The organism is Floricoccus tropicus (assembly GCF_001832905.1).
In the GTDB taxonomy this organism is placed as follows: Bacteria; Bacillota; Bacilli; order Lactobacillales; family Streptococcaceae; genus Floricoccus; species Floricoccus tropicus.
In genome coordinates this window covers 1-115343 of sequence record NZ_MKIR01000004.1, presented here as the reverse complement: position 1 = coordinate 115343, position 115343 = coordinate 1, and the positions used below count along the sequence as shown (strand labels likewise).

Sequence of the window (115343 nt, the reverse complement as noted above, 5' to 3'; positions counted from 1 at the left end):
ACTGTATATTATATACTCGTCCAGATCGTCATGAATTATCTATGGCATTTAACTTCCATCATCTTAAAGTTGACTATGAAAATGGACAAAAGTGGACTACAAAATCTTTTGACTTTGAAGAACTGAAAAATCTTTTCCATACTTGGGGAGAAGAGATGTCAGAAGGAGATGGTTGGAATGCACTATTTTGGAATAATCACGACCAACCTCGTGCACTTAATCGCTTTGTAGATGTGAAAAATTTCCGGGTTAAAGGTGCAACAATGCTTGCGGCAGCTATCCATTTAAGCCGAGGTACTCCATATATTTATATGGGAGAAGAGATTGGAATGGTTGACCCTGATTTTGATTCAATGGAAGATTATGTTGATGTTGAATCAATCAATGCATATCGTATTATGACTGAAGAAGATGGTAAATCAGCTACAGATGCCTTCAAGACAATTCAAGCAAAATCACGTGATAATTCTCGTACACCTATGCAATGGGATGAAACAGCAAATGCAGGTTTCTCAACTGGGACACCGTGGTTAGCAACTGGAAATCATTTTGATATCAATGTTGAGGCTGATAAAGAAGGCGAAATTCTTAACTTCTATAAGGATTTAATCAAGTTGAGAAAAGATAAACCAATTATCTCAGAAGGAACTTATAAGGCCGCCTTAAAAGATAGTCCTAATGTATATGCCTTCATTAGAGAATATGGAGATAAAAAATTATTTGTTGCAAATTCATTTGCAAATGAAGAAGTGGAGATTGAGTTACCAGAAGAATTTGTAGGTGGAGAAATCTTAACTAACAATTATGATGAATATGAAGCAGGAAAACTTGCTCCCTATCAATCAATTGCTATTTTCAGTAAATAAAAAATTAATCACACTAAGTCAGACAACTTAGTGTGATTTTCTATGAAAAATATGTTATTATAAAGTGATAAATTTTGTACAGGAGAGTGTAATGGTAGAGCCAAAATATAAACGTGTTGTATTGAAACTTAGTGGAGAAGCATTAGCTGGTGAACAAGGATTTGGAATCAATCCAATAGTTGTAAAAGGAATTGCTCAAGAATTAAAAGAAGTTCATGATTTAGGTGTAGAAATTGCTATCGTTGTTGGTGGTGGTAATATCTGGCGTGGTCAAACAGGGGCAAGTTTAGGTATGGAACGTGCTCAAGCTGACTACATGGGTATGCTTGCAACAATTATGAATGCTTTAGCACTTCAAGATACTCTTGAAAATGAAGGAGTACCAACTCGTGTTCAGTCTTCAATTGATATGCGTCAAATTGCTGAACCATATATCCGTCGTCGTGCAGAACGTCATTTGGAAAAAAATCGAGTTGTAATCTTTGCTGGTGGAACTGGTAATCCATACTTCTCAACAGATACAACAAGTGCATTACGTGCTGCCGAAATTAATGCAGATGTGATCTTAATGGCTAAAAATGGTGTTGACGGAGTTTATAACGCTGATCCAAATAAAGATGAAAATGCAGTTAAATTTGAGCATCTAACTCATATGGATGTAATTTCTAAAGGATTACAAGTTATGGATTCAACAGCAAGTACTTTGTCAATGGATAATGATATTCCTTTAGTAGTCTTTAATTTAAATGAAGAAGGAAATATTCGTCGTGCAGTTCTTGGTGAAAACATCGGAACAACTGTAGATTAAAATATTAGTCAATAGTAATTAGTATAAAATGCTAATTACCTTAATGAATCTAATGAACAAAACAAATAATAAAATTTAACAGGAGAAATTTAATAAAATGTCAAATGAAATTTTAACAACTGCTAAAGAAAGAATGGAGCAATCAGAAGCTAGTTTACTTCGCGAATTTGGAAGTATCCGTGCTGGTCGTGCAAATGCGAGTCTTTTAGACCGTATTCAAGTTGAATATTATGGCGCACCAACTCCATTAAATCAATTAGCTTCGATTTCAATTCCAGAAGCGCGTGTGCTTATTGTCACACCTTTTGATAAATCTTCAATCAAAGATGTTGAACATGCAATCAATGCATCTGATCTAGGTATTACTCCTCAATCAGACGGTACTATGATTCGTTTGGTTATTCCACAACTTACTGAAGAACGTCGTAAAGACTTAGCTAAAGAAGTTAAAAAAGTTGCTGAGGGAGCTAAGGTTGCAGTTCGTAACATTCGTCGTGATGCAATGGATACTGCTAAGAGACAAGAAAAAAATAAAGAAATCACTGAAGATGAACTTCGCGGATTAGAAAAAGATATTCAAAATCTTACTGATAAATCTGTTGAAAAAATCGACAAATTAACAAAAGATAAAGAAACAGAATTACTAGACGTATAGTCTAAATTAATTGAGAAGGCTGGGGCTTGCCCAGTCTTTTTTCCACAAAGGAGGAATGCTAATGAATGAATTACTAGCAACTCAGGTGACAGCAATTGTTACTGGAGAAAATGAACAAAGTTACTTTTTACAAAAGAATGGACAAACCTTATTACTTGATAAGTCTGAAGGTGAACATGGTATAGGTGATGCTGTTAAGGTATTTATCTATACTGATAAGAAACAAAAACCAAAAGCTACAACAGTATTACCAACTGCTAGTCGTGAGAACTACGGCTGGGGTACAGTTACTGATGTCAGAAAAGACCTTGGTGTTTTCGTAAATATTGGTTTACCTGATAAGGATGTTGTAATTTCGCTGGATAATTTACCAGAATTGAAAAATTTATGGCCAAAAGTTGATGATAAATTATATGTTAAACTTGACGTGGATGCTAAAGATAGAATTTGGGCAACACTTGCTGATAATGAAGTATTTAGAGGAATCGCAGGTAGAGCATATAACAATATGCAAGACCAGGACTTAAAAGCGATTGTTTACCGATTGAAACTATCTGGTACATTTGTTTATCTTCCAGAGAATAATATGCTTGGCTTTATTCACCCATCAGAACGTTTCTCAGAGCCTCGTCTAGGTGAAGAACTAAATGTACGAGTTATTGGTTATCGTGATGTAGATAAGGCTTTAAACCTCAGTATCAAGCCTCGCTCACATGAGATGCTAGATAACGATGGACAAATGATTTTAGCCTATCTTGAAGGTGCTGGAGGATTCATGTCTCTAAACGATAAAAGTTCACCAGATGATATCAAAGCAACTTTTGGAATCAGTAAAGGTCAATTCAAGAAGGCATTAGGTGGTCTTATGAAGGCTAAAAAAGTAAAACAAGATGAGTTTGGAACTGAATTAATTTCTAATCCAAGTCAACCTACTGAATAAATAATTAGAAATTTTTCTAATATAAGATAGTGATTGTAAAGTAAAGGAGAAGATTATGAAAGAACGTGCAATATTTGCTGGTGGCTGTTTCTGGTGTATGGTTCAACCTTTTGAAGAACAAGATGGTATCATTAGTGTGCTTTCGGGCTACACTGGCGGAACTACTGCTAATCCAACTTACGAAGATGTATTGACTCATAAAACAGGTCATACTGAGGCGATAGAAATAATTTTTGATAATGATGTTATTGATTATAAAGATTTAGTGGAACTATATTGGCAACAAACAGATCCTACTGATGCTTTTGGACAATTTCAAGATCGTGGTGACAACTATCGACCAGTTATTTTCTATGAAGATGACAGACAAAAAGAAATTGCTGAAGAAAGTAAGAAGCAACTGCAAGAATCAGGTCTTTTTGATAAACCTATTGTGACGACAATTGAACCAGCTCAAACTTTCTATCCTGCTGAAGAATACCATCAAGCCTTTTACAAAAAAGATCCTCTACGTTATGCCCTATCTAGTGGCTTACGCCATAAATTTTTAGAAGAAAAATGGAAGTAGAAATGTAATATGGGATTTTTTGATAGATTTAAGAAAAAAATTGAAGATATAAATAATAATGATGCTGATATTGAAGAGCTAGACCAAGAATTTTATATTGATGATAAAGAAATGGCTCATGATGAATGGATAAGTATGGCTCAAAATATCCTTATCAATTCAGTCAAGGCAGTTTCAAAAGAATGTGAAAGAGCATTTGTTCTAATCAACTTTAAAACTCCAGAGTTCAAAGTAATTTACCAAATAGACAAAAAAATTGTTTCTATTGACCAATTAAAAGACGACTATCAAGAAAAATTACGTAGTCAACTTTTACCACAGGCTGAAAGCGTCGTTGATTATATCAATGAAACTCTATCTGATGCAGGACTAGTGGTTTTTGATTATGCTGAACTCCAATTTGAAACAGCAAGTAATGCTTGGTTTTCACATATTATTTGGGATGAGGAAAATGAAATTAGTTCTTTTGATGAGCTATATGATGGTTGGTTTGAACTTTTAAGTCAAGTAGCTCCTAATCAGGCACTTGATAGTGATGTATCCCTTCCTTGGTATCCTGAAGTATAAAACAAAGGAATAATTAAAAAATGAGACGAAGTTTTTACCAATATTTAATGACCAAAAAAGCTCATAAGGAAGTAGATGATGTCACAAAACTTGCAAATTTAGTTTTTGAAGACACTGCATTTCCTAAACATACTTCTGATTTTGAAGAAGTGAGCAATTATCTAGAAACTCATGCTGATTTCACCTTTAATTTATCAAAATTTGATGAAATATGGCAAGAGTATTTAGAAAGTTAAAAAACAGCGCATGCTGTTTTTTATTTTTATATTTATGAAGTTAATAAATTTATAGCAATATTTTCTGACTAATGTATTCATCGAAATCGTTACCATGGCTTATAATGAGAGAAGTCATTTGGTATTTTTGTAAGTATATATTTAAGTGATAAATAAATTTTTGAGCAAGTTCTCGGTTAAGAGCACTTGTTGGCTCGTCAAGAATAATAAACTGTGGCTTGCGAATTAATATACGTGCAAGTTCAATTCTTTGCTTTTGACCACCACTAATATTATTTCCATTTTCAGATAAAATAAAATCTACTCCTTTTTCATCAATAAGTTCATCAAGCTGACATACTTTTATAATTTCCTTAAGCTCATTGTCAGTGAAATTATCATCTAGTAAAATATTTTCCCTTATCGTTCCTTGAAAGATAAACGCATCTTGCTGAGATTTTAATATTTTTGAATAATAGTCTTGTTTATTGAATGAGAAAATTGAAGAATTATTCCATTCAATTTGTCCCGAGAAGCTCTTTTCATAAACATCAGTCATTAATAAATTTGCGAGTGTTGATTTGCCAACTCCGCTTTTTCCTTTGATTAAGATACTTTCTCCTTTTTTAATAATAAAATTTAGATTTTTAAGTATTGATTGATCATTTCTAAAGGAAAAATAATCGCTTGAAAAGTTAAATTGTTTAAAATCATCGGGAGCTGTAGCTAAATCTATATTTTGTTCTTGATAATCATAAAATTCTTTGACTCTATTTTGCATTTTTATAGCAGCTTTTCTTTTATTTATGGAATCAGATATAACTCGAATTGGTGTATCAAGTTGACCAGTAAGACTATAGACTGCCATAATTGAACCAACAGTCATTGTTCCATTAGCAACGTATATACTAGCCATAATAACTGCAATGATTGGTAATATAAAAGCGATGATGATAGAAGTACCAACATACATTGCAAAATAAAAAGATATTTTCTTGTTGACTGGAATTTTTTCATTATCTATTCTTTCGCTAATTTTATTAGAGAAAAAGTTTTCTTTTTTCAACTGCTTTATATCATTTATACCCTGTAAACTCTCAAGTATATCTTGATTAAGTTGACCAGTAATTTCTTGGTCTTCTACACTATATTGAGTCATTTTCTTACCCATTTTATTAACAATATAAAAACAAAAAAGTGACAGGAAAAGAATCACAAGAGCAATTGATAATCTATAGTGAATCATCATAATAAAAGTACATGTAAAGGTAGATAATTGTACAAGAAAAAGTACAATACCTTGACCATTCCATTCACTTATTTTAGAACTATCATTCATTATTCTAGAAGATATATCACCATTTTGAATGCTGTCAAAGTATATTTTTTCTTTATGAAGTATACTTGTGTAAAGAAATTTTATAAGTGAAAAATTTTCCATTTGAAATAATAGTCTCAGAAAATATTGAGACAGGAAAGTAATTGCTACATAGATAATTAGAGAAAATAAAATTAATTTTAGATTTCCAAATAGTTTATCTTTATCTTGATTAACAAGGGCATCAATAATTATTTGTATTTGATAGATAAGATAGAGATTGAGGAGGGAGCGGGATACAATTGTGAGAAAACTAATAAACTGAATCTTTTTAAGGTCTTTGTACGTCGCACGAATTTTACTGTCAAAATATTCCATATGATACCTCTCTTTATTAAAAAATGATGAGTGAATAAAAAACAGCCTATTCCTTCATTATACCCTTAAGTCTGAAAAAGTAACGTCTGTTTTTTCAATTTTTATTGTGCTATAATATATGTAAAGAAAGATATATAGCGATACTTGCAAATATGCAAGTTTTTTAATTTTAGAGGGTATTATGAAATTAAAATTATATGAAGATAGTAATTTTTCAAAAGTCAGTAATTATTTTTTAAAAGATGCATATTATACTGCCCACCCAATAGATACACTAAAAATATCTGTAAATAATAAAAAATATCATCCAGTTCTATCTTTAGATAATGATGATAACTTGATATGCTTCTTTGTTTTAGATGAAGGTAGTGATAAATTTAAGTATACTGAAGAGAACGATTCACTTTTACTTAGAGCTTTTTCAACAGATAGTAAATATTTGAGAAAAGGGTATGCGACTAAAACAATTGAATCACTCGCTGAATTTGTTAAGAAAGAGTTTCCTGAAATTAAACAAATAGTACTGGGAGTCAATGAAAAAAATCTCTCAGCAATAAGTCTTTATCTAAAAACAGGATTCAAAGACTCAGGGGATAGATTCCTTGGTAAAAAAGGATATCAGAAGGTCTTGTTAAAAGATATAAAATGAGGTATTGAAATGAAATTAGTATTAACATCGACACAGTTTCTAAATAATCAACTTTCCGTAAATATTAAAAACTTGCAAGAAATATCTTCAAAGTACCATAATAAAGATATCGATTTTATATGTTTTGGCGAAGCATATCTCCAAGGCTTTGATGGGCTTACTTGGAATATTAATGAGGATATAAATCGAGCCCTGTCAATAGAAGACAAGGTTATTACTGATTTACAAGAATATTCTAAGATAAATAATATTGGTCATGCTTTTGGATATATTGAAAAAGATAGTGGTAAACTTTATAGTTCATATATTGTAATTGATAAAAATGGGGAAATTTTGGCTAATTATCGTAGAATTTCGCAAGGCTGGAAAGTGGAAGAAGCAGATCCAACTGTTTATTTACATAATTCATCAAAAACTGTCTTCTTTAATTACGAAGGTAAAAAAATTGGTTTGGGACTATGTGGAGATTTTTGGGAACATCCGGGAATATACGCAGATCTCGAAGCAGATCTGTATATTTGGCCAGTATTCATTGATTACACGAAAAAAGAGTGGGAAGAGGGTGCTCAAAAAGAGTATGCTGATCAAGCGTTATTAGTAGGAAAAAATGTCGCAATGATTAATTCAGCTTATCCAAATCAAGCTTACGGTGGTTCAACATATTTTGTAGATGGAAATGTTGAAGCTTATTCGCCAATGGGATCTTATGAAGACTTAATAATTGAATTTAGATAAATGAAACCTCCCACGGGTTTCATTTTGTTGTTTAAGGGAAGTATTTCTAATATAATTATGTATATAAATATATTAGAAATTATAAAAATAAATTAAAGAGAAAGAAGTTAATTAAATGAAAGATTTAAGATGGGCAACTTTAGGTACTGGAATTATTGCAAATCAATTGGCACAAGCATTGGAAGCGCGTGGTCAAAAAATATATTCAGTTGCTAATAGGACACATTCAAAAGGTATTGAATTTGCTGAAAAGTATGGAATTGAAAAAGTTTACAATAATATTGATGATGTATTTGATGATGAAAATGTAGATATTATTTATATTTCAACACCTCATAACACCCACATTGAATACTTGAGAAAGGCTTTAAAGGCAGGGAAACATGTTCTTTGTGAAAAATCGATTACCCTTAATTCAGAGGAATTGGACGAAGCAATAGAGTTAGCACGTGAAAATAATGTTATTCTGGCAGAGGCCATGACTATTTTCCATATGCCTATCTACAAAGAGTTGAACAAGATAATTGAATCAGGGAAATTAGGTAAACTTAGACTTATTCAAATGAACTTTGGAAGCTTTAAAGAATACGATATGACGAATAGGTTCTTTAACCGCAATCTTGCAGGTGGTGCCCTCCTTGATATCGGAGTTTACGCCTTATCATTCGTTCGTTGGTTCATGTCTTCTAAACCAAATGAAATTTTATCCCAAGTGAAATATGCTGAAACTGGGGTGGATGAGCAGGCTAGCATTTTATTGAAAAATGATGAAGAGGAGATGGCGACTGTTATTTTGTCCCTTCATGCAAAACAACCAAAACGTGCAACTATCTCTTTTGAAAAAGGATATGTCGAAATTTATGAATACCCTCGTGGTCAAGAAGCTATTATCACTTATGTGGCTGACGATAGTAAGGAAATAATCAAAGCAGGTGATACAGAAAAAGCTTTGCAGTATGAAGTGGCTGATATGGAGGAAGCTGTAGCAGGTGCTGAAAATAATATGCATCTTGACTATACAAAGGACGTGATGGATATAATGACACAATTAAGAAATGATTGGGGAATGGTGTATCCAGAAGAGGAAAAATAAAAAAATATGGTACAATAATGAAAATACTGAAAGGTGGTAACCATATGGATAAGTTGAGAATTAACCTTTAATTTTTTAGACTAAAATTAAAGGAGAAGAAAATGATCGAATATAAGACGAGTGAAAAGATTGATACAAAACAGGTGCTGGATCTCTATGAAAATGTAGGATGGATTTTATATACCAGATATCCAGAAAAACTAGTGCAGGCATTGGAGCAATCGCTTTTCATTCTTGAAGCTTGGGAAAATGAAAGACTAATTGGCTTAGTGCGAGTGGTAGGGGATGGTATTACAATAATATATATTCAAGACTTATTGGTTTTAGAAGACTATCAGGGTCAAGGAATTGGTAGTCAGCTATTAACTAATGTTTTTGACAAGTATTCTAATGTTAGACAAAAAGTATTATTGACTGATGATACTATCAAAACGAGAAAATTCTACGAAAAACTTGGTATGCATTCAACAGATGATGGCTATACATTAGGTTTTTACAAGAGTAATTAGTAAAAAAATACAATTTATCATTAAAGATAAATTGTATTTTTTTATTGACCTTGGTTGATTAAATTCATAAATGATTGTGCATCATTTCCATAAGCGACACGGACTCTATTTAGAGTAAAGAGACCATTGCTGGCACTTGCTAATCCTGGATTAGTAGTAATGCCTAATTTATAACCTGCATTTTTGGCAAGCTCTGGAGTAGAATCATTATATCGTCCAGATGGGTAGCAAATAACACTTGTATCTTGTTGTAGTAATTCATCTAATCCCTTTTTTGAAGCTTCGAGTTGATACTTGGCAACGTCAGGTGCCGCATACTGCATATCAATATGATCCATTGTATGACTTTCAAGTGAAATAAGCTTATCTTTATTAATTTGTTGAAGCATATCATCTGTCATTTTATCAACACCATCTTTCATATTGAAAATGATATTAATTGTTGCTTTCATATTTAGTTTATCAAGAATTGGTTTGGCGTTTTTCATATTGTCAACATAACCATCATCCAAAGTTACCCATACAATTTTTTCTGCAGGTTTTTCATTTTTTGTTAATACTCTATACGCTTCCTCCGGGCTTAAAGTATAATAACCAGCATCATGTAAGGATTGCATTTGTTCTTCAAATTCCTTTTGTGGTACAAAAAGAGTATTTCCATCAACAACTTCAGAAATATGGTGATACATTAAGATTGGAAATTTAATCTCATCATCATATTTTTTCCAAGTGTTTTTGTCATTCTCTTTTTTCTTTGCTTTTTTATCCGTGCTTTGCTCTTTTTTTGCTTCAAAAAAATTATGTTCTGATGTTTGTCTATTTGAACTATAAAAAAACCTATATGCCAGAACAGCTATGAGAGCAATAGATAAAACTGCTACCATAATTTTTAATATTTTTTCTTTATTCATACTGATATTATATCACTAAATAAATTCAAATGACTAATCATTTATTGTAATTAATGTTAGAATATAAAAATATAAAGGTGGAGTAAATGAAAAATATTCTATTAAAATTTGTGAAATTTTATCAGAGGAGAATCTCTCCATTAACACCAGCATCATGTCGTTATCACCCAACATGTTCAAACTACATGATTGATGCAATTAAAATTCATGGTGCATTTTTTGGAACAATAATGGGGATAGCTAGAATACTAAGGTGTAACCCTTTTGTCAAAGGTGGGGTCGATTATGTGCCAGCTAAATTTTCTCTTAGAAGGAATCCTGATAGAATTTATATTGAAAAAAAATAGGCTCGTATATAAATACGGGCTTATTTTTTTATTGAAATAAATACTTGTAATTAAATTTCATCAGATGGGAGCATGAAACCACTTAGGATAGTTGCAATACCTTCAGATACTAGGAAAATTCCTACAAACCAAATAAATGAAGCAGCTGACACACCCCAGTTAAGAAGCATTGAAACACCAGCAAAGATACCAAATACACCTACTAATACTAAGAGAACGCGACTTAAACCGCTTATTCCGAATCCTGAAAATGCAAGGCTTAAATTAGAGACAGAGAGGAAAATGATCCAAAAAGCAAACATGAGTGCTATTGTTCCTGCGGCAGTGTCAGGCGAAAACAAGAAAATCAAACCAACAATTGCATTTAGAAACATATCAAGTATTTCTCTACTACGTAGTTCTTTGAACCTAGTTGTAAATGCAATATATCCAGCAATTACAGCATTTATAATACTAAAAACTCCAACGATAATAATAATTGCTTCAAGTGAATGAGCTGGATGAACTAATGCAATTATTCCGAGAATAGCCATCACAATACCTGCAATGATTAATCCCCTTTTTTCCTTTTTAAACATGATAATCTCCTTTAAATATTACTTTAGAAATATTTTTGTAACATTCCTTACAAAGTTAGAATAATATAAAATATTTTATGTGTCAAAAAAATGGCTCTCCTTTTTATTTTGATGAACAAATAAAAAAAAACCGCCAAATTAATGACGGAACAAACATAAAAAGTGTACAAAATCGATTATATCATAAAAAAATTTTTGTTAAAGAAAAAACTTATTATTTATAAAAAAAACACAAATAAAAACACAAAAATTTATAACCTTTATTCTCATTATTACATATTGTGAAAAATATGGAAATTTTGTAACAAATATGTTATAATATTCGCAAACTAAATGGGATATTTAACTAAAGGTGTGTGAACGATGAGTAGAATGATGCCTGCTTACATTAGAGCAGAAGGAATAGAGTTATACGAGCAAAATCAGATTGCAGATGTCTCAGTTGGAAAAATGATTCTATCTGCGAATGTTGCGGGTCAAAATGTGGCATATGATTTAGATGGTGAAAATGATTTTTGTAGTTGTGATTTTTTTGCAACTAAGAAATATTGTCAACACATTGCTGCAATTGAAGAATACTTAAAACAAGATAAAAAAGCAGATGATTCAAATCAAATTTTAGAGACAGCTGAAAAAACACAAAAACTTAATAAAGAACTTCTTTTTGGCACGCAATTTTTGAAAAATATAAATGAAAGTGATGATGATTATGAAGATAGCTTAAGTCTTGAGGTAGAAGCATTCGAGACTTCAGCATCAAGTCAATTTTTCTATCATGGCGATTCAATTGCCCTTACAATAAAGATAAAAGCAGCTAAAGCAAGTCGTTCGTATGTAGTGAAAGATATACCTTTGTTTCTCAATGTAATTCAAAGAGGAGATATTTATCAACTTGGTCGAGATTACTTAGTGAGGCTTAACTTAGAAAACTTTGACGACAGTTCACAGGATTTTATTAGATTATTAATTGAACTTTCTCCAAGTGACCTTTTATTGGAAAGTGACATGTATCAAAAAAATGGTCGTTTTCTTGTTCTTTCTTATAGCATGCTTGAATCAGTTCTTGATTCTGCATATCTTTTGTCTGATTTCAAAATATCAGTTGCATCATCAGAGCTTAACTTCTTTTCCTTTATACCACTTGATAAAGATGCAAGATTATTTAAGTTTAAAGTAACACCTGGTGACAATAGTATAAGTTTAAGAATTGATAAAAAAGACTATAAAGAATTTTATTCAAGTAAGGTACTTTATTATGAAAATTTCTTTTATAAACTAACAATTGAACAAGCAAAGCTCATAAATCAATTAAAAAAACTTTATGAAGATTTTGAATTTCAAGAAAATCCAGTTATAAATTTTGATTATAGTGATAAAGATGAGTTGTCTTTAAGTCTTGAAAAATTTGAATCTATTGGAAGTGTAGAGGCCAATAAATCATTCAGAATTAGAAAATTTGAGCCAAAGTTTTATTTTGATTTAACAAATAGACTGGAATTATCATTAGTCTTTGATTATGGGAACTTTGAAGTTTCTTCAATTCAAGAGTTAGAAACTTTAGATTTTTCAAGGGATCTTTTGAAAGAGAAAAAAATCTTCACTTGTATGGCAAACACTGGTTTTCCAAAAGGATTTGAGTCATCACAGCCAATTCCTTTTAATGAAGATTTATACAATTTCTTCACTAAGACTGTTCCAAAATTTGAAAGATTAGGTACGGTTGAATTTTCACCTGCCTTAAAAAATATCAGAGTTGAAGCAAGTGATGAACTTGAAATTACAACAAGTGGTAACCTACTTGACATTAGATTTGATTTGCCAGATATTGCTGACTCGGAACTCGAAAAAGTCATCAAGAAACTACAAGCAAATGAGGATCATTACATAACTCAATCAGGGAAAGTTTTACTTTTTGATAAAAAGAACTTCCAACCGATTAGAAATGTTTTAAATGAGTTAGGTGATAGTATTCAGACAGAAGATGGACGACTTACTTTACCATCATATAGAACTTTCCAAATAGCTAAAATATTTGAAAATGTCGAATCAGTCAAATATTCGGATGAATTTAAAAACCTTTATACAGATTTAACACATCCAGAGGAGTTCCCACTTGAAATTCCTGACAACATAAATGCTAGTTTACGTAATTATCAGATTGATGGAGTTAAGTGGATGAAGATGCTTACCAGTCATCATATGGGTGGTATTTTGGCTGATGATATGGGGCTAGGTAAAACATTACAAGCTATTACTTATTTAACATCAAGCATGCAAGATGACGATAAGACCATAATAGTCGCACCATCTAGTTTGATTTATAACTGGGAAAGTGAGTTTCACAAATTTTCACCAGATATGGAAGTAGTGGTCGTTGAAGGAACTAAAAAATATCGTCAAGAAGTCATCAAAGAAGATCATCAAGTATATATTACGAGTTACGGCTCATTCCTTAAGGATTTAGAAGATTATCAAGAAAAAAATCTTAAATTTTTACTTATGGATGAAGCTCAGACGGTAAAAAATGCCCAAAGTAAGACAAATAAGGCACTCTCTCGTTTGAAAGTTGAAACGGTCTTCGCCTTGAGTGGCACTCCAATTGAAAATCGTTTAGAGGAAATGTGGGCACTTTTCAATATTGTGATGCCAGGTTTATTTGGAAATAAGAAAAAGTTTACTAAATCAACACCTGAAAGTATTTCAAGAGCAATTAAACCATTTGTAATGAGACGTAAAAAAGACGATGTGCTAAAAGAGTTGCCAGACAAACTTGAAATGATTCATTATAGTGAGTTAGCTGATGATCAAAAAGTTATTTACATGGCTCAACTCCAATCAATGCAAGATAGAATTCGATTGATGAACAAAGAAGAATTCAATAGGAGTAAGATTGAAATCCTATCAGGAATTACTAGATTACGTCAGATTTGTGATACCCCTGCACTATTTATGCCAGATTATACAGGTAAAAGTGGTAAGATTGAAGTTCTTACAAGTCTTCTTGAACAAATTAAGGAAAGTGGACATCGACCACTGATCTTTTCTCAGTTTACTAAGATGTTTGGCTTCATAGAAGAAGAGATGGAGAAAGTAGGACTTTCAAGCTATAAGTTAACAGGTTCAACACCAGCTAAAGAGCGTTTAGATATGGTCAAAGCCTTCAATGCAGGAAGTCGTGATGCTTTCTTGATTTCATTAAAGGCAGGCGGAATGGGACTAAATCTGACAAGTGCAGATGTTGTAATTCTTGTCGATTTATGGTGGAATCCTTCAGTAGAAGAGCAAGCTATCTCAAGAGCTCATAGGATGGGGCAAAAGAGTACTGTTGAGGTTATTAGGCTAATTACCCGTGGAACTATTGAAGAAAAAATTAAAGAAATCCAAAGCAAAAAACAAGACTTAGTAACTACTGTGTTAGATGGCGGTTTATCTAATCGTAATATTACTGAAGATGAAATTATGGAAATTCTCGGTTTATAACTTTAAAAGCGGTTATATTTAGGTTATAATTAAAAAATAAATAAAGGACGTATTAGTTATGACAGAAAAAATTAGAAAAGTTCAATTTCCATATATCGGTGATGATGAGTCTTTGGAAATTGATGATAAAGTACTCTACACAAACGATGATATATTAACCAAAATTCCTTCTGGAAAAGTAGAAAATAAATATTCAAATTCAAGAACAACAAATATTAGAAAAGTTTCTACATCTGCGTCAAAGACGGGTCAAAATTTTTATGGAACAAAGGATGTTTTTAATCAAAATGATGTTCCAAGAAAAAAAGATTCTACAAAAAAAGAAAGCTTTTTACCTAAAGAGTCGAAGACTATGCATAAAAAAGCGAAGTATGTAGCTCCAGAACGACCAAAAGGATATGTCTATCCAACTGAAAGACAAGAAACGATTTCACCTAAAAAGGAACTTAAGCAGCACCCACTTGGTGAAAGAAAGCTCCCACAGGATGACACACTTATTACTGTTGGCAAAAAGTTTGAAGCAACAAAAGACTCAGCAGATGGTACAAAATTGACAAGAACAAGAAAAGATTTTGATACACTTGCTCAAGAGTCAATTTCTGCTCAAGAGAGAAAGAATAAATTGGCAAATGGTGACAAAGAACAAGACGACTATTTTGAAAAAAAGAGACAGTTGCTATCAATGCCAGAAAATAATTAGTAGAAGTAATTAAAAAGAAGGAAGAGAAATGTCAAAAAAATATCATTTTATTGGAATCAAAGGTGCAGGAATGAGTGCACTTGCATTGTTATTAAGTCAAATGGGAGAAGAAGTTCAAGGGAGTGATAGTACTGATTACTATTTTACTCAACGTGGATTAGAACTTGTTGATATTCCAATATTACCTTTTGATGAAAAAAATATCACTGCTGATGTGGAATTAATAGCAGGGAATGCCTTTCATGCTTCTAATAATGTTGAAATTGCTTTTGCTGAGAAGAATGGATTTAAATATAAAAGATACCATGAGTTTTTGGGAGAGTTTATGAAACGCTTTACAAGTATCGGAGTTGCTGGTGCTCATGGTAAAACGAGTACAACTGGGCTTCTTTCACATGTTCTCAATTATGCAACTAATGCAAGTTACTTAATTGGTGATGGTACTGGTAAAGGTGATGCAGAAAGCGAGTATTTTGTATTTGAGAGTGATGAATATGAACGTCATTTCATGCCCTATCATCCAGAATACTCAATTATTACTAATGTCGACTTTGACCATCCAGACTACTTTACTGATGTTGAAGATGTATATTCTGCCTTCTATGACTATGCAAATCAAGTTACAAAAGGAGTATTCGCATATGGAGAAGATGAGCATTTAAGAAGACTTGAGACTAAAGCTCCACTTTATTTCTATGGTTTCGAAGACAATGATGATTATATTGCTAAAAATGTTGAGAGAACAACTGATGGATCAACTTTTGACGCATACTATCATGATGAGAAGCTTGGTACGTTCAAAGTTCCAACTTTTGGTAAACACAATGTATTGAACGCTCTTGCTGTTGTAGGAGTTGCACATCAAATCGGTTTTGACCTTGAGGATATTAAGGAGCACATGCTCACATTCCCCGGAGTAAAACGCCGCTTTACAGAAAAGAAAATAAATGATGTTGTGATTATTGATGACTTTGCTCATCATCCAACAGAAATAGCAGCTACTATTGATGCAGCTAGACAAAAGTATCCTGAAAGAGAAATTGTAGCAGTTTTCCAACCACATACATTTACAAGAACGATTGCTCTAATTGATGAATTTGCAGAGAGTCTAAATCTTGCTGATGCTGTTTATCTTGCTGAAATTTATGGATCTGCTCGTGAAGTAGATCATGGTGATGTGAAAATATCTGATTTGGCTGAAAAGATAGAGAAACCTGCTCAAGTTGTAACTGTAGATAATGTATCTCCACTTTTAAATCATGAGAATGCAGTATACGTATTCATGGGTGCTGGAGATATTCAAAAATATGAATATGCCTTTGAAAAATTATTAGCACAATTAACTAATAATGTTCAATAATATTAAAAGGTTCGCAAGATAGCGAACTTTTTTTATAAATTATAATAAAGGAATTGAATATTAAAAATACATCATAAGACTTATGAAAATGAAAAGTATTTTTGATAAAATTAAAGTATGAAAATCAGATTATTTATTATTACAGAGTTGATTTTGTTAGTATCAGCTTTGGTAAATCTATTAAGAGAACCAGGATTTGTTATATGCTTGGCTCTTGCAATAGTAGTTGGCATGCTCTTATCTAAATGTCGCTGGTTTATATTAAAAATGATGATGGCGATATTGTCACTAATAATGGCAGTATTTATTCTTGGAAACTTTTATATTTGGGCTGCAATAGTAATAGCAGTAATTGCAATTGTTATCTTTGTAAAAGTACCTCAAAAAGACCAAAATTTCGACATTATAGATACATTTTATGATGAGAGAGAAGGAGTTGTTTTTGATAAGCAAAAGTTAAATTTTTCAGCGGCGTCTGCAGAAGAATACTATCGTTTCGATGATATAAATATAATAAAATCAATCAGTGATGACGTTATCGATTTAGAACACACGAACTTTAGAAAATTGGATAATGTTGTAATGATTAGAAAATTTGCAGGTAATACAAAAATTATTGTGCCAAATAATATGGCTGTATCTATCGATTTTTCAAGTATGAAAGGTCAAGCAAATTTCTTTGGTGAAAAAACTGTTTCAAATCGTGAACGTATTAAATACTATTCTCATGATTTTTCTGAGGAGATTCCTCATCTACGAATTTATGTAGATGTTGTTTATGGTGATCTAACGGTGATTAAACTATGAAAGAATCAGTGTTCAAGACATTTTTCTACAGCTTTTTTACTAGTTTAATTTCAATTTTATTGGTGGTCTACACTTTATCCACATCTTCACATCAATTTTATGAAAATTTGACTTCACATTGGCGCTCACTGTGGATTATTTTTGCAGTAAGTGCATTATTGGCTTTATCTTTTACAGTATTCAATTATTTAGAGAACTGGCGAATTGAAAGACATTTTTCAAGAGATATTTCTAAAGCAATGAAAGGGATAAAAGTTGAAAACCCTGATATTAACTCAGTAAGTCAAAGGATTCAAGAATTGACTAAACAATTACAAGATGCAACTAGGGAAGATACAGTTAAACAGGTTGAAATTGTAACTGAAGAAAGAAAAAGGATTTCAAGAGAGTTACATGATTCAGTTAGCCAGCAACTTTTTGCTGCGACTATGATATTGTCAGGTGTAGTTGGAAATAAAAAGCTTTCAAGTGAACAAATGACTACACAAGTTAATTTGGTTCTAAAGATTCTTCATGAAGCACAAAATGAAATGCGTGCTTTATTGCTTCATCTACGACCTGTAGAGCTAAATGGTAAATCACTAATTGAAGGAATTGGTGGTCTTGTTGATGAGTTACAAGCTAAAATTTCTGGTAAAATATCTTGGGTATATGATAACGATATAAAATTGTCACGTACTGTTGAAGATAATATTTTTAGAATTATGCAAGAGCTTCTAAGTAATGCTCTTAGGCATTCTAAAGCAAGTAACATCAATATTTCCTTATTAAATTCTGGAAATAATGTTATATTAAAGGTAGAGGATGACGGAGTAGGATTTGATACAAGTCAGACAAAATCAGCCAGTTATGGTTTGAAAAATATAAGAGAGAGGTCAGTGCTTCTTGGAGGAGATGCAAAGATTATAAGTGCACCTAATCAAGGTACAAGCATAGAAATAAGGATTCCAAAAAATGAGTATTAAGGTAGTTATTGTTGACGATCATGAGATGGTTCGTTTGGGACTTTCAAGTTTCCTGAACATTCAAGATGATATCGAAGTTGTAGCAGAAGCTTCAGACGGTAATATTGGAGTTGAATATGCGAAGGAATATAATCCTGATGTAATTTTAATGGATTTAGTGATGAATGAAATGGGCGGAATTGAAGCTAGTCAAGAAATTTTAGCTGAAAATCCAGATGCAAAGATACTTATTTTAACTAGTTTTTTAGATGATGAAAAAGTCTTTCCAGCACTTGCGGCGGGAGCGAAAGGATATATCTTAAAAACTTCTCAAGCGGATGAAATCGCAGATTCTATTAGAAAAATTTATAATGGCGAGGATGTCTTAAGTGATAGTGTTCGTCAAAAAATACAAGAGAGAAATAATCGTGCTCCTGAGTTGCATGATGATTTGACAGCTCGTGAAATGGAAGTTTTAAGAGAGCTCAGTAAAGGATTGAGTAATCAAGAGATCGCAGATGACTTATTTATAAGTTTAAAAACAGTAAAAACACATGTTTCAAATATTCTTTCAAAACTTGAAGTAGATGATAGAACACAAGCAGTTATCTATGCTTTACAACATAATATTGCTGAGCACTAGTTCTTTATTTTATGTAAATTTTTTTCTATAATAAAATAAGACATAAAATTTTTAGAGAAGGTGCAGTTGTGAATTTAGAAGAATTAATTGAAAAAGCAAAAGATATCAAAATTGTCTTTTTCGATATTGATGATACCTTACGTGTGAAAACTACAGGATATATGCCTGAATCAATAAAAGAGGTTTTTTCAAAATTAAAAGAAAAAGGAATACTTACTGGAATTGCATCAGGTAGATGTTATTTTGGAGTAGTTCCTGAAATTAAAGAATTAGAACCTGATTATTTTGTAACCATAAATGGTGCACACGTTCAGGATCGAGATCATAATATTATTTATAAAAATCCTTTACCAACTGAAATGGTTGAAGAGATAATTTCATGGGCGAATGATGAAAAAATTAACTATTCATTTGTTGCAAATGAGAATGTAATCGTTAATGTTTGGGATAATTTAGCTGAAGATGCTATTGGTCCGATTTACGGAAGATTAGCTGAAGATAAGGATTATTATAAAAAAGATGATATTTATCAGATGTTAACAATTACAGAGCGTGATGTTGATGCTACTTTACCTGAAAACTTGAAGGATAAAATTCGTCTAGTTAGATGGCATGAATACAGTAGTGATATTGTTCGCTTTTCTGGAAGTAAAGCTTATGGTGTTTCAAAAGTTTTAGAAAAATTAGGTTTAACTAAAGATAATCTATTAGTCTTTGGTGATGAACTTAATGATCGAGAAATATTTGATTACGCGGGCCTCTCTGTTGCTATGGGAGTATCACATCCTGAAATTAAAGAGAAAGCTAGTTTTGTAACTGATTCTGTTGAGAATGATGGAATTTACAATGCTTTAGAAAAACTAGAGATTATTTAGAAAGAAGATTTATTAAAATGACAAATTCAAATTACCCACAGGCTGATTTAAAAAATGCAAGTGGACAAATCGCAATAATTAAAACAAACCATGGAGATTTAAAAGTTAAACTTTTTAATGAATTAGCGCCTAGAACAGTAAAAAACTTTGTTGAGCTAGCTAATGATGGATACTATGACGGTGTGATTTTCCACCGTATTATTCCAGATTTCATGATTCAAGGTGGAGATCCAACAGGTACTGGTATGGGTGGAGAAAGTATTTATGGAAGTAAATTTGAAGATGAATTTTCAAACCAAGTATTTAATATTCGTGGAGCTTTAAGCATGGCAAATGCTGGTCCAAATACGAATGGTAGTCAGTTCTTTATTGTTCAAAATGAAAATATTCCTTATACAAAAGATGTTCTTGTAAATGGTGGATGGCCTGAAGAAATTGCTGAACTCTATGCTGGTGGTGGTACTCCGCATTTAGATGGACGTCACACAGTATTTGGTCATTTGTATGATGAAGCTTCATATAAAGTGTTAGATGAAATTGCAAATGTCCCTACTGGCTTCCAGGACAAACCTGTTGATGATGTTGTAATTGAATCAATAGAATTAGTTGATGATAAAGATGGAGACTTCATAGATAAGTCAGATTTAAAAAAAAACTAAAAATTGGTGATATCGTTGATATAACTATTACAGGTGTTCAAAATTATGGTGCATTTGTTAAGTTTAATGGTGATTGTCATGGTTTGATTCATATTTCAGAAATTAAGTCTGGTTATACTAAAAATATAATGGAAACCGTAGAAATTGGCCAAAAAGCTAAAGCACAAATTATTGACATTGATGAATACACTGGGAAAATAAGTCTTTCATTGAGAACGTTGGAAGATAGGCCGCAAACTCATGTAACAAAGAAAAAAAGAAGATATAAATCAAAGAAAAATCAAATAGGTTTTGAAAGTCTTGCCAATCAACTAGATAAGTGGGTTGAAGAGAATACTGAATATCTTAAAAGCCAATCAAAAAAAGGATAGTATTAGTTTACTATTTAAATTTACGCTCGGAGGATGTATATTGAAAAGTGAACAAACAAGACAAAGGATTGTAAACATTGTTACAGTTGTGGCTTTTCTTTCTTCCTTTGCGTTAGCATTTTATTTATATAAACTTGGTATTTTTAAGGATGATAATGTAATTAAATCTATGGTAGATGCCCATCCCATTTTTGGACCTCTTTTGATGATAGGTTTACAGATTATCCAAGTAGTTGTGCCTGTTGTTCCAGCAGGAATATTATGTGCATCTTCAGTTCTGATTTTTGGACCAGTTCTGGGATTCATATATAATTATATCGGAATTGTATTAGGCAGTCTTATTCTCTTTCATATGGGAAGACAATATGGAAAACCATTTGTAATGACTTTTGTTCCTGAAAAAACCTACAATAAATATCTTGGGAAGGTTGACAAAGGAAAAAAATTTGACTGGTTTTTCTTTTGGATGATTTTTGCACCAGTTGCACCTGATGATGCGCTTGTATTAATAGCAAGCCAAACTAGGATGACTTATAAGTTTTTTACTTTTTCAATTGTCGTTGGTAAAATTTTCGGAGTTGGACTATATAGCCTTGCTTGGACATATGGACTTGAATGGTTGAAAAATTTTCTTTAAAGGCTAGATTAGCCTTTTTATTTATATCGTAAATAGTGTATAATATGATAATTGAAAGGATTTTGTTCTATGAAAAAAAATAAAAGATCTTTAGATAGTAGACTAGATTATCCACTTATTTTACCAGTATTACTTCTGCTATTAATAGGTCTTGGTTCAATTTATATTGCAGTCAGTCATGATTACCCAATACAGGTAAGTCGAGTTATGATATTACAAAGCATTTGGGCTATACTTGGAATAATAATTGCATTCATTGTGATGCATTTTAATTCAAAATATTTATGGAAATTAACACCTATATTTTATGTATTAGGTATTATATTAATGATTCTTCCTCTTGTTTTTTATGATAATCAGTTAGTCGCAGCAACAGGTGCAAAAAACTGGGTATCCTATAATGGGAAAACATATTTTCAGCCATCAGAATTAATGAAAATTTCTTATATATTGATGATGGCAAAAATAGTTACTTCTTATCAATCAGTTCAGAAGGCGACAGATTTAGTAGATGATTTCAAATTAATATTTAGGTTATTTTTAGTAACATTACCAATAATAGTTCTTCTAAAACTACAAAATGATTTTGGTACACTTTTAGTATTTATGGCAATTTTTGCAGGAGTAGTATTTGTTTCAGGTGTTTCCTGGAAAATAATTGTTCCAACAGCATTAACAATTTTAATTGTTGGTGGTGGTATATTGTTTCTTACAACTGTTGATTGGGGGAGAAATTTTCTCATGTCAATTGGAATTGAAAAATATCAAATTCAAAGAATAGATGCTTGGTTTCATCCCTTTGAAAATGCGCAGAATGTTACTTTTCAGCAAGCACAAGGGCAGATTTCAGTCGGTATTGGTGGACTAACAGGTTATGGATTTGATGTTGCAACATTACCTGTCCCAGTTCGAGAAAGTGATATGATTTTTACAGTAATTGCTGAAAATTTTGGTTTTATTGGTAGCACATGTTTGATTTTAATTTATTTCTTTTTAATTTATCGAATGATAATGGCAACTTATAATTCAAATAATCAATTTTATATTTATATTTCAACTGGAATAATTATGATGATTCTTTTCCATGTATTTGAAAATATAGGTGCTACAATTGGGGTTTTACCTCTTACTGGTATTCCACTACCTTTTATTTCTCAAGGTGGTTCAAGTCTAATTGGTAATTTGATTGGTGTTGGTTTAGTGTTATCAATGAAATACAATCAACTTGAAGTAGATGATGATGGCATTCCAAACGAGAATGGAAAAGTAATTTACAGAAGAAGTTCTAAATAAAATTTTCTAAGTTATATAACACCAACTGTGTTATATAACTTTTTTGTTTGATAACATATTCTCAAACTTTTAAAAAAGTAGTATTATATATCTATAAACAAAGGAAACGTTTTCAATAAAGAAAACGAAGAGGAGAAAAAGATGTCAACAGTAGTTAATTTATTTTGTTCAGCAGGTATGAGTACTTCAATGTTTGCAAAAAAAATGCAAGAAGAAGCTAATTCTCGTGGTCTTGATTATGTTGTAACTGCATATGGACTTGCTGAAGTTGATGAAAAGGGTTCAGAAGCTGATGTAATTATGATTGGCCCTCAAGCTCGTTATATTGTAACAGAAGTAAAAAATAAATTCCCTGATACTCCAGTAAAAGATATTCCTATGCAAATGTACGGGCTAATGCAAGGAGATAAAGGGCTAGATCTAGCAATCGAACTTTTAGAAAGCAAGTAATATTTAATTAAAATTCAATAAAATCTTTGGGGGTGGGGATAGATGATTTATTAAATCATTTTTCTCAATCCCCATTTAATATCGTAAATTAGTTTTTATATAGAGAGTGAGAATAGTATGGCAAAAGTAGCATTAGTAACAGGAGCAGCACAGGGTATTGGATTTGCAATTGCAGAACGTCTATTGAAAGATGGTTTCAAAGTAGCATTAGTTGATTACAATGAAGAAGTAGCAAAAGAAGCAGCTGAGAAATTGGCTGATAAAGGTGAAACAATTTCAATTAAAGCAGATGTTTCTAAACGTGATGAAGTTTTTGCGGCAGTGAATGAAACTGTTGAAAAGCTTGGTGGCTTTGATGTAATTATTAACAATGCAGGTGTAGGCCCTACAACACCAATTGATACTATTACTCCTGAACAATTTGAACAAGTTTATGGAATTAACGTTGGTGGAGTACTTTGGGGAACACAAGCAGCAGTCGAAGCTTTCAAAAAATTAGGTCACGGTGGAAAAATTATTAACGCTACTTCACAAGCAGGTGTGGTTGGTAATCCAAATCTTTCACTATACAGTGGTACAAAATTTGCAGTTCGTGGAATTACACAAGTTACTGCACGTGATTTAGCAGATGATGGTATCACAGTAAATGCATTTGCACCAGGTATTGTTCGTACTCCAATGATGATGAATATTGCCCATGAAGTAGGTAAAAACGCTGGTAAAGACGATGAATGGGGTCTAGAACAATTTGCAAAAGATATTACATTAAAACGCTTATCAGAAGCTGAAGATGTTGCAAATGTTGTTTCTTTCTTAGCAGGAAGCGATTCCGATTACATTACTGGTCAAACAATCATCGTTGATGGTGGAATGCAGTTCCATTAAGATATTATTTGACAAACTAAAAGTTATTTGTTAAATTGTGTTTAACAAATATCGGAGGTGGGCAATGAAAAATTAATTCAAATTTAAAAAACTTAATTAATAATGTTTATAAATTTTGGATTGGTTTTTCGTTGCTTTTTTGTCGTCTTTTTTAAGAATACAAACATTTGGAAGTTTATGCTTTTGAATGAGCACCTAATAATATTGATTAAAAAATATAGGAATATATAGGATATATTTTTTGTATACTTTTAGTCATAAGAGTAGAAGGTAAGGTTTTACTATCTTCATACCGCCAATCCCTGAATTAATGAGGAGGTACGTATGATAGAGATAAAAAACCTTACTTTTTCTTATGCAGAAAATAATATATTTGAAGATATAAATTGTCGAATTGATAATTCTTGGCACCTTGCTTTAGTTGGACGTAATGGTCGAGGAAAAACAACCTTACTAAAATTATTACAAAATACATTTGAATATTCTGGTCAAATTTCAACTGAAAATAATTTTGTATACTTTCCACAAAATGTAACAGATAAAGAAAATCTACTTTATTATATTTTGCACGAGTTAGCAGACTTCGAAGACTGGAAATTAAACCGTGAGTTGAATCTCCTTAATTTCCCCCAAGATGGCCTATGGCGACCTTTTAATAGCCTTTCAGGTGGTGAGCAGACTAAAGCATTACTTGCCATACTATTTTTGGATGATAATAATTTCCCTTTAATCGATGAACCCACTAACCATTTAGATAAGGAAAGTCGAGAATTAGTTGCTAGATATCTTATGAAAAAGAGGCAGGGCTATATTGTTGTAAGTCATGATAGATCTTTCTTGGATGAGGTTTCAGACCATGTCATTGCTATCGAAAAGAATCAATTAGTAACCTATCAAGGAAATTTTACAACTTATGAAACTGAGAAGAAACTTCGAGATGAGTTCGAATTTGCTAAAAATGAAAAGTTGAAAAAAGAAATACATAGGTTAAAAGAAACAGCTCGTGAAAAAGCAGCATGGTCAAATAAAATGGAGAATACCAAGAACAGAAAAGTTAGAGGCTTTGATAGCGAGAAAAAACGAGTTGACAAAGGTGCTATCGGAACACAGGCAGCTAGATTAATGCAAAAATCAAAAAATGCTGAAAGACGTGCAAATAAAGATTTGGAAGAAAAAGAAAAACTTCTTAAAAATCTTGAGTATATAAATGTACTTGGAATTAATTACAAACAAAGTCGTAAAGATAAAGTCATTTCTTTTAATGAAGTTACAGTAGCTTTTGAAGAAGGTAAACCATTATTTGCTCCTGTTTCTTTTGAAATCACCTCTGGACAAATTACAGCTATTATTGGTCCAAACGGAATTGGAAAATCACAACTGCTGAATAAAATATATAGAGAGGCAAAAAATAAAAATGTAAAAATATCCCAAGTTAGACAAATATATGAAGATAATTCAGGATATATAAAGGATTGGGCTTACAAACAAAATATTGACTATCAAATGTTACTTAATAATCTTAAAAAGCTTGGAATGGAAAGAAATGTTTTCAACCAAAAGATTGAGAATATGTCGATGGGGCAACAAAAAAAGATTGAGCTAGCTAGAAGTCTTTCAACTCCTGCAGAACTTTATATTTGGGATGAACCATTAAATTATCTTGATGTATTTAATCATGAACAGATTGAAGAATTAATATTACAAATTAATCCAACAATGATTGTAGTAGAGCATGATAAATTTTTTATTGATAAAATTGCTAATCGGATAATCGAGCTTAAAAGAGAAGATATGGGAGAAGAGAATGAGAAGAAAACAAGAAGAATTAACTAAAAAAGTTGAAGAAATTCGTGCTAAGAAGAAAAATATAGCCATTCCAAATGGAAAACAAAAGGAATCAAAGGGTCTTAAAAAGTCTACAAAAGCTCATAATCATACTACTCATTTTGGAATAGGCTTCAGTTAATCTTATCTATTTGATAAGTTAGGAGGTTCTATGATAGAAATAAAAAATTTAACATTTTCATATACAGATAAAAATATATTTGAAGAGGTCAATAGTCATTTTGATGAAAATTGGCATCTAGCTTTAGTTGGTCGTAATGGTCGAGGCAAAACTACCTTACTTAATTTATTAAGAGGAAAATATGAATATTCAGGTAGAATAACATCACCTCGACAATTCGTTTATTTCCCACAAAATGTTTTGGATAAAAGCCAGTTGACTTACTATGTTTTACAAGAATTGATGGACTTTGAAGATTGGGAGTTGAAAAGAGAACTCAATCAATTAAGTTTTCCAGAAGATGGTCTTTGGAGGCCATTTGATAGTCTCTCAGGAGGGGAACAAACTAAAGCGCTACTGTCCCTCTTGTTCTTAGATGACAGCAGTTTTCCATTGATTGATGAGCCTACAAACCATTTAGACAAGCAGAGCCGCTCAAAGGTTGCGGAATATCTTAAGAAAAAGAGACAGGGATACATAGTCGTTAGTCATGATCGTGCATTTTTAGATGAAGTTTCGGATCACGTTTTGGCTATTGAAAAAAATCAATTGATAGCTTATCAGGGGAACTTTTCTATATATGAGCAGGAAAAAAAGATGAGAGATGAGTTTGAACTTGCACAAAATGAGAAATTGGCAGGTGAAATAAGTCGCCTCAAAAAAACGTCACGAGATAAAGAGGATTGGTCTAAAAGGCGTGAGGGAGATATTCATGGTAATCCCAATATCAAAGGAAGTGGTGGAACAGGTCATGATGGGAAGATAACTGCACGAGCTGCACGTGTTATGAAAAAAGCTAAAGTTCTTGAAAGACGAATGAATAGTGAAATTGAAGAGAAGGAAAAGCTTCTTAAAAATTTGGAGTTTATTGATAGTCTTTCAATGAATTATACTCAGTCAAGAAAAGAAAGGCTGTTAACTATTCAAGATATGACTGTGTCCTTTGATGAAGGAAAACCACTTTTTAAACCAGTATCATTTGAAGTTGATAGAGGTCAAGTTACTGCAATTGCAGGGCCAAATGGTATTGGTAAATCCCAATTACTTGATAGGTTACACACTTATGCTGAAAGTAAAAACTTGAAAATATCTTGTGTAAGACAGATTTATGATGATAATACTGGATATATAAAGGATTGGGCTGATGAGAAAAAACTTGACTATCAAGACTTGCTTAATAATTTAAAGAAGCTTGGTATGGAAAGAGATGTTTTTAAGCAGAAGATTGAAGATATGTCTATGGGCCAACAAAAGAAAGTCGAACTTGCTAGAAGTTTGTCAACACCGGCTGAACTTTATATTTGGGATGAACCGTTGAATTATCTTGATGTTTTTAACCATGAGCAAATTGAAGATTTAATTTCAAATATTAAGCCAACATTGTTGATTGTGGAGCATGATAAGTATTTTATAGATAAGCTTGCTGATCAAAAAATCGAATTACAAAAAACCGATAATTAGACACTTAACTACTTAACAAATATATTTATTATGTTATAATTATCACATGAAATATGACGATTATATATGGGATTTAGGTGGTACGCTTCTCGATAACTATGAAAGTTCAGCACAAGCCTTTGAAGGATCCTTGAAAAGATTTAATATTGAAGTTAGCCATCTTGATATTTATAATGCTCTTAAGCACTCTACTGACTATGCTATTCAAAAATTTGCTTCAGATATACCAAATTTCTTGAAAATATATAAGGAAGTAGAGAGAGAATATCTTGCACAACCTGTATTATTTGCTGATGCTAAAAAAGTATTAAGTGAAATAGTTGATAATGGTGGTAGGAACTTTATGATTAGCCACCGAGATAATCATGTATTAGAAATTCTCGATGCAACTAATATTCACAAATATTTTACAGAAGTAGTTACTAGTGATAATGGCTTTGCAAGAAAACCTGATCCACAATCTGTTGATTACTTAATTAAAAAATATCAAATGTCAAATGCAGTTATGATTGGTGACAGACTACTTGATATTAAAGCAGGTATCAATGCAGGAATTTCAACCATTTATTTTTCAAATGATGAATATCTTTTGCAAGCAGACCAAAATATCAAATCATTATCAGAAATCCTTGATTTATAAGGGTTTCTTTTTTATACCACTATGTGAAAAGTGAAGATTTTTCGACAAAAATATGGTATAATAAAGGTAATGTAAATATGACAGGAGTAAGATAGATTGGCTGAAGATATAAAAACATTTAATGAAGAAGCTAACGAATATGACGCAAGTCAAATTCAAGTTTTAGAGGGTCTTGAAGCTGTAAGAATGCGTCCTGGGATGTATATTGGCTCAACGAGTAAGGAAGGATTACACCATTTAGTATGGGAAATTGTTGATAATTCAATTGATGAAGCCTTAGCTGGTTTTGCAACACATATTGAAGTTACAATTGAAGAAGATAATTCAATTACTGTTGTTGATGATGGTCGTGGTATTCCAGTTGATATTCAAGAAAAAACTGGACGACCTGCTGTTGAGACTGTATTTACTATTCTTCATGCTGGAGGAAAATTTGGCGGAGGCGGATACAAAGTATCAGGAGGACTGCACGGTGTTGGATCATCTGTAGTTAATGCCTTATCAACTCAATTAGACGTTACAGTTTATAAAAATGAAAAAATGTATTTCCAAGAGTACAAACGTGGTCTTGTTATTGATGATTTGAAAATCATTGGTGATACAGAACTTCATGGTACAAAGGTGCATTTCACACCAGATCCAGAAATTTTTACTGAGACTACTAATTTTGAATTCGAAAAACTTGCTACACGTGTTAGAGAGCTAGCTTTCTTGAATCGTGGCTTGAGAATTTCAATCACAGATAAACGTGGTGAAGAAGATAAGGTGCTGACATATCACTATGAAGGCGGCATCCAGTCTTATGTATCTTTCATCAATGAAAATAAAACAACCCTTTTTGATACACCTATTTTTACCGAAGGTGAGATGGAAGATATTAATGTAGAAGTTGCCATGCAGTATACTGCGGATTACCATTCAACGGTTTTAAGTTTTGCTAACAATATCAACACTCATGAAGGTGGTACACATGAACAAGGGTTCAGAACAGCTCTGACTCGTGTTGTTAATGATTATGCACGTAAGAATAAAATCATCAAAGAGAACGAAGAAAATTTAACTGGTGATGACATCCGTGAAGGATTGACTGCCGTTATTTCTATTAAGCACCCTAATCCACAGTTTGAGGGACAAACTAAAACTAAGCTTGGAAATAGTGAAGTTTCACGTATTGTAAACCGATTGTTTAGTGATGCTTTTGAAAGATTCCTAATGGAGAATCCACCTGTAGCTCGTAAAATTGTTGATAAAGGAATATTAGCCAGCAAGGCTCGTATTGCAGCAAAAAGAGCTCGTGAAGTTACCAGAAAAAAATCAGGTCTTGAAATATCTAACCTCCCTGGAAAATTAGCTGATTGTTCATCTAATAATCCTAAGGAAACTGAGTTGTTCATAGTCGAAGGGGATTCAGCCGGAGGTTCAGCTAAGTCAGGTAGAAATCGTGAGTTCCAAGCGATTTTACCAATCCGTGGTAAAATTTTAAACGTTGAAAAAGCAAGTATGGATAAAATTCTTGCTAATGAAGAAATTAGATCTTTATTTACTGCTATGGGTACAGGATTCGGTGCAGATTTTGATGTTTCAAAAGCACGTTATCATAAGCTAGTAATTATGACCGATGCCGATGTTGATGGAGCTCATATTAGAACCTTGTTATTAACTCTTTTCTACAGATATATGAGACCAGTTGTTGAAGCAGGTTATGTATATATTGCACAGCCTCCAATTTATGGTGTAAAACTTGGTAAAGAAATCACATACATTCTACCAGGAGCGAATCAAGAAGAAGAGTTGCAGCGCGTGGTAGAAGATATGTCAAATGGTCGTTCTAAACCTATTGTTCAACGATACAAAGGTCTTGGAGAAATGGATGACCATCAACTTTGGGATACAACAATGGACCCAGAACATCGTATAATGGCACGTGTAACTGTTGATGATGCTGCGGAAGCAGATATGATATTCGATATGTTAATGGGTGACCGCGTTGAACCACGTCGTGATTTCATCGAAGCAAATGCTCAATATAGTACAATTGATATCTAATCATAGAAATATTTTAAAAAATAAAATTATAAATTTTATAATTCTTCTTGTATGATTAAAAGTAAAGTTATATTAATATTAACAGCTCAAAAGAGCTGTTTTTTTCATTGCGTAAATTTCTTTTTGTAACTTAAAGCAAAATAAAAAGCCCTAATGGACTTTTTATTTTGCTTGTTCACTTGAACTTGATGAAGAGCTTCCTGAGCTATTTTCTTCATCTTTCTTTAACTCAGGATGGAGATCCTTGTAGCTGAAGTTTTTAAATTTATCAACGGTTGAGGTATTGTTATTTTTGCTGTAGATACTTGTTGATTTATCTCCAAGTTCCTTTTCAATTTGAGTAGCTTTTTTATAACCATGGTTATAGGCATAATTATCAGGATTAACAGGCTTCAGTCCATCTTTATCATAGAACCTTAATAAATCACCACGAGTTAACTTATCGCTGATATTTAATTGTTCTTCAGTTTTTTCCTTATATGAATCAACTAGAGCTTTTGTTTCAGGTGTCGGGTTGGTAATTTCTTCACCAGTATCAGTCCTATAAATTCGATCATTATACACGGTATAGTCTTTTGCTACATAGTTACCATTATTTCTAAAGGCAACTAGATTATTATGTTTAGGACTAAGCATATCTTGTCCAAGTTGAAGGAATTTACTTGAATCAATCCCAAGTAAGTGAAGCATTGTTGGTAAGTTATCTACTTCACCTCCAAATGTATGATTTACATATCCCTTGTCTTGACCAGGTAATACAATCATATAAGGTACTCTTTGAAGCATGGCGTTATCGTAAGAGCTCCAAGTTTCCTTTTGTTTTCCAAGTAATGGTGCTAGATCAGGATTTCTTGAATTTGAAATACCATAATGGTCACCATATAAAACAATCATAGAATTCTGATAAACACCGGTTGCTTTTAAGTAATCAAAGAATTCTTTAACTGCCTGGTCTAGATAGTTTGCAGTAGCAAAGTATCCATTTATTGTGTCATCATCTGTTTTAGCAATTGGGAAGCCTTCATCATCATCTTTAAATTGAGTATAAGGATAGTGATTACTTACTGTTATGAACTTAGCATAGAATGGTTGTTGAATATGTTCTAAGTATTCAATCGATTGGTTAAAGAAATATTTGTCGTGTAATCCATATTGGAATGAGTTGTCCTTGTTAACATTAAAATATGATTGATCAAAGAAGTAATCATAACCTAAATGCTTATAAGTTTCATTACGATTCCAAAATGTTCCTGCATTTCCATGGAATACGGCGCTAGTGTAACCGCCTTTTTGATCCAATATTGAAGGGGCGGCCTGGAAGGTATTTTTACCTCCATTTTGTACAAACAATGAACCTTGAGTTAAACCAAAAAATGAATTTTCCATTAATGTTTCAGCATCAGATGTTTTCCCTGCTTTAACTTGGTGGAAAAAGTTATCAAAAGCAAATGTTTCTTTGCTATGGAAAAGGGAATTTAAAAATGGTGTAACTTCATGATCAACACCGTTTTCATCCTTTAATTTATAATCAATCAAGAATTGTTGAAAGCTTTCCAAATGAATATAAATTACATTTCTACCTTTAGCTATTCCATAATATTTAGGATCAGGTTCAGCATAATGTTTTTGAACATAATTTTCAACAGTATTTAAATCTTCAGGAGTTGCGATATTTCTAACCTGATTTATTTTATACGTGTTAATTGAATCATTAATAATAAATGGCTGTAAACCCAAATATCTAACGATATAAGTATTTGAAAAACCACGAGTCAGTAGTTCGGGTCTATCAACCTCAGCCAAGAATAAGTTAATAGAGAATAATAATAACGATAAACTTGTAATTGCAAAACTTGCTTTTTTTCTGAAGGGACGTGGGTCCATGGTAATTATTTTTTTCTTAAATAAAAAAGCAAGAATAGGAATATCAATTATATAAATTAAATCCCATGGTTTAAATAAGTTTAAAGCTGCTTCACCAAGACCTGCAGAGACCTTACTAGACCCTTTTATTGTATTAAGAGTCATGAAATCGGAAAACTCACGAAAGTAAACTGAGTTAGCAAATATCCAAAGTGATAGGGCAATAAAAATTATCCATTCCAAAGTATAGAACACTTTTTTATTTTTGAAATAAAGTGGAAATCCTAAAAGAAGGAGTGCTGTAGGGATTGGATTGAAAATTGCCAGTAAAGTTTGGTATATATTTTCTATGTCAAGATCAAAGTCGACAAAATAAGCAAACATTGTTTTTGCCCATACTAGTACTAATAATAGTATGACAAATCCAAGTCGTGTGCTTACTATATTTTTAATTTTTTTTATCAAAATAAACACCTAAATTCTATATAAATATTACTATCAACATAATAAATAGCGCCATAACAGACCATTATCTTATTTTACTATTTTAGGTTATAAAAAGCAAAAAACTGATTGATAGGATTTCTTAATAATAGTATAAAAAAATTCATAAATAAATCTTAAACGTAACTTAAGTAAATATACATTTATCATGGTTATTAATCACTAAATATTCAAAAAATACATAGTAGCTATTTGTTTTATGTTATAATTAGTAATGACTAACTTGATGAATATAAATATATGATATTGAGATAGGAGTTAAGGAGTAAAACCTCATATGATAAATTTACAAATAAAACAAAAATTTCATCAAAAAATTAAATCAGGAGTGGATTTAATTGATGAAAAAGATATCAATCCTGCACCTGAAGATGGTTATGCTAGGCTTACTTATAACGGAGATTTTGTAGCTATAGCATATTTTTCTCCACAGAATAAAGGTATAGGTTGGATTATAAGTCGAGAGGATAAAGATATTAATCAAGATTTCTGGGTTAATCTATTGTCACTTGCAAAGGAAAAAAGAAGTACATATTTCAAAAGTCCTCTTACTACTGCGTTTCGTGTCTTTAACCAAGATGGAGATGGTTTTGGTGGACTGACTGTTGACTTGTATAATGAATATGCTCTATTTTCCTGGTACAATCCTTTTATTCTAAGCCAAAAAAAAATTATAGTTGAAGCATTTCAATCTGCTTATCCTGAAATTTTAGGGGCTTATGAAAAGATACGTTTCAAACCATCTGATTATGAGTCAGCTCATTTGTTTGGCGAGAAAAAAGAGGAAAAATTTACAATTCTTGAAAATGGTATTAATTACTCAGTCTTCTTAAATGATGGACTTATGACAGGAATCTTTTTAGATCAACATGAAGTTCGTGATTCTTTAATTGAGGGATTAGCACTTGGAAAAGATGTCCTAAATACTTTTTCATATACAGCAGCTTTTTCCGTTGCAGCCGCAGCAGGAGGTTCAAAGTCAACAGTTAGTGTTGACCTTGCAAAAAGAAGTCGTGAGTTATCAACAGATAATTTTGAGGCCAATGGATTTGACCTTGAAGCTAATAAATTTGTTGTCATGGATATCTTTGAATATTTTAAATATGCAGATAGACATGATCTGAAATTTGACCTTATAATTTTGGACCCACCGAGCTTTGCTCGGAACAAAAAGCAAACCTTTTCTGTAGCAAAAGATTATCATAAATTGATATCAGATTCCTTAAGTATTTTAAGTGAAAATGGAACCATAATTGCTAGTACAAATGCACAAAATTTAAGTCCTGCTAAATTTGAAGAACAAATTAAAAAAGGATTTGGACCTAAGAAGTATAAGATAAAAGAAAAGTTTTCTCTACCTGCTGATTTTGCGGTAAATATTCATGATAGGCAAAGTAATTATTTGAAAGTATATATAATTGAGGTATTAAAATGACGGAGATTGTAGTATCCATAAACCCCAAGTCCGCAGACGATGTTAGAAGCATCCAATTGCAGGCACTTGAAGGAGCTGATGTTATTGAATGGCGTGCAGACTACTTAAGTAATGCTGCAGAAATTTTTGAAGTAGCACCAGTTGTTTTTGAAAAATTTACTGGATTGAATTTGCTTTTTACCTTGAGGACAAAACGTGAAGGTGGAGAAATGGAAGTTAGTGATGAAGAATATACAGATATTCTTAAAGGAATCACAGTCTATTCGCCTACTTTCTTAGATATCGAATATTTTTCATATCCACAGGCTTTAGAAGCTTTAAAAGATTTTAAGGATAAAATTGTTTTAAGTCATCATAATTTTTCAGAAATTCCATTGGACTTGTCAACAAAGTTAAAGGAAATGATTGAACAGAACGTTTATCTAGTTAAGTTTTCTGGTATGCCTCGTTCAGAACGTAATGTTTTAGAGCTTATGTATCTTACAAATGATATAACTGACCGTTTCCCTCATGCTAGGATTGCTACAATGGCTATGGGAAGTTTAGGGAAACTCTCAAGAATCGCTGGTCGTTGGACTAAAAGTGCTTGGACATTTGCTTCACTCGGTCGTGAAACAGCTCCTGGTCAATTACCACTTCCTGAATTAAGAAGAATTTTAGACCAACTAGATAGTTAGAAGGCAAATATGAATATTAATGGTTATACAAGATTGGCAGCAGTAGTTGCTAATCCTATAAAGCATAGTAATTCACCCTTTATTCATAATATGGCTTTTGAAATGACAGAGGTGAATGGTGTTTATTTGGCCTTTGAAATCGAAAATAATAATCTTGCTCAAATAATTGAAAATATAAAAACAATGGACATGTATGGGGTTAACCTATCCATGCCTTTTAAAAAAGAAGCAGTAAAATATGTTGATGAATTGACTCCCGTTGCGGAGCTAATTGGAGCCATAAATACTATTGCTCTTAAAGAAGATGGCAGTTTGCTTGGACATTCAACAGATGGAAGTGGATTTTTCAACAGTTTAGAAAATTATCAGGTCGAATGTCAAACTATTTCCATTCTTGGAGGTGGTGGAGCTGCACTTGCCATAATTGCTGAGGCATGTGTACAAAAAGCTAATAAAGTTTTTGTCTTTAATCGTAAGTCGGCGAATTACCCTATTCTACAAGAAAAATTAAATAAGATATCAAAAGCTAGTGGAGTAGAAATTATTTTACAAGACTTAGCTGATGAAGAAAAAATACAAGATTCAGTAAATGAATCAAATCTTCTTATAAATGCTACAAGCATAGGTATGAAGGATAAATCAATGCCCGTTGATGCTAATTTGAGACTCTCAGAAGGTATTGTTGTTGCTGATATAATTTATCAACCAGCAGAAACTGAATTTTTAAAATGGGCAAAGTCTCAAAATGTAAGAACAATAAATGGTTTAGGTATGCTAGTCTATCAAGCTGCTGAAAGCTTTGAACTTTGGACTGGGAAAAAAATGCCTGCACAAACAATAAAAGAGGCTTTAGAAAGGAAGATTTATGAAACTAGAAGTTGATTTAAAAACACATCCATATGAAATTGTGATCGAACGTGGTTCTTTTAATCATTTGGGTGAATGGGTCAAGAGTTTATGGAAACCCCAACAAATCGTTATTATTACTGATAATAGAGTTGCTGAATTATATGCTGAAAGTGCAAAAAATCAGTTGATTGAGGCAGGTTTTGAAGTTGATGTCTTCCGCTTTCTTGAAGGTGAACAAAGTAAAAATCTTACAACAGTAAGTAAAGTATATGATTTCCTTGCTAACCGTGGAATGACCCGTTCAGATGGAATTATTGCCCTTGGTGGTGGAGTTGTCGGAGATTTAGCAGGTTTTGTAGCTAGTACATATATGCGTGGAATTCATTTCTTACAAGTTCCTACAACATTGTTAGCGCAAGTTGATTCTTCAGTTGGAGGAAAGACAGGGGTTAACACAAGTAAGGCTAAAAATCTTGTTGGTGCATTCGCTCAGCCTGACGGTGTTCTTATTGATCCAGATGTTCTTAATACACTAGATGATCGTCGCATTCGTGAAGGGATTGCTGAAATTGTTAAATCGGCATTGATTGCAGACGCTGATTTGTGGCAAGAACTTGGTAAGATGACTGATGAGCACGATCTTTTAGAAAATCATGCTGAAGAAGTAATATTAGCTGCCTGTAATGTAAAGCGCAAGGTTGTAGTTGAAGATGAGTTTGATAATGGTCAACGCTTAATTCTCAATTTTGGACATACAATCGGACACGCTATCGAAGCTACTGCAGGTTATGGAATCGTGACCCACGGTGAAGGCGTAGCCCTTGGTATGTCTCAAATGAGTAAGATCGCCGAAGAAAAAGGTCTCATGCCTGACGGTATCACACAAGAAATTACAGATATGCTTGAAAAGTTCCACCTTCCTATTGATCGTGAAAAGTGGGATGAAGAAGTATTATATCAAGCCCTCACCCTTGACAAAAAGGCACGCGGTAGTAAAATTAAAACAATCATCGTTCCAGAAATTGGGCAAGCATCAATTAATGTAATTGAATTAACTGAGATGAAAGATTATTTGAAAAAATAGTCAATAAATTAGATAAGAGTGAAAAGGTTTTTTTAGATCTTTTCACACTTTTATTAATCAGAAAATTACAAAATTTTTCTGAGAAATCAAAGAAGTGGAGAATTATATGAGATACTTTACAGCTGGGGAATCACATGGGCCAGAGTTAACAGCAATTATAGAAGGACTTCCAGCAGGACTTAATCTGACTGATGAAGATATAAATAAAGAACTAAAAAAACGCCAAGGTGGATATGGTCGTGGCGGACGTATGAAAATTGAAAGTGACCGTGTTCGTTTCACTAGTGGTATTCGTCATGGTAAAACTCTTGGAAGTCCACTTACAATGGTCGTAGAAAATAAAGATTTCAAAAATTGGAATGAAATTATGGCTCCTTACGATGTTGATGAAAAAATCAAGGAGAGAAGAAGAGTAACTAAACCTCGTCCAGGTCATGCAGACCTTGTAGGAGGAATGAAATATAAATTTGATGACCTTCGTAATGTCTTAGAACGTTCATCAGCTCGTGAAACTACAATGCGAGTTGCAATTGGAGCGGTTGCTAAGAAAATTTTATCTGAACTTGGAGTGAATCTAGCAGGACATATCGTAAACTTTGGTGGGATTGAAGTTGAAATTCCTGAAAAACTTACCGTAAGTCAAATCATTTCTGAAACTGAAAAGTCTGAAGTTAAGATTGTAAATCCTAATTTTGAAGATGAAATCAAATCTTACATTGACCAAATCAAGGAGAATGGCGACACAATTGGCGGTATAATTGAAGTCCGTGTTGAAAATCTTCCAGCAGGTCTTGGTTCATACGTTCATTGGGACCGCAAACTTGATGGGAAAATCGCTCAAGCAGTCGTATCAATCAATGCTTTTAAAGGTGTTGAATTTGGTTTAGGTTTTGAAACAGGTCGTCGTCCTGGGAGTCATGTGATGGATGAAATTACTTGGTCAGAGGAAGATGGATACTCACGTTCAACTGATAAACTAGGTGGTTTTGAAGGTGGTATGACTAATGGTGAAGATATCATTGTTCGTGGTGTTATGAAACCAATTCCTACTCTTTACAAGCCTTTGATGAGTGTTGATATTGAAACTCATGAAGCGTACAAGGCGCAAGTTGAAAGAAGTGACCCTACGGCAGTTCCAGCAGCAGCACTTGTTATGGAAAATGTAGTAGCAACAGTTCTTGCAAACGAAATTTTAGATAAATTCCCAAGTGATACATTCGTTGAATTAAAAGAAGCCTTTGATAAGTACAAGGCTGATTTGAAAGAATTCTAATATGACTAAAAAAGTTTTACTAGTGGGTCTTGGCTTGATTGGTGGTAGTTTAGCTCTAGCAATTAAAGAAGAACACCCAGAGTATGAAATTTCTGCTATCGATAGAAATGAAAAGTCACTTGAGACTGCATTAGAATTAGGGATAATTGATAAGACTTTATTAAATGATAATCTTATTAATCATGCTTCTGATTTTGACTACATTATTCTTGCCCTACCTGTTCAGTATTCAATCGATTTTCTGGAAGAACTTAGTAGGTATGATTTAAAAGAAGGTCTTTTGCTAACAGATGCCTCATCGACAAAAGTTGAGATAGTGGAAAGAGCCGAGGAACTATTTAAGGATAAGAATGTAAGGTTCGTTGGTGGCCACCCTATGGCTGGTAGTCACAAGTCTGGCGTTCTGGCTGCAAATATCAATCTTTTTGAGAATGCTTATTATGTGCTAGCACCTTCAAGTATTTCAAGCCCTGAGGATTTGCTAGAAGCTAAGGAACTTTTAAAGGGTACGAGAGCTCAGTTTATCGAACTGGATGCGAATGAACACGATAAGGTTACCAGTCAACTTAGCCATTTCCCGCATATTCTTGCTGCTCTTTTAGTGGAACAGGCAAGTGATTATGCTAAAATTCATCCAGCAACTGGCTTTTTAGCAGCTGGTGGTTTCCGTGATATGACCCGTATTGCTTCAAGTGATGCTAACATGTGGACAGATATCATCATGACCAACCAAAAACAGCTTGTGGATAGACTGGATGATTTTACTGACTACATTCAAGGAATCAAGCAAGAGATTATTGACGGAGATAGCCAGAAGATTTTTAGTTTTTTTGATGATGCGCGTGAAAAAAGAGATTCGATGCAAATTCATAATGGAGCAATTCCAAGTTTCTATGATTTGTATGTCAATGTACCCGATAAGGTTGGGGTAATCCATGAGATATTGGGCTACCTTACTGAAGCTGGTATTTCAATCATTAACATTAGGATTATTGAAAACAGGGAAGAAATTATGGGTGGTCTTAAACTATCTTTTAGAAGTGGTAAGGACCAACATGATGCTCAGGAAATAATAGAGAAAAAGACAGGATACAAAGTTTATGAAGCTTAATATAAATAGCAAGGGACTTAATGGAACAATAAAAGTTCCTGGAGATAAATCAATATCACATAGGTCAATTATCTTTGGCTCTATTGCCCATGGACAAACCATTGTTCACGATATTTTACGTTCTGATGATGTACTTTCAACTATTGGAGTATTCAAAGATTTAGGCGTAAGTATTGAAGATGATGGACAAACCATTAAGGTTGAAGGTAAGGGTTTTGAAGGTTTGAAAAAGCCTTCGAATGACTTAGATATGGGAAATTCAGGTACAAGTATTCGACTTATATCAGGTGTTTTAGCTGGAAGTGATTTTGAAGTTAAGATGTTTGGTGATTCTTCACTATCAAAACGTCCTATGGACAGAGTTACTCTACCTTTAGGTCAAATGGGAGTAGATATCCATGGACAAAGCGAGAAAGCTTACCCACCACTTACTGAGATTGGTTCTAAAAATCTTCAACCAATTGAATATAAATTACCAGTCGCAAGTGCACAGGTCAAATCAGCTTTGATTTTTGCTGCGCTTCAGGCGCAAGGTACATCAACTATCATTGAGAAGAAAATTACCCGTAACCACACTGAAGATATGATTGTTCAGTTTGGCGGAAAGATTGATGTTGATGGTAAAACTATAAAAGTTGAAGGTGGACAAAAGTTACAAGGACAGGAAATAACTGTTCCAGGTGATATTTCGAGTGCCGCATTTTTCCTAGTGGCAGGACTAACTGTGCCTAATAGTAAGATTGTGCTAGAAAATGTGGGGATTAATCCGACAAGAACAGGAATAATTGACGTCATTGAAGCTATGAATGGTAAAATCGAAGTTATTAACAATGGAGGTGACGCTAATCTTTCTGCCACAATTAAGGTTGAGACTAGTGATTTGGTAGCTACTGAAATTTCTGGTGACATTATTCCTCGTTTGATTGATGAACTTCCAATTATTGCCCTTCTTGCTACTCAAGCAAAAGGAAAAACTGTCATCAAGGATGCTGCTGAACTTAAGGTTAAGGAAACAAACCGTATTGACGCAGTGGCTAAAGAGCTTACTAAGCTTGGTGCTGATATTGAGCCAACCGAAGATGGCATGATTATAACTGGACCAACAAAACTTAAGGGAAATGCAAATCTTGAAAGCTATCATGACCACCGAATCGGTATGATGGGCGCAGTAGCAGCACTTCTTGTGGAAAACGGTACAGTCGAGCTTGAAGGAGCAGATGCAATTCCTGTCTCTTATCCACAATTCTTTGACCACCTTGAAAAACTTGAGGATAAATAAATGGCAGTGATTCTTTTAGGCTTCATGGCTAGTGGAAAATCAACTGTGGGGAAAAGACTTGCAGCTCATCTTGACTTACCATTTATTGATTTAGATAAGGAAGTTGAGTCAAGTATTGGTATACCCATATCAGACTTTTTTGCTAAATATGGTCAAGAAGCATTTAGACATGTTGAGACAGAAACTCTGGCTAAACTCATTGATAGCCAAGCGGTAATTTCCACTGGTGGTGGTGTTGTCGAATCACCTGACAATAAATTATTACTCAAAAATAATCCCTTAAATATTTTTCTATCAGCTGATTTTAATCAGCTCTATCAGAGAATTGAAAGGGATAAGGTAAATATCAGACCATTATTTATTAACAATTCTAAGGAAGGTTTACAGGAAATATTTGAAAGAAGACTTCCTCTTTACCTTGAATTAGCCCATTCAGAAGTAAATGTGGACAAAACTGTTGATAAGATAATTGAAGAGATTATTGGATATTATCAGGCTTTAGGAATTGAGGAGGAAGAATGAAAGTTGGATTTTTAGGACCAATAGGGTCATTTACTTATACAGCCAGTCTGACTGCCTTTCCTCAAGCTGATTTAGTTCCTGTGGAAAGCATTACTGACCTGATAAAGGCTTACGAAAATATGCTTGTCGACTATGCCGTGGTACCAGTTGAAAATTCGATAGAGGGTAGTGTGCACCAGACTGTTGACTATCTTTTTCATCAAGGGAATATCACTGCTGTGGCAGAGCTTGTACTTCCAATTAAGCAACAACTGATGGCTAGTGGTTTAGACAAGGATATTGAACGTGTTTACTCTCATCCACAGGCTTTAGCGCAAAGTAAAAAGTTTTTAGATGAAAACTATCCACATGCTGCGCTTGAAATAACTGAAAGTACTGCCTATGCCGCAAGATATGTGGCTGAAAACCCAGATGATAATATCGCTGCCATTGCGCCAAGTTTATCGGCTGAAACTTATGGTCTTGATATTATCGCAAATGATATTCAAGAAATTGAGGACAACAACACGCGCTTTTGGGTTTTGGGAACAAAAGTACCAAACCTAACTTTGACAAGCAAAGAAAAAAAGGTTTCAATAGCTTTGACCCTTGCTGACAATCAGCCAGGAGCACTTTATCAAGCACTTAAAATTTTTGCTGAACGTAAACTTGATTTGACTAAGATTGAATCAAGACCACTTAAAACAGTACTTGGTGAGTATTTCTTCCTACTTGACTTTCTTGATAATGGAAGTGACCTTTCATCAATATTCTCAGATATAGAGGCAAATGGTACAACCGTTAAACTATTTGGAACGTATGAAGTTTATTATCTTTGAGACTTTTTAACATAACCTTACATTTCTGTAAGATTTCTTGACTAACCTGTAAGTTTTCAGGTTAGTTTTTTTTATATAATGGTATATGTAAGGTTGAGTTGTGGATAAGCAATTTCAATCAAAGTAGATAGAAAGAGAAATACATACAAATGAAAAAATTTATTATTACACTAGTTTCCATTTTTGTTTTAGTTATTGGAGGAGGAATCTTCTGGTATAAGTCATCTTATGGCGGTCATACTTACTACGTTCAGATTACAGAAGAGGGTGATAGAAAGACTGATAAGGACTCTCGCGGAAATGTTTATGGACATTATGAATACAATCTAGATGGTAAAGATAAAGATGGTAAAAAGCAAAATATGACTTTTGGAAATCTTGAAGATAGACCAATGAAACGCGATGCATGGATTAAAGTTACTTATAATAAAGTAAAAGGTGTGACATCTTGGGAGGAAGTAGAGCCAAGTAAAGTACCTGATAAAGCCAAATAAAAGTATAATAAAGAGAGATTAAGAAAGAGGAAAATTATGTTATTAGAAGTTAGTCATTTACAAAAAATATTTAAAACTCGTTTTTCAAAAGAAGAAACTATTGCCCTTAGAGATGTAAACTTTACGGTTGAAGAAGGTGAATATATTGCAATAATGGGTGAGTCGGGTTCTGGGAAAACTACTTTGTTAAATATCCTAGCAACCCTTGAAAAACCAAGTAATGGTTATGTTGCTCTTAATGGAGAAGATATTACTAAGATTAAGGAACAAAACTTAGCAGAGTTTAGACGTCAACATTTAGGATTTGTATTCCAAGATTTTAACTTACTTGATACTTTATCAGTACGTGATAATATCTTCTTACCTCTTGTTTTATCAAGAGCTAAGGTAAGCGATATGGAAGAAAGACTAAATATTCTAGCTCCAAAACTTAACATATCTGATTTATTGAACAAACAACCTTTCGAATTATCAGGTGGGCAAAAACAACGTGTTGCAATTGCGCGTGCTTTGATTACAAGTCCAGAACTTGTACTTGCTGATGAACCAACAGCAGCCCTTGACTTTAAAAATTCAGAAGACTTATTAGACTTATTCGAAGAGATTAATGATGAAGGTCAAACTATCGTTATGGTTACTCACTCAAGTCTTGCTGCTAGTCATGCTAAAAGAGTTCTATTTATTAAAGACGGACAAATTTTCCACCAACTTTACCGTTCAGGAAAAACATCAACTGAATTTAATAAGGAGATTAATCTAACAATGAGCGCACTTCTAGGAGGTGAGTAAATGTTTTATTTAAAACTTGCCATAAATAATATTAGAAAATCATTTTCTAATTTTGCGCCATTTATTCTAGCTTCAACAGTAATGTTTGTAATGGACTTAATTATTGCATCAATTTTATTTAGTCCTTCACTTGCAAAAATGAAACATGGAGCAACTACCACTGGAACTTTAATGGGAATGGGACTATTCATTATTTCAGCTTTTGCAGTCATAATCTTGGTTTATAGTTATCGTTTTCTGATTAAGCAAAGGACAAAAGAATTTGGGCTCTATGAAATTTTAGGGCTTTCCAAATCACAAATTGCCCGAGTTTCTATTGATGAATTATTAATTCTCTTTCTTGCTACTGTTCTTATTGGTACAATAGTTGGTACTATTCTTGCTAAGTTCCTTTATTTGATTTTAGCAACATTAATCGGAAGTGATTACTTTGGTCTTGATTTTTCATTAATAGCCGTTGGAGTAGTAACCTTTGTGTTTGTTGCTATCTATTTCTTACTTATTCTTATTTCAAGTATTACCATCCAAAGAAATTCTTCACTTTCTCTTCTAAAAGAGGAAAGTCGTGGGGAAAAAGAACCAAAAGCAAACTTTGTTTTTGCATTACTAAGTCTTGTTCTTATTGGTGCTGGATACTATATGGCAGTAACTGTTCAAAATCCTATTGAAGCATTAACAAAATTCTTCATTGCAGTAATTTTAGTAATTATTGGTACTTACCTTTTCTACTTAAGCTTTACTATTTGGCTCTTGAAACGTCAAAAAGCTAACAAAAAATATTATTATCAACCAAAACATTTCATCACAGTAAGCTCAATGCTTTATCGTATGAAGCAAAATGCAGTGGGTCTTGCTAATATCACAGTACTTGTTGCCATGACTTTTGTAACCCTAGCTATTACGGTTGCTCTACATACTGGTGTCAAGGATGTTACAAACCAAGCTTTCCCGGATAATACAACGGTTTCGACAACACTTTATGGAATTACTAGGGATAAAGCTGAATCAGTAATCGCTACTACAAGCATGAATCCTAAAATTGATATTGATTACAGCAATGCTAACACAATTGCGACGATTGCTCCTGAAGATTCTGAAATCAAGATGGATAGTCAATCAAGCAATCAAATGGGTAAAAATTATGCCAATGTTAAAATTCTTAATCGAGAAGATCTAGTTAAGATTGGAAATGATTCTCTTGCAAATATTTCTGGTAATGAAGTGATTGTTGGTTCATTTAACGGAAAAACAACTGCCAAGACTGTTAATTGGATGGGTCAAAAACTTGTGGTTAAGGATATAATTACAAACCTTAAAAATGTAAATAATGAGATTTCGGGAATGAAGTCTTTTTATATCATTTTTCCTAATCAAGCTACAATGGAAAAATATATCAACGATTACAATTCTGCGGATAAGGCAGAGGATAATGGGTCTGCCTTCAATATGTCAATTTCAACAAATGTATATTTAAAACTCGATGAAAAACAAATTGATGAGTTCAAGGATCAACTTGATGCCCAAGTTTCAAAAATGGTTTCTAATAAAGAATTATCTGAGAGTACATATGTAAATACAATGTCCCGTAAGGAAATGCAATCTGTAATGAATGAGTTCACAGGAAGCTTCTTATTTATCGGATTTACTATGGGTCTGACATTTATCTTAGGTGCTGGCTTAATCATCTACTATAAACAAGTATCAGAAGGTGCACAAGACAAGCGTAATTATAAGATTCTACAAGAAGTTGGGCTTTCTAAGAAAGAAGTTGCTCAAACTATTAAGAGTCAAGTTATGATGGTATTCTTTATGCCAATAGCATTAGCAGTAATACATTTTTCCTTTGCATACCTAATGATTAAGAAGTTATTGGAAATATTCGGAGTGACAAATGGTGGTTTAATCTTAGGCGTCAGTGCAGCTACTATCTTAGGCGTTGTAGCAATCTACTTCCTAATTTATAAGTTAACTTCAAGAGTATACTACAATATTGTTGAGAGACCTTAATATGGTTTGAAAATTAGTCCATTAGTTGATGGGCTTTTTTCTTTCTTACTAAATTGTAAGAATAGGAGTTAATAGTGTCAGAAATATAAGCTTTGAGAGTTGTATACTTTTATTAATGAATTAATAAGGAGACAAAGAATGTTTTACCTAAAACTCGCAATAAATAATGTTAGAAAATCATTTTCTAATTTTGCACCATTTATTTTGGCATCAACAGTAATGTTTGTAATGGATTTAATACTTGCTTCAATTGTATTTAGTCCATCAATTGATAAATTAAAACAAGGAGCTGGAACTACAAAAGTTTTTATGGCAATTGGATTTTTCATCATATCCCTATTTGCTGTAGTAATTTTAGTTTATAGTTATCGATTCTTACTCAAGCAAAGAACTAAAGAATTTGGTCTTTATGAGATTCTTGGACTATCTAAGTCGCAGATTGCTCGTATATCATTTTATGAGTTAATAATCTTATTGATCGCTACAATAGCAATCGGCACAGTAGCTGGATTTGCCCTATCTAAATTTCTCTTTTTAATACTTGTGAAGTTAATTGGTGGTAATTATTTTGGTCTTGAGTTTTCATTTCAGCCAATTCTCGTAGTTTCAATTTTTTTCTTAATAATTTTTATTCTACTCATAATCATAAGTAATAACACCATAAGAAGAAACTCATCTTTAAGTCTTCTTAAAGAAGAAAGTCAAGGTGAACGAGAACCGAAAGCTAATATTATTTTTGCTATTTTAAGTGTTATCTTGCTTGGTCTTGGTTATTACATTGCAGTGACTGTCCAAAACCCTATTGATGCTTTGACAAAATTCTTCCTAGCAGTAGCTTTAGTAATAGTTGGTACTTATCTTTTTTACATCAGCTTTACTATTTGGCTCTTAAAGCACCAAAAAGCTAACAAAAAATATTATTACCAATCAAAGCACTTTATCACTATAAGCTCAATGCTCTATCGGATGAAGCAAAATGCAGTGGGTCTTGCTAATATCACCGTCTTGGTCTCAATGACTTTTGTAACCCTTGCAGTCACTGTAGCCCTCCACACGGGTGTCAAGGATGTTATCAAGCAAACCTTCCCAGATAATACTACAGTATCAGCTACGCTCTCAGGTGTCTCTAAAGAAAAAGCTGAGTCGCTTATTTCTGATACAGCAGCAAATCCTAAGATTGACATAACTTACAGTTCAGCAAATAAAATTGCAAGAATCAATCCTTCTGATGAGAAAATTAAGATTGAACGTTCGGATGCTAAAGACTTGAAAATAGATTATTCTGGGGTCAAAATTCTTAACCGAGAAGATCTAGTTAAGATTGGGAATGATTCTCTTGCTGATATTTCTGGTAACGAAGTGATAATTGGTTCACCAAATGGGAAAACCTCTGCCAAGTCTGTAAATTGGATGGGGCAAAAACTTGTGGTTAAGGATGTAATAAAAGACCTGAAAAACGTAACTAATGAACTTTCGGGAATTAAAATTTTCTATATTATTTTTCCTAATAAAACTGAAATGGAAAAATATGTTAGCATATATAATCAAGCAGGGAAAAAGGATGGGAATCAATCTAATTCTGATATGACAATCAATACGAACGCCTACTTTAATCTTGAAGATAAGGAACTTGAAAAATTTAGTAAGCAGCTTGATGAAAATCTTTCTCTTTCAATAAAAAATAATGAAGTTTCAAATAGTGCATATGAAAATACAGTTTCAAAAGCAGAAATGACCTCAGTGATGAAGGAATTTACTGGAAGCTTCCTCTTTATTGGTTTCACTATGGGGTTAACATTTATTTTGGGTGCTGGTTTAATTATCTATTACAAGCAAGTCTCAGAAGGTGCACAAGATAAACGTAGTTATAAAATTCTACAAGAAGTTGGACTGTCTAAAAATGAAGTAGCACAAACAATCAAGAGCCAGGTTATGATGGTATTCTTTATGCCGATAATGATGGCAGTAGTCCACTTCGCCTTTGCCTTCATCCTGATAAAAAAATTACTTCTAATATTTAGTATTTCTAACGGTGGACAAATTTTTATAGTTAGTGTTTTAACAATTTTTGTCATAACTGGAATTTACTTCTTGATTTATAAGCTTACTTCAAAGGTTTATTATAATATTGTTGAGAGATAGGGAATTAATATCTTAGTAAATTAAGTTTACTTAGCTCCGATGTCGATTTCACTAAACCTATAAATAGGCAAGTTCAAATATCAAAAAAATCATCTTTACAAATATGTAAGGGTGATTTTTATATTCTGACAAAATTGTAAGAAAACTCTTACAAAGTGTCAGAAATAATTTATTGCCTAGATTGTATAATAATAGTAAAGAAGAAAAGAAAAACTATTTTAGGACAAAAAAGGAGTAAATTATGAAAAAAATAATTGCAGCTGCGGTCATTGGATTGTTTATAATTGTTGGAGCAGGTGTATATTCCTATAAAATATATCGTGCTAATGCAAATACGAGAGACTATAAAATTTATTATGGACTTATAAAAGGAGACATCACTGAAGAAAAAGAAGAATTTGTAGATGAAGATGAAAAAGGTAATAAAACTATTAAAAGTTATATAAAAAAGACTTATAAGAATCAAAAAATGGTTAGTGAAAAAGATGGTAGCTCTACTTATGACGTACAACTATTTGCAGGACCAAAAGATAGTGAAAATGAGGAAGTGAAAGATGGTGATTGGTTTACTGTAAAAGTAATAAGAAAAAATGGTGAATCACTTGGTTATAAAATTATTAAAGAAAAGGAAGTTCCAAAAAAAATTAGAGAAGAACTAAAAAAATAGTAGTTAATAATAAGGAGAATTTATGTTACTAGAAGTTAATCATTTGCAAAAAATATTTAAAACCCGTTTTTCAAAAGAAGAAACAATGGCTCTTCGTGACATAAACTTTGTCGTTAAAGAAGGTGAATACATTGCAATTATGGGGGAATCGGGTTCTGGGAAAACTACTTTGCTGAATATTCTTGCTACACTTGAAAAACCAAGCAATGGACAAGTATACTTAAATGATGAGGATATTACTAAAATTAAGGAACAAAATCTTGCGGAATATAGACGTCAACATCTAGGATTTGTCTTTCAAGATTTTAACTTACTTGATACCTTATCGGTTCGTGATAACATCTTCTTACCATTAGTATTAAATCGTTCAAAAGTCGAAGAAATGGAAAAAAGACTTTCGCTTCTAGCACCTAAGTTAAATATTGAGGATTTACTTAATAAGCAACCTTTTGAATTATCGGGAGGACAAAAGCAAAGAGTGGCAATTGCACGTGCTTTGATAACAAGTCCTAAACTTGTACTTGCTGATGAACCAACAGCAGCTCTTGATTTCAAAAATTCAGAAGATCTTCTAGACTTATTTGAAGACATAAGTGAGGATGGCCAGACAATCCTTATGGTTACCCATTCAAGTCTTGTTGCAAGTCATGCTAAAAGAATCCTATTTATTAAAGATGGGCAAATATTTCACCAACTATACCGAGCAAATAAAACATCTACTGAGTTTAATAAGGAAATAAACTTAACTCTGTCAGGACTTTTAGGAGGTGTATAGATGTTTTATGCAAAACTTGCTTGGAGAAATCTGAGAAAATCGTTTTCTTCATTTGCACCATTCATCTTATCAAGTGTCGTCATGTTTGTTATAAATATAATTCTTGCAACAATAATGCTTAGCCCAAGCATTGATAAAATGGAAAAAGGTGTGAGAACTACCAAAGCATTAACAGGATTTGGTTTAATCGTTATAGCGATATTTACAGTAATAATTTTAGTATATAGTTATCGCTTTCTTTTAAAACAAAGATCAACAGAATTCGGTCTTTACCAAGTTTTGGGTTTGGGGAAAACGCAAATAACTCAAGTTGCCTTTAATGAACTATTGATACTATTATTTATTACAATTTCAGTAGGTACAATTGTCGGAGTTATTTTTTCTAAATTTGCATTTTTACTTTATTCAAATTTATTAGGTGATAGTCATTTTAGTTTAACGATATCAATTCCAGCTATTCTGATAATTTCTTTTCTATTTGTTGCTATCTATCTTTTACTTTTAGTAATATTAAGTGTCACAGTTTTAAAAAATTCTTCAATTAGTCTGATGCATGATCAGAGTAAAGGGGAACATGAGCCTAAAGGTAGTTTTATTTTAGCCCTTTTAGGTACAATAAGTTTACTTGCAGGTTATTATATTGCTGTAACAATGAATGAGGTGAGGGCAGATTTACTTTATAAATTTTTTATTGCTGTTTTATTAGTAATATTTGGAACCTATATGTTTTTCTTAAGCTTTACAATTTTTGTATTAAAGAGAGAAAAAGCTAATAAAAACTATTATTATAAGCCAAAAAACTTTATAAAAATTTCTTCAATGCTTTATAGGATGAAACAAAATGCAGTAGGACTTGCTAATATTACAATCTTACTTTCCATGAGTTTTGTAACACTTGCAACAACAACAGGTTTATATTTTGGTACTGAAGGTGTTGTTAATAAAGAATTCCCTCAAAATACAATATTATATTTTGATTATATGGGTGAAAACCCTTCTCAAGAAGTAAAAAATATTGTTGAAAACACATCTGTTTCAAAGCATGATATGAATATTTTCTCTGAATTATACATATTAGAAAATGGAAAATTAAAAGATAAACATATAACATTGAAAGAAAATCAAGAACTTTCTTATTCAGACCCAATGATTTATGTTACTATGTTATCCCGAGAAGATCTTATTAATAATGGCTTCACTAATATTCCAGAAATAAGTGATAATGAAATATTGGTAGATGAAGAATGCTCTCTTGAAGATATAAACTTATACGGAGAGAATTACACTGTAAAAGATAGAATTGAAAAAATGGATACTTTACCTGTTGGTAAGGGAGATTCAGTGTTATTAATATTCTCAAATCAAAAACAACTTGAAAAAGTTTCAAAAAAAATTAATGGAGAATCTACTGTTAATGGAGGGCAAAAGAGAATTTTAGTAAGTCTCGATTTAGAAAATCAAGATCAATATGATGAGTTTTCTCAAGAAGTTACTTCTAACATGAATGAGCGAAGTGAAAAAATTGCAAAAGAATTGAAGCTTGATGATCCTGATTTTGAAAAATTAGATTTATTAGAAAAAGATAAAATTCGTGAAAAATATCAAATGAAATCTTTTGGTGTTTCTTTTAGGAATAAAAAAGAATATAGTGATCAAATGAAAGAAGAAATGTCAGGTGCACTATTTATCGGTTTTATTTTGGGAATGACATTTATTCTAGGAGCAGCATTGATAATTTATTATAAACAAGTTTCTGAAGGAATAGAGGATAAGAGAACTTATAAAATATTACAAGAAGTTGGCTTATCTAAGAAGGAAGTAGCACAAACTATTAAAAGTCAGATTATCACAGTATTCTTTTTACCATTACTATTAGCAGTAGTTCACTTCGCTTTTGCATTTAAAATGATAAATATGTTAATTGTATTATTTGGTGTAGAAGAAATTAAAGTTGTGATAATTGTAAGCATGATTACGATTTTATCTGTTGTAATAATCTATTTCTTAGTCTACAAAGTTACCTCAAGAGTTTATTATAATATTGTTGAGCGATAGGGAATCAATATCTTAGTAACTTAAATTTACCCAGCTCCGATGTCCATGAAACTAGAACAAGCATAGCTTGTAAGTTTCATCGCACTTCACATTTGTATTCAAAATGATAAATATGTTAATTGTATTATTTGGTGTAGAAGAAATTAAAGTTGTGATAATTGTAAGCATGATTACGATTTTATCTGTTGTAATAATCTATTTCTTAGTCTACAAAGTTACTTCTAGAGTTTATTATAATATTGTTGAGCGTTGATGACTTCAAAAACAAGTTAATATAAAAAGAGTTCTTATTCTGAAGACGAATAAGAACTCTTTTTATATAAATCGTAGTAGTGCAAGAGAAAGCATACCAACTAAAACAATTACTAGAAGATTTTTAGTAATGGCAGCGCTTAGTACTGTGGGTGCTGACGCAATAAGATACTCATAATTTATATCTGGAAGGTGTCCAGTATTTGAAATGAAAAGATGACTGAACCAAAGTGCTGACATAATGACAATCGGTACAAATGATAAAAATTCATTGACTGTTTTTGGTAAATTAAACTTTTTCAAAAGAATAAAGGGGAGAACTCGAGAAAGCCATGTAACTGCTGCACAGCCGATTATTGTAAGTATTACGTAATTAAAAGAAAGCATTTTTGACAAGTACCCCGATTCCACATGTTATTAGTGTTACTACAATTATTAATAAATTTATTGGTAGGAATATAAGTCCGAGATAGGTCAAAGCTAAAGTGATTGCAATAACAATCAACTGTAAAGTTTTATTTAATCCTTTGTCATATAAGACTTGTAAGTATAAAAGTCCTATGAACATAGCAACTAATGCAAAATCTAAGCCAAATTTTTTAGGATCACTAATAAAGTTTCCAAGAATCGCTCCTAAAATGCTCGAAATAACCCAGGTTAAGTAGGCTACAGTATTAGAAGCATTTAGCCAAGAAAATGATAATTTATCATTTGTAAAATTAAGCTTGTTTACAGCCAATCCAAAGCTCTCATCAGTTAAGAGACTTCCAAGTAGAATGTTTTTTCCAAGAGACTCGTCTTTGAAATATGGTGCCAGAGTCATACTCATTAAAATCATTCTTGAATTTACAAGAAATGTTGACAAGATGATGGGAAGGATTGGACTTGTAGCAGCAAGCATACTAACTGTAATAAATTGAGCTGAACCAGCATAGACTAAGAGTGACATTAGGCCAACTAGTGCTGTTGAAAGACCTGCAGACTTGCCGATTACACCAAATGCCATGGCAATACCAATGAAGCCAAATACTGTTGGAAGTGTATCTTTAATACCTGTTTTATAATCTAAATTATTATTCATTTCTATGAAATAACTCCATTTCCAATACATCGTTTACCTTGTATAAATTTATTTGATAATTGAACATTAAAAAATTATAATTAAGTATATATGTATTTTTGTTCAATATATTAAACTTATCGTTTATTATATTTGAAATTAAAAAAATGTCAATGGTTTAGGGGAAAAGTTTTGGATATTAATAAAGTAATTGGAGAAAATCTGAAAAGAATTAGAAAAGAAAAGAAGATGTCTATGGCTAGACTTTCTGAACTTTCGGGAATAAGTAAAGGAATGCTTTCTCAAATTGAGAATGGTGAAACAAACCCTACGATAAATACTATTTGGAAGATTTGTAGTGGCCTTGATATTCCTTACACTGCATTATTTGAGGAAGAAGAAGCTGAAACAGTAACAATAATAAAGAAGGATCAAGTATCTCTTCAAAATTTGGATGATAATGCTTCACTTTATTTATATTATGGTGATACAAACCAAAGAACTTTTGAGCTCTTCCAAATGGAAATCAAAGCTGGTCAGGAACATAAATCGGTAGGGCATTCTTTAAAATCAGAAGAATATATAATGGTCTTGGAAGGTAATTTGAAAATGGTTATCGATGATAAGGAATATGATTTAGCAGCCGATGATGCAATTTCTTTTGATGCCAACCAAGAACATACTTACATAAATACTGGTAGTGATTTGCTCAAATTTGTTTTAATTATTTATTATAAGTAGGAGAAAAAATGAGAATATATTTACAACCAATCCAGATGGGTGTTCTAATATTTTTTGCAGCCGCCTTTCTTATGATTCTGCCATACTTTATCATTCAGTATCGCAAGCGTGGAGGTGTGAGTACATGGCGACTTTTGGTTACATTTTCCTTCGTTTTATATATAATTTGTGCTTATGCCATGACTATCTTCCCTCTACCCAGTCGAGAAGAAGTAGAGCATATGACAGGACCTGTTCAAAACCTCAAACCTTTTGAATTTGTAAGATATTTCAAAGAATATAGTCCCTTTGTGCTATCAGACAAATCAACATGGGTTCCAGCACTTAAACATTGGACCTTTATCCAACCATTTTTCAATTTCCTTTTGACGTTGCCTTTCGGTGTTTACATGTCATATCTTTTTAAGAAAAAATTTAGCACAACACTGATATATAGCTTCCTTCTGACCCTATCATTTGAGCTCATCCAACGTTCAGCTCTCTTTGGTCTATATCCAAGACCATATCGACTTTTCGATGTCGATGATCTTATGATAAATACAGCAGGCGCCTTATTCGGTTATGGTTTGGGACAAATACTTAAGAATTTTTTACCAGACTTAGATAAAGTTCAGGTAAGGTCATCTCAAGTATCATTTACAAGAAGATTAACTGGAATTGTAGTTGATCTTATATTACTTTCGATAATTACACCATTTGTAAGTCAATTTTATATAGGACCACTGATTGTATTTCTAATTCCGTCTATTATCTTCAAAAGGACGCTTGGACAATTTTTGGTTAAAATATATATAGAACCAGAAAATAGACTTTTGATTACTCTAAGGATGGTTTTAATATCTATTAATTTTATTCCTTTTATAATTGCAGGAAGATTACTTGATTTAACAGGTACTGCACCAGAAAGTGAACTATCAGGAATTTACATTGGACTAATGATTTGTGCAGCATTAATCTTGATAAAAGGACTCGATTTTCTTTTAGCAATCTTTAATAAAACAAAAAGACTGTGGTATGAGCGACTTAGCCATACTAGATTAGTAGGTAAATAATATGAAAAAAATTTTTATTGTTGAAGACGATGAATCAATCGTTAATAGCTTAAAAACAGCACTTAGCCAAGAATTTTCAGTTGCTAGTGTGCAAAATTTTAGAAGTGTAAGTCAAGAAATTTCAGAGTTTGAGCCAGATTTAGTTTTAATGGATATAACCTTGCCCTATTTCAATGGTTTTTATTGGACTACAGAAGTACGTAAAACAAGTAAAGTACCAATCATTTTTATATCAAGTGCAACTGATGAGATGAATGCCATTATGGCGATGAATATGGGAGCAGATGATTTCATTTCAAAACCATTCTCTCTTGAAATACTTAAGGCAAAAATCAATGCTCTATTAAGAAGAACATCTGATTTTTCAAATTCTTCCTTGCAGTTTGGTGATTTTTCCCTTTCATTTGATGGTCAAGTGACAGGATCAAACGGAAATGTCCATTTAACTGCTACTGAAAACCGTATAATTCGAGCCTTATTTGAACAGGCCGGAACAGTACTGACCAAAGAAGCACTTCTTGCTAAGCTTTGGGAGGGCGACGATTTCTTTGATGCAAATGCTTTGCAAGTTAATATTGCAAGGCTTAGAAAAAAATTAGCAGAAATCGGCTTTGAACATATCCACACAGTGCGTGGAGTTGGGTATGTATTAAAATGAAACAATATTTAAAAGAAAAATTTTTCCTAGTTTGGACCTTAGCTCTTGTATTCGTTATTTACCTCTTAACTTTTTCACTTTGGCATTTGAAACTTGAACCACTGATAAATGCTACAATGCTCGGGGGACTGTTTGTCCTATTCTTCCTCTTTTTTGATTATCGAAAATGGTCTAAGGAAAAAAGAAAATTAAAACTTCTAGAAGATGAGTTGAAAAATGTTACCAATAGATTAGAAGATGTAGTTCTTTTTGATAAAAATTTAACTGATATTGTAAGAATTTGGAGTCATCAGATGAAAGTTCCGCTTGCTTCAATCGATCTCATGGTTCAAACTAATGATGTAGATAATACTGTACTTAAGAATCAAGTATTTCAAGTTGATAATTACTTAAATATTCTGCTTGAATATCTTCGATTAAACAATATTTCTACAGATTATCGTTTTGACAAATTCGATGCAAAAGATGTGGTGACTAGCCTAGTTAAAAAGTACGCTAGTCAGTTTATCGCCAAGGATTTAACCGTTGAAATTACGGGGAATTGGATCCTTGTGACTGACAAGAGATGGTTTTCAGTTGCTCTTGAACAAATTATCAATAATGCTGTTAAGTATACAAATAGTGGAAGTGTAAGATTTATTTTAGAAGATAAGTCTTTAACTATTGAAGACACTGGGATTGGTATCTTATCAGAAGATATTCCAAGACTTTTTGAACATGGCTTTACAGGCTACAATGGTCGCCTTGAGAAAAAATCAACGGGACTAGGACTTTATCTTTCAAAAACAATCTTAGATAAATTAGACTTTCAAATAATGATTGAATCGCAAGTTGATAAGGGAACAGAGGTTATTATAAATAAAAAATGAAAGCCAGATGACTTTCATTTTTCTTTTTGTCTTAACATATTTTTGAATTTAAAAAGATAGAGTAAAACAAGTAGCATTATTGCCACACAGAAGATGATAATTATATTTTTAATATCTCCATGAAGCAAGGCGTCACCGTCATATGCTAATAATATACTCTTTGGAGCTGAACCTATAATTAAGATAATTATTACTTCTTTTAGTGGTAAATCTAAAAGTGTAATGGTGTAATTTATGGCAAATTTTGGAATTATGGGCATCATATAAGCAAGACTTAGCTCAATTACTGGGTGCTTACTATTTTTTAAAACCTGAATAATTTTAAATGATTTGGCATTTGGAACTAAATGATTCACCTTATCAAAAATATATATGAAGAAAAGACTTCTAATTACAGCCCCAAAAATTGCAAATATACTAGTAAGAAATGCTCCGTAGGATAAGGCGGTAAATACCACTAGTACTGAGTATGGAACAAATGGTGTACATATTAGAAGGAGAAGGACAACTGCTGAAAGTGGTCCATGTGAGCGAAGCTCCTCTATAACTACTTTCCTGTCAATGCTTGAATCAAATATCATTAGTATATCTTGATAATAATTCTTATAAAGATAATAGAAAAGACAGGCAACAACGATTATTACACACACAATAATTAATTTCTTTTTGAAACTTATATTTTTCATTTGTTGTACCTTTCTAAATCTTTTTCTACCCATTTTAGCACAAAAAAATAAAATAAAGAAAAGTGATGTCCAAATTCAAAAAACTAACTGCTTAATTTAACAGTTAGTTTTTGTTTTATTGTCTCCAAGTATCGTCAATTTCAATTGTTGCCTTTTTAATTAAATTTTCTCGGTCGCTTGCTGGACTAGATAAAATTTCTGCCATACTTGCATTTACCTGGGCATATGCAGCATCGAAATTTTTTGTATCTTTTGTGACTATTAAATTCTTAGTAGTCTCATTGATTACAGCAGGTACCTTTGATTGCTTAGAGCCTTGATATTTGTCTGAATTAAGTACCTCTTCAACAGTGGGCATATAGCCTGTTTTCTGACTCCAATAAAGTTGAACTTCTGGTTTAGAAAGATATTTCATTTGGAACTTACTAGCTTCATCCTTTTTAACAAAACTTTCACGAGAAATGCTTCTAATGAACATGGTAACTTTCTAAATAATAACTATTTTTTATGATTTTCTAAAATTTCAAGAACTCTATCATGAACTTTTTCGGTATTCCAATGACCATTAGACATACTGTAATGAGGTAAATAATATATATGACGCTTTCCAATTTGGGAATGGCGCACTCCATTTTCTTTTTTAGACTCTTTATAGTTCTCAAATGCTTCGTATGTTGAAATTCCAAGTGCAATTATGGTGGCATCAGAGTCGATGTTTGCAATTTCAATTCTTCCAAGGAAGTCGTCTACATCTTCATCAGTTATTTCGATTTCACTTCCTTTACTTGAAATTTTTCTGCTTAAGTCTGTCATGTATGCTCCCCATAATTCGGTGTTATAAATTGCAGCTGCAAGTCTATAAGTCCCACTGTTTTTGATACCGTGAAAGTTCAAATACTTTACATTTTTATCATGTGTATCAATAGTGTCACCTGGATTCATGCCAACAATTACAAAATCGTGTCTTTTATCTTTTTCGATTTCTTCTGCAGGAACATCGGCAGTTTTATAAACATCAGCAAATTCTTTAGTCAGTGTATTAAAATCTTTTTCTTCTAAAATCTGTTCAACATTTTCTGGTAAAGTCCATACAGCATAGCTTTCAAGATCTTTGGGATCAGAGTACTTATATTCTTTATTTGACATTTCTTCTCCTTTTTACAAAAAACTTTCAACCCATGAACCATAGGCCATACGATTGAAAGTATATCTTTTCTTTTTATATTTAAAACGACTTATCTTTTCTTTTTTTAAAACTTTTTTATTTACATATTATTTATTTTTCTTACGATTTAAGAATACTGCACCAGCAATGCTTGTAAGCCCAAAAGCAACTAATACACTTGTAATGAATGAATTTTCACCAGTTTTTGGTAGCTCCTTAACATTATCAGATTTTGTTGTTGCTTTAGAATTTGTATCGACTTTAGTATTGTTAACTTTTGATCCATCTTTTTTAGGAGTATCAGTTTCTGACTTAGGAGTAGTAGGCTTAGTAGCTTCATCAGTTTTACCTTGGTCGCCAGAGTTTCCACTGTTAGCATCAGTTGGTTTAGTATCTTCATCCCCTTTACTTTGATCACTACTGTTAGGGTCAGTAGGCTTAGAAGACTCTTGAGGCTTAGAAGATTCTTGAGGCTTAGAAGATTCTTGAGGTTTAGAAGACTCTTGAGGCTTAGATTCTTCTGGTTTAGTGGAAGGATCCGTAGGCTTATTATCTGGATTGTTCTCATAAGATTTAAGATATGTTACTAGTCTTAAGTCTGCATTTGGATCGAAAGTCACATTATATTTAAATTGCATATCAACATATAAAGCATTATATTTACTTGCAATTTTTTCAAAGAATAGAGGATCTGCTGTGCCCCAACCTCCTCCAAATGTATACATTGATTCTTTAAATTTACCATCTTCATATATATCTCTTTTATAATTTCCACGTAGCATATATTGATCAAAGTTTTTTTCAGTTCCGTCGGCGTATTTCACATTAACTTGATGAATAACTGGATAGTCTTTATCTTTATAAATAATTTCAGAAATTTTTCCATCAGGATTATACGATATTTCTTTTTTATCTATCGTTTTTTCAATAATGAAACCATCCTCATAAGTATTTTTAATTGTTCCGTTAGGGAGTACCTCAGATTTTATTGGTTTCTTTCTAAATCCATTATCTTCTTCACCTGGTTTTTTTGTTTCATCAGGTATAACTTCTGGTTTTTTATTAGGATCTACAGGGACGTAATAATTATATATATCAAGTTTATCATTATCATTTGCTTTCTTTAAATCAAAGTCAATTTTTTGACCATCTTCTTTTACATTATATTTTTTCTCGAATTCATTAAATGATTCATTAACGCTATCAGAATTACCTCTAGTAGCCCATCCATTCGCAATTGACCATACTCGACTAAATAAATTTCCATCTTGATCATAGCTCTCCACGATGTATACATCCTCACTACGAGTATCAATTTCCGTTTGCGAACCATCTGAATTGATAATAATACTATGAGTTTTTAAAGTTTTCTTTTGATCAATGTAACTAATTATTTTGCTGAGATTAAATTGTGGAATATTTTCAATTTGCCTACCGTTTGGTAATATTTCAAGTGTTGCTTCACCATCATTTTTATATATTTTTGTTCCATCAGGCTTTACTTCAACAATTTGCCAAAGACCATTATGTATAGTTGTGCCATCAGATGTTTTTTCATCTTTATATTCCCAAGTTTTTCCTAAGTTATCAATCCTCTTTATTAAATTTCCATCTTTATCATATTCCTTGTATGAATCACCCCAAGAAAGATTTGATTCCGTTTTTGAACCATCAGGTCGAGTTTCGATAATTTGCCAAGGATCACTTTTTATTTTTGTCCCATCAGGCAATGTCTTTTCAGCATATTCAAAGACTTTACCATCAGGAGTTACTTGCCTAATTATTTCATTATCTTTATTGTATTCTTTTATATATCCATTATTTGAAGTTTCTTTTCTGCCGTTATCGTTTCCGTCTTTATCGTAAGAATATTCAGTTACATTTCCATCTTTATCGGTAGATTTAGTTGTTTTTCCATCCTTATTTGTTTCATAAGTACTACCATCATTATAGAAATTCTTTCCTCCTGAGTAGTTTCCTTTATCATCATAAAACGATTCAATAATAGTCCCATCACTATATATTGATTTAATTTTTTTTCCATTCTTATCATATTCATCAACAGAATTATCACTATAGGTTACTCTTTCACCACCATTTGGAAGTTTTTCTCTTTTTACTTCATATATGTAGTCAATATCATCACTATTTTCGTCAGTACTAGTACTTTCTGTTGTTGGCTCTACGACAGATTTATTGTTTTGAGAATTTTCAGTTGAAGAAGTGGTAGAACTTTCTTCAATTTTTTCTTTTTCACTAGTGGAAATATCTTCGCTTGTAGAAGTAGAAATTTCATCGTTATCCTTTACTGACTTATCAACTTCGGAATTTGTACTTGAAGTTTCAGAAACACTTGCATTAGCATTTTCTGATGTTGAAACTTTTTCTTCAATAGAAGAATTATTTTCTAAAGATGTAGTAGATTTGTAAGTTTCATTTTCTGATTGAGTAGTTTCAGATAAAGTATTTTCTTTAGGTTCTTCAATATATGAGGAAGTAGTTTCTACTTTTGGTGCATTAGTTTGTTCAGTTCTATTTTCATTTAATGTTTCAGCAATTGCAGTTGCTGTAGGTAAAGTATTGCTTAAAATTATTACAGCAAGACCAGTTCCGTAAACCCATTGTTTTTTAGACTTCCACGTGCGATTTGTTGATTTGTAATGCTTAGCGTTTTTCATTCTTTTCTCCCCTAAAATAAATTCATTCTTTTCATAAGTAATGTGTCAATACTTACTTATAGATAGATTATCATAGTCTAGTATCACATTGTGGGGTTATAAAATAATTCATAATTTTTTTCACATTTATTTGTATCTTTTGGCATAAAATTTTTAATTTGTTTCTAACAGTTGATATATCATTTATACACTTAATTTATTTTCTTAGCATATTTGTTCAGATATTAATTATTATTATGAAAATTTACATTTTCTTATGAGAAATTAAAAATATTTTTTCCAAAAATGATTTTTGATTTGCTTTACTAAAGTAAATTTTATGTGAATTATTGATCCATATTATTGTAAAATTGCCTTAGAACATGTATTATAATATTAATTAAATTGTGAAAGGCTATATCAAAATGAAGGGTGATGCAAATAGTAGTAGAAGAATTGCAGATATGCTTACTAAGCTTTTTATGGGTGAGCCCCTTAATCGAAAATCCCTATTAGAGGCAAATAGTAAGAGTGTAGTTGATAGGGATATAGCAGACATAAAGAGAGTTCTAGAAGATAATCATAGTAGCATAGTTCTTAATTTCAATAGATCTAAGGGTGAATATTGTTTTAATCATTCAGAAGCATTTGCCTTAGAAGAGGTTATTTTTTTAGCAAAAGTAGCTCTTGAAAGTAGAAGTTTACGTCGTGATGAGATGGATATCATTATTGATAAGCTTCTTAAACAATTACCCAAGGAAAAAGCAAAAATTGCCAATGAATCAATAAGAAATGACAATACTTTTTATGCTCCTGTAACTAACGATAAACATATATTGGAGCGAATTAAGGAATTTATGGGTTATATTGATGACAAACAGGTTATAAAATTTGTTCATAAGCCGGCAACAAGTAATGTTGTTAAGTCATATATTGTAACCACGAAGGGTGGTATGACTTTTGTTAATCCTGACAAGAATGGCTTTGTAGAGTACGAAGGACTCCCAGTTGCTATATATTTTTCGGTTTTTTATTTTTATGTAATTTTATATGTTGACCAAACTCAGGGGCATTTGGTTGTGAGATTAGATCGATTTGTTGATATAAAAAAAGTCTCTCGAAAAATTGTGGTGCCTCATGCAGAGAACTTTGAGGAAAGTGCTATGAGAAAGCATTCTTTTCTTCTCTATCATGGTAAGCCTATGACTGTAACATTCTTATCAGAAATAAACCCAGCGACTATCTTGGATCGTTTTCCAGGTTCAAAAATAGTTGAAGAAAATTGTGATGAAAATAATTGGACAAAGTATGAAGTAGTGGTATTTGAATCTGCCGCACGCATGTGGTTTTTATCGCAAGGATCTTGGGTCAAAGTACTTTCTCCTCAGTCATTTAAAGAATCTCTTAGGGAAGAATTTAAGACCGCTTTTGAACAGTATGAATAAACAAAGAAAACCATGTAGAGAATTCCACATGGTTTTTTTGAAACTAATATTAATTAATTATTTTTCTTCAGCAGTAATAACTTCAACACCACCCATATAAGGACGAAGTACTTCTGGAATTGTAACTGATCCATCTTCATTTTGATAGTTTTCAAGGATTGCTGCAACTGTACGACCAACTGCAAGCCCAGATCCATTTAATGTATGAAGTAATTTAACTTTTCCATCTTCGTCACGGTAACGAATTTGAGCACGACGAGCTTGGAAATCTTCAGTGTTTGAACAACTTGAAATTTCACGGTAAGTATTTTGTGCTGGAATCCATACTTCTAAATCATAAGTTTTAGCAGCAGAGAATCCCATGTCTCCTGTTGAAAGAGCAACTACTCGATATGCAAGTCCTAATTTTTGTAGAATATTTTCAGCATTAGTAGTCATTTTTTCTAATTCTTCATAAGAATCTTCCGGTTTAGAGAATTTAACCATTTCTACTTTGTTAAATTGGTGTAAACGAATAAGTCCACGTGTATCGCGTCCGGCAGAACCCGCTTCACTACGGAAAGATGGGCTTAAGGCTGTGAAGTAGATTGGAAGATCTGCTCCATCAAGAATTTCACCGCGGTAGTAGTTTGTAAGAGGAACTTCAGCAGTTGGAATTAAAACATAGTCGCTGTCAGCAAGTTCAAATGTATCTTCCTTAAATTTTGGATATTGTCCAGTACCAAACATTGAGTCATGGTTAACCATGTATGGTGGAATGATTTCTGTATAGCCTTCTTTACCATGCTCATCTAACATGAAGCTATAGATAGCACGTTCTAATCTTGCACCTAGACCTTTGTAGAATAAGAAACGACTACCAGTAACTTTAGCACCGCGTTCCCAATCTAAGATTCCAAGATCTTCACCAAGATCCCAGTGAGCTTTTGGTTCAAAGTCAAATTTAGGCACTTCACCAACACGACGAACTTCAACATTGTCATCTTCATCTGCACCGATTGGAACATCATCATGTGGAAGGTTTGGAAGCATAACAATAATTTCATTTATTTTTTCTTCAACATCAGAAAGTTCAGCATCCATTTCTTTAATTTGAGCTGAAACTTTTTGCATATTTGCTATTTGCTCACTTGCATCTTCCTTGTTACGTTTTGCTTGAGCAATAGCTTCTGATTCAGTATTTCTTTGTTTCTTTAATTCTTCAGTTTTTACAATTAGATCTCGTCTTGTAATATCTAATTCATGAAGATCTTTTAGAGTTTCTTCTTTAACACCACGTGTTTCTAATTTAGCGGCTACAGTGTCAAAATCTTGACGAATTTTTTTAATGTCTAACATATTTTCTCCTTATTAATTTCATATAAAAAGCGCTAACTCACCTAATGTATATAACTACATAGGGCGTGTTAACGCGGTTCCACCTAATTTACTTCACACTTAACTCGATAAGCACGAAGAACTCAATTTCTGTAACGTAGAAGATACGGTTTTGTTTTGCAAAACATTTTAAGAAGTAGATATATTACCTTAAATTATTTGCTTTCACCATCCGCAAACTCTCTTAAAATCGCTAGTAATATTAGCTTCCAAATTTTTCTTATTAAGTAAATTTTATCAAAAGTAGCATAAAAGTCAAATTCTTTTTATTTATTTCTTTTAAATGCTCTTGTAAGTGTACCTAAAAAAGTTGGAGCTTTAACTACATTTTCATTACCAAGTTTTTCACGTAATATTTTCAAAATTTTCCCAGAATCTTTTGAACCAAAGCACAACTTAGAATTATTTTGAAGAATAATATTAAATCTACGTCCAATTTTTTTACCGTATACTGAACCCTCAACTCTTTTTATTTTATCTAGAGGAATTATTACATTGTCTTCTACAGAACGATCTGAGAAGAATTCAAATGCAACATCTCCAAGCATTATTTTTCCATATTTAGCAAAGCCAATATAAGCAATTCCTGGGCCTACAAATTCAGCACGTGTATTTAATGATTGAGCCATAATATACCTGTTTCTAATTTTTCTTACCTTCTATTATAGCAAAAAATAACAATCATTTCTCTATATATTCAGAGAAAGAAGTGTACAATACAAAAAAAGACAAGCTAGAAAGCCTGTCTCAATATATTACATGATTCCGAAGAAACGTCCAGCAATACCAACAGCAAATAATGCAAAGATAATTGCGATTGGAGAAACTTTCTTCTTAAGTAACCACATACATAGGAATGTAAGTAGTAGAGCAGCAAGCCCTGGTACTAATTGATCCAAGTTTTGTTGTAAAGTTACAACTTTTTCTTGGCTTAGTGCAAGACCACCGGCTTGGTCTTGAAGGGCTTTTTGAATACCTTCAGCTCCAGCTGGTAGGTTCTTCCAGTCAATGTAAGCACCGTCTTGAAGATTGTATTTTGAAACAACCGGTGTGAAACTAATTGATACCCAACGTTGGATAAGCACACCAAGTACGAACATACCTAAGATTGAAGCACCTTTAGTAATTTGTTGAAGAAGTCCTCCTGAAAGGTCTTCTGTAATTTTGCTACCTTGTTTGTAACCAAGTTCTTGAGTGTAGTATTGGAAAGCAATACGAATAATATTCCATCCGAAGAAGAATACTAATGGTGCAAGAAGTGATCCGCTAGTAGCAAGACCAGCCGCGACAGCTCCAAGAATTGGACGAACTGTAAACCAGAATACTGGATCCCCGATACCAGCAAGTGGTCCCATCATACCAACTTTAACACCTTGAATTGCAACATCATCGATTGGTGCACCATTTGCACGTTCTTCTTCAAGAGCAAGAGTTACACCAAGAATTGGAGATGCTACATATGGGTGTGTATTGAAGAATTCTAGATGACGTTTAAGTGCAGCAGAAGCTTCTTCTTTACCAGGATAAAGTTTTTTAAGTGCTGGGATCATTGCAAATGCCCAACCGGCATTTTGCATACGTTCGTAGTTCCAAGAACCTTGTAGGAAGAATGAACGAAGTAATACACTATTACGTGTCTTTTTATCAATTGAAATTTTTTCAGCCATTATTTTTCTCCCTTCTAATAGTCATTTAAGATGTCGCCAATTGGATCAGTAGTTGAAGAACCACCAGCTCCATTTCCGCCACCTGAATTTTGAAGAGCAAGATAGATGAATGCCATAGCAACACCGATGATACCCATAGCTATTAGAGTTAATTCTTTAATTGGCGCAAGTGCAAAACCAAGGAAGAAGAATGGCCAAACTTCGCGGCTTGCCATCAAGTTAATAACCATTGCATAACCAACGGCAACAACCATTCCTCCACCTACTGCCATACCACCTGTGAACCAGTCTGGTAAAAGAAGTAATCCTTTTTGTACAGCAGAAGCTGGGATAAGAAGCAATAATCCTGCAGGGATTGCGATACGAAGACCTTGCATCATTAACGCAACGATATGCCACATTTCTACTCCACGATAATTACCTTGTTCAGCAGCAGCGTCTGCACGGTGAACAATACCTACAGAAAGTAGACGAACTAAAGTAGTAAGTACAAGACCTGCAGTAGCAAGAAGAATTGCAGTACCAATAACTGTTTGCATTTCTCCATTTGTTACAGTATCAGATTTAGTCCAATCGTGTGACTGAACTAGTATAATTGCTGAGGCAACAGAAGCAAGAGCAGCATCGGGTGCAACTGCAGCTCCGATATTTGCCCAACCAGCAGCTAAGATTTGTAGTGAACCACCTAAAATTACACATGGTGCAATATGACCAGTTGCAATACCGATTAACGAACAAGCAATAACTGGTTGGTGAAGTTCAAATGAGTCAAGAATCCCTTCCATACCCGCTAAGAAAGCGAAGATAAGAATTAGGATTACGCTTAAAACTCCATATTCCATTTATATTCTCCTTTAAATTATTTAACGTCTGCTTTTTTAATTAAAGCAAATAAATCAGACTTAGAATCGTTAGGGACTTTACGGACATCAAATTTAATGCCTAAATCTCTAAGTTTTTCATAAGTTTCAACGTCTTCTTTATCCATAGATAAAACATTGTTGACCATTGTTTTACCTGTAGAGTGAGCCATTGAACCAACATTTAGTTCTTTGATTGGAACTCCACCTTCAATTGCACGAAGTGCGTCTTCGGGTGTTTCAAAAAGAAGAAGTGCTTTTGTGTTACCAAAACGTGGGTCTTTAGCTACTTGAATCATTTTATCAATTGGAACGATATGAGCTTTAACTCCTGCAGGAGCTGCTTGTTCGATAAGTTTTTTACGTAACTCATCTTTAGCTACTTTATCAGATACAACGATAATACGATCAGGTTTAACAGCTGGTGTCCAACCTGTTGCTACTTGACCATGTAATAGTCGTGAATCAATACGAGCCAATGGGATCTTAATTTCTCCATCTCCAAGTACAGTTCCTTCTGGAATTGGACCACTTGCCTTTGGTGCTTCAACTACTTCAGCAGTTGTGTCAGCAGGTTGTAATTCCTCTGGACGAACACGTACACCACCAGTTGCTTCTTTAATAATATTAGCAGCAACATCATGAACACGAGCTTCTGGGTTGAAGCGCTCAGTGTATGCTTGAATAAGCATTGGTAGATTTAATCCAGCGATGATAGTCATACGATCTTGATTTTCTTCAAAGATACGGTTTGCTTGGTTAAATGGAGATCCTCCCCATAAGTCAACCAAGAAAAGTACTTCATCGTCAGCATCAAATGAGTCTACCGCTTCAGTCAAGTGTGCGTACAAGTCATCAGGACCTTCGTTTGGCATAAAAGTAACTGATTGTACTTTTTCTTGCTCTCCGAAAATCATAGAACCTGATTGCTTGATACCATCGGCGAATTGACCATGACTGGCAATAATAATTCCGATACTCAATTGAGTTTCCTCCTAAAAAATATTTGTATAGACCAATTGTAAGTTATACCGACAAAAATAAGTTTATTAAGTGCATGAATCCTTAATTTAAAGGTATAAATCGGCATAAAAAAACAAAAAATCTACCTACGAGCTAATTATACATCTAAAGTCTGAGTTATGCAAAGGTTTTCTTAAAACCGTTTACAAGGACTTTCATTGAATTTTCATTAAATAACTTTTAAAATAAATCTGTAATAGTTATTAAAAAGCACAAATAAAACAGTTTTAGCAGTAAAACACGGTTCTAATCACTTTACATGAAACTGTACCTATGTTATTATAACTTTTGAAATTAATTTGTTTCAATCTTTCCTGTTATGATTAAAGCAAATTAAACCGTAACTAGGATGCTTGCTGAGATTCACTCCGAGCATCCTAGTTTTTTTGTTTTTAAAAGATTATAATAGTAGTTATATTAATTTATAGTTATTTTTTGTTGTTTATTAAATAACTTTAGTTTGGAGTATATTTATTAATGAACCATATAGCCTTATTTGAACCTAGAATTCATTTTAATACTGGAAATATTGCGAGAACATGTGCAGCAACCAATACTGTTCTTCATTTAATAGAACCATTTGGTTTTGAAATTACGGATAAGCACTTGAAGCGTGCAGGACTTGATTATTGGGATAAAGTTGATATTAGATATCATAAAAATTTAGAAGATTTTATTTCTTCAGTGGATGGAAAGCTTCATTTGATTACAAAATTTGCTGATAAGACATATTCAGATGAAGATTTATCAAAAGAAGAAGATAATCATTATTTCCTTTTTGGAAGAGAAGATACTGGTCTTCCAGAGGAATTTATGCGCCATAATCAAGAAAAAGCACTTCGTATTCCTATGAATGATGAGCATGTTAGAAGTTTAAATCTTTCAAATACCGCTGCTATTCTTATCTATGAATGTTTACGTCAACAGAATTTTTCTGGACTTGAACTTAGTCATACCTATGAAAAGGACAAATTGAAATGAAGCTATATTTTGTCAGACATGGGAAAACCGTTTGGAATTTGGAACGTCGCTTTCAAGGAATGACAGGTGACTCTCCTCTATTAGAAGAGAGTTATGAACAAACAGCGATTTTAGGTGATTATTTAGCAGATACTGAGTTTAAAAAAGTTATAGTTAGTCCTTCAAAGAGGGCACAAGATACTGCTAAAGGGATAATTGAAAAAAATAAGAATCCATTAATAATAGAAACTGATAAAAGATTATATGAATGGAAATTAGGGAATCTTGAAGGAAGAGAAATCGAAAAGGTTACAGAGCAATTCCCTGAGCAAATTTACGCCTTTCGTAATAATCCAGCAGAATTCGATGGTAGTATATTTGGTGCTGAAAATGTATCTCAAGTTATAACAAGAGTTAAAGAAGTAGTTGATGATTTAGCCACTGATCCAACAATTTCTCCAAATGATAATATACTTATCGTTAGTCATGGTGCTACCTTAACTTCAAGCATTCAAAGCCTTATCGGAACACCAAATGATCAGTTGAGAAAAGATGGTATTTTATCAAATTCAAGCTTGACTATAGTCGATGTTAAAAATCCTGATAATATTGAATTGATAGAGTGGAATAAAATCGTATATTAGAGTAGTAAGTATGATGAAAAATTTTGTACATAGTAAGTAGGTGAGGAAGTCATGGACGAAAAAACTTTTTTCACAGGAAATATTGAAGCAGTATTTTTTGAGAACCCATCAAATTTTTATAAGGTGCTTTTGATTGATATTACTGATACCAATTCTGATTATTTGGGGACGGAGATTGTGGTCAATGGAATAATTGGTGATGTGATTGAAGGGGAGGCTTATACTTTCTTCGGTCAAATGACTAATCATCCCAAGTATGGGGAGCAGTTGAAGGTTGATACTTATGAGAAGGCTGTGCCATCAAGTGGTAGTGGTCTTATTAAGTATCTTTCAAGTGACCATTTTCCAGGAATTGGTAAGAAGACGGCTGAAAAAATTGTTGATGCCTATCCAGATAATACAATTGATGCCATTTTAGAGGATCATGGTAAGTTAAACAGTATCCTATCTCCAGCTAAAAAGAGTGGATTTTTGAAGCTCTTATCTCAAAATCACGGTATGGAGAAGATTCTTTCAAAGCTGAGTGAATATGGCATGCCTAGTAAGATAAACTTTCAAATCTATGACTTATACAAGCAGGATACACTTGATATAATTGCTGAAAATCCTTATCAGCTTGTTGAAGATATAAAAGGAATTGGTTTTAAAACGGCGGATAAGATTGCAGCTGATCAAGGAATTGAGCCCACATCAAAAGAACGATACCGCGCTGCCATCATGCATCTAGTTCCAACTATGTCACTTGCAACTGGAGACACATATATTGAGGCTAAAGAGCTTTTAGAGTATACAGTTGATCTTTTGGAAAAATCGCGAAACGTAGAGATTCCTTATGATGATGTTGCGCTTGCCATTGGGGACTTAATAGATGAAGGTAAGATTCAGCAAGAGGGGACAAAAATATTTGATAATTCCCTGTTTTTTGCTGAGTCTGGTATTGTTAGAAATATCCAGAAATTGATGTTAAGAAAATCTGATTCTTTTAGTAAAGATGAAGTTGCTTCTGTAATTAAGGAAGCAGAAGAAGATTTTGCTATCGAGTATGACAATCTACAAAAAAAAGCCATTGAAGAGGCTCTAAATAATCAATTGTTTATCCTGACTGGTGGACCTGGTACTGGTAAAACAACTGTCTTAAATGGAATTATTCAATCCTATGCAAGGCTTAATGATATTAATCTTGATCCAACAAGCTATCATGATGATGTTTTTCCAATTCTTTTAGCTGCACCAACTGGGCGTGCAGCAAGAAGGATGAATGAATTGACTGGACTTCCTAGTGCAACCTTACATAGACATTTGGGAATTGGGACGGATGATGATATCTCTACTGATTTAACGGATGAACTATCAGGAAGTTTGCTGATTGTTGATGAGTTTTCAATGGTTGATACTTGGCTTGCACATAGACTTTTTGAATCAATCCCACCAAGTATGAAGGTCATAATCGTTGGTGATGCTGATCAACTACCCTCAGTAGGTCCTGGACAAATATTGGCTGACTTATTAAAAGTTGAGGCCATTCCGTCAATTACATTGGATAAAATTTTTAGACAAGGTGAAAATTCAACCATAACCGACCTTGCGCATTCAATCAAAGATGGTGAACTTCCAGCAGACTTTACAAGCCGTCAACCAGATAGAAGTTATTTTGAGGTTGGTCCTGGACAGGTTCCAAATATAATTGAACAAATTGCTACTTCATGGAAGAAAAAAGGAAATAATCCTTTTGAACTTCAGGTCTTAATTCCCATGTATAAGGGAGTTGCAGGGATAAATAATGTTAATAAGTTAGTGCAAGATATCTTTAATCCATTGCGAGACGGATTAGAGTTTAACTTTCAAGAAATTTCCTATCGAAGGGGAGACAAGGTTCTTCATTTGGTCAACGAAACAAGTTTGAATGTTTTTAATGGAGATTTAGGATTTATAACTGATTTAGTGGCTGCAAAATACACTGAGAGTAAGCAGGACGAGATTGTCATGGACTTTGACGGGTCTGAGGTCATCTATCCTCGTAGCGAGTGGTACAAGATAACCTTAGCCTATGCTATGAGCATCCATAAGTCACAAGGGAGCGAGTTCTCAACTGTCGTTGTACCAATGGTTTCTAGTTATTCACGTATGCTTGAGAGAAACTTGCTATATACAGGCATAACTCGGGCGAAAAAAAGTTTAATTTTATTAGGCGAATATAATGCTTATAATCAAGCTGTTCATAAAATCGGAAGTAATCGGAAGACTTATTTATTAGAGCAATTTGGTATTGAGCGTGATACTGATATTGAGTCATCTTCAGTGGCTGAAGATGCAAAAGAATACGAAGTCGTAGAAAATCCACAAAAAGTTAATTCGCTTTCTTCTGATATAGAGAGTAATGTAGAAGAAATAGCAAAAGAAGTAGATAATCAACCTAAAATATTAACTAAAGTTTTAGTTGATAATTATGGAGTGGATCCAATGATTGGATTAAAGGAATCAGATTTATTGATTTTTAGACAATAAATATGAAAAAAGGAAGTTAGTAGATTAATCTGCCCAACTTCCTTTTTTTCATAAAAAAATAACTCGGTAGACCGAATTATTTAGCGATTTTAGCTGCTAGACGTGATTTATCACGGCTTGCTTTGTTTTTCTTGATCAAACCTTTTGTTTCAGCTTTGTCAATTGCAGAACTAGCTTTTTGGAATAGTTCTTGAACGTTGTCAGCTCCTTCAGCTACAGCTGCGTCAAATTTCTTTATAGCAGTACGCATTGCTGATTTTTGAGTTGAATTTAATTCATTTGCTTTAACATTTAATTCAGCGCGTTTGATTGCAGATTTAATATTTGCCATGTCTTCCTCCTTTTAATATTACTTGTCAATTATACAGAAAATAATTCTGTTTTGCAAGACCTGTCAAGTTTTTTTCTTTACCATTCATTGGTATAGATTGAAACCGTCTATTTGAAAATATAGCACAAGCTCTTTATTAATTCAATAAATTGGTTCTACAATAAATAAAATTGATTTTTTTATAAAAATATTAATAAATCGTAAATTGGTATAGTCTATTCTTTAAAAAATATGGTACAATAGTTAAAAATAAAAATCAAAGGAAGATCTGTATGAGTATACAAATTGGCCGTTTTCGTCTTGGACTTCGAACCATAAAAACGGCAATTGCAATGGCGTTGATTCTTATTTTTTGTCAAATTACTAATCGTCCTGAAGGAGCAATGGCAGCCGGAGTTTCTGCGGTTGTAGCAGTAAGAGGGGATTTTAAGTCAACAGTCAATGTAGCAGGATCGCGATTTATTGGTGCTGGATTAGGTGGTCTTCTTTCTATTATTTTTTATTTGCTGTACTTCAATTCTGGACACAATTTTTGGGTCAAGTTATTTATAATCCCCATCTCTTTAATCATTATTATTGTGATAATGGATGGATATAATTTGAATACCGGTTTAGTAGGGGCTTGCGCATCATTTCTGATTATCTCACTAGGTACTCCAGAAGGCGAAACAATCCTCTATGTTTTTAACAGGGTACTTGATACCTTTATTGGAGTTGGATTCGCAATTTTTGTGAACTTAGTAGGGACCCACGATACTCCAGTAAAAATGGTAACCGAAAAAGTTATAAAGATTGGTAAAGATTTTAATATTGAAATCGATGTCGCTAAAAAAGTTGATGAAGATAATCAAGATAAAGATATAAATAAAGTGAGTGAAAATAAAGGAAAAGATAGCGCTGAAACTGGCACTAAGGAGAAAGAGCAAAAATGAAACCTGTTTATATTAAAATTCATGATGAAATAAAACAAGAAATTGAGAATGAAACATGGCCAATTGGAACAAGACTTCCAAGTGAACGTGCATTGTCTGAAAGATTCCATGTTAGTCGAATGACATTAAGACAAGCTGTAACTGCCCTTGTTGATGAAGGAATTCTTGAACGTCGTGCTGGATCAGGAACTTATGTATCTAGTCAACGCGTACGTGAAAGAATGCGTGGAACAACGAGTTTTACAGAAATTATTCAAAGTCAAGGTAAGCAACCACGAAGCGAGGTTTTAGCTTATACAAAGACCGCCGCAAATGAAATTGAAGTTGAAAAACTTAATCTTAAGTCAGGTGCACAAATTATTCGTATGGAGAGAATCCGTTATGCTGACGATGTTCCAATTTGTTATGAAGTAGCAAGTATTCCATATCTTTTAATTTCAGATTTTGATAGACAAGATGTAGCCAATCATTTCTTTAAAACATTAGTTGCAAGCGGTCGTGAAATAGGTCGAAGTGAACAAGTAATTTCATCTAAAATTGCAAATGGAAAAATTGCTGATTATCTGAAAATGAAAAAAGGTCAAGCAATATTGAGCTTGACTCAAACATCATATTTTACAGACGATACACCATTTGAATTTGTACTCAGTCAATATGCGGGGGATAGATTTGAATTCTTCCTTGAACGATAAAAAGATAATCTGTTGGATTAGTTTCCAGCAGATTTTTTGATTTTATCTTCCTTTAATTTTTCTAGTTCCTCTTTAAAATACTCATATTTTGAAAAATTGCCCATGAAATGTAGATAATTTATAACCGACTCAACTTCAATAAGCAGTTGAGGATTTTTTGTTTCTCTATATTTTACAAAGTTATCAAATACTTTAAAAAATGATAATTCTCTAAAGTGATTATATCTGATATTTTTAAGTGCCCAATCAATAATGAATTTACATTTTTCGATTTCATGCCTATCCCACAGAGTATACATACCATTTAGAATAGTCCTCAGTCTACTATATGTGTGACTTCCTTCAAAATTAAGTTCCTCAATATTTTTCATTAGTTCCTTACAGAAAATCAAAATATTATCTGAGTTTAAAAAATTTATAGAATGGCAAAGAAGTGTATTATCAAAATCAGTCCAAATTTCGCAGTTCCAAAAATAGTTCAAAAGAAATTCTTCGTCATTTTGAGATATTTTAAATTCTTGATTTGTCCAACTTAGCAGTATTTTATAGTTCAAGTAAGATAGTCTTTCTTGTACATGGTCAAAATTTGTTTGTTTTTCAAGATTATTTACAATTTTTTCCATTAAATTCATATCTTCCGAATATGCAGTCAAGGCAAATTCTCTGTATTGTTTCGAAAAGCTTGTATCTGAAATTTCAGCAAGATTTAGAAACTCAGTGATGGAAATATTTAATCTGTCTAAGAGCTTTATTAAAACATCAAGTGATAATAAACTTTCACCACGTTCAAAAGAAGCAATAGAGGAATAAGAAGCAATTCCTTTTGCTACTTGTTCCACTGACATATTTCTACTCTTCCGTATTTTTCTAAGATTTTCACCAAGTTTTTGCATATATATATCCTATCATTTGTATTCAATTATTCATTATACATAAATAAAAGTCATTTATGTATCTTATCTTTAATTATTATACTAGGCAATATTTAATTATCTTTTCTGCATATTTCCACAGAAAAGAAGATTCTCTTTTTTTGTGGTCTATAATTTCTTTAAGTATAAAGGAGAGATTTATGGATTATATAGAAGTTAAAAACTTAAAGCGTTCATTCAAAGTGAATAAAAATGAAGATTTCCATGCTCTCAAAGGAATTTCATTTGCTGTTAAGAAGGGAGAGATTTTTGGTTTATTAGGCCCTAACGGTGCTGGGAAAACGACTACCATGAAGATTCTATCAACTATGCTTGCACCAACAGATGGTACGGCGAAAGTTATGGGGTTTGATACTTTTGGGCAAGAAGATGAAGTGAGGGAGCATATAAATTTTGTCTTTGGTGGTGAGAGAAGTCTTTACTGGAGACTTTCAGCCTATGATAATCTTGCCTATTTTGCTGATTTGTATAAGATTCCTTTAAGTAGGCAGAAGGAGGAAATACCACGTTTGCTTAAGCTAGTTGGCTTGGAAGATACAGGGAACAAGTTAGTGGAAAAATTTTCTAAAGGAATGAAGCAGAGGCTTCAAACTGCCCGTGCATTATTGAATGACCCGGAAATAATTTTTCTGGACGAACCGAGTATTGGTCTTGATCCTATTGGAGCGCGTGAATTGCGGGAACTTATTCGAAAGTTAGCAGATAATGGAACGACAATTGTGCTCACGACTCACTATCTAGCAGAAGCAGAGGAGCTTTGTGACCGTATAGCAATCATTAATAAAGGTGAAATTGTTGCTCTCGATACGGTGGCTGGACTTCAAAATCTTCTATCGGTTGAAAGACGACAGGAAATTATTAGAAGAAAAGAAATTGAAAATGGGGAACGCAAACGTCAAAAATTAGAGGTTAATCTTGAGGATATCTATGTAGAATTGTTGGGAGGAGACTGATTTGAGAGCAATAATCACAAGTGCAATCGTGCAGATGAAACAATCAATTGCACGACCCATGTTTCGCTTTTGCGTCTTTTTAGGACCAATATTTGCAGGTTTTCTCCTCGGTATGATTTATAAAAATAAAAGTATTTCAGATTTCACTCTTTATGCTTTTCTTGGTTCAGGAATGACAACTTTTTGGTCAAGTATTTGCTTTTCATCAGCTAGTGACATTGATCGTGAAAAATGGGTTGGAACACTTCCAATATTATTTACAGCACCAATTGGCTTCAAAACTATCGTTTTGGGAAAAATACTAGGTAACACTATCTGGGGAGTAGTTTCGTTTTTTATAAGTATGTTTGTTGTAGGAGTTGTTTTTGCTCTTCCTATTAAGTTTGTAAATATTCCATATCTAATTTTGATTATTTTGTTAACTATTTTATCCATGGTAGCTTTGGCTCTTATTCTTTCTGGACTTTTTACAATATCAAGAAAGATAAGAATCTTGATGAATTTTATTGAATATCCAATGACAATTTTATCTGGTATGGTTTTTCCTATCTCAATTCTCCCTCAACCCTTACAATGGTTATCAATGATTTTAAGTCCTTCATGGGCAATGAAAGGATTTGAACTAGCAATAAATGGTGGTAAAAGTGCTGAAATGATACAAAATACTTTAGGATTATCGATAATTACAGTAATATACTTTGTTTTGTCCTATTATATTTTTGAACGTATTGATGCCTTATGTAGAATAAATGCTAGTTTGGAGGTTTTCTGATGGAAGTTATAAATAGATTTTTTCGCCGAATAAAATTTTCTTATAAGAGAGATTCAATAATTTCTGATTGGCGCACATATCTAATGGTGGACTTGTCATTACCAATTTTACAAATGCTTTGTTACTCACTAATTGCTTATTATGCCTATGGACCTGAGAAAGTATCAAGGTGGATGATAGGTAATTCACTTTTAGTCGTCGCATTCACAGCTATTTATAGGGTAGGATTTCTACTATCATCAGAAAAACACAATGGAACCTTATCCTTACTTATAGCTTCAAAGACCAAGCTTTGGGAAATTTCATTTACCAGTGCATTTTCGACAATAATTCAATCATTATTGTCCGTGTTTATTGGTGTAACAGTAATTAGTCTCCTCTTACATATTTCCTGGACGACTAGTAAGGTTCTTGAGTTTTTACTGGTTTTACTGGTTGCAGTTTTTGTCTCTATGAGTTTTGGTTTTTTATTTTCTTGTTTTATTCTAGTAAGTACCGAAGTCCATTTGGTTACAAATACAGCAAGCCAAATTTTATTGATATTTACAGGTGCAAATTTTCCTATTTCTTCCTTGCCAAAAGTATTTCAGTTTATTCCACCCATATTGCCACTCACAAGATCAATTTCAGTAGCTCAATCAATTATGGATGGTAATATGCAAGTTGGATTTTTAAATCCATTGAAAGCTGAAATGATTCTTGGGTTTGTTTATCTATTAATAGCAGTTGTAGTTCTTCATATTATGGAAAAAGTAGCTATAAAAAATGGAAATTTAGATATGCTTTAGACTAAAAAATACCTGCCTAATTAATAGGACAGGTATTTCATTTTATTTAGTTAACTCTTTTATATCTGCAATTGTAGAGTTAATATCACTTTCTACACGTTGAGCACGTTTACTTATATTTCCTTTTTTAAGAATTAGCCCAAGTATAGCACCAATTAGGAAAAGAACTGCAATTAATACTGCAAGTGGGATATCTGCATGCCAAACGAAAAATGAAAGTTCAATTGGTCTTAAATTTAAACAAATTACCACAATAACTAATACAACGATAACAACGGCAACAATTCTTGCAATAATATCTAATATTTTTTTCATATGTATAACCTCCAATTATGATTTTATAGATTTTTTTAAAATAAATCAAAAATTAGTTATTTTTTAAACTTGTGACTTCTTGCATAGTAACTAATATATTATCCGTTAAATCGGGGATTGGTTGTAAGTGTACAATGTAGTCAGATTTTTTATGATCAAAATGAAATTCTTTTGCATCTAATTCAGGGTCAACAAGTTTACTAACTAAGAAGGTTAAGAAATCGGCATCCTGTGAAAACATATCAAGACTTTCTCCTGCAGAAAAATCTCCTTTAAAAGCTTCGTTATAACGTTTTATTGAGCCTTTTCCATTATAAATAAAAATTGGAAAATCAAAGAATTCTATAAATTCATAAAGATTCTCTTTCTTCGGACGAGTTGATATTGCTTGATGTTGTATTTTTTCACCAAGTTTGTTAAGTTCCTTAGTTATAGGATCAGTTTCATCTGTAATTAGGTAGCTTTGTTCAAGAGGATTTCTAGATATGGCCTTAATTTTAGCTACAAGATTTTCCATATATTCTTTTGATTTTGTATATCTTAGATAGAATTGAAGCAACCAAACTAAGTAAATTATTAGTGCAAATATCACAAACAAAGTAATAATAAATGAATCATCAGTCTTCTTGTCGGTAATTCTAAGATATCCGATAATTTGGTTGTCAACATAACGTGGAATTGCTACAGAAATTGTATCTTTTTTAATTACACGTGATGTAGCAGCACCATCTTTTAAGATCGCAATATCTTTATCACTCGTTTGATCTTTTGTGAATGTTTCAACCTTGATATCATCAAAACGAATTGGTTTTCCATTAGTTAAATCCTTATCCACCTTATAGGCTTCATTTACTAGATTATCAGTATCACTAGCAATATAGTAGTTATTACTTATGATAACTACAGCTAAGACAGCTAAAAAATAACATATAGTATAGACGATAACGTTCTTGAACTTAATTTTCATAATTTTGCCCTTAAATTTTAATGTAATACTCTCTTATTATAATCAATTTTTTGGTATAATGGAAAGAGTAAGTTGAAAAAATTTATTTTTTTGACTATTAAATAAAAAAAAGGAGCAGATTTTGGAGATAGAAAAAACCAATCGTATGAATTCGCTCTTTGAATTTTACGCGGCTCTTTTAACTGAAAAACAGATGAACTACATTGAACTCTATTATGCTGATAATTATTCATTAGCGGAAATCGCCGAAGAGTATGGAATCAGTAGACAAGCTGTCTATGATAACATAAAGAGAACCGAAAAAGTGTTAGAAGGATATGAGCAGAAGCTACACCTTTACTCGAATTATATCGTTAGAGGTCAGATGATCGAAAATCTTTTGGAGAAATACTCAGAAGATGATTACCTAAAGACAAAGTTACAAGAGCTTCAACTCATTGACGAAGAATAAAAAAGTAATTTAAGAAGAATAGGAAATTAAAATGGCATTTGAAAATTTAACAGAACGCATGCAGGGAGTGTTTAAAAACCTCCGCGGAAAAAGAAAACTAACAGAAGAAGACATTGCACAAGTTACTAAGGAAATTCGCTTGGCCCTATTAGAGGCCGACGTTGCACTTCCTGTTGTTAAATCTTTTGTAAGAAAAGTAAGAGAACGTGCTACTGGATTTGAAGTTAGCGAAGCTCTTGATCCAGCACAACAAGTTCTGAAAATTGTTGATGATGAACTGACAGAAATTCTTGGTGGTGGTGAATCTCAACTTCAAAAATCACCAAAAATTCCAACGGTTATTATGATGGTTGGTTTGCAAGGGGCTGGTAAAACAACTTTCGCAGGTAAATTAGCTAATCGTCTTAAAACAGAAGAAAACGCACGCCCATTAATGATTGCGGCTGACGTTTATCGTCCAGCAGCCATTGAACAATTGAAAGTTATTGGTAATCAAGTTGGTGTTCCTGTATTTGATAAAGGGACAGATGTAAGTCCAGTTGAAATTGTTAAAGAAGGGCTTGAGCTTGCTAAACAAAATAAAAATGATTATGTTTTAATCGATACAGCCGGTCGTCTTGAAATTGATGACAAATTGATGAATGAGTTGGAGCAAATTAAAGAAGTTGCAAATCCAACAGAAATTCTTTTAGTAGTCGATGCAATGACAGGTCAAGTTGCAGCACAAGTAGCTAAGACTTTCAATGAACGTCTCGATATCACAGGGGTTATCGTTACAAAACTTGATGGTGATACTCGTGGTGGGGCAGCACTTTCAATTCGTGAAATTACAGGTAAGCCAATTAAATTTGCCGGTGTTGGTGAAAAAATAACTGACCTAGAAGTATTTTATCCAGAACGTATGAGTAGCCGTATCCTTGGTATGGGGGATATGCTTACTCTGATTGAGAAAGCTCAAAAAGACTTTGATGAAGAAAGAAGTATTGAGCTTGCTCAAAAGATGAAAGAAAATACTTTCGACTTTAATGATTTCATTGAACAGTTAGACCAAGTTACAAACATGGGACCTCTTGATGAAATTTTGAAAATGATTCCAGGAATGTCATCAATGCCAGGAATTTCTGATGTTAAAGTAGATCCAAAAGAAATCGCAAGAAAACGTGCAATGGTTCTTTCTATGACCCCAGAAGAACGTGAGAATCCAGATATTCTTTCACCAAGTCGTCGTCGTAGAATTGCAGCTGGTAGTGGTAATACTTTTATTGAAGTGAATAAACTTATCAAACAGTTTAATCAATCTAAAAAAATGATGCAAGGTATCATGAATGGTGACATGAATTCTCTTTTAGGACAAATGGGAGGCGGTAAGATGCCTAATATGCCAAAAGGTATGAATATGCCTAATGGAATGCCAGATATGTCTCAACTTGGAGACCTAGGTGATTTAGGTGACCTAGCTGGAGGAGAAATGCCAGATCTTTCAGCAATGTTTGGTGGAGGACTTAAAGGACGCATGGGTAAAATGGCAATGAACTCAGCCATGAAACGCGCCCAAAAGAAAATGCAAAAAGGTCGTAAGAAGAAAAAATAATATTGTTAATTTAAAAATTTAAAAGCTATTAAACCATTAGAATTTATGGTTTAATAGCTTTTTATAATTATTTTTTACATTTACCAAAAAATGTAAAAATTTTTATTTCTAGACTTTTGAAGCAATATTTAGTTATAACCATTAATTTCATTGACAATAAATTTTTAGATATTATAATTATATAAAACAATGATGTTTTGATAAATATTTGTAGTTGTCAATGTGGACACAATTTTGTAATTTGTCACAGAAAAGTAGGACGACTCACAGATCATAATATGATAGTCAGCTACCTTTTCGTGAGAATTGGTAGTTTTTTTAGAGAGGAAGAAAAAATAATGGGAAAGAGTATCATGATTCAAGGAACGGTATCTGATGCAGGGAAAAGTATAGTTGTAGCAGCATTATGTAGAATTTTTTGGCAAGATGGGTTAAGATCCTTCCCGTTTAAATCTCAGAACATGTCTTTAAATTCCTACATTACTTCAGATGGCCATGAGATGGGAAGAGCTCAAGTTTTTCAGGCAGAATCAGCAGGAGTAGAACCAGATGTTAGAATGAATCCCATACTATTAAAGCCTACTTCTGATACAAAATCTCAAGTTATTTATAAAGGGAAAGTATTAAAAGATATGGATGCTGTGGATTATTTTGCTTTCAAGCCAGTATTAATTGAGGAAATTAGTAATATTTATAAAGAAATTTCTTTAGAGAACGATGTTGTTGTAATTGAAGGGGCTGGCAGTCCCGCGGAAATCAATTTGAATAAAGATGATTTTGTGAATATGGGCATGGCAAAAATCGCTGATTCTCCGGTAATACTAGTTGCTGATATTGACAAGGGAGGTGTATTTGCTTCAATATATGGGACAATAAAAATTCTCGAAAAAGAGGATAGCGAAAGAATCAAAGGAATTATTATTAATAAATTTAGAGGTGATATTTCTTTACTTGAGTCTGGTTTAAAAATGATAGAAGATTTAACAGGTGTACCGGTTATTGGCGTAATTCCATATGGGAAATTTGATATTGAAGATGAAGATAGTATGGCTCTTTATAATATTAATCGTCAGTTCAACTATCAAAAAGATCTGGATATTGCAGTAATTGCATTAAATAAAATGTCTAATTTTACTGATTTTAAGAGCCTTGAAATGGAAGAGGATGTATCAGTAAGGTATGTTTTGCCGGGAGATAATATTGGTAATCCGGACATTGTTATCTTACCAGGGAGTAAAGATGCGATGGCAGACATGCAATATTTAAAAAATAGCGGCTTTGACAAAGAAATTATTTCATTAAGAGAAAAAGGAGCTACAATATTTGGAATATGCGGAGGATATCAAATACTAGGTAGTAGTCTAAGTAACCCGTTGAAAACAGAAGGGAATTGTGAATTTCTTCGTGGCTTAGGATTATTGAATGTTGACACAGTTTTTACAGATACCAAAACTACAACACAATCCGAAGGGAAAATTATTGAAAATAAAAATTATAAAGTTAAGGGCTATGAAATTCATATGGGAAAAACTGTTAATAATAAAGAAAGTGCATTTTCAGTTATTGACTTTGAAAATAATCATAAGACAAATCGATTAGATGGAGCTATGAGTTCAGATTTAAAGGTTCAAGGAACATATCTACATGGAATTTTTGATAATAGAGAATGGAGAAGAGACTTTTTAAATCAAGTTCGTGTTTATAAAGGATTACTACCAATAACACATCTTTCAATGGACTATAATGACTTTAAAAATCAAGAATATGATAAATTAGCGAATTTAGTTAGAGATAACATTGATATGAAAAAAGTTTACAAAATTTTAGAAGGGCAATCGATTTAAAAAACTCAGAAGAGGAATTATTATGGTTAAAGTACATGGTGGAAATATTTTAGAAATGGCAGAAAAATATAAAATTGAACCCAAAAATATTATAGATTTTTCAGCAAATATAAACCCTTTAGGACTCTCTGGAGAAATAAAAAAAGTTATTATTGAAAATATTGATAACATTATTCATTATCCTGATATCAATTACAAATCGCTTAAGAATTTAATTGCGATTCATCATTCATGTAAATCAGATCAGATTTTTCTTGGTAATGGAGCATCTGAGATTATCTATATGTTGCCAGCCTCCCTTAAAAGTAAAAAAGTATTAATTTTGAGTCCTACTTTTTCTGAGTATGAAGAAGCAATAAAATTAGTAGATGGAGAAGTAGTCTATTTTTCTATGGAAAGAGAAAATTTTATAATTGATGAAACAAAAATTATTGATCTATTAAATATTGAAAAGGTAGATACAATTTGGTTATGTAATCCTAACAATCCAACAGGTGATGTAATTAAGTTCAGCCAACTTGAAGTAATATTAAATTATTGTCAATTAAAAAATATTAATTTTATAATTGATGAAGCATTTATGGATTTTGTAGATGATCAACAGAACTCATTAATTAACAAAGTAGACGAAAACCCTAACCTTTTTATCATCAGATCTCTGACAAAAATTTTTGCTATTCCAGGTCTTAGACTTGGGTATTTGTTGACAAGTAACTACGATATTTTAAAAAAAATGGAAGAAGCATCTGTCCCGTGGAGAATAAATACTTTTGTTGATAAAATTGGTCAAGCAATGTTGAAAAATAATTTATTTATCAAGGAAAGCATCTCTTATGTTAATAAAGAGCGTAATTATTTGGTGGAAAATTTAGAAAAAGTTCAGGATATTATTTTATATCCTTCGGTTACAAATTTTTTATTCTTTTGTTGGAAAAACGATTTGGATTTGAAAGATAAGATGATGAAAAATGGTATTTTAATAAGATCATGTGAGAACTTCAAAAATCTTTCCAAAACGTATTATAGAATTGCAGTGAGGACACATGAAGAAAATATTTATTTTATTAATACTTTAAATAAAATTATGAGTGAGAATCTTTAAAAATAGAAAGTGAAATATGAAAAGTATATTTTATATTGGGATTGCCTTATTACTTGATTTTTTTATTGCAGATCCATATTCCTGGCCTCATCCAGTGAAAATCATGGGAAATTATATATATTGGTTTCAGAATAAATTTGTTAGACAAGATTATTGTTCAAAAAAAATGAGATTTTTAGGATTGATACTTTGGTTGACAACGGTTGCTCTGTCAGGATTGGTAACATATGTATTACTACTTATAGCTTACAAAATAAATATTTATATAGGAGCCCTGGTCTATGTCTACCTTAGTTATACAACTCTTTCAATTAAAGGATTAGCAAATGAGGGTAAGAAAGTATATGATAGCTTAATTAATAAAACATTATCAGAATCTAGAAGGCAAGTTGGTATGATAGTTGGTAGAGATACTAGCCAACTGACAAGAAAAGAAATAATTAATGCAACGATTGAAACAATTGCGGAAAACACTAGTGATGGTGGCATTGCTCCTCTAATGTATCTTTTTATTGGAGGACCAATACTTGCCATGGTTTATAAAGCTATAAATACATTAGACTCAATGGTCGGATATACCACACCAAAATATATAGATCTTGGATTCATCTCTGCGAAAGTCGATGATTTTGCTAATTATATTCCCGCACGACTTACTTTAATTTTTATGATCTGTGCAAGTTATATCATGGAGCTAGATTATAAGAATTGTGTAAGAATTGGTTTTAGGGACTGTCGTAAACATAAGAGCCCTAATAGTGGCTATCCAGAAGCTGCAGTTGCTGGAGTATTAGGTATTCAGCTTGGTGGTAGTCACGTGTATCATGGGGTAGAAATCTATAAACCATACATTGGAGATGATATAAGAAATGTGGAATCAAGTGATATTTTGAAGACAAATAAAATTTTATATCTATCAGTTATCATTTCATTTTTCATTTTTGGATTATTAAAGACAATGATTATAATGATAAATTGTTTCATATAGTCTATAAATATAATTGAATTTGACAACTATTAGCTTATATGTTACGATTTATGCAAATAGACAGCGAAGTCAAATCGATTAGACAATGAAGTCAGTCATCCTATAAGTAAATGGGATACTGGCTTTTTTGTTTAGTATTAATGAAGGGGTGCTTTTTGAAAAAAATAATGTTAATGGGTGCAATTGGTTGTGGGAAGACAACCTTAACTCAGTATCTTCATGGACAAGAACTTAAATATAATAAGACACAGGCAATACAATTTCACTCAGATGTAATTGATACTCCGGGAGAATTTATTCAACACAGAAATTTATATAGTGCACTGTTGATTACAGCTGCAGATGCAGAGTTACTCGTCTTAATAGCTAGTGCTGTGGAAAAAATACAAACTTTTTCACCACAATTTGCCTCAGCTTTTAATAAACCATGTATTGGAGTAATAAGTAAAATTGATTTGGCAACAAGTGATGAAATTGAAAAAATTGAAAGACAGCTAAGAATTGCAGGTGCTAGAGAAATCTTCAGAGTATCGTCAACAACAGGTGAGGGTATGGAGCAGTTAATTGAATATTTATCAGATGATGATTAGGAAAGGAAGAATATATGAAAATCTATACTAAAAGTGGTGATAAAGGAACAACTAGTATTATTGGTGGGGAACGTGTTCGAAAGGACTCACCTCGCGTATCAGCTTATGGATCTGTTGATGAGTTTAATTCTTATATAGGTGTCATTCTAAGTGATATGCCCTATTATCGTGACGTAAGAGCAGAACTTGAGGAGATTCAACAAATTCTTTTTGACTGTGGAACAGATCTTGCGACTCCGAATGCTAGTCGAGGTTATAGGATGTCAGAGACGTACACAAGATGGTTGGAGAAGAGAATTGATTATTATTCAGAAAACACTCCGGAAATAACTGAGTTTATATTACCTGGTGGTTCTCCTTTAGCAGCAAAACTTCATTATGCGCGTGCTATGGTTAGGAGAGTTGAAAGGGAAGTTGTTTCACTTCAAAATTTATCTGAAATAAATGACGAAGTTGTAAAATTTTTAAATCGATTATCTGATTATTTCTACGCTCTGGCTAGATATGTTAATAATAGAGACGGAAAAAAAGATATTTCATATCGAAGAAATATAAAAGTTTTCCATTGATTACAAAAAACTATTGACAAATATTATACTATAAATTATACTGTTGTCAGATAGAATATCATAACTAAAAAACATTATTTATAAATGGAAGTTTGGTGAAAATCCAACGCGGTCCCGCCACTGTGAAAAGCGAAAGCTTAAAGTCAGGTCTTTTTATTAATAATGCTGTGTGCTACTGTTTCGTGGTCAAAGCAGTAGGACTCATCCGCAACATGATGTCCATTGCTAGCACTGTTTTAGTGTTAAGTATATTTTATCGGCAATGGGCATACTGTACAATGGTGTAACTAAGGCACAAAGTCGTGCCAATATGCCTGTCTTTTTAATATGTTGCTAATATAACTGAATATTGAAGTACAATGTTGTACTTTTTAAAAGCAAAGAGGCTAAGAATGAGTGTTTTTTTACACGCTTATTTTTAGCCTCTTATTTTTGTAAGAAAAGGAGAAAGAGATGGAAATTAACTATCCAACAAAGCTTTGGATAGGTAGCGATTCTTTACAACGTTTAGCTGAATTAAAAAATGAACGAATTTTTGTAGTAACTGATCAAGCAATGAAAAACTTACCAAGTTTTGAAAAAGTAGTTAGCATGATTGATTCAACAAATGATTATGAAATTTTTTCAGAGGTAACTCCAGATCCTCCAATAAGTGTACTAATTGCAGGAATTGATGCAATGAAAACATTAAAGCCAAGTATGATTCTTGCTATAGGAGGCGGCTCAGTTATTGATGCTGCAAAAGGGATGAATTATTTTGGAGCTCAAACTGGAGTAACTGAAAATGTTACTTTCATAGCAGTTCCAACAACTAGTGGTACAGGGTCAGAGGTAACAAATTTTTCTGTAATAACAGATGAAACAAAAGGACAAAAATATCCTTTGGTTACAGATGAAATTCAGCCTGATGAAGCCATTTTGGCTACTGATATTTTATTATCAATACCTCCTCACATAACTGCTGATACTGGAATGGATGTGTTGACTCATGTGATTGAATCATATGTTTCAACTAAGTACAATGATTTTTCAGATGCATTGTGTGAAAAAGTTGTTAAATTAGTATTCACCTATTTACCTATCTGTTTTGAAAATGGAAATAACTATCAGGCTCGTGAGAAGATGCATAATGCATCAACGATGGCTGGTATGGCTTTTAATACAACATCTTTAGGACTTAATCACGGACTTGCTCATTCTTTAGGTGGTCGTTTCCATATAGCCCATGGAAGATTAAATGCAATTTTATTACCAAAGGTAATTCTATATAATGCAGGAATGTTATCAGGGCAAGAAATTAATGAAGATATTGCATACAGATACAGTAAACTTGCTTCTGCAATCACTAAAGAGAGCTATAATCCAAGGATGGGAACTAAGAAACTTGTACGATTGATTGAGCAATTGAATAGGAAACTTAAAATCCCTTCAAGATTAACGGACACAGGTTTACCAAAAGAAGAATACTTAAATTCTGAAAATGAAGTCGCTATAGCTGCTTTGAAAGATGGATGTACTGCTACTAATCCAGTAGTACCGACAACTAATGATATAAAACAAATTCTCAAGGAAGTAATTTAGTATGAATGATTTATTAAATAGTTCTGGTGAAAAGCAACGTATGATTCAGGAATATGTTCCTGGTAAACAAATTACTTTAGCTCACATCATTGCTAATCCAACAGTAGAACTGTATGAAAAACTAGGTCTTATGGATGTTAAAAATGATGCTATTGGAATTATGACAATCACTCCAAGTGAGGCAGCAATTATTGCAGTAGATATTGCAACAAAATCGGGAGATGTTACAATAGGTTTTATAGATAGATTTAGTGGTTCTGTAGTTATTACAGGAGATATATCTTCTGTAGAAAGTGCTTTGAGAGAAGTCGTAAGAGGCCTAAATCAAATCCTAGGATTTCCTAGAATAGATATAACTAAAACTTAGCAAAAGGATGTAACAATATGAATGGAAGAATTGTCATTGTAGACGACGAGCCACTAACAAGAATGGATATTAGAGGTTTGCTTGAAGATGAAAACTATGAAGTTGTAGGTGAAGCATCTGATGGTATTTCGGCAATCGAGATTTGTAGAAAGCAATTACCAGACTTGGTAATAATGGACATAAAGATGCCAATATTGGATGGTTTAAAAGCTAGCAAAAAAATAATGACTGATAAACTTGCAAAAGCTGTTGTAATTATGTCTGCACATAGTGATCGTCATTATATTGAGCAAGCCAAAAAATATGGAGTCGGAGGTTTCGTTGTTAAACCTGTTGATGAAAAATCATTCATTCCAACAATAGAAGTCTCAATGGCAAATGGTCAAGTTAATCAAGAATTGAAGTCAGAAGTTAACAAATTAGCAAAAAAACTTTCAGACCGTAAAATAATTGAAAAAGCTAAGGGAATAATCATGGAAGAAAATTCTTTAAGTGAAGAAGAAGCTTACCAGCGATTAAGGTCAATAAGTATGGATAAGCGTTGTTCAATGATTGATATTGCTGAGATGATTGTTGCCAATGACTAATAGATTACGTTCATTGTGTGCAAAACATACTAATTTATCAAATGATGATATAACTGAAATTGAAAAGCAAATTAATCAGATATCAGATAAAAATCTTTATCCTGAATCCGATGTTTTTATAGATATAATTGATTGCTATTCTGGTGAGGCTATTGTTGTTTTTCAAAGAATGCCCATACGTGAAAAATCATTATATTCAAAAGACATAGTAGGTGATATTGCGAAAAGAAAAAATGAGCCTGCTGTATATAGAACAATGGAAACTTCCTTAAATTCTTTGGATCTAATGGGTAAGTCCCAAGAGGGTCAAAGCATGAGACAAAGGGTTTATCCGATTCGAAATAATAAAAAAAATATTGCAGTCTTGATTGTTGAGAATAAGTTAGATGATTCTAACAATGCCGATACAAAAATTGATGAAAACATTTATGAAATTAGTGCAGATGATGACTTCATCATAAATAAGATTGATTCTGCTGTGCTCTCATTTAATGACAAAGGAAAGTTATATCGTGTTAATCATTCTGGTGAAAAGTTATACGCAAGATTCGGTTACCAAGATAATCTAATTAATCTTCATTATGACAATTTATCTCTTGATTTTTCGACATTTGAACAGATAATGTACTTTAAAACTGTTGCAGAGAATACAAGTAGTATGGAACGGAAAGTCTTTTTTAATAATTCATATTTTGATGTGAAATATATCTTTGCTGAAAACCACATTGGATTTACGATGATTATTAAGGATATAACAGAAATCAAGATGAAGGAAGAAGAGATAGTTCATAAGACCGTGGCAATAAGGGAAATTCATCATCGAGTTAAAAATAACTTACAAACAATTATCTCTCTATTGAGAATTCAATCAAGAAGAACAGAAATCGAAGATGCTAAGCAGATTTTGGATGAAAGCGTCAATAGAGTACAAGCTATTGCTAGAACTCATGAACTTTTGTCACGACAGCTTGAAGACAATATAAAACTTGAAGAAGTTCTAATATCTGTTATGAGCAATTTGCAAAGAGGTTCGGATGAAAACAGGAAGATCACTGTTGAAAGAGATATAAATTCTGATATTTATTTGAGCAGTGATAAAACTGTTGATGTTGCACTTGTTATCAATGAATTAGTTCAAAATTCATATAAACATGCATTTGAAGGAAAAGAAGTCGGAACAATAAAAGTTTCAGCTGACTATGATCAAGGACAGAGATTTATTAAGATTTCTGTTGAAGATGATGGAGTTGGCTATGATGTTAATGATGAAGAAGCAATAAATTTGGGTCTTCAGATAATAAAGAGTTATGCAGAGGATAAATTGAGAGGAATACTCAAAATTCAGTCTGATTCAAATGGCACAAAAACTACAATTAAATTTAAACCCTAAACCATGACAATGATGTACATGGAGAAAGATAGCAAAGACGCTAGAAGATAGGAGAAAACAAGTCAGTTTTCTAATCTTTTAGTGTCTTTTTTGGAGGAAAGTAATGAATGAATCCATGCTTAGTGTAGGTATCGACCTAGGTACGTCTACTACACAAATGGTAATATCTGAACTTACTATAAAGAATATGGCATCAGCATTCACGATTCCACGTGTTGAAATAACTGATAAAAAAATTCTATATTCAAGTGATATTATTTTTACTCCCTTGGTTAGTCCTGATATTATCGATGTTGAAAAAATAAAAGATTTTTTAGATCTTCAGTATAAGAAGTCAGGATTTAAGAGAGATGATATTCAAATTGGGGCAGTAATAATTACTGGAGAGACAGCAAGAAAAGATAATGCAAGTGTTGTACTACAGGCGATGAGTGGTTATGCAGGTGATTTTGTTGTAGCTACTGCTGGCCCTGACTTAGAGAGTATTATTGCTGGAAAGGGGGCAGGTGCTCAACAATATTCAAAAAATTATCATACTTCTGTGGCAAATTTGGATATTGGTGGTGGAACAACAAACATATCCTTATTTAAGGATGATGATTTAATTGATACAGCTTGTTTTGATATTGGTGGAAGATTAATTAGGATTGATAAGAAGACTGAAAAAATTGTATACATATCTCCTAAATTAGAAAAAATCATCGAGAAAGAAAAATATCCTGTTCATGTTGGAATGAAGGCGAATCCAGAAAATCTTAAACCAGTTATTTCAGTATTAGTTCGTGCTTTAGAAGAGTCTGTAGGTATTGGACAGATGTGCGAAAATACAGAAATACTAATAACGAATAAATCTTTGAAGCAAAATCAAGAAATTGAATGCTTATCATTTTCAGGTGGTGTTGCTGATTGTATATTCAATGATTATAGTGAAGATATTTTTAAATATGGTGACATTGGAGTCCTTCTTGGAAGAGGCATAACTTCTTCTAAGTTAATGACTGAAAAGAAAATAATAGATTCTTCTGAAACCATTAGAGCAACTGTTGTAGGAGCTGGTTCACATACTACAAAAGTGAGTGGAAGTACAATTGCATACACAGAAAAAATACTTCCAATTAAAAATATTCCTGTAGCTAAATTAGCAGATAGTGAACTTAATGATCTTGAGAATTTACCAAAAGCTATTGAAGAAAAAATCAATTGGTTTGCTGTAGATGGAGAAATTCAAGCTATAGCTTTAGGATTTGAAGGATATAAAAATCCAACTTTTCGTCAAATTGATTCGCTGGCTCAAGAAATCGTTAACGGTTCGCAAAATCTAATTAAGAAAAGCTTACCATTAGTAATTATTGTTAATGCAGATAATGGGAAATCTTTAGGTCATGCAATTCAAGCAAAGCTTCCTAAATCGTATCCATTTGTTTGTATTGATACTATAAAAGTTGAAAATGGTGATTATGTAGATATTGGAATGCCTGTTGCACAAGGGGAAGTTTTACCCGTTGTTGTTAAAACATTGGTTTTTGAATAAAAATATCAATATATTTATAAAGGAGAAAAGATGATTTTAAAAACAAAATTGTTTGGTAAAGTATACCAATTCAGTTCTGTAATGGACGTCATGGCTAAGGCTAATGAAGTCAAATCAGGAGATCAGCTAGCTGGTGTTGCAGCTGAATCTGCTGAACAAAGGGTTGCTGCTAAAGTAGTATTAGCTCAACTTACATTGGAAGATTTATTTAATAATCCAGCTGTACCTTATGAAATTGATGAGGTAACTAGGATAATTATTGATGATGTCAATCTAAGAATTTTTAATGAAATCAAACATTGGACTGTTGAAGAATTGAGAGAGTGGTTACTGGATTCTAGAACAACTGATTATGATATTAAACATGTAGGTCGTGGTCTTACATCTGAGATGGTGGCAGCAGTCGCAAAACTTATGTCAAATTTAGATCTAGTATATGCTGCTCAGAAAATAACAGTAATGAAAACTGCAAATACCACACTAGGCGAAAAGGGAAGATTTTCAGCACGTCTACAACCAAACCACACTACTGATAATATAGATGGGATAATGGCAAGTCTCATGGAAGGATTATCTTATGGTATTGGAGATGCTGTAATTGGTCTTAATCCAGTTGATGATTCAACTGAGAGTGTAAAATCAATTCTTCATAAGTTTGAAGAGTTTAGAAGTGAGTGGGAAATTCCTACTCAAACATGTGTGCTTGCTCATGTAAAAACACAAATGGAAGCAATGAGACAAGGTGCTCCTACTGGTTTAGTTTTTCAATCAATTGCAGGTTCCGAAAAAGGGAATACAGCATTTGGATTTAATGCAAATGATATTGCTGAAGCAAAAGCAATGGCTTTACAACAAGGACAGGTTGCTGGTCCAAATGTTATGTATTTTGAAACTGGACAAGGATCTGAATTATCATCTGATGCGCATCATGGTGTTGACCAAGTTACAATGGAGGCAAGATGTTATGGTTTTGCTAAAAGGTTTGATCCATTTATGGTAAATACTGTTGTTGGATTTATTGGTCCAGAATTCTTGTATGATTCTCAGCAAGTAATTAGAGCAGGACTTGAAGACCATTTTATGGGTAAACTAAGTGGTATTTCAATGGGTGTAGACGTGTGTTATACAAACCATATGAAAGCCGATCAAAATGACGCAGAAAACTTATTGATGTTACTTGGTACTGCGGGGGTTAACTTTGTAATGGGTATCCCAAATGGTGATGATGTAATGCTTAATTATCAGACTACTGGTTACCATGAGACAGCAACAATGCGCGAAATGTTGAATCGCCGTCCAACAAGAGAATTTGAACAATGGATGGAAAAAATGGGATTCATGGCTGATGGTAAGTTAACTGATTTAGCTGGTGATGCATCAGTATTCTTGAAAAGATAAAATGAAAGGAGAAAAAAGTGGTTGAAGAAAATGCATTACGTTCAATGATAGTATCAATTTTAGAAGATATGACGAAAAATGATCAGAAAATTGATATAAACGTAATAGAAGAAAAGATTAATAATAAACCTGAGATAAAAGAAGTTAAGTCAGATGTATCCGATGAAATTTTAGATGATATAACTGAAGTTGATATAAAGAAACAATTTTTGGTACCAAATCCTGTTGATAGGGAAGGTTACTTAAAAATGAAAGAGAAAACTCCAGCAAGATTAGGACTCTGGAGATCGGGACCTCGCTATAAAACACAACCCATGTTGAGATTTAGAGCTGACCATGCTGCAGCTCAAGATGCTGTATTCTCGTATGTCCCAGATGAAGTTATTGAAGAAATGAAATTGATACCAATTGAAACAAAGTGTGGTGACAAAGATACTTATGTTACTAGACCAGATTTAGGTAGACAATTTGATGAAGAAAATACATCAATAATAAAAAATAAAGTTACACCTAACCAGAAAGTTCAAATTATCGTTGGTGATGGTCTAAGTTCAGCAGCTATTGGAGCAAATATAAAAGATATATTACCTTCAATAAAGCAAGGTTTAAAAACTCATGGACTCGATTTTAATGATAATGAAGTACTATTTATAAAACACGCAAGAGTTCCGGCAATGGATAAAATTGGTGAAATTACTAACGCAGATGTAATCTGTTATCTCATTGGTGAGCGACCAGGGTTGGTAACAGCAGAATCAATGAGTGCATACTTAGCATATAAACCAACAGTTGGAATGCCTGAGGCACGTAGAACAGTAATTTCAAATATCCATAAAGGTGGGACACCTGCCGTAGAAGCAGGTGCATATATTGCAGATTTGATTAAAAAAATGCTTGATTACAAGAAATCTGGTATTGATTTGAAAGAAGTTGAATAGGAGGAAGTAATGATAGGAGAAAGACTGGGTGCAAGTGTTTTAAGTGTTAAAGTAATTTCAAATATTTCACCTTCAATGGCAAAATCGTTGAATTTACAAGAACACCATCATAGCCTTGGACTTATTACATCAAATTGTGATGATGTTACCTATGTTGCTCTTGATGAAGCAACTAAGGCTGCATCGGTAGATGTGGTTTATGCAAGAAGCTTTTATGGTGGCGCTGATAATGCAACAACAAAATTGGCAGGTGAGGTAATTGGAATTCTTGCAGGTCCAAGTCCTGCAGAAGTTAAGAGTGGACTTGCAGTAGCAGTTCAAGAGATTGAAGAAGGTGCTAGCTTTATTAGTGCTAATGATGATAATAGTATTCCATACTTTGCTCACTGCGTATCAAGAACAGGTACTCATTTATCAAAAGAAGCAGGAGTTGAAGAGGGACAAGCGTTAGCTTATCTAATTGCTCCCCCTTTAGAAGCTATGTATGGTCTCGATGCAGCACTGAAATCTGCTGATGTAGAAATCGCAGCATTTTATGGTCCACCATCTGAAACAAATTTTGGAGGAGGATTATTAACTGGTAGCCAATCAGCCTGTCATGCAGCTTGTGAAGCCTTCAGTCAAGCAGTTGAACAAGTGGCTCAAAATCCACTAGATTATTAGGATGGAGATTAAGTAATGCAGTCATTAGGTTTAATTGAAGTAAGGGGAATGTTAGCAGGAATCGCCGCAGCCGATGCAGCTTTGAAAGCTGCAAATGTTCAACTTCTTAGATCAGAAAAAATAAGCGGTGGTTTAACAACTATTGAGTTAATTGGTGATGTTGCAGCTGTCACAGCTGCTGTTGAGGCAGGTAAATTTGTTGCTGAAAATCTAGGACAGTTAAGATCAAGTCATGTAATTGCAAGACTTGATCCAGAAACTGAGAAGATTTTGTTGGACAAACCTGAAGCAAAGGATATTGAAGTTAAAAAAACAATTACAGAAAAAGTAGTTAAAGAAGACAATAATTCAATTTCAAAACCCTCAGTAAACGAAAAAAATAGTACGGTAAACAATAAACCAGTATCTGAAAAATAAATGAAGGGAGGGATGAATGATTTCACTAGATAAAGACTTGGTTTCTATCCAAGAAGTAAGAAATCTAATTGGTCAAGCAAAAGAAGCTCAAGAGAAACTTGCATTAATGAGTCAAGAACAAATCGACAAAATTTGTATAGCAATTGTGAATGCTGCTGAAAGAGAAAGTGAAAAACTTGCAAAGATGGCTCAAGAAGAGACAGGTTTTGGTATCTGGCAAGATAAGGTTATTAAAAATAATTTTGCTTCGTCGACAGTTTGGAATTATGCAAAAGATATGAAAACTGTCGGAGTAATTAACGAAGACAAGCTTAATCAAGTTACAGAAGTTGCAGTTCCTATGGGTGTAATAGCTGGTTTAATACCATCAACAAACCCAACATCAACTGTAATTTACAAAGCATTAATTTCAATTAAAGCTGGTAACTCAATAGTATTCTCTCCGCATCCAAATGCATTAAAAAGTATTTTAGAAACTGTAAGGATAATTTCCGAAGCAGCTGAAAGTGCAGGATGTCCAAGGGGAGCAATATTATCAATGACTACACCTACACTGCAAGGTACTGATCAGTTGATGAAACATCCAGATACAGCATTAATTTTAGCAACTGGTGGATCTGCAATGGTTAAAGCAGCATATTCTTCAGGAACTCCAGCTATTGGAGTTGGACCAGGGAATGGACCTGCTTTTATTGAAAAATCTGCAGATATTTCAAATGCAGTTAGACAAATAATGGAATCTAAAACATTTGATAATGGCACAATATGTGCTTCAGAACAATCAATTGTTGTTGAAGATTCAGCGCGTGATAAAGTTGTTAGAGAACTTGAGTCTCAAGGGGCTTACTTCTTACCAGAAGAAGATGCTAAAAAACTTGAAAAATTTATAATGAGACCAAATGGGTCTATGAACCCACAAATTGTTGGAAAATCGGTTTCAACAATAGCGAAACTTGCTAATATTAAAGTTCCTTCGAATGCGCGAGTTTTGATTGCTAATGAGACTAGAGTTGGTAAAAACATTCCATATTCAAGAGAAAAATTAGCACCAATTTTAGCATTTTATAGTAGAGCTAGTTGGCAAGAAGCAAGAGACCTATGTACGGATATTCTTAATAACGAGGGTGCTGGTCATACAATGACTATTCATTCAAAAGACGAGGATATTATTAGAGATTTTTCTCTTAAAATTCCTGTTTCAAGGTTGTTAGTTAATACTCCAGGAACTCTAGGAGGGATTGGAGCAACAACTAATATTGCACCTGCTCTTACATTGGGTTGCGGTGCAGTTGGAGGGAGCTCTACTTCAGATAATATTAGCCCATTAAATTTGATGAATATCAGGCGAGTGACATATGGAGTTAGAGAATTATCTGATTTACGTAATACTCAAAAATCATCAATTGATGATGGTAATAGTTTTGATTTTCAGACTATTTTGACTAATGAGATGGTTGATTCACTTGTGAGTCGAATATTAGAACGTTTGCAATAGAAATTTGTAATATATAATCATTAAGACAAGGAGGGGACATATAAGTTCTTAGATATAAAAGTAATAAAAAATTAAAAAGTCGCTTAATAACAATATAAAAGATAAATAGGAGAAAATAAAATGAACACAAATGCATTAGGAATGATTGAAACAAAAGGTTTAGTTGGAGCAATTGAAGCAGCAGATGCAATGGTAAAAGCAGCAAACGTTGAATTAATTGGTAAAGAACAAGTCGGTGGTGGTCTAGTTACTGTAATGGTACGTGGTGATGTTGGTGCAGTAAAAGCTGCAGTTGATGCAGGTGCAGCAGCAGCAGAACGTGTTGGTGACTTACTATCTGTTCATGTAATTCCACGTCCTCATGCTGAAGTTGATGCAATCTTACCAAAAGCTAAATAATTAAGTTTTTGTGAAAAAGCTGGGACCTATTATTTTGTCAAGTCTCAGCTTTTCTCACATTTGTCTTATTATAAATTGTAAGATTTTAGAAAGTTAAAGAGGGAATTAGAACAAATGGATGATAAACTAATCGATTTGTTGGTTGATAAAATTTCGGAAAAATTGAACGAATCCCAAAGTTTTCTAGTTGAAGCAAGTGGTCGACATGTTCATTTATCACGAAAGGATATTGATGCTTTATTTGGAGAAGGTTACCAGCTGAAGCTTGATAGATATCTATCTCAACCAGGTCAATTTGTAAGTAGAGAAAGATTAACACTTGTTGGACCAAAAGGTGTTTTACAAAATGTTGTAATTCTCGGACCCGAGCGAGCAGATAGCCAGGTGGAAGTATCAGCGACAGATGCTCTTACATTAGGACAAAAAGTTCCAATACGTGAAAGTGGTAATATTGAGAATACACCTGGAATTACTTTAGTGAATGGAAACAGAAGCGTTACAATAGATAAAGGCTTGATTGTTGCTCAAAGACATGTTCATGTGGCAGAAAAAGATGCAGCGAAATTGAATGTCAATCACGGTGATATCGTTAAGGTAAAAATTGCAGGTGAAAATCGGTCGTTGATCTTTGATGATGTAGTTATTAGAGTAAGTGAAAAGTTTGCAACAGTTATGCATATAGACTATGACGAAGCAAATGCGTGTGGATTTACTAAAGGAATCAAAGGAACCATTGTAAAGTAGGTGCTAAAATTGATTACAGAGGAAAATATGGAAAAAGTAATTTCCTATATTACAGATAAGGTAATAGAACGCCTAGATGAATTGAAGAACCCACTAATTGTAAGGATAGGACAATCAAATTTAGACTTATCTGATGAAAGCTTATTAAAGTTTCTTACAAAAAAGTATTATAAACTTGATGGAAGATTATATATTGTTGATAGTTTTTCTTTGGAAAATTTAGCTAGAATTACAAATTTACAAGCTGAAAGTGATAAAGAGAAAAAAATACAAAATATTTTGTCCCGTGGTGGAAAAGTATACATTATTAAAGAAGGTAGGGATTACTCATCCGTACTTAATGATTCTAAATATGGTTTCCGCAAACAAATTTTGGATTTAGAAGAGAAGTTGTATAGATACGGAGCTGAATTTATATCAATTTCATAGTGTATTTGTATCTGTAGGTATAAGAGATAATTTAGTAAGAAAATAAGAAATATCAAATATAAAGTTAAAGGAAGGACAATTGTTATGCAAATTGGTCTAGTAAAAGGAAGTCTGTGGGCAACACGTAAAGCTGAACATTTAAGTGGATTAAAATTTTTAATTGTTGAGATTAAGGATCCCATTACAAAAATTACTAGTAGTGTAGTTGCGGCTGATATAATTGGAGCAGGTTTGGATGATAATGTTCTTATCACAACAGGTAGTGCAGCAAGAGTTGCGCTCGAAAATCCAGAGATTCCAATAGATGCAACAATAATAGGTATCATTGATTCTGTGGAACTTAATAAAAGTTAATGGAGATACTAAATGAGTATTAACGAAATTATAATGTACATCATTGCTTTCTTCTTGGTTCTAGGTGCAGTTGATAAATGTATAGGAAATAAGCTTGGACTTGGGCAACAATTTGAAGAAGGAATAATGTCAATGGGTTCATTGGCTTTGTCAATGGTCGGAATTATTACCCTAGCTCCTGTATTATCAAATATTTTGAAACCAGTAGTTGTACCATTATATACAGCATTAGGAGCAGATCCCGCCATGTTTGCTACTACACTTCTTGCAAATGACATGGGGGGATTTCAGTTAGCAAAAGAACTTGCTCAAACTCCAGATGCAGGTTTGTTTGCAGGTACTATTCTAGGAGCAATGTTAGGACCAACAATTGTATTTACAATTCCAGTAGCATTAGGAATTATTGAAAAAGAAGATCGTAAATATCTAGCAACTGGGGTTCTTTCTGGGATAATTACTATACCGATAGGGTGTCTTGTTGGAGGATTAGTAGCAGGTTTTGATTTAACAATGATAATCAAAAATCTTATTCCAATAGTTCTAGTTGCGGTATTAATTGCTCTGGGATTAAAATTCTTCCCAGATGGTATGATTAAAGGATTTAGTGTTTTTGGACAAGGTGTTGTAATTGTTGCAACAATCGGTTTAGTTTTAGGGGCATTGGAGTTCTTAGTTGGAGTGAAGGTAATTGACGGATTAGCACCAATCCAAGAAGGTATTGAAGTTGTTGGTGGAATTGCATTAACATTAGCAGGCGCATTTGGTCTAGTATTTGCAGTTACAAAAATATTTAATAAACCATTGATGAAAATGGGTAAACTTCTTGGAATGAATGAAGTTGCTGCTGCTGGAATGGTTGCTACACTTGCAAATAATATCCCAATGTTACAAATGCTTAAAGATATGGACCCAAGAGGGAAAATTATCAACATTGCATTCGCTGTATCAGCATCATTTGTCTTAGGAGATCATTTAGGATTTACTGCTGGTGTTGCTAAAGATATGATTTTTCCAATGATAGTAGGTAAGCTAGTAGGTGGAGTTACTGCCATCTTTGTAGCTATGTTTGTAGCAAATAAATTTATAAAAAATGATGATAAAAAAGCTTAATAATATAATAAGCTAGGAGAAAAAATTATGGATCGTTCAGTGATTGAAAAAATAGTTAGAGAAGTTCTCATGGAACAAATGTCATCTTCAACTAAACATGTTGATCCAAGTGGAGTACTTTCAATTGCCTTACCAAAATTGAACGTGTCAGAAGATGATCGTTTAGATACAGGGAATCCATTAGATAGGGTTTATTGCAAGGATCTTGTAACACTTGAGGAAAGTCCAAGATTAGGTTGTGGCTTAATGGTAATGAAAGATACAACTTTTGATTGGAGACTTGAATATGATGAGGTTGATTATATTATTGAAGGAACACTATCAGTGATTGTTGATGGTAGAAAAACAACAGCGGGTCCAGGGGAAATAATATTGATTCCTAAAGGTAATTCAATACAATTTTCTGTAGAAGGTGACGCAAGATTTATCTATGTTACATATCCAGCTGATTGGAATAGTTAGTTTATGAGCAAATAATCAAGCAAAATTAATATTAAGTATTATATATGTAATTAACTTATTAATTTTAAGTTTATGACATATTGACTTATAGGTGTGATTAACTATAATAGAATTATATTAAACAACGGAGTTTAATAGCATTAATTAGTGGTCAACGAAGACACAAAAATAACTTATTAAATGTCAGGGAATGAGGTTTAAATCCTCAACAGGCCTACCTACTGTAAATTTGATGAAACTAGAATACCACAAGAAAAATTCTTGGAAGGTCTAGGAGTAAAGTGATAATGAGTCAGGATACCGGTTTAGTAAGTGAATATTTCTTTTGTAGGAGAAAGATGTTCGACTTCGCTAGACTTATTAATGTTATTATTAAAGCGTTGTTGAAAACCATCTTCTATAAAAATAGAAGATGGTTTTTTTGATAAATAATGAATAAGGAGGATAAGGTATTAAGGACACCAGTACAAAAAAGTTAACACTAACTGCTTTATTACTAGCAGTTAGTGTCATAGGTTCAATGATAAAAATCTTTGGATCTATAGCTTTAGATTCATGTGCAGCGTTCGTGGGTTCAGTTATACTAAATCCACAGACAGGTTTTGTTTTAGGTTTTATTGGACATCTAATTTCAGCATTTTTAGCAGGTTTTCCTTTGACATTACCGGTACATATAGTTGTAGGGTTGTGTATGGGAATTTGTTCATTTGTGTTTGGACTGGTGAGAGGGAGAAGTGATTCAATTTTTAATTTCTTATTTGCAAGTTTGTTAGCATATATTATTAACGTTCCTTTTTCTTTACTAATTATTACAATGTTCCTTGGGTGGTCAGTGTGGGCTTTCTTTGTCCCTCTATCAATCGCTACATTGGTTAATTTATTAATTGCAGAAATTGTCATTAGATTTTTCAATAAGGGAGCCAATAATGGAAAAGTATAGGGATCTAGTTATTGACCATATAAATGACGATTTATCTATTGTGTATGCTTGTGATAGTAGTGCAGGAATTGGCTTAAAAGAAAATGATTACATAAAAGTTGATCCTGGTCTTACTAATGCATTATGTCTTAGGGTAGCACTAATGGAAATCTTATCATTCAATGCACAACCCAAGCTTGTAATAAATACGCTTTCTGTTGAAAGAGAGCCTACAGGTATGAAAATGATGGAAGCAATGAAATCTGAACTTGATATTGCTGGATATTCTGATATTACTATAATGGGTAGTACAGAGGATAATATTCCAACAACTACAACGTCCACTTCTGTTACAGTAGTTGCACATAAGAAGCCAGAGTCTAAAAACAATGACATTGAAGAAATTATGCTTTATCAGTTAGGAAATTCATTTGTTGGTGAAGAAGTTATTGAAAATATAACAAATATTCCAAACTATAATTTGATAAAAAAAATTAAAGCTGATAAAAAAATTATTGAAGTAATACCGGCTGGTTCAGGAGGAATTTATAGTGAACTTGAACAAGTGAAAAAAATTTACAAGGAGTATGAATTTAAACTTTGGAAAGACCTAGAGACCCTTAGTAAGTCAGCAGGTCCAGCTACAAGCTTTCTTTTATTAACAAGCTATTGTATCAATGAAAATACTATTGATAATATAGCTATTGAAAAAATTGGATGCATGATAAGAAAGGGTGAATAATATGACAATTTCACTTGTCACAGGGGGAGCCAAAAGCGGAAAGTCTTCATTTGCTGAATCACAATTAAATGAAAGAGAAAACGTTGCTTACATTGCAACAGGCGTACAGGAAACAATTGACTTAGAGATGGAAGAGAGAATTAGAAGACATCAAGAGTCAAGAAATAAAAAATGGCATACTGAAGAAAGATATTTGAATATAGCTGAATTTATTGAAAAAAATTCAAGAAAATATCCAAATATGATTTTAGATTGTGTAACAGTCATGACGACTAATTTATTTTTCCATTATTTAAAAGAAGAGCAACTTTTAAGTTTGGACTTTGAATTATTAAACAATAAGCAACTATCTGACATGGAAGAAAAAATCTTTCTCGAATGGAGCAAAATTTTAAAAGAAATTAAACGAACAGACATTGATTTTTGGATTGTGACTAATGAAGTAGGCTCAGGAGTAGTGCCTATATCTAAGATGGGCAGATGGTTCCAAGATTTATTAGGGAAAATTAATCAAAAAATCGGAAAGGAAGCCGAGAATGTTTATTTCGTTGTTTGTGGAATCTCGCAAAAAATAAAATGATAAAAGATTATTTATCGGCGCTTCAATTCTTCACTAGACTTCCAATTCTTATAGAGATACCGGATTTTGCAGTTCATCTTAGGAAAAGTGTAGGACTTTTTCCACTGGTTGGGGCTCTACTAGGAGTTATTGAAGTCATTGTTTTTTTGATCGGCACAATGCTTTTTCCAAAATCAATGTCCTTTATAATCGTTCTTATAACTGATGCTTTTTTGACTGGAGCATTTCATCAAGATGCATTAGCAGATACAGCAGATGGTCTATTTTCAGCAAGAAGTTCAGATAGAATGCTCGAAATAATGAAGGATAGTAGAGTTGGTAGTAATGGTGTAATTGCATTAATTTTCTATTATTTACTCCTTATCACTCCCTTTTTTTCCATTAATTTTAGTCAATCATTAATTATAAAAATAGTTTTCATTTTACCATTGATTGGTAAGTGGGGAATCAGCAATCTATTCTATAAAATGGACTATGCCGGAAGTGAAAATGGATTAGGGACTATATTTTTAAATGTATCTAATTCATCAATTCTTATAAGTAATTTTATATGTTTAATTTTTATATATTTATTATTTGGTCTAAAAGGTATAATTTGCTACTTTGTTATACTAGTAGTTACCTTTTTGTATAAAAAGTATGTCTATAGTAAGGTTAAAGGCATGAATGGGGATACTTTAGGTGCATTTAATTGCATAGCTCAGATTGTATTTCTGTGGACTTTGATTGGAGCATATTAAAGTGGAAATTTACCTCATGAGACATTGCCAAACATCATTAAATAAAAAACATTGTTTTTATGGAAACATTGATGTTGATTTAAATGAAGAAGGGAGAAAAGAAGCAAGAGAAATGCACGAACAATATGTAAATCTTACTTTTGATCACCTTTTTGTTAGTCAAAAAACTAGAACAATAAATACAGCACAGATAATTTTTCCACAAGCAAACCCAATCATTATTCCCAATTTAAACGAATTTGATTTTGGAGCGTGGGAAGGATTGACTGCTGATGAGATTCAAAGTAGCTATCCATATTCGTGGGACCGCTGGATGAAAGATTGGCAGGATCTTAGTCCCGAACAAGGGGAAAACTACCATTCTTTTCAAAAAAGAATTTTAAAAGAATGGAAGATATTGCAACAAAAATATTGCAATAAAACAATAGTAATAGTTGGTCATTTAGGTGTTTTAAGAACCATTGCTCAGGATATAAGAAAAAATAACTATTGGGATAATCAATTTCCACAAGGGAAATTGGTAAAAATAAAAATTTGAAAGAGGATTAAAAATGAAAAAATGGATGAAATCACTTGCTCTAGTAATGGGACTAAGCTCAGTTCTTGTATTAGGAGGTTGTTCAACTAGTAAGGACGCGAAGAAATCAGATGATAAGGCTAAGCAAGAGTTTGTTTTGCCAACAAAAGACCGTGCAGGAGATGACATTAAAATTCCTGAAAAAGCTTCAAAAATCGTTTCATTAGTTCCTTCAGTTACTCAAGTTATTGATGAATTAGGTGATAAGGACTTGCTAATTGGAGTTGATAATCAAAGCATGAATTCAACTGAAGGAGTTGATAAACTACCTCAATTTGACATGATGTCTGTTGATGCAGAAAAACTTATTGCTCTAAAACCTGAAATGGTTTATATAAGTGATCTTAACAAACAATCTGCTGAGAGTGTATGGAAACAAGTTAAAGATGCTGGAATTACTGTAATTGATATTCCAACAAGTACAAGTATTGATGCAATTGAAAAAGATGTTCAGTTTATTGCTGATACACTTTCTAAGCCTGAAGAAGGTAAAAAATTAGTTGATACTATGGAAAGTGAAATTGAAGAAGTAAAAACTATCGGAAGCAAGATTGATAAAAAGAAAAAAGTACTATTTGAAATCGCCGCAGCTCCAGATATCTATAGTTTTGGTAGTGGAGTATTCTTAAATGAAATGATTGAAACTATTGGTGCTGAAAATGTTTTAGCTGATCAAAAAGGATGGGTACCAGTTACTCAAGAAGCAGCGATTGCAAGTAAACCAGATGTTATTTTGACAAGTGTTAACTATACAAAAGATCCTGTTGGGGATATTCTTAATGCCAAAGGTTGGGAACAAGTACCAGCTGTTAAAAACAAAGCTGTTTATCAAATTGATACAAATTCAAGTACTTTACCAAATAATCACATTACAAAAGCATTAAAACAAATGGCTAAATCAGTATATCCTGATGAATATAAGGACTTAAAGAATGACTAAAAAAACCCGATTGATATTTGCAATTCTTTTGACTCTAGTGATAGTTTTTCTGGGGATTAGAGTAGGTAGTGTTCAAGTATCTTTGGGTGACATTTATCAAGTAATATTTGGGACAAATATACAAAGTGAACAAGATCCAATAATTAGAAGTATATTGGTAAATGTGAGGTTTCCAAGAGTTGCTCTATCCTTTCTTGTTGGAGCATCTCTAGCAGTCAGTGGTGCAGTAATGCAATCACTTTTAAGTAATCCATTGGCATCAGCTTATACCTTAGGGGTATCATCAGGTGCTTCCTTGGGCGCTGCATTGATTATTATAAGTGGGATTTCAATTCCAATAATTTCAATTTATTTGCTACCAACCACTGGATTTATATTTGGATTACTTACAGTTTTAATTGTTCTATCAATTAGTAAGCAACTAGATAATAGTTTGAGCAATCAGACGGTAATTTTAGTCGGAATGGTTATAACGTTATTTGTAGGAGCGATAATAACTATGATAACTGCCTTTGCACAATCACATCTTCAACAGCTAGTTTTTTGGCAGATGGGAAGTTTTTCTGGAAGCTCATGGGAAAAAGTTGGTGTACTTCTTCCTATAACTGTATTAGGAATTACCATTTTATGGGGAACATCGAATGAATTAGATATATTATCCTTTGGAGAGGAACAGGCGAAAATAGCAGGTTTAGAAGTTAATAAAGTGAAGTTTAAAGTAATGATAATTGCTTCTTTGTTAACAGGTGCTTCTGTCTCTTTTGTTGGTGTTATAGGATTTATTGACCTTATAGCACCACATATTGTGAGAAAAATATTTGGTGCTACACATAAATGGCTGATACCAATGTGTGCTCTTCTCGGTGGTGGAATGATGGTACTTGCTGATGTGATTTCTAGAAGCCTATTATCTCCAAGAGAAATACCAGTTGGTGCCGTAACTGCATTAATTGGAGCTCCGTTTTTCATGTATGTATTTTTTGGAAAAAGGAGAAATTCATTATGATTAAGATAGAGAATTTATCTGTAAGAGTTCAAGATAAACAAATATTAAAAAATATAAACCTAACAATTGCAGACGGAGAAAATATCTGTATCCTTGGACAAAACGGCTGTGGCAAAACTACTCTTCTTAAAGCAATTGCTGGATTAATAACGTATGAGGGAAAAATTTCAATAGATAATGTTGATATTCAAACTTTGAAGAGAAAAGATTTAGCAAAGAAATTAAGTATGATGAGTCAATTTACAAATGTTGCTTTTGATTATTCAGTCTATGAGACTGTAATGATGGGACGTTATAGTCAGTTAAAAAGCAAAAGCCTGTTTCCTACTGTAAATTCTGAAGATCGAAAAATTGTTGAGGATGCCCTTAAACTTAGTGATCTATATGAACTATCAAATAGGTCGATAAATTCTTTATCAGGCGGGCAACAGCAAAGAGTTTTTCTAGCTAAAAACCTTGCTCAAAATCCTGATATACTACTTTTAGATGAACCGAATAATCATTTAGATTTAAAGAATCAAATAGAATTAATTAACTATTTGAGGGAATGGTCAAAGAGTAAGAATAAAAATGTAATAGGGGTATTTCATGATTTACCTCTTGCTCTTTCGCTAACAGATCAAGTTATCTTTATGAAAGAAGGCCAAATAGTCAAACAAGGATTATTTACTGATATTGCTACTAAATCGTTACTTGAGGAGGTATTTGAAGTCCAATTACTCGATTTTTATCAGAAACAATCTGACTATTTCAAACATATTAGAGATTAAAATTATTATTTCGTTTTCCTAAAAATAGTAAATAATTTGACAAAATATCTATTTTTGTTAAACTATCTATATCATTATGAATAAGTAAATCAGATTTAGCGAGCATGAATAGTGAAAGCATGCATGGATTTATGAGGCGCATAATATTAGAAAAAAATTAAATCACGAATGAAGGCAAAATCTATTTATGATTTTGTAAATCAGGGTGGAACCGCGATATAGTCGTCCCTGTGCTTATATGTTTATTATGAGCACAGTGGGCGATTTTTAATTTGAATAAATCATCCACTGTTCTCAAAACTTGTTGAAATCATTCTTATAAAAGGAGAAAACATGTCTAAAAAACTTTCTTTCCAAGAAATCATCTTAACACTTCAAGAATTTTGGAGTGCACAAGGTGCTAACCTAATGCAGGCTTACGACAATGAAGTCGGAGCTGGAACAATGAGTCCTTATACTTTCTTAAGAGCAAATGGACCAGAACCATGGAATGCTGCGTACGTACAACCAAGCCGTCGTCCAGCAGACGGTCGTTACGGTGAAAATCCAAACCGCTTATTTCAACATCACCAGTTCCAAGTTGTAATGAAACCAAGTCCAAAAAATATTCAAGAATTGTATCTACAATCGCTTGAAGCTCTTGGAATTAACCTACTTGAACATGATATTCGTTTCGTTGAAGATAACTGGGAAAACCCATCAATGGGTTGTGCTGGTATCGGATGGGAAGTATGGCTTGATGGTATGGAAGTTACTCAGTTTACTTACTTCCAACAGGTTGGTGGTATCGAAGTTGATTCAGTAACTTCTGAAATCACATATGGTCTTGAACGTCTTGCAAGCTACATTCAAGAAGTTGATAGCGTTTATGACCTTGAATGGGGGAACGGAGTTCTTTATGGAGATATCTTTAAAGAGCCAGAATATGAACACTCAAAATTCGCCTTCGAAGACAGTGATCAAGAAATGCTTTTGACACTATTTGATACATATGAGGCAGAAGCTACTAAATTGCTTGACCTTGGTCTAGTTCACCCAGCATATGACTACATACTCAAATCGTCACATACCTTCAATTTATTAGATGCGGCAGGAGCAGTATCAGTTACAGAACGTGCTGGTTACTTGCACCGTGTACGCGCTATGGCTAGAAAAGTAGCTAGAACATTTATTGATGAGCGTGCTAAACTTGGTTTCCCTCTTCTTAAAGATGAAGATTTACGAGAAAAATATCTTGGAGAAAATGGAAAATATAGCAAAAAAACAGGTGAAGGAGAAGAATAATGGCAGAATATTTATTAGAAATTGGTCTTGAGGAAATGCCTGCACACTTGGTTACTCCTTCAATTAACCAGTTGGCAGAACGTATGGAAAAATTCCTTGCAGAAAACCGTGTGGACTTTGAATCAATCACTAAATTCTCTACACCGCGTCGTTTGGCTGTCTTGGTGAATGGACTTGCGGAAGAATCTGAAGATATTACTGAAAAAGTAAAAGGTCCATCAATGAAGATTGCTAAAGATGATCAAGGAAATTGGTCTAAGGCAGTGCTTGGTTTCTCACGTGGTCAAGGTGTAAATCCTGATGACTTGGTAGAAGAAAATGGCTACCTATATGCTGATAAGCATACACCAGGTGTTGTGACAAGTGAAATTCTAGAAAAAGTTGGTTCTGATGTAATTGAAAAAATGAACTTTTCTACTTATATGAAATGGGGAAATAATACTTTATTATTTGTCCGTCCAATTCAATGGTTAGTATCACTTTATAATGATCAAGTTGTACCATTCAGCATCCTAGAAGATACTGCATCAAATGTTAGCCGTGGACATCGTTTCCTAGCTAACAATAATATTGTAATTAAAAATGCTTCTGATTACGAAAAAGATTTGGCTGATAACTTTGTTGTAGCTAACGCTGATGTTCGTAAAGAAGAAATCACAAATCAAATTGATGCTCTAGCTAAAGAAAATGACTGGCAAATGTATTTAGAACCAGGTCTTTTAGAAGAAGTTAATAATATTGTTGAATATCCAACAGCATTCATTGGAAGTTTTGATAAAAAATATCTTGATGTTCCAGATGAAGTTTTAGTAACAAGTATGCGTGAGCACCAACGTTATTTTGAAGTTCGTGATAACCAAGGTGACTTACTACCAAATTTTGTATCTGTAAGAAACGGTAATGCAGAACACATTGATAACGTAATTTCAGGAAATGAAAAAGTTCTTGTAGCTCGTCTTGAAGACGGTGAATTCTTCTGGCGTGAAGATCAAAAACTTAAAATTGAAGATCTAGTTGAAAAACTTAAAAAGGTTACCTTCCATGAAAAGATTGGTTCAATTTATGACCATATGGGACGTACTAAAGTTATTGCTGAAAAACTTGCAAGTCATTTAATGCTTAGTGAAGATAAAATTGAAAAGATTGATCGTGCTGCTGATATTTATAAGTTTGATTTACTTACAAATATGGTTGGTGAATTCCCTGAACTTCAAGGTGTTATGGGTGAAAAATATGCCCTTCTTGCTGGTGAAGATGAGGAAGTTGCAGCAGCTATTAGAGAACAATACATGCCTTTATCAGCTGATGGAGAACTTCCAGAAAGTGAAATTGGAGCAATTTTATCAGTTGCTGATAAGTTAGATACATTATTAAGCTTCATCACAGTTGATTTAATTCCGAGTGGTTCTAATGATCCTTATGCTCTCCGTCGTGCAACACAAGGTATCGTAAGAATTATTGAAGATAAGAACTGGGATATTGAACTTGATAAAATTATTGATGAACTTTACCCGCTTCGTATCAATGGATTCAAGTACAGAAATCGTAAAGCAGTAATGGAATTCATTCGTGCCCGTGTTGCTAAAATTCTTGAAGGTCGTGCTCGTCGTGATATCATTGACGCAGTTATTGCTACTGGAAGCCTAGATATTGCAAGCCTTACTGAGAATGCACAGATTCTTACAGCTAAGTCTGAAAAAGACGGCTTTAAAGAGTCAGTTGAAGCACTTGCTCGTGTAGCTAATATGGCAGGGAAACTTGAAGGTACTCCAGTTATTGAAGAATCACTATTTGAAAATGACAGCGAAAAAGCTCTATTCAAAGCAATCCAAGCAGTTAATATTGGTGAAAATGCAGAAGAAAATATTGATAATCTATTTGATCTTGCAAAACCAATTTCAGATTTCTTCGAAAATACAATGGTTATGACTGAAGATAAAAAACTTAAGAATAATCGTCTTAGCCTACTTTCAGACCTTAATAATAAGGCACAAAAGGTTGCTGATTTTTCAAAAATCAATACAAAATAACTTAAATTTTTGCAAGTTGAAAGTCAATTAACTATAATCATATTATAGAATAAGTAAATGAGGTGCTATTATGGCAATTACTGATGAACATATCAATCGTATTAACGAGCTAGCTCGTAAGAAAAAAGCTGAAGGATTGACTCCTGAAGAATTAGAAGAACAAGCTAAACTTCGCAAAGCCTATATTGAAGGTGTAAAAGGAAGCTTACGTTCTCAAATTGAAGGCGTAAAAGTTGTTGACGAAGAAGGAAACGATGTTACTCCTGACAAATTAAAGAAAGTTCAAGCTGAAAAAGGAATTCATGGAAGAACTTTAGAAGATTTGAATGACTAATTAAAAAGAATCCACTTAATCGCCAAGTCTAAACCGATTAGGTGGATTTTTGCTATATGATTTAGAAAGAAATTCTTATGAAAAACAAACCTCTAGTATTCAATCCAAAAGTTGCCAAGGAAAAACCTAATAATAATAGTGTTTGTCCCTTCTGTAATACAGATACATTAACAAATATCTTGGCAACAGATGGTGACATTATCTGGTTAGATAACAAATATCCAACGATTGAAGATACTTATCAAACAGTAATTATCGAATCAAGTAATCATGAGGGTGACATTTCTAGTTACACCTATGAACACAATCGCAAGTTGTTTAAGTTTTCAATTTCTCACTGGTTGGAGACGATTGCTTCTGAAAAATTTGAGACAGTTATACTTTTTAAGAACTTTGGTCCTTTATCTGGTGGCAGTCTTCGTCATCCACATATGCAGATTGTCGGTCTTAATCATACTGATGCCTATCAAAATGTCATACAGGAAAATTTTCTTGGTCTAAAAATCTTAGATGAAACTTTTGAAAATGCTGAAATTAATATATCTCTTGATCCGATAATGGGATATTCTGAGTTTAATATCATTATTTCAGATAGTTCACAAATTGATTTTTTGGCTGATGGTGTAAAAGAGGTTACAAACTATTTATTGGGTAGATACTTTGATGGAAGGTGCATATCCTATAATTTATTCTTTTATTTAATTAGTGGAAAATATATATGTAAAGTGGTTCCTAGATTTATCACATCACCGTTTTTTATCGGTTATAAGCTTTCACAGATCAGTAATGATGAGCGTCTTGAAACTGTGAAAGAAGAATTCTTGGAAAATAGAAGTAATATGAGAAAATCAGAATTTTAAAATCCTTCTCTAATTGAAAAGGATTTTTTGTTTATGAAATAATATTAATTTCTAAATTAATGTCATTATTTTGACTGAGAATACTTGATATCTTACAATGACGATGAATAAACTTTTGAGCTTCATTTATCTGTTCAGAATTAAGTTGAGCATTTGTAGTAATAATCACTGTGGCATCTAAAAACCATGCTTCACTTTTATATGAAAACTCGCCATCTATATGAGCTTTCAATATTGAATAAGGAACTTTTTTGAGATTGAAGAAGGAAACAAGGGTCATTAGGTGGCAAGATGCTAAAGATACTAAAAGCATATCAGTTGGTGTTGCTCCCTGACTGACGACGGTAGGATCTTTTTCAATATAGTCTAAATCGTAAGTAAATCCTTTTGTTTCAGCTTGCACAAAATAATTATTAATGATTTCAGCGTCTGTAGTTTGTTTTGACATAATTCTCCTTTTTGATATATGATTTGATAACTAATATTATCATTATAAGAATTATCTATAAAGAAATAAGACTTTGACTAAAATTAACTATGTTATATTATAAAATTTTCATACTTAAGTCTTAAAAAGGCTTACATTAATATGATATAATGTAGTTATTAAAAAATTAACAATTGAGGAGAAGAAACATGGGATTAATTAAGGCAGCAGTAGATACTGTAAGTGGTGGTTTAGGGGATCAATGGCTAGAAGTCATCGAACCAGAAAATATGGGTGATACAACTGTTATGACCAAAGGTGTAGCAGTTCGTAAGGACTCTCGTCGTGGCTCAAACACACATGGAACTGAAGATGTTATCTCAGATGGTTCAGTCATTCACGTTTATCCAAATATGATGATGCTATTAGTTGATGGCGGAAAAATAATTGATTATACTGCAGAGCCAGGCTATTATACTGTTAAAAATGCAGCAGCACCTTCACTTTTTAATGGATCATTAAAAGATGCAATTAAAGAAACATTCTCACGTTTCAAATTTGGTGGTGTAACTCCCCAAAAGCAACAAGTTTTTTATATCAATTTACAAGAAATTAAAGGAATTAAATTTGGGACACCAGCTCCTTTAAATTATTTCGATAATTTTTATAATGCAGAATTATTCTTACGTGCACATGGTGTTTATTCAATTAAAATTACTGATCCAATATTATTCTATGTGAATGCAATTCCTAAAAATCAAACTCAAGTTGATATTAATGATATCAATGAACAATATCTATCTGAGTTCTTAACAGCACTTCAATCAACTGTTAATCAAATGTCAGCTGATGGTATCAGAATTTCATATGTTCCTTCTAAGAGCATGGAATTAAGCAAATATATGGCAGATGTCTTGGATGATGAATGGCGTGAAAACCGTGGTATGGAAATAGTATCAGTTGCAGTAGCAAGCATTTCTTATACTGATGATTCAACTGAATTAATAAATATGCGTAATAAAGGTGCAATGCTTGGTGACCCTAGTATTCGAGAAGGATATGTTCAAGGGTCAGTTGCGCGTGGTATCGAAGAAGCAGGTAAGAATCCAAATGGAGCAGGTGGAGCATTTGTCGGCGTTGGTATGGGAATGAATGCTGGTGGAAGTATTATCGGACAAGCTAGCCAAAGTAATCAAGCGCAGATGGATAGACAGGCTGAAGAAGCAGCAAAAGTAGCTCAAAATGATGCAGATACATGGACATGTCCAGAATGTGATACAAAAAATATTGGAAAATTCTGTTCAAACTGTGGACAAGCAAAACCAGTACCAGCAGGTGCTGCAAAAATTGAAATGAAGTGTAGTGAATGTGGAGAAATTGTTGATTTATCAGCAGGTGTTCCTAAGTTCTGTCCACATTGTGGTAAACCATTCCAAGGTCTTCCAGTCTAAGGACGACAAGGAAGTGATTGGTAAAACCATTAGAGAGGAAAAATAAAAATGGATTCAACATTCACTTATAAATGTCCTAGTTGTGACGGCCCCTTAAAATTTAATCCAAAAGATCAACTCTTTCACTGCGAATATTGTTTAAATACATACACAGAAGAAGAACTTGATAAGTACGATAAGGCACGCAAGATAAATGAAGCCACAAAATCTAGTAATGAAGAGGTAAATAATTCATCTAATAATGAACCAGGTAATGAAGCACATGATAATACTGAAGAAGATGTAATTGAAAATACTCAAGTTGATGATAAAAAAATTGATTTAGATAATGGAAAGACAGTTGAAGAAGAGCAAGTTATGGAAGTCTTCAATTGTTCAAATTGCGGCGCTCAGATTGTCACTGACTCTACAACAGCTGCAACCTATTGTTACTATTGCCATAACCCTGTAGTACTCACTGGGAGGGTATCAGGTAAATACATGCCTGATAAAATACTACCTTTTAAAATTGAAAAAGATGAAGCGATTGAAACATTTTTATCTTTAACTACAAAGAAAAGATTCATTCCAAAGAATTTCTTTAACAAGAAACAGATTTCGTTAATGACAGGCGTTTATTTTCCATATTGGGTTATCAAAGCTCAAATTGAAGGACAAGTTGAAACTATAGGTTATCAATATAGAATATGGACTGTAGGAGATATTGAGTATACTGAAACTAAAGAGTTCATGGCTGAGAGACAAGGTTCTATTGTTTTCCGAGATATGGTGAAAAATGCCTTGGAAAAAAATACAAAACAAGGTTTTGTAGAAGCTGTACAACCATATGAGTTAGGCGAATCTATTCCATTCAAGAGTCAATATTTAGCTGGCTTTCAAGCTGAAAAGCGAGATATTGAGTATGGTCAAATGAATGATAAGGTAAAGGATGAGCTTGGAAAATATTCGGGAACAATAATGCGTGAAACAGTTGCTGACTATGATTCATTGAAGAGATATCAAGCTGATATGGAATTATCTGCAATTAGGACAGAATACACATTATTACCAGTTTGGCTTTTAACATATCAAAGTAATGATAAATCAAAAAATGTTTACTATTATGCAATGAATGGACAAACAGGAAAAGTTAGTGGTGAGTTTCCAATTGACTATAAAAAGTTTATTTATATTGCATTAGCAGTATTTGCTCTTGCAACATTAGTAGGTCTATATTTAGGAGGTAACATTTGATGAAAAAAATAATTCTGACTTTCCTTCTATTTGTTGGAGCGCTATTTATATTTGCTAATCCAGTATTTGCTTATGAAACTTTTTCTACAAGAGTAGACGACAAAGCAAATCTTTTTACACCTGAGCAAAAAACTCAACTTGAAGAAAAAATAAAAGAGGTTGAAGAAACTAGTAAATCAGCTATAGCCATTGTAACAATTACAGAAAATGATCGTGGTAGTAGTAGAACGTACGCTGATTATTATATTCTTGATAACCTGGGGAAAGATAAAAATGCTGCAATTTTTCTGATTGATATGGAGAGACGGAATCTTTGGATTTCAACTTCAGGAATAATGATTGATTTTTTATCTGATAAAAGAATTGATAATATTATAAACCAAGCATACCCATTAGCGACTGATCAGAACTACTATTCAGGTGCTCAAATATTTCTAAATGATACTGAGCAGTATGTAAAAGATGGCATAGAAAAAGGTCATTTTAGAATTGATGAAGAAACAGGGGAAGTTACTAGAACTAAAGTTAAAACACCGGTTTCTACAACAATTTTTGGATCAATAGTTGCAAGTCTTGCAGCAACATTTGGAGTAATTTTTACAACACGTTCTAGATACAAGGTGAAGAAAGTTCCCTATAAATATGATTGGCAAAATAATTATAAATTAAAATTAAATACCTCAAATGATTCTCTTATTAATACGTTTGTAACTACAAGGAGAATTCATCGAGATAATTCAAATAATTTCACGGGAGGTGGATCATCAGGAGGTGGATCAACTACACATACTACCGGTGGTGGAACATTTGGTGGTGGAGGACACAGCTTTTAGAAATTAAAAGACTTAGAACTAAGAAATCTAAGTCTTTTTAATGTTTTTTTTAATTACTATTTACCAGTACAAATGAAGTATGTTAAAATATGGTTAAAGAAGGATGTAATTTATTCACAAGCAAAGTAAAAAGGAGAGTTATTTTATGAAATTATTTAAACCAAGAAAAGTTACTGGTTCTCCAGATCAAATTAATGAACTTCGACAAGCTCATAAGAAACAAGAAGGAAAGAAAAAAAGTCCTGCACCTCAAAAAGAAAATATTCCATTAAAAATGAATAGTATTTTTAAGGATAAGTAATACCCGTTTATATACGGGATTTTTTTATAGAATATCAATAACCGAATTCTTAAATCTTAATAAAGATGAGATTCCTCAATATTTATTAGATAAGCACTATTTTAGAAAACATGGAGCTAACGCTTACTACGGTCAGTAAATAAATATGTTATAATAATAAAGAATATAACCAGTCATAAGATTGGTTATTTTGATAAAAATATGGAGAGTAAAAGATGAAATTTGATAATGTCGATCAACTTGCAGTAAATACTTTAAGAACACTGTCTATTGATGCAATCCAAAAAGCGAATTCTGGTCACCCAGGACTACCTATGGGTGCAGCACCTATGGCTTATGTTCTATGGAATAAATTTTTAAACGTAAATCCAGCAACAGGTAGAGAATGGTCAAACCGTGATCGTTTCGTCCTTTCAGCAGGACATGGTTCAGCTTTACTTTATAGTTTATTACATACAGCAGGATATAATCTATCAATTGATGATTTAAAAAATTTCCGTCAATGGAGATCTAAAACTCCTGGTCATCCAGAAGTTGATTGGACAGATGGTGTCGAAGCAACAACTGGTCCTCTAGGACAAGGGATTGCAAATGCAGTTGGTATGGCAATGGCAGAAGCACACCTAGCAGCAACATATAATAAACCAGGTTTTGATATCGTTGATCATTATACATATGCTATAAACGGTGATGGTGATTTAATGGAAGGTGTTTCTCAAGAAGCAGCAAGTCTTGCAGGACAATTAAAACTTGGTAAACTGGTGCTTTTATATGATTCAAATGATATTTCATTAGATGGACCACTTGACAAATCATTCTCTGATAATGTTCAACTTCGTTTTGAATCTTATGGTTGGCAACATATTCTTGTAAAAGATGGCAATGATTTAGAAGAAATTGCCTCAGCAATCGAAGCAGCTAAGGCTGAAAAAAATAAACCAACAATCATTGAAGTTAAAACAATTATTGGATTTGGTGCTGAAAAACAAGGTACTTCAAGTGTGCATGGTGCTCCTTTAGGTGCAGAAGGAATTGCTTACGCTAAAAAGACTTACGGATGGGATTATCCTGAATTTACGGTTCCAGAAGAGGTTGAAGCAAGATTTAATGAAGGTGTTAAGGACCGTGGAGCTAAATTAGAAGCGAACTGGCAAGAACTTTTTGATAAATATGCATTGGAGTATCCAGAACTTGCTGAGCAGTATGCTAAAGCATTTGAAAATAAAACTCCAGAACTTGATATCACTAAGTATGAAGAGGGAACTTCATCAGCTAGCCGTGTAACAAGCCAAGAAGTAATTCAACAATTAGCTGATCAGATGCCTAACCTTTGGGGTGGATCTGCCGATTTATCAGCATCAAATAACACAATGATGAAATCAGAAGATGACTTTACAGCAGAAAACTATGCTGGTAGAAATATTTGGTTTGGAGTTCGTGAATTTGCTATGACTGCTGCAATGAATGGTATTGCTCTACATGGTGGAACTCGTGTATACGGTGGAACATTCTTCGTATTTTCAAATTATATGTTACCAGCAATTCGAATGGCAGCGTTACAAGAATTACCAGTTACATATGTATTAACTCATGATTCTATTGCTGTTGGAGAAGATGGTCCAACACATGAACCTATTGAGCAACTTGCAAGCCTTCGTTCAATGCCAAATATCGATGTAATTCGTCCAGCAGATGGTAATGAAGTAATTGCTGCATGGAGACGTTCAGTTAATAGCATGACAAAACCGACTGCCTTAGTGTTGACTCGACAAAATTTACCTGTAATTCCTAATACTGCAGAACTAGCAGAAGAAGGTGTAAACCATGGAGCTTACATCGTAAGTAAAGAAAATGGTAGTGAAATCGATGGAATTATTATTGCAACTGGTAGCGAAGTATTACTTGCAGTTGAAGCTCAAAAAGAGCTTGAAAAACAAGGGAAATCTGTTCGCGTTATTTCTATGCCAAGTCAAAATATTTTTGATGAACAATCTTCTGAGTACAAAGAAGAAATTTTACCATCATCTGTACGTAAACGTTTAGCAATTGAAGCAGGTTCAAGTTTTGGTTGGGCAAAATATGTTGGTCTTGATGGAGATACATTGACAATCGACCGTTGGGGAGCAAGTGCACCTGGAACTAAAGTATTCGAAGAATATGGTTTCACCGTGGGTAATGTTGTTTATAAATTTAATAACTTGTAGAAACTGTTTAAAAAATGACCATCCGGGTTGGATTGGTCATTTTTTGGCTCTATAATTTCTAGTGTGGGTGGT

General features: G+C 32.9%; 120 protein-coding genes, 1 pseudogene and 2 riboswitches (1 of these 123 running past the window's edge). Of the genes and pseudogenes, 101 read left to right on the top strand and 20 right to left on the bottom strand.

The features are described from left to right. The 7 genes from treC to BG261_RS02810 all read left to right on the top strand — a co-directional run. Positions 1 to 866: the 3' portion of an alpha,alpha-phosphotrehalase gene (treC, locus tag BG261_RS02840; protein WP_070791660.1), read on the top strand. Its footprint begins 748 nt before the window's first position; only the last 866 of its 1614 coding nucleotides appear in the window; the start codon falls outside the window, past its left edge; the stop codon is at positions 864 to 866. A 91-nt stretch (positions 867 to 957) separates the two neighbouring features. Next, a complete protein-coding gene (pyrH, locus tag BG261_RS02835; protein WP_070791659.1) occupies positions 958 to 1674 on the top strand; it encodes a UMP kinase in 717 nt (238 codons plus the stop codon). 97 nt (positions 1675 to 1771) lie between these two features. Beyond that, positions 1772 to 2329, top strand: a complete 558-nt coding sequence (frr, locus tag BG261_RS02830) for a ribosome recycling factor (protein ID WP_070788150.1) — start codon at positions 1772 to 1774, stop codon at positions 2327 to 2329. Between the two features lie 61 nt (positions 2330 to 2390). Then, entirely contained in the window at positions 2391 to 3269 is an 879-nt protein-coding gene (locus BG261_RS02825) for a CvfB family protein (protein WP_070791658.1), read from the top strand. Between the two features lie 55 nt (positions 3270 to 3324). Next, positions 3325 to 3837, top strand: coding sequence for a peptide-methionine (S)-S-oxide reductase MsrA (gene msrA, locus BG261_RS02820; protein ID WP_070791657.1), 513 nt, complete (start codon positions 3325 to 3327; stop codon positions 3835 to 3837). A 9-nt stretch (positions 3838 to 3846) separates the two neighbouring features. After that, the gene (locus BG261_RS02815) at positions 3847 to 4404 is read left to right on the top strand and encodes a hypothetical protein (RefSeq protein WP_070791656.1); all 558 of its coding nucleotides are present in this window, start codon (positions 3847 to 3849) and stop codon (positions 4402 to 4404) included. A 20-nt stretch (positions 4405 to 4424) separates the two neighbouring features. Next, a complete protein-coding gene (locus BG261_RS02810) occupies positions 4425 to 4640 on the top strand; it encodes a YozE family protein (RefSeq protein WP_070791655.1) in 216 nt (71 codons plus the stop codon). 49 nt (positions 4641 to 4689) lie between these two features. Here the strand turns inward: BG261_RS02810 and BG261_RS02805 are convergent, their stop codons facing one another. Further along, positions 4690 to 6315 carry an ABC transporter transmembrane domain-containing protein gene (locus BG261_RS02805; RefSeq protein WP_070791654.1) on the bottom strand — a complete coding sequence of 542 codons (1626 nt, stop codon included), beginning with the start codon at positions 6313 to 6315 and terminating at the stop codon, positions 4690 to 4692. A 181-nt stretch (positions 6316 to 6496) separates the two neighbouring features. Between BG261_RS02805 and BG261_RS02800 the strand changes: the two genes are divergently transcribed. From BG261_RS02800 to BG261_RS02785, 4 genes are all read left to right on the top strand, one after another. Next, entirely contained in the window at positions 6497 to 6964 is a 468-nt protein-coding gene (locus BG261_RS02800; RefSeq protein WP_070791653.1) for a GNAT family N-acetyltransferase, read from the top strand. A 9-nt stretch (positions 6965 to 6973) separates the two neighbouring features. After that, positions 6974 to 7699, top strand: a complete 726-nt coding sequence (locus tag BG261_RS02795) for a carbon-nitrogen hydrolase family protein (RefSeq protein WP_070791652.1) — start codon at positions 6974 to 6976, stop codon at positions 7697 to 7699. A gap of 115 nt (positions 7700 to 7814) precedes the next feature. Beyond that, entirely contained in the window at positions 7815 to 8792 is a 978-nt protein-coding gene (locus tag BG261_RS02790) for a Gfo/Idh/MocA family protein (protein WP_070791651.1), read from the top strand. A gap of 101 nt (positions 8793 to 8893) precedes the next feature. Then, entirely contained in the window at positions 8894 to 9301 is a 408-nt protein-coding gene (locus BG261_RS02785) for a GNAT family N-acetyltransferase (RefSeq protein WP_070791650.1), read from the top strand. 41 nt (positions 9302 to 9342) lie between these two features. Here the strand turns inward: BG261_RS02785 and BG261_RS02780 are convergent, their stop codons facing one another. Continuing rightward, on the bottom strand, positions 9343 to 10185 hold the full coding sequence (locus BG261_RS02780; protein ID WP_158007174.1) for a polysaccharide deacetylase family protein: 843 nt from the start codon (positions 10183 to 10185) through the stop codon (positions 9343 to 9345). Between the two features lie 113 nt (positions 10186 to 10298). Here BG261_RS02780 and yidD point away from each other — a divergent pair, with 113 nt between their 5' ends. Next, positions 10299 to 10559, top strand: a complete 261-nt coding sequence (yidD, locus tag BG261_RS02775) for a membrane protein insertion efficiency factor YidD (protein WP_070791649.1) — start codon at positions 10299 to 10301, stop codon at positions 10557 to 10559. A gap of 50 nt (positions 10560 to 10609) precedes the next feature. Here the strand turns inward: yidD and BG261_RS02770 are convergent, their stop codons facing one another. Beyond that, positions 10610 to 11137 (bottom strand): HdeD family acid-resistance protein, encoded by a 528-nt coding sequence (locus BG261_RS02770; RefSeq protein WP_070791648.1) that lies wholly within the window; start codon positions 11135 to 11137, stop codon positions 10610 to 10612. A 363-nt stretch (positions 11138 to 11500) separates the two neighbouring features. Between BG261_RS02770 and BG261_RS02765 the strand changes: the two genes are divergently transcribed. From BG261_RS02765 to gyrB, 18 genes are all read left to right on the top strand, one after another. After that, entirely contained in the window at positions 11501 to 14617 is a 3117-nt protein-coding gene (locus BG261_RS02765; protein WP_070791647.1) for a DEAD/DEAH box helicase, read from the top strand. A gap of 58 nt (positions 14618 to 14675) precedes the next feature. After that, entirely contained in the window at positions 14676 to 15317 is a 642-nt protein-coding gene (locus BG261_RS02760) for a hypothetical protein (RefSeq protein ID WP_070791646.1), read from the top strand. 28 nt (positions 15318 to 15345) lie between these two features. After that, positions 15346 to 16677, top strand: a complete 1332-nt coding sequence (murC, locus tag BG261_RS02755; protein ID WP_070791645.1) for a UDP-N-acetylmuramate--L-alanine ligase — start codon at positions 15346 to 15348, stop codon at positions 16675 to 16677. 117 nt (positions 16678 to 16794) lie between these two features. After that, complete coding sequence (gene liaF, locus BG261_RS02750; protein ID WP_070791644.1) at positions 16795 to 17484, top strand: cell wall-active antibiotics response protein LiaF; 690 nt, start codon at positions 16795 to 16797, stop codon at positions 17482 to 17484. Next, positions 17481 to 18449, top strand: coding sequence for a sensor histidine kinase (locus BG261_RS02745; protein ID WP_070791643.1), 969 nt, complete (start codon positions 17481 to 17483; stop codon positions 18447 to 18449). Before liaF ends, BG261_RS02745 begins: the two co-directional genes overlap by 4 nt. After that, positions 18439 to 19071: a response regulator transcription factor gene (locus BG261_RS02740; protein ID WP_070791642.1), complete on the top strand. Its 633-nt coding sequence runs from the start codon at positions 18439 to 18441 to the stop codon at positions 19069 to 19071. The genes BG261_RS02745 and BG261_RS02740 overlap by 11 nt, the downstream gene beginning before the upstream one ends. A 68-nt stretch (positions 19072 to 19139) precedes the next feature. Further along, positions 19140 to 19946, top strand: coding sequence for a Cof-type HAD-IIB family hydrolase (locus BG261_RS02735; protein WP_070791641.1), 807 nt, complete (start codon positions 19140 to 19142; stop codon positions 19944 to 19946). 17 nt (positions 19947 to 19963) lie between these two features. Continuing rightward, positions 19964 to 20605 (top strand): peptidylprolyl isomerase, encoded by a 642-nt coding sequence (locus BG261_RS02730; protein WP_070791640.1) that lies wholly within the window; start codon positions 19964 to 19966, stop codon positions 20603 to 20605. A gap of 2 nt (positions 20606 to 20607) precedes the next feature. After that, positions 20608 to 20976 (top strand): CvfD/Ygs/GSP13 family RNA-binding post-transcriptional regulator, encoded by a 369-nt coding sequence (locus tag BG261_RS02725; RefSeq protein WP_070791639.1) that lies wholly within the window; start codon positions 20608 to 20610, stop codon positions 20974 to 20976. 40 nt (positions 20977 to 21016) lie between these two features. Then, positions 21017 to 21613 carry a TVP38/TMEM64 family protein gene (locus tag BG261_RS02720; RefSeq protein ID WP_070791638.1) on the top strand — a complete coding sequence of 199 codons (597 nt, stop codon included), beginning with the start codon at positions 21017 to 21019 and terminating at the stop codon, positions 21611 to 21613. A gap of 69 nt (positions 21614 to 21682) precedes the next feature. Next, the gene (locus BG261_RS02715) at positions 21683 to 22906 is read left to right on the top strand and encodes an FtsW/RodA/SpoVE family cell cycle protein (protein WP_070791637.1); all 1224 of its coding nucleotides are present in this window, start codon (positions 21683 to 21685) and stop codon (positions 22904 to 22906) included. Between the two features lie 141 nt (positions 22907 to 23047). Continuing rightward, positions 23048 to 23356, top strand: coding sequence for a PTS sugar transporter subunit IIB (locus BG261_RS02710; protein WP_070791636.1), 309 nt, complete (start codon positions 23048 to 23050; stop codon positions 23354 to 23356). 117 nt (positions 23357 to 23473) lie between these two features. Then, positions 23474 to 24241 carry a (S)-acetoin forming diacetyl reductase gene (locus tag BG261_RS02705; protein WP_070791635.1) on the top strand — a complete coding sequence of 256 codons (768 nt, stop codon included), beginning with the start codon at positions 23474 to 23476 and terminating at the stop codon, positions 24239 to 24241. A gap of 324 nt (positions 24242 to 24565) precedes the next feature. Continuing rightward, on the top strand, positions 24566 to 26074 hold the full coding sequence (gene abc-f / locus BG261_RS02700) for a ribosomal protection-like ABC-F family protein (RefSeq protein WP_070791634.1): 1509 nt from the start codon (positions 24566 to 24568) through the stop codon (positions 26072 to 26074). Then, positions 26046 to 26207, top strand: a complete 162-nt coding sequence (locus tag BG261_RS11425) for a hypothetical protein (protein WP_158007173.1) — start codon at positions 26046 to 26048, stop codon at positions 26205 to 26207. Before abc-f (BG261_RS02700) ends, BG261_RS11425 begins: the two co-directional genes overlap by 29 nt. Before the next feature lie 30 nt (positions 26208 to 26237). Next, positions 26238 to 27707, top strand: a complete 1470-nt coding sequence (abc-f, locus tag BG261_RS02695; protein ID WP_070791633.1) for a ribosomal protection-like ABC-F family protein — start codon at positions 26238 to 26240, stop codon at positions 27705 to 27707. A gap of 46 nt (positions 27708 to 27753) precedes the next feature. Further along, positions 27754 to 28347 carry an HAD-IA family hydrolase gene (locus tag BG261_RS02690; RefSeq protein ID WP_070791632.1) on the top strand — a complete coding sequence of 198 codons (594 nt, stop codon included), beginning with the start codon at positions 27754 to 27756 and terminating at the stop codon, positions 28345 to 28347. Between the two features lie 96 nt (positions 28348 to 28443). Then, positions 28444 to 30393 carry a DNA topoisomerase (ATP-hydrolyzing) subunit B gene (gene gyrB / locus BG261_RS02685; RefSeq protein ID WP_070791631.1) on the top strand — a complete coding sequence of 650 codons (1950 nt, stop codon included), beginning with the start codon at positions 28444 to 28446 and terminating at the stop codon, positions 30391 to 30393. A gap of 162 nt (positions 30394 to 30555) precedes the next feature. Here the strand turns inward: gyrB and BG261_RS02680 are convergent, their stop codons facing one another. Continuing rightward, positions 30556 to 32718 (bottom strand): LTA synthase family protein, encoded by a 2163-nt coding sequence (locus BG261_RS02680; RefSeq protein ID WP_070791771.1) that lies wholly within the window; start codon positions 32716 to 32718, stop codon positions 30556 to 30558. A 319-nt stretch (positions 32719 to 33037) separates the two neighbouring features. Here BG261_RS02680 and BG261_RS02675 point away from each other — a divergent pair, with 319 nt between their 5' ends. The 17 genes from BG261_RS02675 (at position 33038) to BG261_RS11420 (ending at position 50990) form a co-directional block, all read left to right on the top strand. Continuing rightward, positions 33038 to 34195, top strand: coding sequence for a class I SAM-dependent rRNA methyltransferase (locus BG261_RS02675; protein WP_070791630.1), 1158 nt, complete (start codon positions 33038 to 33040; stop codon positions 34193 to 34195). After that, positions 34192 to 34872: a type I 3-dehydroquinate dehydratase gene (aroD, locus tag BG261_RS02670; RefSeq protein ID WP_070791629.1), complete on the top strand. Its 681-nt coding sequence runs from the start codon at positions 34192 to 34194 to the stop codon at positions 34870 to 34872. The genes BG261_RS02675 and aroD overlap by 4 nt, the downstream gene beginning before the upstream one ends. Positions 34873 to 34881: 9 nt before the next feature. Then, on the top strand, positions 34882 to 35754 hold the full coding sequence (gene aroE, locus BG261_RS02665) for a shikimate dehydrogenase (RefSeq protein WP_070791628.1): 873 nt from the start codon (positions 34882 to 34884) through the stop codon (positions 35752 to 35754). After that, complete coding sequence (gene aroB, locus BG261_RS02660; protein ID WP_070791627.1) at positions 35738 to 36805, top strand: 3-dehydroquinate synthase; 1068 nt, start codon at positions 35738 to 35740, stop codon at positions 36803 to 36805. The genes aroE and aroB overlap by 17 nt, the downstream gene beginning before the upstream one ends. Positions 36806 to 36911: 106 nt before the next feature. Next, positions 36912 to 38078, top strand: a complete 1167-nt coding sequence (gene aroC / locus BG261_RS02655) for a chorismate synthase (protein WP_070791626.1) — start codon at positions 36912 to 36914, stop codon at positions 38076 to 38078. A gap of 1 nt (position 38079) precedes the next feature. Continuing rightward, on the top strand, positions 38080 to 39189 hold the full coding sequence (locus tag BG261_RS02650; protein WP_070791625.1) for a prephenate dehydrogenase: 1110 nt from the start codon (positions 38080 to 38082) through the stop codon (positions 39187 to 39189). Further along, positions 39179 to 40468 carry a 3-phosphoshikimate 1-carboxyvinyltransferase gene (gene aroA, locus BG261_RS02645; RefSeq protein WP_070791624.1) on the top strand — a complete coding sequence of 430 codons (1290 nt, stop codon included), beginning with the start codon at positions 39179 to 39181 and terminating at the stop codon, positions 40466 to 40468. Before BG261_RS02650 ends, aroA begins: the two co-directional genes overlap by 11 nt. Continuing rightward, positions 40469 to 40990 (top strand): shikimate kinase, encoded by a 522-nt coding sequence (locus BG261_RS02640; protein WP_070791623.1) that lies wholly within the window; start codon positions 40469 to 40471, stop codon positions 40988 to 40990. Continuing rightward, positions 40987 to 41808, top strand: coding sequence for a prephenate dehydratase (pheA, locus tag BG261_RS02635; RefSeq protein ID WP_070791622.1), 822 nt, complete (start codon positions 40987 to 40989; stop codon positions 41806 to 41808). The genes BG261_RS02640 and pheA overlap by 4 nt, the downstream gene beginning before the upstream one ends. A gap of 149 nt (positions 41809 to 41957) precedes the next feature. Next, the gene (locus BG261_RS02630) at positions 41958 to 42302 is read left to right on the top strand and encodes a YxeA family protein (RefSeq protein ID WP_070791621.1); all 345 of its coding nucleotides are present in this window, start codon (positions 41958 to 41960) and stop codon (positions 42300 to 42302) included. Between the two features lie 36 nt (positions 42303 to 42338). Further along, positions 42339 to 43091 carry an ABC transporter ATP-binding protein gene (locus BG261_RS02625; RefSeq protein WP_070788112.1) on the top strand — a complete coding sequence of 251 codons (753 nt, stop codon included), beginning with the start codon at positions 42339 to 42341 and terminating at the stop codon, positions 43089 to 43091. Next, positions 43092 to 45098: an FtsX-like permease family protein gene (locus tag BG261_RS02620; protein WP_070791620.1), complete on the top strand. Its 2007-nt coding sequence runs from the start codon at positions 43092 to 43094 to the stop codon at positions 45096 to 45098. 138 nt (positions 45099 to 45236) lie between these two features. After that, positions 45237 to 47240 carry an FtsX-like permease family protein gene (locus BG261_RS02615; RefSeq protein WP_070791619.1) on the top strand — a complete coding sequence of 668 codons (2004 nt, stop codon included), beginning with the start codon at positions 45237 to 45239 and terminating at the stop codon, positions 47238 to 47240. A gap of 241 nt (positions 47241 to 47481) precedes the next feature. After that, on the top strand, positions 47482 to 47907 hold the full coding sequence (locus BG261_RS02610) for a hypothetical protein (RefSeq protein ID WP_070791618.1): 426 nt from the start codon (positions 47482 to 47484) through the stop codon (positions 47905 to 47907). Positions 47908 to 47929: 22 nt separating this feature from the next. Beyond that, on the top strand, positions 47930 to 48682 hold the full coding sequence (locus tag BG261_RS02605; protein WP_070791617.1) for an ABC transporter ATP-binding protein: 753 nt from the start codon (positions 47930 to 47932) through the stop codon (positions 48680 to 48682). Then, positions 48683 to 50737 carry an ABC transporter permease gene (locus tag BG261_RS02600; RefSeq protein ID WP_070791616.1) on the top strand — a complete coding sequence of 685 codons (2055 nt, stop codon included), beginning with the start codon at positions 48683 to 48685 and terminating at the stop codon, positions 50735 to 50737. A 112-nt stretch (positions 50738 to 50849) separates the two neighbouring features. Further along, complete coding sequence (locus tag BG261_RS11420; protein ID WP_158007172.1) at positions 50850 to 50990, top strand: hypothetical protein; 141 nt, start codon at positions 50850 to 50852, stop codon at positions 50988 to 50990. Between the two features lie 62 nt (positions 50991 to 51052). On the opposite strand, the gene BG261_RS02595 is transcribed toward BG261_RS11420, so the two are convergent. Beyond that, a complete protein-coding gene (locus tag BG261_RS02595; protein ID WP_070791615.1) occupies positions 51053 to 51376 on the bottom strand; it encodes an AzlD domain-containing protein in 324 nt (107 codons plus the stop codon). Then, positions 51363 to 52070, bottom strand: a complete 708-nt coding sequence (locus BG261_RS02590) for an AzlC family ABC transporter permease (protein ID WP_070791614.1) — start codon at positions 52068 to 52070, stop codon at positions 51363 to 51365. The genes BG261_RS02595 and BG261_RS02590 overlap by 14 nt, the downstream gene beginning before the upstream one ends. A gap of 171 nt (positions 52071 to 52241) precedes the next feature. Between BG261_RS02590 and BG261_RS02585 the strand changes: the two genes are divergently transcribed. The 4 genes from BG261_RS02585 to BG261_RS02570 are packed head-to-tail and all read left to right on the top strand — an operon-like array spanning position 52242 to position 55369. Beyond that, positions 52242 to 52790, top strand: coding sequence for a helix-turn-helix domain-containing protein (locus tag BG261_RS02585; protein ID WP_070791613.1), 549 nt, complete (start codon positions 52242 to 52244; stop codon positions 52788 to 52790). A gap of 8 nt (positions 52791 to 52798) precedes the next feature. Then, entirely contained in the window at positions 52799 to 53842 is a 1044-nt protein-coding gene (locus BG261_RS02580) for a VanZ family protein (protein ID WP_070791612.1), read from the top strand. Between the two features lies 1 nt (position 53843). Next, positions 53844 to 54500 carry a response regulator transcription factor gene (locus BG261_RS02575; RefSeq protein WP_070791611.1) on the top strand — a complete coding sequence of 219 codons (657 nt, stop codon included), beginning with the start codon at positions 53844 to 53846 and terminating at the stop codon, positions 54498 to 54500. Continuing rightward, positions 54497 to 55369 carry a sensor histidine kinase gene (locus BG261_RS02570; protein ID WP_070791610.1) on the top strand — a complete coding sequence of 291 codons (873 nt, stop codon included), beginning with the start codon at positions 54497 to 54499 and terminating at the stop codon, positions 55367 to 55369. The genes BG261_RS02575 and BG261_RS02570 overlap by 4 nt, the downstream gene beginning before the upstream one ends. Before the next feature lie 14 nt (positions 55370 to 55383). Here BG261_RS02570 and BG261_RS02565 read toward each other — a convergent pair whose 3' ends face one another. From BG261_RS02565 to BG261_RS02550, 4 genes are all read right to left on the bottom strand, one after another. Further along, positions 55384 to 56055: a TVP38/TMEM64 family protein gene (locus BG261_RS02565; protein WP_158007171.1), complete on the bottom strand. Its 672-nt coding sequence runs from the start codon at positions 56053 to 56055 to the stop codon at positions 55384 to 55386. Positions 56056 to 56170: 115 nt separating this feature from the next. Further along, positions 56171 to 56533: a hypothetical protein gene (locus BG261_RS02560; RefSeq protein ID WP_070791608.1), complete on the bottom strand. Its 363-nt coding sequence runs from the start codon at positions 56531 to 56533 to the stop codon at positions 56171 to 56173. Positions 56534 to 56553: 20 nt separating this feature from the next. After that, positions 56554 to 57201, bottom strand: coding sequence for a hypothetical protein (locus tag BG261_RS02555; protein ID WP_070791607.1), 648 nt, complete (start codon positions 57199 to 57201; stop codon positions 56554 to 56556). A gap of 126 nt (positions 57202 to 57327) precedes the next feature. Next, on the bottom strand, positions 57328 to 59898 hold the full coding sequence (locus BG261_RS02550; RefSeq protein ID WP_070791606.1) for an LPXTG cell wall anchor domain-containing protein: 2571 nt from the start codon (positions 59896 to 59898) through the stop codon (positions 57328 to 57330). A gap of 404 nt (positions 59899 to 60302) precedes the next feature. On the opposite strand from BG261_RS02550, the gene BG261_RS02545 reads away from it, so the two are divergent. Then, positions 60303 to 61322, top strand: coding sequence for a helix-turn-helix transcriptional regulator (locus tag BG261_RS02545; RefSeq protein ID WP_070791605.1), 1020 nt, complete (start codon positions 60303 to 60305; stop codon positions 61320 to 61322). Between the two features lie 57 nt (positions 61323 to 61379). On the opposite strand, the gene serS is transcribed toward BG261_RS02545, so the two are convergent. The 5 genes from serS to BG261_RS02520 form a co-directional block, all read right to left on the bottom strand. Beyond that, complete coding sequence (gene serS, locus BG261_RS02540; RefSeq protein WP_070791604.1) at positions 61380 to 62660, bottom strand: serine--tRNA ligase; 1281 nt, start codon at positions 62658 to 62660, stop codon at positions 61380 to 61382. Between the two features lie 305 nt (positions 62661 to 62965). Further along, a complete protein-coding gene (locus BG261_RS02535) occupies positions 62966 to 63328 on the bottom strand; it encodes a DUF956 family protein (protein WP_070787709.1) in 363 nt (120 codons plus the stop codon). A gap of 126 nt (positions 63329 to 63454) precedes the next feature. After that, the gene (locus tag BG261_RS02530; protein WP_070791603.1) at positions 63455 to 64366 is read right to left on the bottom strand and encodes a PTS system mannose/fructose/sorbose family transporter subunit IID; all 912 of its coding nucleotides are present in this window, start codon (positions 64364 to 64366) and stop codon (positions 63455 to 63457) included. 14 nt (positions 64367 to 64380) lie between these two features. After that, on the bottom strand, positions 64381 to 65208 hold the full coding sequence (locus tag BG261_RS02525; RefSeq protein ID WP_070787711.1) for a mannose/fructose/sorbose family PTS transporter subunit IIC: 828 nt from the start codon (positions 65206 to 65208) through the stop codon (positions 64381 to 64383). 17 nt (positions 65209 to 65225) lie between these two features. After that, entirely contained in the window at positions 65226 to 66209 is a 984-nt protein-coding gene (locus tag BG261_RS02520) for a mannose/fructose/sorbose PTS transporter subunit IIA (RefSeq protein ID WP_070791602.1), read from the bottom strand. Positions 66210 to 66726: 517 nt separating this feature from the next. Here BG261_RS02520 and BG261_RS02515 point away from each other — a divergent pair. Genes BG261_RS02515 through recD2 form a run of 3 tightly spaced genes read left to right on the top strand, consistent with a single transcriptional unit; the run spans position 66727 to position 70358 of the window. Beyond that, on the top strand, positions 66727 to 67230 hold the full coding sequence (locus BG261_RS02515) for a tRNA (cytidine(34)-2'-O)-methyltransferase (RefSeq protein ID WP_070791601.1): 504 nt from the start codon (positions 66727 to 66729) through the stop codon (positions 67228 to 67230). Next, positions 67227 to 67853 carry a histidine phosphatase family protein gene (locus BG261_RS02510; RefSeq protein ID WP_070791600.1) on the top strand — a complete coding sequence of 209 codons (627 nt, stop codon included), beginning with the start codon at positions 67227 to 67229 and terminating at the stop codon, positions 67851 to 67853. Before BG261_RS02515 ends, BG261_RS02510 begins: the two co-directional genes overlap by 4 nt. Positions 67854 to 67904: 51 nt before the next feature. Beyond that, positions 67905 to 70358 carry an SF1B family DNA helicase RecD2 gene (gene recD2 / locus BG261_RS02505; RefSeq protein ID WP_070791599.1) on the top strand — a complete coding sequence of 818 codons (2454 nt, stop codon included), beginning with the start codon at positions 67905 to 67907 and terminating at the stop codon, positions 70356 to 70358. A gap of 76 nt (positions 70359 to 70434) precedes the next feature. On the opposite strand, the gene rpsT is transcribed toward recD2, so the two are convergent. Beyond that, positions 70435 to 70689 (bottom strand): 30S ribosomal protein S20, encoded by a 255-nt coding sequence (rpsT, locus tag BG261_RS02500; RefSeq protein WP_070791598.1) that lies wholly within the window; start codon positions 70687 to 70689, stop codon positions 70435 to 70437. A 272-nt stretch (positions 70690 to 70961) separates the two neighbouring features. On the opposite strand from rpsT, the gene BG261_RS02495 reads away from it, so the two are divergent. Together BG261_RS02495 and BG261_RS02490 are read left to right on the top strand one after the other, a co-directional pair. Beyond that, positions 70962 to 71621, top strand: coding sequence for an FUSC family protein (locus tag BG261_RS02495; protein WP_070791597.1), 660 nt, complete (start codon positions 70962 to 70964; stop codon positions 71619 to 71621). Further along, complete coding sequence (locus tag BG261_RS02490; RefSeq protein ID WP_070791596.1) at positions 71618 to 72313, top strand: GntR family transcriptional regulator; 696 nt, start codon at positions 71618 to 71620, stop codon at positions 72311 to 72313. Before BG261_RS02495 ends, BG261_RS02490 begins: the two co-directional genes overlap by 4 nt. A gap of 17 nt (positions 72314 to 72330) precedes the next feature. On the opposite strand, the gene BG261_RS02485 is transcribed toward BG261_RS02490, so the two are convergent. Then, positions 72331 to 73206 carry a helix-turn-helix domain-containing protein gene (locus BG261_RS02485; protein ID WP_070791595.1) on the bottom strand — a complete coding sequence of 292 codons (876 nt, stop codon included), beginning with the start codon at positions 73204 to 73206 and terminating at the stop codon, positions 72331 to 72333. Positions 73207 to 73385: 179 nt separating this feature from the next. Between BG261_RS02485 and BG261_RS02480 the strand changes: the two genes are divergently transcribed. The 3 genes from BG261_RS02480 to BG261_RS02470 are packed head-to-tail and all read left to right on the top strand — an operon-like array spanning position 73386 to position 75758. Further along, positions 73386 to 74198, top strand: coding sequence for an ABC transporter ATP-binding protein (locus tag BG261_RS02480; RefSeq protein ID WP_070791594.1), 813 nt, complete (start codon positions 73386 to 73388; stop codon positions 74196 to 74198). A gap of 1 nt (position 74199) precedes the next feature. After that, entirely contained in the window at positions 74200 to 74970 is a 771-nt protein-coding gene (locus tag BG261_RS02475; RefSeq protein ID WP_070791593.1) for an ABC transporter permease, read from the top strand. Next, complete coding sequence (locus BG261_RS02470) at positions 74970 to 75758, top strand: ABC transporter permease (protein ID WP_070791592.1); 789 nt, start codon at positions 74970 to 74972, stop codon at positions 75756 to 75758. Before BG261_RS02475 ends, BG261_RS02470 begins: the two co-directional genes overlap by 1 nt. A 42-nt stretch (positions 75759 to 75800) precedes the next feature. On the opposite strand, the gene BG261_RS02465 is transcribed toward BG261_RS02470, so the two are convergent. Further along, the gene (locus BG261_RS02465; RefSeq protein WP_070791591.1) at positions 75801 to 76073 is read right to left on the bottom strand and encodes a LapA family protein; all 273 of its coding nucleotides are present in this window, start codon (positions 76071 to 76073) and stop codon (positions 75801 to 75803) included. Between the two features lie 52 nt (positions 76074 to 76125). Further along, positions 76126 to 77040, bottom strand: a complete 915-nt coding sequence (locus BG261_RS02460; RefSeq protein WP_070791590.1) for a hypothetical protein — start codon at positions 77038 to 77040, stop codon at positions 76126 to 76128. A gap of 121 nt (positions 77041 to 77161) precedes the next feature. Between BG261_RS02460 and BG261_RS02455 the strand changes: the two genes are divergently transcribed. The 35 genes from BG261_RS02455 to BG261_RS02285 all read left to right on the top strand — a co-directional run bounded on the left by BG261_RS02455 (position 77162) and on the right by BG261_RS02285 (position 108822). Beyond that, positions 77162 to 77491, top strand: a complete 330-nt coding sequence (locus BG261_RS02455; RefSeq protein WP_070787725.1) for a putative DNA-binding protein — start codon at positions 77162 to 77164, stop codon at positions 77489 to 77491. Between the two features lie 31 nt (positions 77492 to 77522). Next, positions 77523 to 79082 (top strand): signal recognition particle protein, encoded by a 1560-nt coding sequence (gene ffh, locus BG261_RS02450; protein ID WP_070791589.1) that lies wholly within the window; start codon positions 77523 to 77525, stop codon positions 79080 to 79082. Between the two features lie 338 nt (positions 79083 to 79420). Then, positions 79421 to 80926, top strand: coding sequence for a cobyric acid synthase (locus BG261_RS02445; protein WP_070791588.1), 1506 nt, complete (start codon positions 79421 to 79423; stop codon positions 80924 to 80926). 22 nt (positions 80927 to 80948) lie between these two features. Beyond that, on the top strand, positions 80949 to 82028 hold the full coding sequence (gene cobD / locus BG261_RS02440) for a threonine-phosphate decarboxylase CobD (RefSeq protein WP_070791587.1): 1080 nt from the start codon (positions 80949 to 80951) through the stop codon (positions 82026 to 82028). Between the two features lie 16 nt (positions 82029 to 82044). After that, positions 82045 to 83016: an adenosylcobinamide-phosphate synthase CbiB gene (gene cbiB / locus BG261_RS02435; protein WP_070791586.1), complete on the top strand. Its 972-nt coding sequence runs from the start codon at positions 82045 to 82047 to the stop codon at positions 83014 to 83016. A 155-nt stretch (positions 83017 to 83171) separates the two neighbouring features. Then, on the top strand, positions 83172 to 83606 hold the full coding sequence (locus BG261_RS02430) for a EutP/PduV family microcompartment system protein (RefSeq protein ID WP_070791585.1): 435 nt from the start codon (positions 83172 to 83174) through the stop codon (positions 83604 to 83606). A 14-nt stretch (positions 83607 to 83620) separates the two neighbouring features. Next, entirely contained in the window at positions 83621 to 84175 is a 555-nt protein-coding gene (locus tag BG261_RS02425; protein WP_070791584.1) for a cob(I)yrinic acid a,c-diamide adenosyltransferase, read from the top strand. Positions 84176 to 84234: 59 nt separating this feature from the next. Beyond that, positions 84235 to 84380: riboswitch (adenosylcobalamin (AdoCbl) riboswitch) on the top strand. 248 nt (positions 84381 to 84628) lie between these two features. Then, entirely contained in the window at positions 84629 to 85756 is a 1128-nt protein-coding gene (locus tag BG261_RS02420) for a 1-propanol dehydrogenase PduQ (RefSeq protein WP_070791583.1), read from the top strand. 40 nt (positions 85757 to 85796) lie between these two features. Beyond that, a complete protein-coding gene (locus BG261_RS02415) occupies positions 85797 to 86123 on the top strand; it encodes a BMC domain-containing protein (protein WP_206598614.1) in 327 nt (108 codons plus the stop codon). Positions 86124 to 86140: 17 nt separating this feature from the next. Next, positions 86141 to 86710 carry an ANTAR domain-containing response regulator gene (locus tag BG261_RS02410; protein ID WP_070791581.1) on the top strand — a complete coding sequence of 190 codons (570 nt, stop codon included), beginning with the start codon at positions 86141 to 86143 and terminating at the stop codon, positions 86708 to 86710. Further along, positions 86703 to 88100, top strand: a complete 1398-nt coding sequence (locus tag BG261_RS02405; RefSeq protein ID WP_070791580.1) for a GAF domain-containing sensor histidine kinase — start codon at positions 86703 to 86705, stop codon at positions 88098 to 88100. Before BG261_RS02410 ends, BG261_RS02405 begins: the two co-directional genes overlap by 8 nt. 103 nt (positions 88101 to 88203) lie before the next feature. Beyond that, complete coding sequence (eutA, locus tag BG261_RS02400; protein ID WP_070791579.1) at positions 88204 to 89631, top strand: ethanolamine ammonia-lyase reactivating factor EutA; 1428 nt, start codon at positions 88204 to 88206, stop codon at positions 89629 to 89631. A 30-nt stretch (positions 89632 to 89661) separates the two neighbouring features. Further along, complete coding sequence (locus tag BG261_RS02395; RefSeq protein ID WP_070791578.1) at positions 89662 to 91029, top strand: ethanolamine ammonia-lyase subunit EutB; 1368 nt, start codon at positions 89662 to 89664, stop codon at positions 91027 to 91029. Positions 91030 to 91073: 44 nt separating this feature from the next. Continuing rightward, the gene (gene eutC / locus BG261_RS02390; protein ID WP_075201836.1) at positions 91074 to 91967 is read left to right on the top strand and encodes an ethanolamine ammonia-lyase subunit EutC; all 894 of its coding nucleotides are present in this window, start codon (positions 91074 to 91076) and stop codon (positions 91965 to 91967) included. A gap of 9 nt (positions 91968 to 91976) precedes the next feature. Next, complete coding sequence (gene eutL, locus BG261_RS02385) at positions 91977 to 92630, top strand: ethanolamine utilization microcompartment protein EutL (protein ID WP_070791577.1); 654 nt, start codon at positions 91977 to 91979, stop codon at positions 92628 to 92630. A 15-nt stretch (positions 92631 to 92645) separates the two neighbouring features. Next, positions 92646 to 93047, top strand: a complete 402-nt coding sequence (locus BG261_RS02380; RefSeq protein ID WP_070791576.1) for a BMC domain-containing protein — start codon at positions 92646 to 92648, stop codon at positions 93045 to 93047. Between the two features lie 16 nt (positions 93048 to 93063). Further along, positions 93064 to 94542, top strand: coding sequence for an acetaldehyde dehydrogenase (acetylating) (locus BG261_RS02375; protein WP_070791575.1), 1479 nt, complete (start codon positions 93064 to 93066; stop codon positions 94540 to 94542). Between the two features lie 120 nt (positions 94543 to 94662). After that, the gene (locus BG261_RS02370) at positions 94663 to 94941 is read left to right on the top strand and encodes a BMC domain-containing protein (protein ID WP_070791574.1); all 279 of its coding nucleotides are present in this window, start codon (positions 94663 to 94665) and stop codon (positions 94939 to 94941) included. Positions 94942 to 95055: 114 nt separating this feature from the next. Further along, positions 95056 to 95685, top strand: a complete 630-nt coding sequence (gene eutD, locus BG261_RS02365; RefSeq protein ID WP_070791573.1) for an ethanolamine utilization phosphate acetyltransferase EutD — start codon at positions 95056 to 95058, stop codon at positions 95683 to 95685. 27 nt (positions 95686 to 95712) lie between these two features. Continuing rightward, entirely contained in the window at positions 95713 to 96114 is a 402-nt protein-coding gene (locus BG261_RS02360; protein WP_143603352.1) for a hypothetical protein, read from the top strand. Between the two features lie 84 nt (positions 96115 to 96198). After that, entirely contained in the window at positions 96199 to 96468 is a 270-nt protein-coding gene (locus BG261_RS02355; RefSeq protein ID WP_070791571.1) for a EutN/CcmL family microcompartment protein, read from the top strand. A 12-nt stretch (positions 96469 to 96480) separates the two neighbouring features. After that, positions 96481 to 97578 (top strand): ethanolamine utilization protein EutH, encoded by a 1098-nt coding sequence (gene eutH / locus BG261_RS02350; protein WP_070791570.1) that lies wholly within the window; start codon positions 96481 to 96483, stop codon positions 97576 to 97578. Positions 97579 to 97605: 27 nt separating this feature from the next. After that, positions 97606 to 98040: a EutQ-related cupin domain-containing protein gene (locus BG261_RS02345; RefSeq protein ID WP_070791569.1), complete on the top strand. Its 435-nt coding sequence runs from the start codon at positions 97606 to 97608 to the stop codon at positions 98038 to 98040. Between the two features lie 161 nt (positions 98041 to 98201). Continuing rightward, positions 98202 to 98363, top strand: a riboswitch (cobalamin riboswitch). 197 nt (positions 98364 to 98560) lie between these two features. Then, a complete protein-coding gene (locus BG261_RS11100; protein WP_233278890.1) occupies positions 98561 to 98980 on the top strand; it encodes an ECF transporter S component in 420 nt (139 codons plus the stop codon). Continuing rightward, positions 98967 to 99701: a hypothetical protein gene (locus BG261_RS02335; RefSeq protein WP_070791567.1), complete on the top strand. Its 735-nt coding sequence runs from the start codon at positions 98967 to 98969 to the stop codon at positions 99699 to 99701. Before BG261_RS11100 ends, BG261_RS02335 begins: the two co-directional genes overlap by 14 nt. 1 nt (position 99702) lies before the next feature. Then, positions 99703 to 100281, top strand: a complete 579-nt coding sequence (cobU, locus tag BG261_RS02330; protein ID WP_070791566.1) for a bifunctional adenosylcobinamide kinase/adenosylcobinamide-phosphate guanylyltransferase — start codon at positions 99703 to 99705, stop codon at positions 100279 to 100281. Next, positions 100278 to 101021 (top strand): adenosylcobinamide-GDP ribazoletransferase, encoded by a 744-nt coding sequence (cobS, locus tag BG261_RS02325; RefSeq protein ID WP_083318253.1) that lies wholly within the window; start codon positions 100278 to 100280, stop codon positions 101019 to 101021. The genes cobU and cobS overlap by 4 nt, the downstream gene beginning before the upstream one ends. 16 nt (positions 101022 to 101037) lie before the next feature. Further along, a complete protein-coding gene (locus BG261_RS02320) occupies positions 101038 to 101559 on the top strand; it encodes a histidine phosphatase family protein (protein ID WP_070791565.1) in 522 nt (173 codons plus the stop codon). A gap of 13 nt (positions 101560 to 101572) precedes the next feature. Then, on the top strand, positions 101573 to 102538 hold the full coding sequence (locus BG261_RS02315; RefSeq protein WP_070791564.1) for a heme/hemin ABC transporter substrate-binding protein: 966 nt from the start codon (positions 101573 to 101575) through the stop codon (positions 102536 to 102538). Beyond that, complete coding sequence (locus BG261_RS02310; RefSeq protein WP_070791563.1) at positions 102531 to 103544, top strand: FecCD family ABC transporter permease; 1014 nt, start codon at positions 102531 to 102533, stop codon at positions 103542 to 103544. The genes BG261_RS02315 and BG261_RS02310 overlap by 8 nt, the downstream gene beginning before the upstream one ends. Next, the gene (locus BG261_RS02305; protein ID WP_070791562.1) at positions 103541 to 104314 is read left to right on the top strand and encodes an ABC transporter ATP-binding protein; all 774 of its coding nucleotides are present in this window, start codon (positions 103541 to 103543) and stop codon (positions 104312 to 104314) included. Before BG261_RS02310 ends, BG261_RS02305 begins: the two co-directional genes overlap by 4 nt. Positions 104315 to 104647: 333 nt before the next feature. Beyond that, positions 104648 to 105598, top strand: coding sequence for a glycine--tRNA ligase subunit alpha (glyQ, locus tag BG261_RS02300; RefSeq protein WP_070791561.1), 951 nt, complete (start codon positions 104648 to 104650; stop codon positions 105596 to 105598). Further along, positions 105595 to 107628, top strand: coding sequence for a glycine--tRNA ligase subunit beta (glyS, locus tag BG261_RS02295; RefSeq protein ID WP_414653941.1), 2034 nt, complete (start codon positions 105595 to 105597; stop codon positions 107626 to 107628). Before glyQ ends, glyS begins: the two co-directional genes overlap by 4 nt. Positions 107629 to 107698: 70 nt before the next feature. Continuing rightward, the gene (locus BG261_RS02290) at positions 107699 to 107962 is read left to right on the top strand and encodes a DUF896 family protein (RefSeq protein ID WP_070791559.1); all 264 of its coding nucleotides are present in this window, start codon (positions 107699 to 107701) and stop codon (positions 107960 to 107962) included. Positions 107963 to 108039: 77 nt separating this feature from the next. Continuing rightward, positions 108040 to 108822 (top strand): DUF4931 domain-containing protein, encoded by a 783-nt coding sequence (locus tag BG261_RS02285; RefSeq protein ID WP_070791558.1) that lies wholly within the window; start codon positions 108040 to 108042, stop codon positions 108820 to 108822. 31 nt (positions 108823 to 108853) lie between these two features. On the opposite strand, the gene BG261_RS02280 is transcribed toward BG261_RS02285, so the two are convergent. Further along, on the bottom strand, positions 108854 to 109270 hold the full coding sequence (locus BG261_RS02280) for an OsmC family protein (RefSeq protein ID WP_070791557.1): 417 nt from the start codon (positions 109268 to 109270) through the stop codon (positions 108854 to 108856). 188 nt (positions 109271 to 109458) lie between these two features. Here BG261_RS02280 and BG261_RS02275 point away from each other — a divergent pair, with 188 nt between their 5' ends. The 6 genes and pseudogenes from BG261_RS02275 to tkt all read left to right on the top strand — a co-directional run bounded on the left by BG261_RS02275 (position 109459) and on the right by tkt (position 115271). Then, on the top strand, positions 109459 to 110700 hold the full coding sequence (locus tag BG261_RS02275; protein WP_070791556.1) for an SPFH domain-containing protein: 1242 nt from the start codon (positions 109459 to 109461) through the stop codon (positions 110698 to 110700). 48 nt (positions 110701 to 110748) lie between these two features. Continuing rightward, positions 110749 to 111933, top strand: coding sequence for an ATP-binding protein (locus BG261_RS02270; RefSeq protein ID WP_070791555.1), 1185 nt, complete (start codon positions 110749 to 110751; stop codon positions 111931 to 111933). Further along, on the top strand, positions 111933 to 112766 hold the full coding sequence (locus BG261_RS02265) for a TPM domain-containing protein (RefSeq protein ID WP_083318248.1): 834 nt from the start codon (positions 111933 to 111935) through the stop codon (positions 112764 to 112766). Before BG261_RS02270 ends, BG261_RS02265 begins: the two co-directional genes overlap by 1 nt. A gap of 145 nt (positions 112767 to 112911) precedes the next feature. Further along, a complete protein-coding gene (locus BG261_RS11415) occupies positions 112912 to 113067 on the top strand; it encodes a hypothetical protein (RefSeq protein ID WP_158007169.1) in 156 nt (51 codons plus the stop codon). 58 nt (positions 113068 to 113125) lie between these two features. Continuing rightward, a pseudogene (gene araD / locus BG261_RS11555) lies at positions 113126 to 113206 on the top strand (L-ribulose-5-phosphate 4-epimerase); the annotation flags it as partial. Positions 113207 to 113282: 76 nt separating this feature from the next. After that, the gene (gene tkt / locus BG261_RS02260) at positions 113283 to 115271 is read left to right on the top strand and encodes a transketolase (protein ID WP_070791553.1); all 1989 of its coding nucleotides are present in this window, start codon (positions 113283 to 113285) and stop codon (positions 115269 to 115271) included. The last annotated feature ends 72 nt before the right edge of the window (positions 115272 to 115343 follow it).

Coding starts and splice junctions, on each gene's coding strand:
- tkt (WP_070791553.1), top strand. CDS start 113,283: ATGAAATTTGATAATGTCGATCAACTTGCAGTAAATACTTTAAGAACA.
- murC (WP_070791645.1), top strand. CDS start 15,346: ATGTCAAAAAAATATCATTTTATTGGAATCAAAGGTGCAGGAATGAGT.
- BG261_RS02800 (WP_070791653.1), top strand. CDS start 6,497: ATGAAATTAAAATTATATGAAGATAGTAATTTTTCAAAAGTCAGTAAT.
- BG261_RS02370 (WP_070791574.1), top strand. CDS start 94,663: ATGAACACAAATGCATTAGGAATGATTGAAACAAAAGGTTTAGTTGGA.
- BG261_RS02595 (WP_070791615.1), bottom strand. CDS start 51,376: ATGCTTTCTTTTAATTACGTAATACTTACAATAATCGGCTGTGCAGCA.
- BG261_RS02380 (WP_070791576.1), top strand. CDS start 92,646: ATGCAGTCATTAGGTTTAATTGAAGTAAGGGGAATGTTAGCAGGAATC.
- BG261_RS02425 (WP_070791584.1), top strand. CDS start 83,621: ATGAAAATCTATACTAAAAGTGGTGATAAAGGAACAACTAGTATTATT.
- BG261_RS02470 (WP_070791592.1), top strand. CDS start 74,970: ATGGAAGTTATAAATAGATTTTTTCGCCGAATAAAATTTTCTTATAAG.
- BG261_RS02765 (WP_070791647.1), top strand. CDS start 11,501: ATGAGTAGAATGATGCCTGCTTACATTAGAGCAGAAGGAATAGAGTTA.
- pheA (WP_070791622.1), top strand. CDS start 40,987: ATGAAAGTTGGATTTTTAGGACCAATAGGGTCATTTACTTATACAGCC.
- BG261_RS02530 (WP_070791603.1), bottom strand. CDS start 64,366: ATGGCTGAAAAAATTTCAATTGATAAAAAGACACGTAATAGTGTATTA.
- BG261_RS02335 (WP_070791567.1), top strand. CDS start 98,967: ATGGAAAAGTATAGGGATCTAGTTATTGACCATATAAATGACGATTTA.
- BG261_RS02415 (WP_206598614.1), top strand. CDS start 85,797: ATGATTCAGGAATATGTTCCTGGTAAACAAATTACTTTAGCTCACATC.
- cbiB (WP_070791586.1), top strand. CDS start 82,045: ATGAAAAGTATATTTTATATTGGGATTGCCTTATTACTTGATTTTTTT.
- serS (WP_070791604.1), bottom strand. CDS start 62,660: ATGTTAGACATTAAAAAAATTCGTCAAGATTTTGACACTGTAGCCGCT.
- BG261_RS02315 (WP_070791564.1), top strand. CDS start 101,573: ATGAAAAAATGGATGAAATCACTTGCTCTAGTAATGGGACTAAGCTCA.
- BG261_RS02490 (WP_070791596.1), top strand. CDS start 71,618: ATGAAACCTGTTTATATTAAAATTCATGATGAAATAAAACAAGAAATT.
- BG261_RS02690 (WP_070791632.1), top strand. CDS start 27,754: ATGAAATATGACGATTATATATGGGATTTAGGTGGTACGCTTCTCGAT.
- eutL (WP_070791577.1), top strand. CDS start 91,977: ATGATAGGAGAAAGACTGGGTGCAAGTGTTTTAAGTGTTAAAGTAATT.
- BG261_RS02510 (WP_070791600.1), top strand. CDS start 67,227: ATGAAGCTATATTTTGTCAGACATGGGAAAACCGTTTGGAATTTGGAA.
- BG261_RS02815 (WP_070791656.1), top strand. CDS start 3,847: ATGGGATTTTTTGATAGATTTAAGAAAAAAATTGAAGATATAAATAAT.
- cobS (WP_083318253.1), top strand. CDS start 100,278: ATGATAAAAGATTATTTATCGGCGCTTCAATTCTTCACTAGACTTCCA.
- BG261_RS02405 (WP_070791580.1), top strand. CDS start 86,703: ATGACTAATAGATTACGTTCATTGTGTGCAAAACATACTAATTTATCA.
- recD2 (WP_070791599.1), top strand. CDS start 67,905: ATGGACGAAAAAACTTTTTTCACAGGAAATATTGAAGCAGTATTTTTT.
- BG261_RS02485 (WP_070791595.1), bottom strand. CDS start 73,206: ATGCAAAAACTTGGTGAAAATCTTAGAAAAATACGGAAGAGTAGAAAT.
- ffh (WP_070791589.1), top strand. CDS start 77,523: ATGGCATTTGAAAATTTAACAGAACGCATGCAGGGAGTGTTTAAAAAC.
- BG261_RS02705 (WP_070791635.1), top strand. CDS start 23,474: ATGGCAAAAGTAGCATTAGTAACAGGAGCAGCACAGGGTATTGGATTT.
- BG261_RS02600 (WP_070791616.1), top strand. CDS start 48,683: ATGTTTTATGCAAAACTTGCTTGGAGAAATCTGAGAAAATCGTTTTCT.
- BG261_RS02570 (WP_070791610.1), top strand. CDS start 54,497: ATGAAACAATATTTAAAAGAAAAATTTTTCCTAGTTTGGACCTTAGCT.
- aroD (WP_070791629.1), top strand. CDS start 34,192: ATGACGGAGATTGTAGTATCCATAAACCCCAAGTCCGCAGACGATGTT.
- cobD (WP_070791587.1), top strand. CDS start 80,949: ATGGTTAAAGTACATGGTGGAAATATTTTAGAAATGGCAGAAAAATAT.
- BG261_RS02280 (WP_070791557.1), bottom strand. CDS start 109,270: ATGTCAAAACAAACTACAGACGCTGAAATCATTAATAATTATTTTGTG.
- BG261_RS02290 (WP_070791559.1), top strand. CDS start 107,699: ATGGCAATTACTGATGAACATATCAATCGTATTAACGAGCTAGCTCGT.
- msrA (WP_070791657.1), top strand. CDS start 3,325: ATGAAAGAACGTGCAATATTTGCTGGTGGCTGTTTCTGGTGTATGGTT.
- cobU (WP_070791566.1), top strand. CDS start 99,703: ATGACAATTTCACTTGTCACAGGGGGAGCCAAAAGCGGAAAGTCTTCA.
- BG261_RS02790 (WP_070791651.1), top strand. CDS start 7,815: ATGAAAGATTTAAGATGGGCAACTTTAGGTACTGGAATTATTGCAAAT.
- aroA (WP_070791624.1), top strand. CDS start 39,179: ATGAAGCTTAATATAAATAGCAAGGGACTTAATGGAACAATAAAAGTT.
- BG261_RS02740 (WP_070791642.1), top strand. CDS start 18,439: ATGAGTATTAAGGTAGTTATTGTTGACGATCATGAGATGGTTCGTTTG.
- BG261_RS02745 (WP_070791643.1), top strand. CDS start 17,481: ATGAAAGAATCAGTGTTCAAGACATTTTTCTACAGCTTTTTTACTAGT.
- BG261_RS02650 (WP_070791625.1), top strand. CDS start 38,080: ATGACTAAAAAAGTTTTACTAGTGGGTCTTGGCTTGATTGGTGGTAGT.
- BG261_RS02615 (WP_070791619.1), top strand. CDS start 45,237: ATGTTTTACCTAAAACTCGCAATAAATAATGTTAGAAAATCATTTTCT.
- BG261_RS02625 (WP_070788112.1), top strand. CDS start 42,339: ATGTTATTAGAAGTTAGTCATTTACAAAAAATATTTAAAACTCGTTTT.
- BG261_RS02785 (WP_070791650.1), top strand. CDS start 8,894: ATGATCGAATATAAGACGAGTGAAAAGATTGATACAAAACAGGTGCTG.
- BG261_RS02320 (WP_070791565.1), top strand. CDS start 101,038: ATGAGACATTGCCAAACATCATTAAATAAAAAACATTGTTTTTATGGA.
- BG261_RS11100 (WP_233278890.1), top strand. CDS start 98,561: ATGATAAAAATCTTTGGATCTATAGCTTTAGATTCATGTGCAGCGTTC.
- BG261_RS02345 (WP_070791569.1), top strand. CDS start 97,606: ATGGATCGTTCAGTGATTGAAAAAATAGTTAGAGAAGTTCTCATGGAA.
- BG261_RS02305 (WP_070791562.1), top strand. CDS start 103,541: ATGATTAAGATAGAGAATTTATCTGTAAGAGTTCAAGATAAACAAATA.
- BG261_RS02360 (WP_143603352.1), top strand. CDS start 95,713: ATGGAAAAAGTAATTTCCTATATTACAGATAAGGTAATAGAACGCCTA.
- BG261_RS02550 (WP_070791606.1), bottom strand. CDS start 59,898: ATGAAAAACGCTAAGCATTACAAATCAACAAATCGCACGTGGAAGTCT.
- BG261_RS02795 (WP_070791652.1), top strand. CDS start 6,974: ATGAAATTAGTATTAACATCGACACAGTTTCTAAATAATCAACTTTCC.
- eutC (WP_075201836.1), top strand. CDS start 91,074: ATGATAGTATCAATTTTAGAAGATATGACGAAAAATGATCAGAAAATT.
- glyQ (WP_070791561.1), top strand. CDS start 104,648: ATGTCTAAAAAACTTTCTTTCCAAGAAATCATCTTAACACTTCAAGAA.
- BG261_RS02375 (WP_070791575.1), top strand. CDS start 93,064: ATGATTTCACTAGATAAAGACTTGGTTTCTATCCAAGAAGTAAGAAAT.
- BG261_RS02395 (WP_070791578.1), top strand. CDS start 89,662: ATGATTTTAAAAACAAAATTGTTTGGTAAAGTATACCAATTCAGTTCT.
- liaF (WP_070791644.1), top strand. CDS start 16,795: ATGAAAATCAGATTATTTATTATTACAGAGTTGATTTTGTTAGTATCA.
- BG261_RS02710 (WP_070791636.1), top strand. CDS start 23,048: ATGTCAACAGTAGTTAATTTATTTTGTTCAGCAGGTATGAGTACTTCA.
- BG261_RS02460 (WP_070791590.1), bottom strand. CDS start 77,040: ATGAAAATTAAGTTCAAGAACGTTATCGTCTATACTATATGTTATTTT.
- BG261_RS02480 (WP_070791594.1), top strand. CDS start 73,386: ATGGATTATATAGAAGTTAAAAACTTAAAGCGTTCATTCAAAGTGAAT.
- BG261_RS02620 (WP_070791620.1), top strand. CDS start 43,092: ATGTTTTATTTAAAACTTGCCATAAATAATATTAGAAAATCATTTTCT.
- BG261_RS02355 (WP_070791571.1), top strand. CDS start 96,199: ATGCAAATTGGTCTAGTAAAAGGAAGTCTGTGGGCAACACGTAAAGCT.
- BG261_RS02605 (WP_070791617.1), top strand. CDS start 47,930: ATGTTACTAGAAGTTAATCATTTGCAAAAAATATTTAAAACCCGTTTT.
- BG261_RS11420 (WP_158007172.1), top strand. CDS start 50,850: ATGTTAATTGTATTATTTGGTGTAGAAGAAATTAAAGTTGTGATAATT.
- BG261_RS02545 (WP_070791605.1), top strand. CDS start 60,303: ATGAAGGGTGATGCAAATAGTAGTAGAAGAATTGCAGATATGCTTACT.
- BG261_RS02675 (WP_070791630.1), top strand. CDS start 33,038: ATGATAAATTTACAAATAAAACAAAAATTTCATCAAAAAATTAAATCA.
- BG261_RS02265 (WP_083318248.1), top strand. CDS start 111,933: ATGAAAAAAATAATTCTGACTTTCCTTCTATTTGTTGGAGCGCTATTT.
- BG261_RS02590 (WP_070791614.1), bottom strand. CDS start 52,070: ATGAATAATAATTTAGATTATAAAACAGGTATTAAAGATACACTTCCA.
- abc-f (WP_070791633.1), top strand. CDS start 26,238: ATGATAGAAATAAAAAATTTAACATTTTCATATACAGATAAAAATATA.
- eutA (WP_070791579.1), top strand. CDS start 88,204: ATGAATGAATCCATGCTTAGTGTAGGTATCGACCTAGGTACGTCTACT.
- BG261_RS02770 (WP_070791648.1), bottom strand. CDS start 11,137: ATGTTTAAAAAGGAAAAAAGGGGATTAATCATTGCAGGTATTGTGATG.
- BG261_RS02420 (WP_070791583.1), top strand. CDS start 84,629: ATGGAAATTAACTATCCAACAAAGCTTTGGATAGGTAGCGATTCTTTA.
- BG261_RS02445 (WP_070791588.1), top strand. CDS start 79,421: ATGGGAAAGAGTATCATGATTCAAGGAACGGTATCTGATGCAGGGAAA.
- BG261_RS02575 (WP_070791611.1), top strand. CDS start 53,844: ATGAAAAAAATTTTTATTGTTGAAGACGATGAATCAATCGTTAATAGC.
- BG261_RS02580 (WP_070791612.1), top strand. CDS start 52,799: ATGAGAATATATTTACAACCAATCCAGATGGGTGTTCTAATATTTTTT.
- BG261_RS02410 (WP_070791581.1), top strand. CDS start 86,141: ATGAATGGAAGAATTGTCATTGTAGACGACGAGCCACTAACAAGAATG.
- pyrH (WP_070791659.1), top strand. CDS start 958: ATGGTAGAGCCAAAATATAAACGTGTTGTATTGAAACTTAGTGGAGAA.
- BG261_RS02715 (WP_070791637.1), top strand. CDS start 21,683: ATGAAAAAAAATAAAAGATCTTTAGATAGTAGACTAGATTATCCACTT.
- BG261_RS02730 (WP_070791640.1), top strand. CDS start 19,964: ATGACAAATTCAAATTACCCACAGGCTGATTTAAAAAATGCAAGTGGA.
- BG261_RS02525 (WP_070787711.1), bottom strand. CDS start 65,208: ATGGAATATGGAGTTTTAAGCGTAATCCTAATTCTTATCTTCGCTTTC.
- eutH (WP_070791570.1), top strand. CDS start 96,481: ATGAGTATTAACGAAATTATAATGTACATCATTGCTTTCTTCTTGGTT.
- BG261_RS02810 (WP_070791655.1), top strand. CDS start 4,425: ATGAGACGAAGTTTTTACCAATATTTAATGACCAAAAAAGCTCATAAG.
- BG261_RS02640 (WP_070791623.1), top strand. CDS start 40,469: ATGGCAGTGATTCTTTTAGGCTTCATGGCTAGTGGAAAATCAACTGTG.
- BG261_RS02805 (WP_070791654.1), bottom strand. CDS start 6,315: ATGGAATATTTTGACAGTAAAATTCGTGCGACGTACAAAGACCTTAAA.
- BG261_RS02515 (WP_070791601.1), top strand. CDS start 66,727: ATGAACCATATAGCCTTATTTGAACCTAGAATTCATTTTAATACTGGA.
- BG261_RS11425 (WP_158007173.1), top strand. CDS start 26,046: ATGAGAAGAAAACAAGAAGAATTAACTAAAAAAGTTGAAGAAATTCGT.
- BG261_RS02610 (WP_070791618.1), top strand. CDS start 47,482: ATGAAAAAAATAATTGCAGCTGCGGTCATTGGATTGTTTATAATTGTT.
- BG261_RS02825 (WP_070791658.1), top strand. CDS start 2,391: ATGAATGAATTACTAGCAACTCAGGTGACAGCAATTGTTACTGGAGAA.
- abc-f (WP_070791634.1), top strand. CDS start 24,566: ATGATAGAGATAAAAAACCTTACTTTTTCTTATGCAGAAAATAATATA.
- BG261_RS02555 (WP_070791607.1), bottom strand. CDS start 57,201: ATGTCAAATAAAGAATATAAGTACTCTGATCCCAAAGATCTTGAAAGC.
- BG261_RS02565 (WP_158007171.1), bottom strand. CDS start 56,055: ATGAAAAATATAAGTTTCAAAAAGAAATTAATTATTGTGTGTGTAATA.
- BG261_RS02630 (WP_070791621.1), top strand. CDS start 41,958: ATGAAAAAATTTATTATTACACTAGTTTCCATTTTTGTTTTAGTTATT.
- BG261_RS02465 (WP_070791591.1), bottom strand. CDS start 76,073: ATGAAAAAAATATTAGATATTATTGCAAGAATTGTTGCCGTTGTTATC.
- BG261_RS02270 (WP_070791555.1), top strand. CDS start 110,749: ATGGATTCAACATTCACTTATAAATGTCCTAGTTGTGACGGCCCCTTA.
- eutD (WP_070791573.1), top strand. CDS start 95,056: ATGGATGATAAACTAATCGATTTGTTGGTTGATAAAATTTCGGAAAAA.
- BG261_RS02780 (WP_158007174.1), bottom strand. CDS start 10,185: ATGGTAGCAGTTTTATCTATTGCTCTCATAGCTGTTCTGGCATATAGG.
- yidD (WP_070791649.1), top strand. CDS start 10,299: ATGAAAAATATTCTATTAAAATTTGTGAAATTTTATCAGAGGAGAATC.
- BG261_RS02560 (WP_070791608.1), bottom strand. CDS start 56,533: ATGTTCATTAGAAGCATTTCTCGTGAAAGTTTTGTTAAAAAGGATGAA.
- aroC (WP_070791626.1), top strand. CDS start 36,912: ATGAGATACTTTACAGCTGGGGAATCACATGGGCCAGAGTTAACAGCA.
- BG261_RS11415 (WP_158007169.1), top strand. CDS start 112,912: ATGAAATTATTTAAACCAAGAAAAGTTACTGGTTCTCCAGATCAAATT.
- BG261_RS02495 (WP_070791597.1), top strand. CDS start 70,962: ATGAGTATACAAATTGGCCGTTTTCGTCTTGGACTTCGAACCATAAAA.
- BG261_RS02285 (WP_070791558.1), top strand. CDS start 108,040: ATGAAAAACAAACCTCTAGTATTCAATCCAAAAGTTGCCAAGGAAAAA.
- aroE (WP_070791628.1), top strand. CDS start 34,882: ATGAATATTAATGGTTATACAAGATTGGCAGCAGTAGTTGCTAATCCT.
- frr (WP_070788150.1), top strand. CDS start 1,772: ATGTCAAATGAAATTTTAACAACTGCTAAAGAAAGAATGGAGCAATCA.
- rpsT (WP_070791598.1), bottom strand. CDS start 70,689: ATGGCAAATATTAAATCTGCAATCAAACGCGCTGAATTAAATGTTAAA.
- BG261_RS02310 (WP_070791563.1), top strand. CDS start 102,531: ATGACTAAAAAAACCCGATTGATATTTGCAATTCTTTTGACTCTAGTG.
- aroB (WP_070791627.1), top strand. CDS start 35,738: ATGAAACTAGAAGTTGATTTAAAAACACATCCATATGAAATTGTGATC.
- BG261_RS02535 (WP_070787709.1), bottom strand. CDS start 63,328: ATGGCTCAATCATTAAATACACGTGCTGAATTTGTAGGCCCAGGAATT.
- BG261_RS02760 (WP_070791646.1), top strand. CDS start 14,676: ATGACAGAAAAAATTAGAAAAGTTCAATTTCCATATATCGGTGATGAT.
- BG261_RS02275 (WP_070791556.1), top strand. CDS start 109,459: ATGGGATTAATTAAGGCAGCAGTAGATACTGTAAGTGGTGGTTTAGGG.